General features: G+C 32.9%; 109 protein-coding genes (1 of these 109 running past the window's edge). 67 read left to right on the top strand and 42 right to left on the bottom strand.

Going from position 1 to position 115,343, the window contains the following annotated elements; all coding sequences use genetic code 11:
* The 28 genes from sepF to rimP all read right to left on the bottom strand — a co-directional run.
* On the bottom strand, positions 1-428 hold the 5' portion of the coding sequence (gene sepF, locus Q0V67_RS00545; RefSeq protein ID WP_297596003.1) for a cell division protein SepF. 82 nt of this gene lie to the left of the window's left edge; 428 of the gene's 510 nt are visible here — the first part of the coding sequence; it begins with the start codon at positions 426-428; the stop codon falls past the left edge of the window.
* A gap of 19 nt (positions 429-447) precedes the next feature.
* Positions 448-1,119, bottom strand: coding sequence for a YggS family pyridoxal phosphate-dependent enzyme (locus tag Q0V67_RS00540; RefSeq protein WP_297596001.1), 672 nt, complete (start codon positions 1,117-1,119; stop codon positions 448-450).
* Between the two features lie 17 nt (positions 1,120-1,136).
* Complete coding sequence (hemW, locus tag Q0V67_RS00535) at positions 1,137-2,216, bottom strand: radical SAM family heme chaperone HemW (RefSeq protein WP_297595999.1); 1,080 nt, start codon at positions 2,214-2,216, stop codon at positions 1,137-1,139.
* 15 nt (positions 2,217-2,231) lie between these two features.
* Positions 2,232-3,932 (bottom strand): phospho-sugar mutase, encoded by a 1,701-nt coding sequence (locus Q0V67_RS00530; protein WP_297595997.1) that lies wholly within the window; start codon positions 3,930-3,932, stop codon positions 2,232-2,234.
* Positions 3,933-3,946: 14 nt separating this feature from the next.
* The gene (gene groL / locus Q0V67_RS00525; RefSeq protein ID WP_297595995.1) at positions 3,947-5,560 is read right to left on the bottom strand and encodes a chaperonin GroEL; all 1,614 of its coding nucleotides are present in this window, start codon (positions 5,558-5,560) and stop codon (positions 3,947-3,949) included.
* 15 nt (positions 5,561-5,575) lie between these two features.
* Entirely contained in the window at positions 5,576-6,454 is an 879-nt protein-coding gene (gene galU, locus Q0V67_RS00520) for a UTP--glucose-1-phosphate uridylyltransferase GalU (RefSeq protein ID WP_297595993.1), read from the bottom strand.
* Between the two features lie 18 nt (positions 6,455-6,472).
* Positions 6,473-8,395 carry a methionine--tRNA ligase gene (metG, locus tag Q0V67_RS00515; protein WP_297595991.1) on the bottom strand — a complete coding sequence of 641 codons (1,923 nt, stop codon included), beginning with the start codon at positions 8,393-8,395 and terminating at the stop codon, positions 6,473-6,475.
* Between the two features lie 24 nt (positions 8,396-8,419).
* A complete protein-coding gene (locus Q0V67_RS00510; RefSeq protein ID WP_297595989.1) occupies positions 8,420-9,058 on the bottom strand; it encodes a lysophospholipid acyltransferase family protein in 639 nt (212 codons plus the stop codon).
* A 102-nt stretch (positions 9,059-9,160) separates the two neighbouring features.
* Positions 9,161-9,514 carry a YbaB/EbfC family nucleoid-associated protein gene (locus tag Q0V67_RS00505; protein ID WP_297595988.1) on the bottom strand — a complete coding sequence of 118 codons (354 nt, stop codon included), beginning with the start codon at positions 9,512-9,514 and terminating at the stop codon, positions 9,161-9,163.
* A gap of 75 nt (positions 9,515-9,589) precedes the next feature.
* Positions 9,590-11,305: a signal peptide peptidase SppA gene (gene sppA, locus Q0V67_RS00500; protein ID WP_297595986.1), complete on the bottom strand. Its 1,716-nt coding sequence runs from the start codon at positions 11,303-11,305 to the stop codon at positions 9,590-9,592.
* Positions 11,306-11,308: 3 nt separating this feature from the next.
* On the bottom strand, positions 11,309-13,135 hold the full coding sequence (gene pepF, locus Q0V67_RS00495; protein WP_297596049.1) for an oligoendopeptidase F: 1,827 nt from the start codon (positions 13,133-13,135) through the stop codon (positions 11,309-11,311).
* Positions 13,136-13,354: 219 nt separating this feature from the next.
* Entirely contained in the window at positions 13,355-14,593 is a 1,239-nt protein-coding gene (locus Q0V67_RS00490) for a uracil-xanthine permease family protein (RefSeq protein WP_297595984.1), read from the bottom strand.
* A 60-nt stretch (positions 14,594-14,653) separates the two neighbouring features.
* Positions 14,654-15,283, bottom strand: coding sequence for a thiamine diphosphokinase (locus Q0V67_RS00485; protein ID WP_297595982.1), 630 nt, complete (start codon positions 15,281-15,283; stop codon positions 14,654-14,656).
* On the bottom strand, positions 15,276-16,130 hold the full coding sequence (locus tag Q0V67_RS00480) for an endonuclease/exonuclease/phosphatase family protein (protein ID WP_297595980.1): 855 nt from the start codon (positions 16,128-16,130) through the stop codon (positions 15,276-15,278). The genes Q0V67_RS00485 and Q0V67_RS00480 overlap by 8 nt, the downstream gene beginning before the upstream one ends.
* 39 nt (positions 16,131-16,169) lie before the next feature.
* A complete protein-coding gene (gene gmhA, locus Q0V67_RS00475; protein ID WP_297595978.1) occupies positions 16,170-16,745 on the bottom strand; it encodes a D-sedoheptulose 7-phosphate isomerase in 576 nt (191 codons plus the stop codon).
* A 19-nt stretch (positions 16,746-16,764) separates the two neighbouring features.
* Positions 16,765-17,631: a LysR family transcriptional regulator gene (locus tag Q0V67_RS00470; RefSeq protein ID WP_297595976.1), complete on the bottom strand. Its 867-nt coding sequence runs from the start codon at positions 17,629-17,631 to the stop codon at positions 16,765-16,767.
* A 137-nt stretch (positions 17,632-17,768) separates the two neighbouring features.
* On the bottom strand, positions 17,769-20,429 hold the full coding sequence (locus Q0V67_RS00465) for a valine--tRNA ligase (protein ID WP_297595974.1): 2,661 nt from the start codon (positions 20,427-20,429) through the stop codon (positions 17,769-17,771).
* Between the two features lie 12 nt (positions 20,430-20,441).
* Positions 20,442-21,035 carry a ribosome biogenesis GTP-binding protein YihA/YsxC gene (gene yihA, locus Q0V67_RS00460; RefSeq protein WP_297595972.1) on the bottom strand — a complete coding sequence of 198 codons (594 nt, stop codon included), beginning with the start codon at positions 21,033-21,035 and terminating at the stop codon, positions 20,442-20,444.
* Positions 21,036-21,052: 17 nt separating this feature from the next.
* Positions 21,053-23,356, bottom strand: a complete 2,304-nt coding sequence (gene lon / locus Q0V67_RS00455) for an endopeptidase La (RefSeq protein ID WP_297595970.1) — start codon at positions 23,354-23,356, stop codon at positions 21,053-21,055.
* Positions 23,357-23,369: 13 nt separating this feature from the next.
* Positions 23,370-24,617, bottom strand: a complete 1,248-nt coding sequence (clpX, locus tag Q0V67_RS00450) for an ATP-dependent Clp protease ATP-binding subunit ClpX (RefSeq protein WP_297595968.1) — start codon at positions 24,615-24,617, stop codon at positions 23,370-23,372.
* A 10-nt stretch (positions 24,618-24,627) separates the two neighbouring features.
* Entirely contained in the window at positions 24,628-25,203 is a 576-nt protein-coding gene (gene clpP, locus Q0V67_RS00445) for an ATP-dependent Clp endopeptidase proteolytic subunit ClpP (RefSeq protein ID WP_297595966.1), read from the bottom strand.
* Between the two features lie 120 nt (positions 25,204-25,323).
* Entirely contained in the window at positions 25,324-26,610 is a 1,287-nt protein-coding gene (gene tig / locus Q0V67_RS00440) for a trigger factor (RefSeq protein WP_297595964.1), read from the bottom strand.
* A gap of 37 nt (positions 26,611-26,647) precedes the next feature.
* Positions 26,648-28,345 (bottom strand): single-stranded-DNA-specific exonuclease RecJ, encoded by a 1,698-nt coding sequence (gene recJ / locus Q0V67_RS00435; RefSeq protein ID WP_297595963.1) that lies wholly within the window; start codon positions 28,343-28,345, stop codon positions 26,648-26,650.
* A gap of 3 nt (positions 28,346-28,348) precedes the next feature.
* On the bottom strand, positions 28,349-28,705 hold the full coding sequence (gene rbfA, locus Q0V67_RS00430; protein WP_185875837.1) for a 30S ribosome-binding factor RbfA: 357 nt from the start codon (positions 28,703-28,705) through the stop codon (positions 28,349-28,351).
* A 10-nt stretch (positions 28,706-28,715) separates the two neighbouring features.
* Positions 28,716-30,878, bottom strand: a complete 2,163-nt coding sequence (gene infB / locus Q0V67_RS00425) for a translation initiation factor IF-2 (RefSeq protein WP_297595962.1) — start codon at positions 30,876-30,878, stop codon at positions 28,716-28,718.
* Between the two features lie 23 nt (positions 30,879-30,901).
* Positions 30,902-31,438, bottom strand: coding sequence for a DUF448 domain-containing protein (locus tag Q0V67_RS00420; protein WP_297596047.1), 537 nt, complete (start codon positions 31,436-31,438; stop codon positions 30,902-30,904).
* Positions 31,419-32,519, bottom strand: a complete 1,101-nt coding sequence (gene nusA, locus Q0V67_RS00415; RefSeq protein ID WP_297595960.1) for a transcription termination factor NusA — start codon at positions 32,517-32,519, stop codon at positions 31,419-31,421. Before nusA ends, Q0V67_RS00420 begins: the two co-directional genes overlap by 20 nt.
* 27 nt (positions 32,520-32,546) lie before the next feature.
* Entirely contained in the window at positions 32,547-33,008 is a 462-nt protein-coding gene (gene rimP, locus Q0V67_RS00410) for a ribosome maturation factor RimP (RefSeq protein ID WP_297596045.1), read from the bottom strand.
* A gap of 345 nt (positions 33,009-33,353) precedes the next feature.
* Between rimP and glmS the strand changes: the two genes are divergently transcribed.
* The 12 genes from glmS to hutX all read left to right on the top strand — a co-directional run bounded on the left by glmS (position 33,354) and on the right by hutX (position 45,933).
* Positions 33,354-33,767 carry a methylaspartate mutase subunit S gene (glmS, locus tag Q0V67_RS00405; RefSeq protein ID WP_297595958.1) on the top strand — a complete coding sequence of 138 codons (414 nt, stop codon included), beginning with the start codon at positions 33,354-33,356 and terminating at the stop codon, positions 33,765-33,767.
* 32 nt (positions 33,768-33,799) lie between these two features.
* The gene (gene glmL, locus Q0V67_RS00400; protein ID WP_297595956.1) at positions 33,800-35,206 is read left to right on the top strand and encodes a methylaspartate mutase accessory protein GlmL; all 1,407 of its coding nucleotides are present in this window, start codon (positions 33,800-33,802) and stop codon (positions 35,204-35,206) included.
* A 25-nt stretch (positions 35,207-35,231) separates the two neighbouring features.
* Complete coding sequence (locus Q0V67_RS00395; protein WP_297595953.1) at positions 35,232-36,689, top strand: methylaspartate mutase subunit E; 1,458 nt, start codon at positions 35,232-35,234, stop codon at positions 36,687-36,689.
* 72 nt (positions 36,690-36,761) lie between these two features.
* The gene (locus Q0V67_RS00390) at positions 36,762-38,003 is read left to right on the top strand and encodes a methylaspartate ammonia-lyase (RefSeq protein ID WP_297595952.1); all 1,242 of its coding nucleotides are present in this window, start codon (positions 36,762-36,764) and stop codon (positions 38,001-38,003) included.
* Between the two features lie 80 nt (positions 38,004-38,083).
* Positions 38,084-38,344, top strand: a complete 261-nt coding sequence (gene citD / locus Q0V67_RS00385) for a citrate lyase acyl carrier protein (RefSeq protein WP_297595950.1) — start codon at positions 38,084-38,086, stop codon at positions 38,342-38,344.
* A gap of 27 nt (positions 38,345-38,371) precedes the next feature.
* Positions 38,372-39,244, top strand: coding sequence for an aldolase/citrate lyase family protein (locus Q0V67_RS00380; protein ID WP_297595948.1), 873 nt, complete (start codon positions 38,372-38,374; stop codon positions 39,242-39,244).
* Positions 39,245-39,263: 19 nt separating this feature from the next.
* Positions 39,264-40,802 carry a citrate lyase subunit alpha gene (gene citF / locus Q0V67_RS00375; RefSeq protein WP_297595946.1) on the top strand — a complete coding sequence of 513 codons (1,539 nt, stop codon included), beginning with the start codon at positions 39,264-39,266 and terminating at the stop codon, positions 40,800-40,802.
* A 143-nt stretch (positions 40,803-40,945) separates the two neighbouring features.
* Complete coding sequence (locus tag Q0V67_RS00370) at positions 40,946-41,794, top strand: MurR/RpiR family transcriptional regulator (RefSeq protein WP_297595944.1); 849 nt, start codon at positions 40,946-40,948, stop codon at positions 41,792-41,794.
* A complete protein-coding gene (gene murQ, locus Q0V67_RS00365; protein WP_297595942.1) occupies positions 41,795-42,691 on the top strand; it encodes an N-acetylmuramic acid 6-phosphate etherase in 897 nt (298 codons plus the stop codon).
* A 25-nt stretch (positions 42,692-42,716) separates the two neighbouring features.
* Complete coding sequence (locus Q0V67_RS00360) at positions 42,717-44,111, top strand: PTS transporter subunit EIIC (RefSeq protein ID WP_297595940.1); 1,395 nt, start codon at positions 42,717-42,719, stop codon at positions 44,109-44,111.
* 89 nt (positions 44,112-44,200) lie between these two features.
* Positions 44,201-45,355, top strand: a complete 1,155-nt coding sequence (locus Q0V67_RS00355) for a YihY/virulence factor BrkB family protein (RefSeq protein ID WP_297595938.1) — start codon at positions 44,201-44,203, stop codon at positions 45,353-45,355.
* Between the two features lie 107 nt (positions 45,356-45,462).
* A complete protein-coding gene (hutX, locus tag Q0V67_RS00350; protein ID WP_297595936.1) occupies positions 45,463-45,933 on the top strand; it encodes a heme utilization cystosolic carrier protein HutX in 471 nt (156 codons plus the stop codon).
* A gap of 43 nt (positions 45,934-45,976) precedes the next feature.
* Here hutX and Q0V67_RS00345 read toward each other — a convergent pair whose 3' ends face one another.
* Together Q0V67_RS00345 and Q0V67_RS00340 are read right to left on the bottom strand one after the other, a co-directional pair.
* Positions 45,977-46,471: a flavodoxin family protein gene (locus Q0V67_RS00345; RefSeq protein ID WP_297595934.1), complete on the bottom strand. Its 495-nt coding sequence runs from the start codon at positions 46,469-46,471 to the stop codon at positions 45,977-45,979.
* Positions 46,472-46,487: 16 nt separating this feature from the next.
* Entirely contained in the window at positions 46,488-47,153 is a 666-nt protein-coding gene (locus tag Q0V67_RS00340) for an energy transducer TonB (protein WP_297595932.1), read from the bottom strand.
* A gap of 154 nt (positions 47,154-47,307) precedes the next feature.
* Between Q0V67_RS00340 and Q0V67_RS00335 the strand changes: the two genes are divergently transcribed.
* The 14 genes from Q0V67_RS00335 to rbr all read left to right on the top strand — a co-directional run bounded on the left by Q0V67_RS00335 (position 47,308) and on the right by rbr (position 61,615).
* The gene (locus Q0V67_RS00335; RefSeq protein ID WP_297595930.1) at positions 47,308-47,928 is read left to right on the top strand and encodes a MotA/TolQ/ExbB proton channel family protein; all 621 of its coding nucleotides are present in this window, start codon (positions 47,308-47,310) and stop codon (positions 47,926-47,928) included.
* An 11-nt stretch (positions 47,929-47,939) separates the two neighbouring features.
* Positions 47,940-48,377, top strand: a complete 438-nt coding sequence (locus tag Q0V67_RS00330; protein ID WP_297595927.1) for a biopolymer transporter ExbD — start codon at positions 47,940-47,942, stop codon at positions 48,375-48,377.
* 7 nt (positions 48,378-48,384) lie between these two features.
* Positions 48,385-49,638: a coproporphyrinogen-III oxidase family protein gene (locus Q0V67_RS00325; protein WP_297595925.1), complete on the top strand. Its 1,254-nt coding sequence runs from the start codon at positions 48,385-48,387 to the stop codon at positions 49,636-49,638.
* A gap of 26 nt (positions 49,639-49,664) precedes the next feature.
* Positions 49,665-51,698, top strand: coding sequence for a TonB-dependent receptor (locus Q0V67_RS00320; protein ID WP_297595924.1), 2,034 nt, complete (start codon positions 49,665-49,667; stop codon positions 51,696-51,698).
* 30 nt (positions 51,699-51,728) lie between these two features.
* Positions 51,729-52,697, top strand: a complete 969-nt coding sequence (locus Q0V67_RS00315; RefSeq protein ID WP_297595923.1) for an iron ABC transporter permease — start codon at positions 51,729-51,731, stop codon at positions 52,695-52,697.
* A complete protein-coding gene (locus tag Q0V67_RS00310; RefSeq protein WP_297595922.1) occupies positions 52,698-53,483 on the top strand; it encodes an ABC transporter ATP-binding protein in 786 nt (261 codons plus the stop codon).
* The gene (locus Q0V67_RS00305; protein ID WP_297595921.1) at positions 53,480-54,364 is read left to right on the top strand and encodes an ABC transporter substrate-binding protein; all 885 of its coding nucleotides are present in this window, start codon (positions 53,480-53,482) and stop codon (positions 54,362-54,364) included. The genes Q0V67_RS00310 and Q0V67_RS00305 overlap by 4 nt, the downstream gene beginning before the upstream one ends.
* The gene (locus tag Q0V67_RS00300; protein ID WP_297595920.1) at positions 54,354-56,057 is read left to right on the top strand and encodes an ABC transporter ATP-binding protein; all 1,704 of its coding nucleotides are present in this window, start codon (positions 54,354-54,356) and stop codon (positions 56,055-56,057) included. Before Q0V67_RS00305 ends, Q0V67_RS00300 begins: the two co-directional genes overlap by 11 nt.
* Before the next feature lie 107 nt (positions 56,058-56,164).
* Positions 56,165-57,412, top strand: coding sequence for a TolC family protein (locus tag Q0V67_RS00295; RefSeq protein WP_297595919.1), 1,248 nt, complete (start codon positions 56,165-56,167; stop codon positions 57,410-57,412).
* Positions 57,413-57,414: 2 nt separating this feature from the next.
* Positions 57,415-58,473 carry an efflux RND transporter periplasmic adaptor subunit gene (locus Q0V67_RS00290; RefSeq protein WP_297595918.1) on the top strand — a complete coding sequence of 353 codons (1,059 nt, stop codon included), beginning with the start codon at positions 57,415-57,417 and terminating at the stop codon, positions 58,471-58,473.
* Positions 58,460-59,137 carry an ABC transporter ATP-binding protein gene (locus tag Q0V67_RS00285; protein WP_297595917.1) on the top strand — a complete coding sequence of 226 codons (678 nt, stop codon included), beginning with the start codon at positions 58,460-58,462 and terminating at the stop codon, positions 59,135-59,137. Before Q0V67_RS00290 ends, Q0V67_RS00285 begins: the two co-directional genes overlap by 14 nt.
* Complete coding sequence (locus tag Q0V67_RS00280; RefSeq protein ID WP_297595916.1) at positions 59,134-60,357, top strand: ABC transporter permease; 1,224 nt, start codon at positions 59,134-59,136, stop codon at positions 60,355-60,357. Before Q0V67_RS00285 ends, Q0V67_RS00280 begins: the two co-directional genes overlap by 4 nt.
* A 104-nt stretch (positions 60,358-60,461) precedes the next feature.
* A complete protein-coding gene (locus Q0V67_RS00275) occupies positions 60,462-60,965 on the top strand; it encodes a pyridoxamine 5'-phosphate oxidase family protein (protein WP_297595915.1) in 504 nt (167 codons plus the stop codon).
* A 71-nt stretch (positions 60,966-61,036) separates the two neighbouring features.
* A complete protein-coding gene (gene rbr / locus Q0V67_RS00270; protein WP_297595914.1) occupies positions 61,037-61,615 on the top strand; it encodes a rubrerythrin in 579 nt (192 codons plus the stop codon).
* Positions 61,616-61,633: 18 nt separating this feature from the next.
* Here rbr and Q0V67_RS00265 read toward each other — a convergent pair whose 3' ends face one another.
* Positions 61,634-62,920: a voltage-gated chloride channel family protein gene (locus Q0V67_RS00265; protein WP_297595913.1), complete on the bottom strand. Its 1,287-nt coding sequence runs from the start codon at positions 62,918-62,920 to the stop codon at positions 61,634-61,636.
* Positions 62,921-63,029: 109 nt separating this feature from the next.
* Here Q0V67_RS00265 and Q0V67_RS00260 point away from each other — a divergent pair, with 109 nt between their 5' ends.
* The 3 genes from Q0V67_RS00260 to Q0V67_RS00250 all read left to right on the top strand — a co-directional run bounded on the left by Q0V67_RS00260 (position 63,030) and on the right by Q0V67_RS00250 (position 65,232).
* The gene (locus Q0V67_RS00260) at positions 63,030-63,449 is read left to right on the top strand and encodes a DUF1499 domain-containing protein (protein ID WP_297595912.1); all 420 of its coding nucleotides are present in this window, start codon (positions 63,030-63,032) and stop codon (positions 63,447-63,449) included.
* A gap of 26 nt (positions 63,450-63,475) precedes the next feature.
* Positions 63,476-64,345: a DMT family transporter gene (locus tag Q0V67_RS00255; RefSeq protein WP_297595911.1), complete on the top strand. Its 870-nt coding sequence runs from the start codon at positions 63,476-63,478 to the stop codon at positions 64,343-64,345.
* Positions 64,346-64,449: 104 nt separating this feature from the next.
* On the top strand, positions 64,450-65,232 hold the full coding sequence (locus Q0V67_RS00250) for an MBL fold metallo-hydrolase (RefSeq protein WP_297595910.1): 783 nt from the start codon (positions 64,450-64,452) through the stop codon (positions 65,230-65,232).
* 12 nt (positions 65,233-65,244) lie between these two features.
* On the opposite strand, the gene Q0V67_RS00245 is transcribed toward Q0V67_RS00250, so the two are convergent.
* Positions 65,245-66,054, bottom strand: a complete 810-nt coding sequence (locus tag Q0V67_RS00245; RefSeq protein ID WP_297595908.1) for a MerR family transcriptional regulator — start codon at positions 66,052-66,054, stop codon at positions 65,245-65,247.
* A gap of 110 nt (positions 66,055-66,164) precedes the next feature.
* Here Q0V67_RS00245 and Q0V67_RS00240 point away from each other — a divergent pair, with 110 nt between their 5' ends.
* From Q0V67_RS00240 to Q0V67_RS00225, 4 genes are all read left to right on the top strand, one after another.
* A complete protein-coding gene (locus Q0V67_RS00240) occupies positions 66,165-67,523 on the top strand; it encodes a Sapep family Mn(2+)-dependent dipeptidase (RefSeq protein ID WP_297595906.1) in 1,359 nt (452 codons plus the stop codon).
* Positions 67,524-67,555: 32 nt separating this feature from the next.
* The gene (locus Q0V67_RS00235; protein ID WP_297595904.1) at positions 67,556-69,103 is read left to right on the top strand and encodes a YfcC family protein; all 1,548 of its coding nucleotides are present in this window, start codon (positions 67,556-67,558) and stop codon (positions 69,101-69,103) included.
* Positions 69,104-69,281: 178 nt separating this feature from the next.
* A complete protein-coding gene (gene nox / locus Q0V67_RS00230; protein WP_297595902.1) occupies positions 69,282-70,616 on the top strand; it encodes a H2O-forming NADH oxidase in 1,335 nt (444 codons plus the stop codon).
* Positions 70,617-70,748: 132 nt separating this feature from the next.
* Positions 70,749-71,375 carry an OmpA family protein gene (locus tag Q0V67_RS00225; RefSeq protein WP_297595901.1) on the top strand — a complete coding sequence of 209 codons (627 nt, stop codon included), beginning with the start codon at positions 70,749-70,751 and terminating at the stop codon, positions 71,373-71,375.
* Between the two features lie 22 nt (positions 71,376-71,397).
* On the opposite strand, the gene Q0V67_RS00220 is transcribed toward Q0V67_RS00225, so the two are convergent.
* Positions 71,398-71,862 (bottom strand): hypothetical protein, encoded by a 465-nt coding sequence (locus Q0V67_RS00220; protein WP_297595900.1) that lies wholly within the window; start codon positions 71,860-71,862, stop codon positions 71,398-71,400.
* Between the two features lie 134 nt (positions 71,863-71,996).
* Here Q0V67_RS00220 and Q0V67_RS00215 point away from each other — a divergent pair, with 134 nt between their 5' ends.
* The gene (locus Q0V67_RS00215) at positions 71,997-72,734 is read left to right on the top strand and encodes an EI24 domain-containing protein (RefSeq protein WP_297595899.1); all 738 of its coding nucleotides are present in this window, start codon (positions 71,997-71,999) and stop codon (positions 72,732-72,734) included.
* A 124-nt stretch (positions 72,735-72,858) separates the two neighbouring features.
* Positions 72,859-74,259, top strand: coding sequence for a carbon starvation protein A (locus tag Q0V67_RS00210; RefSeq protein WP_297595897.1), 1,401 nt, complete (start codon positions 72,859-72,861; stop codon positions 74,257-74,259).
* A gap of 35 nt (positions 74,260-74,294) precedes the next feature.
* On the opposite strand, the gene Q0V67_RS00205 is transcribed toward Q0V67_RS00210, so the two are convergent.
* Together Q0V67_RS00205 and Q0V67_RS00200 are read right to left on the bottom strand one after the other, a co-directional pair.
* Positions 74,295-75,029, bottom strand: a complete 735-nt coding sequence (locus Q0V67_RS00205) for a LytTR family DNA-binding domain-containing protein (protein WP_297595895.1) — start codon at positions 75,027-75,029, stop codon at positions 74,295-74,297.
* An 11-nt stretch (positions 75,030-75,040) separates the two neighbouring features.
* Complete coding sequence (locus tag Q0V67_RS00200) at positions 75,041-76,693, bottom strand: sensor histidine kinase (protein WP_297595893.1); 1,653 nt, start codon at positions 76,691-76,693, stop codon at positions 75,041-75,043.
* A gap of 136 nt (positions 76,694-76,829) precedes the next feature.
* On the opposite strand from Q0V67_RS00200, the gene Q0V67_RS00195 reads away from it, so the two are divergent.
* On the top strand, positions 76,830-77,228 hold the full coding sequence (locus tag Q0V67_RS00195; protein ID WP_297595891.1) for a thioesterase family protein: 399 nt from the start codon (positions 76,830-76,832) through the stop codon (positions 77,226-77,228).
* Positions 77,229-77,246: 18 nt separating this feature from the next.
* The gene (locus Q0V67_RS00190; RefSeq protein ID WP_297595889.1) at positions 77,247-78,572 is read left to right on the top strand and encodes a deoxyribodipyrimidine photo-lyase; all 1,326 of its coding nucleotides are present in this window, start codon (positions 77,247-77,249) and stop codon (positions 78,570-78,572) included.
* 4 nt (positions 78,573-78,576) lie between these two features.
* Here the strand turns inward: Q0V67_RS00190 and Q0V67_RS00185 are convergent, their stop codons facing one another.
* Together Q0V67_RS00185 and Q0V67_RS00180 are read right to left on the bottom strand one after the other, a co-directional pair.
* Positions 78,577-79,524, bottom strand: coding sequence for a transketolase family protein (locus tag Q0V67_RS00185; protein ID WP_297595887.1), 948 nt, complete (start codon positions 79,522-79,524; stop codon positions 78,577-78,579).
* A complete protein-coding gene (locus Q0V67_RS00180; protein ID WP_297595885.1) occupies positions 79,521-80,321 on the bottom strand; it encodes a transketolase in 801 nt (266 codons plus the stop codon). Before Q0V67_RS00180 ends, Q0V67_RS00185 begins: the two co-directional genes overlap by 4 nt.
* A gap of 123 nt (positions 80,322-80,444) precedes the next feature.
* Here Q0V67_RS00180 and Q0V67_RS00175 point away from each other — a divergent pair, with 123 nt between their 5' ends.
* Positions 80,445-80,765 carry a hypothetical protein gene (locus Q0V67_RS00175; protein ID WP_297595884.1) on the top strand — a complete coding sequence of 107 codons (321 nt, stop codon included), beginning with the start codon at positions 80,445-80,447 and terminating at the stop codon, positions 80,763-80,765.
* 26 nt (positions 80,766-80,791) lie between these two features.
* Here Q0V67_RS00175 and Q0V67_RS00170 read toward each other — a convergent pair whose 3' ends face one another.
* Positions 80,792-81,160 carry a C-GCAxxG-C-C family (seleno)protein gene (locus tag Q0V67_RS00170; RefSeq protein WP_297595882.1) on the bottom strand — a complete coding sequence of 123 codons (369 nt, stop codon included), beginning with the start codon at positions 81,158-81,160 and terminating at the stop codon, positions 80,792-80,794.
* 143 nt (positions 81,161-81,303) lie between these two features.
* On the opposite strand from Q0V67_RS00170, the gene Q0V67_RS00165 reads away from it, so the two are divergent.
* The 3 genes from Q0V67_RS00165 to hdcA all read left to right on the top strand — a co-directional run bounded on the left by Q0V67_RS00165 (position 81,304) and on the right by hdcA (position 84,034).
* Positions 81,304-81,561, top strand: a complete 258-nt coding sequence (locus Q0V67_RS00165; RefSeq protein ID WP_297595881.1) for a hypothetical protein — start codon at positions 81,304-81,306, stop codon at positions 81,559-81,561.
* A 93-nt stretch (positions 81,562-81,654) separates the two neighbouring features.
* The gene (locus Q0V67_RS00160) at positions 81,655-83,118 is read left to right on the top strand and encodes a basic amino acid/polyamine antiporter (protein WP_297595880.1); all 1,464 of its coding nucleotides are present in this window, start codon (positions 81,655-81,657) and stop codon (positions 83,116-83,118) included.
* Between the two features lie 31 nt (positions 83,119-83,149).
* Positions 83,150-84,034 carry a histidine decarboxylase, pyruvoyl type gene (gene hdcA, locus Q0V67_RS00155; protein WP_297595879.1) on the top strand — a complete coding sequence of 295 codons (885 nt, stop codon included), beginning with the start codon at positions 83,150-83,152 and terminating at the stop codon, positions 84,032-84,034.
* Positions 84,035-84,077: 43 nt separating this feature from the next.
* Here hdcA and Q0V67_RS00150 read toward each other — a convergent pair whose 3' ends face one another.
* Positions 84,078-84,431: a hypothetical protein gene (locus Q0V67_RS00150; protein ID WP_297595878.1), complete on the bottom strand. Its 354-nt coding sequence runs from the start codon at positions 84,429-84,431 to the stop codon at positions 84,078-84,080.
* Positions 84,432-84,588: 157 nt separating this feature from the next.
* On the opposite strand from Q0V67_RS00150, the gene Q0V67_RS00145 reads away from it, so the two are divergent.
* The 6 genes from Q0V67_RS00145 (at position 84,589) to Q0V67_RS00120 (ending at position 89,318) form a co-directional block, all read left to right on the top strand.
* Positions 84,589-85,362, top strand: a complete 774-nt coding sequence (locus Q0V67_RS00145) for an ATP-binding protein (RefSeq protein WP_297596043.1) — start codon at positions 84,589-84,591, stop codon at positions 85,360-85,362.
* A gap of 2 nt (positions 85,363-85,364) precedes the next feature.
* Positions 85,365-86,309, top strand: coding sequence for an ATP-binding protein (locus Q0V67_RS00140; protein WP_297595877.1), 945 nt, complete (start codon positions 85,365-85,367; stop codon positions 86,307-86,309).
* A 98-nt stretch (positions 86,310-86,407) separates the two neighbouring features.
* Complete coding sequence (locus Q0V67_RS00135; RefSeq protein ID WP_297595875.1) at positions 86,408-86,632, top strand: FeoA family protein; 225 nt, start codon at positions 86,408-86,410, stop codon at positions 86,630-86,632.
* 91 nt (positions 86,633-86,723) lie between these two features.
* Complete coding sequence (locus Q0V67_RS00130) at positions 86,724-86,948, top strand: ferrous iron transport protein A (RefSeq protein ID WP_297595873.1); 225 nt, start codon at positions 86,724-86,726, stop codon at positions 86,946-86,948.
* A 10-nt stretch (positions 86,949-86,958) separates the two neighbouring features.
* The gene (feoB, locus tag Q0V67_RS00125; protein WP_297595872.1) at positions 86,959-89,151 is read left to right on the top strand and encodes a ferrous iron transport protein B; all 2,193 of its coding nucleotides are present in this window, start codon (positions 86,959-86,961) and stop codon (positions 89,149-89,151) included.
* A gap of 17 nt (positions 89,152-89,168) precedes the next feature.
* Positions 89,169-89,318, top strand: coding sequence for a FeoB-associated Cys-rich membrane protein (locus Q0V67_RS00120; protein ID WP_297595871.1), 150 nt, complete (start codon positions 89,169-89,171; stop codon positions 89,316-89,318).
* A 48-nt stretch (positions 89,319-89,366) separates the two neighbouring features.
* On the opposite strand, the gene Q0V67_RS00115 is transcribed toward Q0V67_RS00120, so the two are convergent.
* Entirely contained in the window at positions 89,367-89,753 is a 387-nt protein-coding gene (locus tag Q0V67_RS00115; RefSeq protein WP_297595870.1) for a PG0541 family transporter-associated protein, read from the bottom strand.
* A gap of 222 nt (positions 89,754-89,975) precedes the next feature.
* Here Q0V67_RS00115 and Q0V67_RS00110 point away from each other — a divergent pair, with 222 nt between their 5' ends.
* The 7 genes from Q0V67_RS00110 to Q0V67_RS00080 all read left to right on the top strand — a co-directional run bounded on the left by Q0V67_RS00110 (position 89,976) and on the right by Q0V67_RS00080 (position 99,381).
* Entirely contained in the window at positions 89,976-91,562 is a 1,587-nt protein-coding gene (locus Q0V67_RS00110; RefSeq protein ID WP_297595868.1) for a DEAD/DEAH box helicase, read from the top strand.
* Between the two features lie 76 nt (positions 91,563-91,638).
* Positions 91,639-92,592 carry an endolytic transglycosylase MltG gene (mltG, locus tag Q0V67_RS00105; RefSeq protein WP_297595866.1) on the top strand — a complete coding sequence of 318 codons (954 nt, stop codon included), beginning with the start codon at positions 91,639-91,641 and terminating at the stop codon, positions 92,590-92,592.
* 15 nt (positions 92,593-92,607) lie between these two features.
* Positions 92,608-94,287 (top strand): B12-binding domain-containing radical SAM protein, encoded by a 1,680-nt coding sequence (locus Q0V67_RS00100; RefSeq protein ID WP_297595864.1) that lies wholly within the window; start codon positions 92,608-92,610, stop codon positions 94,285-94,287.
* Between the two features lie 72 nt (positions 94,288-94,359).
* Positions 94,360-95,697 carry a tRNA lysidine(34) synthetase TilS gene (gene tilS, locus Q0V67_RS00095; protein WP_297595862.1) on the top strand — a complete coding sequence of 446 codons (1,338 nt, stop codon included), beginning with the start codon at positions 94,360-94,362 and terminating at the stop codon, positions 95,695-95,697.
* Complete coding sequence (gene ftsH, locus Q0V67_RS00090) at positions 95,687-97,840, top strand: ATP-dependent zinc metalloprotease FtsH (RefSeq protein ID WP_297595860.1); 2,154 nt, start codon at positions 95,687-95,689, stop codon at positions 97,838-97,840. The genes tilS and ftsH overlap by 11 nt, the downstream gene beginning before the upstream one ends.
* 112 nt (positions 97,841-97,952) lie before the next feature.
* Positions 97,953-98,213, top strand: a complete 261-nt coding sequence (gene rpsO, locus Q0V67_RS00085) for a 30S ribosomal protein S15 (RefSeq protein WP_297595858.1) — start codon at positions 97,953-97,955, stop codon at positions 98,211-98,213.
* A gap of 67 nt (positions 98,214-98,280) precedes the next feature.
* A complete protein-coding gene (locus Q0V67_RS00080) occupies positions 98,281-99,381 on the top strand; it encodes a YibE/F family protein (RefSeq protein WP_297595856.1) in 1,101 nt (366 codons plus the stop codon).
* Here the strand turns inward: Q0V67_RS00080 and Q0V67_RS00075 are convergent.
* Both Q0V67_RS00075 and rpsT read right to left on the bottom strand, forming a co-directional pair.
* Complete coding sequence (locus Q0V67_RS00075) at positions 99,353-99,859, bottom strand: HAD family hydrolase (protein ID WP_297595855.1); 507 nt, start codon at positions 99,857-99,859, stop codon at positions 99,353-99,355. The two genes, Q0V67_RS00080 and Q0V67_RS00075, sit on opposite strands and share 29 nt — an antisense overlap.
* A gap of 74 nt (positions 99,860-99,933) precedes the next feature.
* On the bottom strand, positions 99,934-100,194 hold the full coding sequence (rpsT, locus tag Q0V67_RS00070; protein ID WP_297595853.1) for a 30S ribosomal protein S20: 261 nt from the start codon (positions 100,192-100,194) through the stop codon (positions 99,934-99,936).
* Positions 100,195-100,465: 271 nt separating this feature from the next.
* On the opposite strand from rpsT, the gene Q0V67_RS00065 reads away from it, so the two are divergent.
* The 13 genes from Q0V67_RS00065 to Q0V67_RS00005 all read left to right on the top strand — a co-directional run bounded on the left by Q0V67_RS00065 (position 100,466) and on the right by Q0V67_RS00005 (position 115,308).
* Positions 100,466-102,928, top strand: coding sequence for a helicase C-terminal domain-containing protein (locus Q0V67_RS00065; RefSeq protein WP_297595851.1), 2,463 nt, complete (start codon positions 100,466-100,468; stop codon positions 102,926-102,928).
* A 14-nt stretch (positions 102,929-102,942) separates the two neighbouring features.
* Positions 102,943-105,012: an HDIG domain-containing metalloprotein gene (locus Q0V67_RS00060; protein WP_297595849.1), complete on the top strand. Its 2,070-nt coding sequence runs from the start codon at positions 102,943-102,945 to the stop codon at positions 105,010-105,012.
* A 25-nt stretch (positions 105,013-105,037) separates the two neighbouring features.
* Entirely contained in the window at positions 105,038-105,502 is a 465-nt protein-coding gene (gene ybeY / locus Q0V67_RS00055) for an rRNA maturation RNase YbeY (protein WP_297595846.1), read from the top strand.
* An 8-nt stretch (positions 105,503-105,510) separates the two neighbouring features.
* The gene (locus Q0V67_RS00050; RefSeq protein ID WP_297595844.1) at positions 105,511-106,224 is read left to right on the top strand and encodes a diacylglycerol kinase; all 714 of its coding nucleotides are present in this window, start codon (positions 105,511-105,513) and stop codon (positions 106,222-106,224) included.
* A gap of 9 nt (positions 106,225-106,233) precedes the next feature.
* Complete coding sequence (locus Q0V67_RS00045) at positions 106,234-107,754, top strand: hypothetical protein (RefSeq protein ID WP_297595842.1); 1,521 nt, start codon at positions 106,234-106,236, stop codon at positions 107,752-107,754.
* A 364-nt stretch (positions 107,755-108,118) separates the two neighbouring features.
* The gene (locus Q0V67_RS00040; RefSeq protein WP_297595840.1) at positions 108,119-108,946 is read left to right on the top strand and encodes a hypothetical protein; all 828 of its coding nucleotides are present in this window, start codon (positions 108,119-108,121) and stop codon (positions 108,944-108,946) included.
* Positions 108,947-108,962: 16 nt separating this feature from the next.
* Entirely contained in the window at positions 108,963-109,280 is a 318-nt protein-coding gene (locus tag Q0V67_RS00035; RefSeq protein WP_297595838.1) for a hypothetical protein, read from the top strand.
* Between the two features lie 127 nt (positions 109,281-109,407).
* The gene (locus tag Q0V67_RS00030) at positions 109,408-110,151 is read left to right on the top strand and encodes a Wzz/FepE/Etk N-terminal domain-containing protein (RefSeq protein WP_297595836.1); all 744 of its coding nucleotides are present in this window, start codon (positions 109,408-109,410) and stop codon (positions 110,149-110,151) included.
* Entirely contained in the window at positions 110,141-110,977 is an 837-nt protein-coding gene (locus Q0V67_RS00025) for a CpsD/CapB family tyrosine-protein kinase (RefSeq protein ID WP_297595834.1), read from the top strand. The genes Q0V67_RS00030 and Q0V67_RS00025 overlap by 11 nt, the downstream gene beginning before the upstream one ends.
* The gene (locus tag Q0V67_RS00020) at positions 110,971-111,756 is read left to right on the top strand and encodes a CpsB/CapC family capsule biosynthesis tyrosine phosphatase (protein WP_297595832.1); all 786 of its coding nucleotides are present in this window, start codon (positions 110,971-110,973) and stop codon (positions 111,754-111,756) included. The genes Q0V67_RS00025 and Q0V67_RS00020 overlap by 7 nt, the downstream gene beginning before the upstream one ends.
* A complete protein-coding gene (locus Q0V67_RS00015; RefSeq protein ID WP_297595831.1) occupies positions 111,668-112,900 on the top strand; it encodes a TolC family protein in 1,233 nt (410 codons plus the stop codon). Before Q0V67_RS00020 ends, Q0V67_RS00015 begins: the two co-directional genes overlap by 89 nt.
* Positions 112,901-112,909: 9 nt before the next feature.
* On the top strand, positions 112,910-114,232 hold the full coding sequence (locus tag Q0V67_RS00010; protein WP_297595829.1) for an HlyD family efflux transporter periplasmic adaptor subunit: 1,323 nt from the start codon (positions 112,910-112,912) through the stop codon (positions 114,230-114,232).
* A gap of 11 nt (positions 114,233-114,243) precedes the next feature.
* A complete protein-coding gene (locus Q0V67_RS00005; protein WP_297595827.1) occupies positions 114,244-115,308 on the top strand; it encodes an FtsX-like permease family protein in 1,065 nt (354 codons plus the stop codon).
* The last annotated feature ends 35 nt before the right edge of the window (positions 115,309-115,343 follow it).

Below are 115,343 nucleotides of genomic sequence, written 5' to 3'. Positions count from 1 at the left end.
GAAGTAAAAACATTTTTACTTATAGGAATCCATTTAGCTTCTTTTATATTGATAGCTCCACTTAGAAAATCTAGGATTCTCTGAGCATCTTTACCATTTACATTTTCTAGATTTAATGTTACCACTTTGTCATTTTTTATATAGTCTGCTATTTTTTTACATTCAGCAAAACTTTTAGGATTTACAAATATAGTTTGGCAATCCTCTTGAGAACCATTAACAACGGTTTTACTCTCAGCTCTTGGAACAGCGTTATTTATAAAAGGGGCGCTAACCTCTTCTTTAGATGTTGTCCTAATACTGGGAACAGGACTAGTTAAACCTTCATCCTCTTGGAACTCTTCATAAGAGTTTTCATCAGGGTCAAAAGTAAGTCCAACACTATCAGTAAAATCTTTAAAAGCATTTTTAAATTTAGTAATTTTCATTGTAACCTCCATTGTTAGTTTATTCGAATATTTTACTACCTACTCTGATCAGAGTTGCACCTTCTTCGAGGGCGATTTTATAGTCATTGCTCATCCCCATAGATAGTTCAGTCAAAGTATCATTGAAATAAAGTTTGTTTAGTTCATCTCTGAGCTCTTTAATTTTTCTAAAGCCAGATCTAATAAAGTCTTCATTATCAGTATATGGAGCCATGGTCATAAGTCCTTTTATATTGATATTTTCAAGATCTAGAAGTGCTGGGATATCATGAAGAAGCTCTAAATAGTTATACCCCTCTTTAGTTTCTTCTTCAAAGAGATTTATCTCTAATAAAATATCAATTTTTTTGCCGTGTTCTAGGGCTCTTTTGTCAATCTCTTGTGCAAGAGATAGTTTATTCACAGAGTGAATCATATCGATAAAAGAAGCTATGTATTTAACTTTATTTTTTTGAAGATTGCCTATAAAATGCCATTTTTTTTCTATTGGAAAATCTAAAAGTTCACAGTTTTTTTTAGTTATAATTTGAACTCTATTTTCTCCTAAATTTTTAGCTCCACCCTTTAAAACGTTTTTAATGGTTTCAGAATCCACATATTTAGTAACAGCAATAAGCTCAACTTTTTCAGGGTGTGGGGAATGAAGTTCAATATCTTTAAAAATTCTATCTATATTTTCTGAAATATTCACAAAATCCTCCTAAAAAATTATATAAATTCACTAAAAACATCGTTGGCCATAAGAATACCCTTTTTAGAAAGAGTGTAGTTATTAGCATTTTTCTTTATAAGAAATCCTTTTTCAACCAATGTTTCGCAAAGAGAGAGAGATTTTCCCTTAGGAAAAATACCATCAGGAATAACTCTTAGACCGAGTATATATTCATAAACTTCTTTTTCATCAGGAGATACAAATTCCTCTTCAAAAATAGGTTTTATACCATTAGATATCTTACCATAATATTCAGGAAAGGTTAAGTCATTTTTATAACGTATGTCATTATAGTATCCGGATGCTCCTAAACCAACACCTAAATATTCCTCATTTTTCCAATATTTTGTGTTATGAAGAGCTCTTTTCCCAGGGAGACAGAAATTTGAAATTTCATACTGTATATAACCTTGTTTTTCTGCCTCTTCAATAATTACTTCATACATGGATGCTTCTAAATCATTATCAGTTTCCTTGTATTCTCCTTTTTCAAGCTTAGTAAAGAATTCAGTCCCCTCTTCCCAAATAAGGGAGTAGATTGAAAAGTGCTCTGGTTTTAAGGAGAAGAGTTTTTTTAAATCAAATTTCAAATTCTCTAAACTTTGATTGGGAAGAGAGAACATTAAATCTAAACTTATATTTTCAAATCCAGCTTTTCTTGCTAAAAAGAAAGCCTCCTCGCCTTCAGCAGAGGAGTGCATTCGTCCCAGTGTTTTTAAATTTTCACTATCAAAGCTTTGGATTCCTATACTGACTCTATTTATACCAGACTTTCTAAAACTTTTAAATTTTTCAAGATTTACAGTTTTAGGATTAACTTCTAAGGTAATTTCTGCATTTTCACTGATATTTAAATTGGATAAAATTCTTGAAACTTGTTCAGGAGTTAGAAGGGACGGAGTCCCTCCACCAAAGTAAACAGTGTTCAAAGAGAATTTAGGATACATATTGATCTCTTCAATAAGAGCGGTTACATATTTTTCTCTCTCTTCAACTGTTGATTTAAAAGATAAAAAATCGCAGTAATTACATTTGTTTAAGCAGAACGGAATATGTATATAAATTCCATTTAACATAAAAATTCCTCCATTTTAACCGATGAAAGTTTCAAAGTCTTTCATAGTTTTAGCTAACTTTTCATTAGCTTTCTCCTCTGTTGAGTCAACAACACAGAAATAATATTTAATTTTAGGTTCCGTTCCAGAAGGTCTAGCAGTTATATATGTATTATCTTCCAAAACAAATTGAATAACATTTGATTTTGGAAGGGGAATGGGCTCAATAATTTCAGATTCAAAGTCTATCTTTTTAATTACTTTTTTATCTAAAAGAGTTTTGAATTCATTTTCTCTCAAATTAGTCATTATTTTAGAGATGGCCTCAACTCCATCTTTACCTTTTTTAGTAACTGCTAGAATACCTTCTCTATAAAAACCAAATTTTTTATAAAGTTTTTCAAGTTCACAAGGAATAGAAGAGTCTAAACTAGCGTAGTATGCTGCCATTTCAGCGATAAGAAGAGTTGACACAACTGCATCCTTATCACGAGCATGGGTCCCTACTAGATATCCATAAGACTCTTCAAACCCCATCAAAAAAGTGGCGTCATAAATTCCTTCTTCGAACTCTCTTATTTTTTCTCCAATAAATTTAAAACCAGTCAATGTTCTAAAAATTTTGATATTTTTTTCCTTGGCAATAATATCAAGCATAGGTGTAGAAACTACAGTGGAGATAACGGCACCATTTTTAGGAATATTTTTCTTATTTTCAAGAATATAATTCATCAATAGAAGTCCGATTTGATTTCCATTAGGATATATCCAGTTATTATTGGAATCTTTAACGGCAACTCCAATTCGATCGGCATCAGGATCATTTGCCATACAAATATCAGCTCCAACTTTATTAGCTAAATCTATACTCAATTTAAAAACAGCAGGATCCTCAGGGTTTGCGTATGAACAAGTGGGAAAATTTCCATCTGGTTGCTCTTGTTCAGGAACAACAAAGACAGAGTTAAAACCAGTTTCAGAAAAAATTCTTTTAACAGGTCTTCCACCAGTTCCATGAAGAGGGGAATAAACAATTTTAAAATCTTTTTTTCCAGGAATATCATTATGAATAATCTGTTGTTTAACTGCTTCTAAAAAATTAGTATCCATGCACTCATCAATATACTCAACAAGTCCTTTTTCAAAAGCTAGATTTTTATCCATAATTTTAATATCATCAAAAGATTTAACATCATTGACCATATTCACAATACCACTAGCTTGAGGCTCGATAATTTGGCATCCATCCTTCCAGTAAACTTTATATCCATTGTATTCCTGTGGATTATGAGAAGCTGTAACAACAACCCCAGCAATGGCTTTTAATTCTCTAACGGCAAAAGATAGTTCTGGAGTTGATCTTAGAGACTTAAAAAGATAAGATTTTATACCATTTCCAGCAAGAACTAATGCGGTATTAAGAGCATACTCTTCTGAACCAATTCTACAATCGTAAGCGATAGCTACTCCCATTTTTTTACCATTTTCATCAGTAGTTTTAAGGATATAGTTAGCTAGACCTTGGGTTGCTTTTCGAATAGTATATTTATTAATTCTGTTTATACCCACTCCTCTAACACCTCTCATACCACCGGTACCAAAACTTAAATTAGTATAAAACCTATCCTCAATTTCCTGCGGATTATTTTCAATAGATTTTAAGTCAATTCTATCTTTTGTATCAATATATTCTGAATTAAGCCATATGTTATAGTTTTCTAAAGTAAATTTATCCATTTTTAATCCTCCCCTTAAATCATATCTCCCATATTTTGATTTGAACCGCTACCGATAGGTTCTTTTTTATTAGCAATAATAACCTCTGTAGTTAAGATAAGAGATGAAATAGAACTAGCATTTTGTAGAGCTGAACGAGTAACTTTCGTAGGATCTAAAATTCCATTCTCAATCATATTTACATATTCTTCAGTAGCAGCGTTAAGTCCAAATCCTTCAGGTAAGTTTTTAACTTTCTCTACAACTACCCCACCATCAAGACCAGCATTTATAGCTATCTGCTTTAAAGGAGAACTTAAAGCTTTTTTTACAATTTCAGCCCCAATTCCTTCTTCTCCCTCTAAGATGAAATCTTCCATAGAGTTGGCAATCTCAGCTAGAGCAACACCTCCGCCAGGAACAACACCTTCTTCTACAGCCGCTCTAGTGGCATTAAGAGCATCCTCAATTCTCAATTTTTTCTCTTTCATCTCTATTTCAGTAGCGGCTCCAACTTTAATAATTGCAACTCCTCCAGAGAGTTTAGCTAGTCTTTCTTGGAGTTTTTCTTTATCGTATTCCGAAACAGTTTCATTTATTTGATTTTTAATCTGCGCAACTCGAGAACTTAGCTCTGAAGTAGCGCTTAAACCATCAATAATAACTGTTGAGTCCTTAGTGATTCTAATTTTTTTAGCTCTTCCTAGATGACTTAACTCGGCATCCTCAATTCTCATTCCTTTATCTTCGGAAATAACTTGTCCACCAGTGAGCACAGCGATATCTTCCAGCATGGCTTTTCTTCTATCTCCAAATGCAGGTGCTTTAACTCCAATCACATTTAAAGTGCCTCTAATTTTGTTTAAAACTAAAGTGGCAAGTGCTTCACCATCTAAATCCTCAGAAATAATAAGAAGAGGTTTAGATGTTTGAACAGTTTTTTCAAGTAAAGGAAGAAGCTCTTTCATAGTAGATATTTTTCTATCTGTAATTAGAATATATGGCATTTCTAAAATAGCTTCCATTCTTTCAGAGTCTGTAACCATATAAGGTGACAGGTACCCTTTTTCAAACTCCATACCTTCAACAACTTCTAAAGTAGTTTCAAGAGAACGAGCTTCCTCAACACTAATAACACCTGTATCTCCAACTTTTTCCATAGCTTCAGCTATTAAAAGTCCAATCTCTTCATCGCTTGCAGAAATTGATGCAACTTGAGCGATTTCACTATTGGATTGGACTTTTTTAGATTTTTCTATAAGAAGTTTAACTGCTTGCTTAGTAGCTTTTTCAATTCCTTTTTTAATAAAAATGGGGTTAGCTCCTGCTGAAACCATTTTAAGCCCCTCTTTAACTATAGCTTGTGCGAGGACAGTTGCGGTAGTAGTACCGTCGCCTGCAACATCATTAGCTTTAGTAGCAACCTCTTTGATAAGTTGTGCTCCCATATTTTCAAAAGGATCATCTAGTTCAATCTCTTTAGCGATAGAGACTCCATCATTTGTTATGAGAGGAGCCCCATAAGCTTTTTCAAGAACAACATTTCTTCCACGAGGGCCAAGAGTTATTTTAACAGCATCTGCTAAAATATTAACACCGTCCTCTAATTTTTTTCTAGCTTCTGAATTAAATTTAATAATCTTAGCCATAAAAATACCCCCCTATTAGAATTTAATCTCCTCTTTTAGATATTTGATCAAATCATTCCTAGTCTCTTCATTTCTAAGGCCGAATTCGATATTGGCTTTAAGAAGACCAATTTTATTTCCTATATCGTATCTTTTTCCTTTAAAATTATAGGCAACAACTTTTTTTTCGTCATGGATCATTTTTAAAATAGCGTCAGTAAGTTGAATCTCCCCACCTTTTCCAGGTTCAGTTTTCTCTAAATAATCAAAGATATCTCCAGAAAGAAGGTATCTTCCTAGACAGGCGAAATTAGAAGGCGCTTCTTCAATACTTGGTTTTTCAATAAAATCAACTATTTCAACAGTATCTTGATCCAATGTGTTAGATGGTTTAACAATTCCATATTTTGACACATCTTTGTTTTCAACCTCTTGAACCCCGATAACACTAGATCCATATTTTTCATAGACATCTATGAGTTGCTTGGCAACAGGAGCTTCGGGATTGTGAACGATATCGTCCCCAAGAGCGATAAGAAAAGGCTCGTTACCAATAAAAGATTTAGCCTTTAAAATAGCATGTCCCAAACCTAAAGGATGGTTTTGTCTCACGTAGTAGATATTGGCCATACTCGAAATATCATCAATTTTTTTTAACAGTTCAAACTTACCATCTTTTTCAAGAGTATTTTCAAGTTCATATGAAAAATCAAAATGATCTTCGATAGAGTTTTTATTTCTACCAGTAACAATTACGATATCTGTAATTCCAGATTGAACTAATTCTTCCACAATGTATTGAAGAGAAGGCTTGTCAACAATGACAAGCATCTCCTTCGGTTGAGCTTTTGTAGCAGGTAAAACCCTTGTTCCTAAACCTGCTGCTGGTATAATAGCTTTAGTAACTTTTTTCATTATATTTCCCCCTAAAATTTATTTTATTTTCGAACCTATTTTTACACTTGAATCAACTTCTACAAGTTTAAGTTTTTTCTTTTCAGTTGAGCTTAAAAGCATCCCCTGAGAAAGAACCCCTCTTAACTTAACCGATGGAAGGTTTAAAATAGCAAGTACTTTTTTACCTATCAATTCTTCTGGTGCTGGGTAATATTTTGCAATTCCTGAAACGATTTGTCTAACTTCATTCGCTGTTTTTACTTTGAATTTAAGAAGTTTATCAGCTCCTTCAATATTTGAAGCTTCTAAAATTTCTACAACTTGAATATCAATTTTATCAAAATCAGCAATTTCAATTGGATTTTCTACTTCTAACTCTTCATTTATAGATAAAGGATCTTTTTTAGCTTCTTTTTTCTCAACCTCTAATCTAGGGAAAATTGGTTCAGGAGTTCCAAGAACATGCCCTTCAGTTAAAAGATCCCATCCTTTGATACTCTCTATCTTTGTATCCATAATATCTTGCTCAAAACCAAGTTGATTCCAAATCTTTTGAGAAGCCGTTGGCATATAAGGAGCAGTTAATACAGCAACTTTGTAAAGCGATTGAACAAGAAAATTCATAACTGTTCCAAGTCTTTCTTTTTTTGCTTCATCTTTTATTAATAACCAAGGTGCAGTCTCATCAACATATTTATTCATTCTAGAGATAAATTTCCAGATAGCTTCTAATGCTTTTGAAAATTCAACCCTGTTCATATGGTAATCAACAAGATTAAGAGTTTCTTCCCACAGTATTTTAACAGATGAGTCGACATCATCTAAAGCATTGGCTTTAACGATGACTCCATTGAAGTATTTTCCATACATACCTAAAGTTCTATTTAAAAGATTTCCCAAATCATTTGCAAGATCGGAATTAATTCTTGTTACGATAGAAGGTGTTGAGTAATCTCCATCATTTCCAAAATTAACCTCTCTCATCAAGCAGTATCTAAAAGCATCGACACCATATTTTTTTACTTCATCTAAGGGAGCAACAACATTCCCTTTAGATTTTGACATTTTTTCTCCTTCAGAAGTCCACCAACCGTGTGCTACAATTTTATTAGGAAGTTTTATTCCAGCTGATAGAAGCATACAAGGCCATATAATAGCGTGGAATCTCAAAATATCTTTTCCTAAAAGATGCACAACTTCAGAGTTATTCCAAAACTTATCGAAGAGCTCGGGATTATTTTCATATCCAACAGCAGTCAGGTAATTTGTTAGGGCATCAAACCAAACGTAAGTTATATGTCCTGGAGCAAACTCAATGGGAATTCCCCATTCAAAAGTATTTCTAGAGATTGAAAGATCTTGTAATCCCTGTTTTATAAATGAAACAACCTCATTTTTTCTAGAGTGAGGAAGAATAAAGTCGGGATGTTTTTCTATATAATCTAACAATATATCTTGATATTTAGACATTTTGAAGAAGTAAGACTCCTCTTTAACTGTTCTTAATTCCTTTCCACAATCAGGACAGTGATTACCATTTACAATTTGATTTTCAGGAACAAAAGTTTCACAAGAAACACAATATTTACCTTCATATTCACCCTTATAAATATCTCCTTTATCATGAACTGTTTTTAAGATTTTTTTAACGGCTTCTTTATGTCTTGGTTCAGTAGTTCTTATAAAATCTGTATAATTTACATCTAAAGCTTTCCACATATCGATGAATCTAGGAGCCATAGAATCAGTCCAAGCTTGAGGTGTAAGACCTCTTGTCTTTGCAGCCTCCTCTACTTTTTGTCCATGCTCGTCAGTTCCTGTTAAAAAGAAAACATCAAATCCCATCGATTTTTTATACTTAGCAATAACATCAGCAGCGATTGTAGTATAGGCACTTCCAACATGTGGATCCCCATTAACATAATATATCGGTGTAGTCACATAAAAATTTTTACTCATTTATAATCTCCTTTCAAATATTTTTTATTTTTTTCCTAATTTCATTTCAGCTTCTTTGTCTAATTCAAGTAGAGTATCTCTGACAATATCTAAATAATGCTCTTTTTCAGCATTTTCAGGGATAAAAATAGGATCTCCAAGAATACAGACCATTTTAGAAAAAGGTTTTGGCATTTGGAATTTATCCCAAGCTTTTTCAAAAGTCCACTTATTACTGAAGGCGACTCCAACCGGAAGAATAGCGTTCCCAGATTTTTGGGCAAGATATATCATTCCAGATTTAACTTGGTAAATAGGACCTTTTGGGCCATCTAACGGAGTCCCAATACTATACCCATCCTTTATAAGTTTTATTAACTTTAAAACTGATTTGATGGAATCTTTTCCAGAAGAGCCTCTAACAACTGTAAAACCCATTTTTTCAAGTGGGATAGAGATCAATTCACCATCTTTAGATGGACTCGCTAAAACAGCTTTATTTTGTGATATATTAATTAGTCCTAAGGATGCACCAACAAGTTTATTGTGCCAAAATCCACAGACATAACCTTCTCCATCTTTAATCAATGAGCTTTTGATAACTTCTACTTTCATAGTTTTTGAAATAATTTTTAATAAGTAGTATAGAACTAAACCATACCTCTTGTATTTTTTATTTTCCATTGAAAAAACCACCCATAAATATAGTATTTTAAGTTAATTATATCATAAATTTGATGTAAAAAAAAGCACCAACACAATAGTATCGGTGCTTTAAAATTCAAACTAGAATAGTCCAGGGATGTTGATTCCACCAGTAACAGCAGACATCTCTTTTTCAGCCAACTCATCAGCTTGTCTCATAGCTTCAGTAACAGCAGAAAGAATTAAGTCCTCTAACATCTCTTTATCTTCAATAGCATCTTTTATAGTTTCTTCAGATATTTTAATAGAAACGATATCTTTTTGTCCGTTAGCTTTAACAATAACAGCTCCACCACCAACAGAAGCTTCAACCTCTTTTCCTTTTAAAGAATCTTGTACAGCAAGCATTTCTTGTTGCATAGCTTGAGCTTGTCTTAATATATCAGCTTGAGAGTTTCCTCCAGTAGCTTTTTGTCCTTTTATTTTTCTAACCAATTTAACCCCTCCTAGAATTTATTATGTAATTGTTATGATTATATCATATAGAAGAAGGAATTTTCAACTACAGATTTAAAAGCTCATGTATAAAATAGGCTTAAATAAAAGTTCATCCTCTTTAATTAAAGTTTTCATTAAATCACTTTTATCTAAAAGTCTAAGATTTAGTAAAGTCTGTATAGGAAAGAAATTTGATTCAAACATAGATTTGAAATCCTCTTCATAAGGAATTTCAGTTACAGAGTAGTTCTCTTGTATATTTAAATCAGAAGCCAAAGTTTCAATTGTCGTATTGATACCACCAATAGAATCAACAAGACCTATATTTATAGCTTCTTCACCCAGCCAAACTTTACCTTGTGCAATTTTTTCGACATCATTTAAAGGAAGATTTCTACCGTAAGCAACTTTATTTAAAAATTCATTGTAAACTTTTAAATTTGAGTTGTATATCTTTTCTTTTCTTTCAGGAGTCATTTCAGCGGTTAAAGAGTATAGATCAGCAAATTTCCCCAAAGATATACCCTCAATATTTACACCCACTTTTTCACTTAATTTTTTGAAATTCGGAATTAAGCTAACTACCCCTATTGAACCAGTAATACTATCTTTATTAGCAAAAATTTTTGTGGCTGCGGTAGATATATAGTAACCACCAGAAGCAGCAACACTTCCAATAGATACATAGACAGGTTTTGTCATTTTTTTAACACTATTATATATGATATCAGATGCAAGGGCTGATCCACCAGGGGAGTTGACTCTCAAGATAACACCTTTAATATTTTTATCTTTTTCAACTTTTTCTAAAATAGGAATTATTTTATCTGGGGTGATTGTATTTGAAGTTGGATTTCTAGAACTAGAATAGTTAATTTCTCCTTCAGCATAAATAATAGCTATTTGATTTTTAGATAGACGTTCTTTAGGAAGACTATAATCTCCAATTTCAGTTAAAGATTCTATCTTTTTTTCTTTTTTAAAGTTTTCCCAATAAGCTAATGAAGTAATCAACTTATTTTTATTTAAAATAGAGGAACTTTCTCCCATTAAATCTCCAGAAAGAGTTAAAGTATTAAATTTCTCTATGTCAAATGATAAATTTTTAGAGATATCTTCGATGAAAAAAGAATAACCTTTATTTAAAATTCTTTTTAAATCCAGTCTATTTTCAGGAGACATCTCACTTCTTGTATAGTTCTCACCATATGTTTTAAAATCACCAACATGTACAACATTGACCTCTATTCCTAATTTTTCTGTGAGATCTTTGTAGTAAGGTAAATCTTTAATATATCCAGTTATATTAACAGCGGTAGATTCTGATGGTGGCATAATAGATTCAGTGGAATAACTGCTTAACAGAAGAGTGTTATTATCCATGTATGCACCATATGAGTATATTGGCTTATTTGTTGCTTTAAACTTTTTCAAGCATTCGCCTAATTCACCAATCTGAGTTCGATTGAGTGTGTTTCCATCAAGAAATAAAATTATTCCCAGAATATTGTCATCATCTTTTGAAGCAGAAACTCTATTTAAAAGTTGATAAAAATTTAGAGAATTAGGGCTAAGACTCAAAGGTGATTGAATAAAAGTATCCTTAAACTCTTTTGAAAGATCAACCTTTAAATATGTCTTTGTTGTAACAGGAGATTTTTTAGTTTTAGAAAAATAATTAAAAGCCAAAATAATTAAAAATATAAAGAAAATAAATTTAATAAGCATGGATGAAATTTCTCTAATAACAAATTTTAAAAAATTATAAATACCTTGTAATAGAATCATAAATTATTCTCCTTTCTCTTTTTTTAACTCCTCTTCTAAAAGGTCTAGAAGTCTATTAAATTCAGTTGCGACAGCTAAAAAAGTGTCTTTTTTACTCAGATCTACTCCAGCTTTTTTTAACTGATTCATAGGATGGTCGTTGCCACCAGATTTTAGCAGTTCAAGATAGGCCGCTTTAGATGCCTCTCTCTCTTCAAGAGTATATTTATCATCAGTTATTCTATTGTATAGATTAGCAGATGATGCAAAGCTTGTAGCGTACTGATATACGTAATATGGTGAGTTATAAAAATGAGGAATTCTAGCCCATATAATTTTTTGTAATTCATCCATCGTCATTTCATCTCCAAAATATTCTAAAAATAAGTTGGACATAATGTTATTTAAAATATCTGGGGTGATAGCTCCGCCATTTTCAACTATTTGATGGGCTTGATATTCATAATCAGCAAATAGAGTTTGAATATAGTAAGTTCCAACAATTCCGCCGATAGCCTGTTCAATTAAAGCTATTCTCTCTTTAGAGTCAGTTGTTTTTTTTAGCATATTATCCAGAAGCAGTCTTTCATTGAATGTTGAAGCGACCTCAGCAACAAATATAGTGTAACTACTGATAGGATAAGGCTGGTTTTTAGTGGAAAGCATAGAGTGCATAGTATGACCAAGTTCATGTGCAAGAGTAAATACAGCATCCATAGTTCCATTATAATTTAAAAGCATATATGGATGTACATCATAGATATTTATAGAGTAAGCTCCACTTCTTTTATTAGGAGTTTCATAGACATCGAGCCACCCTTCACCTAAAGCTGTATTTAAACCATCATAATAACTATCCCCAAGAGGTTTTACAGACTCTAAAACATAATCTTTAGCTTCTTCATATGAGAACTCTTTGTTGTAGTTAACAATATTGATTGAATTGTCATAGTAGTGATAGTCTTTAAGATTTAAAGCTTTTTTTCTAAGAGAGATATATCTTTTTAATGGAGAAGTATTCTCTTTTGTGGATTCGATTAAGGTTTTATAAACTTCAATCGGGATATCTTTAGGATTTAAAGCTTTGTCTAAACTATTAGAATAGTTTCTAGATTGTGCAGATGCAAAATCTCTTTGAAGTATACTTTTATATATGGAAGCATATGTATTTTTATTTACATTAAAAGAGTTATATAGAGCTTCAAAAGCTTTTTTTCTATCCTCTTGATTTCTGTCAGTAGACACAATCTTTGAATAAGCGGCATTTGTAACTGGAAGTTTTGTTCCATCTGCAAGTTCAATCTCATTCCATTTGATGTCAGAGGTTGAAAGTTCACTGTATATGTCGGAAGGAACACCTAAATATTGTCCAAAGTATGATAGAAGTCTTTCTTTATCAGATGATAAAACGTGTTCTTGAAGTCTATATATCTCCATCAAAGGGAATCTATTGGGCTCTAAAATAGGATTAGTATCAATCCAAGCAATCATAGTTTCTTTAGGGATAGTTAAAATTTCAGGTGTAACCCAAGATGATGAAATCGAATAATTAGCATATATACTTTCAATCTCTTGTAGTTTTATAGAAGCTTCTTCATTTGTAGAATCTAAATCTCTTTGAAGATAGGGATAAAGATATATTTTATCCAATAGTCTTGAAGTTTTTTCCTCAAGTTCGATAAATTCAATAAAAACCGTTGGATTTTGAGAGAGTTTGTCCTTGTAAGATGGTATTTTTGCCATCATCTCTTTAAGAACTATCAAATCTTTATTCCAAAGTTCCCAGTTAGGATATATATCATCTAAGTTCCATTTATATTTTGTAGCTATTTCGTTTCTATTGTTTTGCATAGAAAGTTCCTCCTTTTTATTTTCAGTAAATTTTAAATTGGTTATTTCTTTGAATGGATTTTTGTCAGTTTCATAGAAGTAGTGACCCAAAACTCCTATGTTGGCAATTATGATAAGAAGCATAAATTTTTTCATTAAAAATCCCCCTATTCCTTTAATATATTTTATATATTACAACAAAAAATAAAAAATAGGAAGGGGCTCTTCCTATTTTAAAAATTATTTTTCTTCATCCAATCTATCTTTTGGAAGTATTTTATTAAGAATAACTCCAATAAGAGCAGCAATTGCTAGCCCTGATAGAGAAACAGTTTTCCAAATGATAATATTATCAATAGCAATTCCCAATACAAAGATTAAAGATGCAATAAGTAGGTTTCTTGAGTGAGAAAAATCTAACTCCGCATCTACTACAGTTCTAACTCCAACTGATGCTATCATACCAAATAAAATAATAGAGATTCCACCCATAACTGGAGTAGGAATTGTTTGTAAAATAACTCCAAATTTTCCAATAAAGCTAAGAACGATTGCATAGCAAGCAGCAATTCTTAATATAGCTGGATCATAGACTTTAGTTACAGCCAGAACTCCAGTATTTTCACCATATGTAGTGTTAGCTGGACCTCCAATAAGACCGGCAGCAACAGTTGCTACACCATCACCTAGTAAAGTTCTAGCAATTCCAGGATTTTTAAAGAAATCTTTTCCAACAACAGCTCCATTGGTGGTTATATCCCCGATATGCTCAATAAAAACAACAAGAGCGATAGGTGCGATAGCAAGAATAGCTGTGAGAGAAAATTTAGGTAGAGTCAATAAATCTTTTAGAGCTTCAGAAGAAAATCCAATCCAGTTTGCATTAGCAATAGGAGTAAAATCAACCATTCCTAAAAAAATTGAAACGATATATCCAAGAATAACAGAGATTAAGATAGGTACAAGTCTAAAAAATGATTTTTCTAAGATAGATATACTTATCATTGTTATAACTACAATAAGAGCCACAACTAAGCTTTTTAAATCAAAGTGTCCATTTGAATATCCAGCCATAGATAGAGCCACAGGGCTAAGTCTTAAACCGATTACCATAATAATTGGTCCAACTACAACTGGCGGGAAAAATGATTTTATTTTATCTACCCCAAAGACTCTAACCATACAAGACATGAAGATATAGACAAAACCAGCAGAAATTACTCCACCTTTAATCGCACCTATTCCCTCCTCTTTTAAAACAAGAGAAAGAGCTCCAATAAAAGCAAAAGATGATCCTAAAAAAACGGGTACAATTCCTTTCGTGCACAGATGGAAAAGAAGAGTTCCAATACCAGCTGAAAGAAGAGCGATCGAAGGGTTCAACCCAGTTAAAAAAGGAACTAAAACAGTAGCACCAAACATAGCTAAAACATGTTGAATTCCTAGCAATAATTTACTTTTTGTAGATAAATTAGTCATTTTATAATCCTCCATAATTTTTTTTACCATTGAATAGCCTACATTATTTTAAGAAAAATGTCAATCTAAACTTAATGTTCCCAAAAGTTTTCCAGAAGAAAAATTAACGATTGCTTTTTCAGAAGTAATAATGTTGCTGATGCAGATTGAATCTCCTCTTTTTAAATGATGCTTAAACAAAGGGTACTCAAAACCTTCAAGAGTCAGTTCAAAAACTTCATCAGAAAAAGGGATAAAAGATATCGTTTTCCCTTTTAAGAAATTGAAATGTTGATTATTCTTAACAAGAAAAAGTTTTTCAAACTCATTTATAAAAATTAATTTATTATATTTAAAAATTAAATTTATATTTGTGAGGGAGTGATCAATTCGGCCCCCAAGTCCACCAATAATATAGATTTCATCAAAATTTAAAGATGAAACATATTCAATTAGAAGTTCACCATCTGTAAAATTTTTATTTTTATTAAATTTTTTTAATTTGACAAATCTATCTATAAGCCACTGGATATATTTCTCATCTAAAGAATCAAAATCTCCCCAAACTTCTTGAGGTTTAATATTTAATTCAATAGCTTTTTTAGCACCCCCATCGGCGCAAAAAAGAGAGTTTTCAGAAATATTTAAACTGTCGTAAAATGATTTTTTTTTAGGAAATTCACCATTTAAAAAGATAAAAGCTTTAGTCATCATCGTATTCTGTATCTACAATTAAAAAAATAGGTAGATGATCAGAAACCTCCTTTCTAGTTTTTATAAAATCCCCCCTTGTAATATCTAAAGCACCGCTTCTCCCCTTAAATTCCTGTGTGTATTTTTTTGAAAGAAAAATGTTGTCATATGAATTTGCAAAACCTTTAGTTCCGATTGTTGTTTTAATTGATGGGTCTAAAGCGTAAATTATCTCATCCTCATGTGAAAGAAAATTTTTGAAACTAGGATCATTAGCAGATAGATTAAAGTCCCCGCCAATAAGAATATCATTCTCTTTTTCGTCTAAGTTTTGGAAATAAGTATATACATCTATAAGTTGATTGGCTTCAAATTGCCTTTGGCTGATTTTTTTTCCATAGATTGAATGCAATAGAACATATGTAAAATCAAAGTTTTCAATTTTAAAAGTTGCTCCAAAAGGTTCTCTAATAAATTTATCTTCAAAATCGGGATAAAATCCATCACTTCTAATAAATTCCACTCTATTTTTTTTATATATGTAGGCATAATATTCTTTATACTCATCAGTTCCTACAGGATAGGGAGAGATAAAATAGCCCCATTTCTCATCACTTATTTTTTCAATCTCACTCAAAAGTTTGTGTACTCCTTTTTTATTCATAACCTCAACTAACCCAATGATATCAAAAGGCTCAACAGATTTAGCCAGATGGGAGTAGTCTTTAACTCCTTTTCCCAATCTCAGAGTATTAAAAGTTGCAATATAAGCTTGAGATACAGGAGTTTCAGCAGAAAGAAGTAGACAAAATAGATTTAATAGAATAAGAACAAGAAGTAGTCTTCTTTTTAAAAGTTTGCTCATAAAAATACCTCCAAAAAAAATACCCCCTGTGGGGGCATTTTAGTAGTTTTCGGGGAACATTATTTTTTCCACACCTTCAATAATAATATGAAGTATCATCATATGTATCTCTTGGATTCTATCGGAAGTCTCACCTGGGATTATGAATTCATAGTCACACATCCCTTTAAGTTTTCCACCGTCTTTCCCAAGAAGAACGCAGGTTTTAAGTCCCATTTTTTTTGCAGCTTCAACAGCTTTAATAACATTTGCAGAATTTCCACTAGTAGAAATTCCAATAAACATATCTCCGTCTTTACCGTAAGCTTCGACACCTCTGGAAAAAATATAGTCAAAGCCATAGTCATTTCCTACACAAGTTATGTGCGAAGAATCAGAAAGAGATATAGCAGGTAGTGCTCTTCTGTTCTGTCTAAATCTTCCTGTAAACTCTTCAGCAAAGTGAAGAGCGTCACAGTTACTTCCACCATTTCCACAGATCAGTACTTTATTTCCAGATTCAAAAATAGATGCTAAATCTTTAGCAACTTTTTCTGTTTCGTTTTTTTCATTTTCTTCTTTTATAAAATTTTCTAAAAGAGAAAGAGTAATTTTATATGAATCTAATAGCGACATATAAACCTCCTAATTTTAATTAAAGTTTAAAGTTTTTAACAAAGTTTATAAATTTAATAATGTGAGCTAAATTTTTCTTATCCTTAGTTATAACAATTTGATACGAATCTGTAACTTCATCAATTGTTCTGATAACTTTGAATTCTTCACTTTGAATCTCTTTATAAACAGCGTAGTAAGGGAGGATAACATTTCCCATTCCCTCTTTTACCATCCCCTTGATAACACCAAGATTACCAAGAACAGGGATTTTTGTATTGAAACAAATATGATTTTTATCTTCAAGATGGCTGATTGCCTTATCATTATTATAGATATTTTTTCTTGATATCAATGGTTCTTTAGCCACCGCTTCTAATTTTAATGAGTTTTTAATCCCTACAAGTATGTAAGGAACAGAACCAACAGTTATAACCTCGAGGTTAGGATCTGTAATATGTTCTTCATCTATTAAAAGAATATCTAACTCCCCTTCTTTTAATAGTTTTAAAAGCCATTGCTTTGTAGAGATTGTAATATCGTATTCAATTTCATCGTGAATAGATATGAAATCTTTCATTAAAAGTGGTAACAGAGGCTCACCAATAACAGATGTGGCTCCGATTGATATTTTAGCTTTATCCAGATTGATAATTCTTTCCATCTCTTTTTCTGCTCTTTTTACTTTTTCAAAAATCTCTTCAGCCATTTTGAAAAGAGCTTCCCCAGTGTAAGTTAATTTTATTTTCTTAGAACTTCTATCAAAAAGTTTAGAATTTAAAATCTCCTCAAATTTTTTAACTTGTATTGAAACCGCTGATTGATTTATGTATAATTTATTAGCTGCTTTAGTAAAGCTTTTTTCTTTAGCTACTTCATAAAATATTCTTAAATAATGTAAATCCAATTGTATCACTCCCAACTATTATTCATATGTATAGTTACTATTCTATTTTAGCATAATTTTTACACAATGAATACATTTTATTTTAAAAAAGTAGTAGAAAATTAATTTCTACTACTTAAAATTTTAAAATTAATCTATTATTGGAAGGTTTTTAAATTTTCTACCAACTTATCATATTTATCCTGGAATTCTTTTTGAATTCTTCTTTCTCTATCTAAAATATGCTCAGGAGCTTTTGAAGTAAATCTCTCATCAGATAGTTTAGAGTTAACCTTATCTAAATCTTTTTTAACTTTCTCAAGTTGTTCATTTATTTTTTTAACCTCAGATTCAGTATCTAAAAGTCCAGTTAGAATCATGAACACCTCAGAATCACCATTTACTCTAAATCCACTTTGTTCAGGAGTGGGGATATCAGAACCAACAGTTAATTCTTCAATTTTAGTAAGTTTAGTTATAAATAGTTCATTTGCTTTTAAGGTCTCAAGCTCAGTAGAATTAGCTGTTCTGATAACCACTTTAGCTTCCTTAGCAGGAGAGATTCCTCTCTCAGCTCTTATATTTCTTAAAGATGAAATAAGACCTTGAATGTATTCAAAAGATCTTTCTTTCTCATCACTTACTAAAGAGTCATTACAAACTGGGTAATCAGCTAACATAATGGTATCTCCAGATAGTTTTATCTTTTGCCAGATTTCCTCAGTAATGAACGGCATAAATGGATGTAAAAGTTTTAATCCAGATTCTAGCACTGTCCATAAAACATATTGTGCAGTTTGTCTAGATTTTATTCCAGACTCTTCTTTATTGTAAAGTCTAACTTTAGCAAGCTCAACATACCAGTCACAGAAGTCTCCTCTCAGGAATTCGTAAATTGATTTTCCAGCTTCATCAAGTTGGAATTTATCCAATTTATCAGCAACATCTTTAGCTGTTTTATTAAGTCTTGAGAAAATCCACTCATCAACAAGTTCTAATTCAACATTAGATTTATCGAAGGATTTGATATCAAAATCTTCAAGGTTCATTAAAACAAATCTTGAAACATTCCAAATTTTATTGGCAAAGTTTCTACCCATTTCAATTAATTTCTCAGAGAAATGAACATCTTGTCCTTGAGATGTATTGTATAACATAGTAAATCTTATAGCATCCGCACCATACTCTTGAATTAAGTTGATAGGATCAGGAGAATTTCCTAAAGATTTAGACATTTTTCTTCCAGAATCGTCTCTAACAATTCCATGAAGATAAACATTTTCAAAAGGAATATCATCCATAGTATACATACCAAACATTACCATTCTAGCAACCCAGAAGAACAATATATCAGCACCAGTAACTAGAGTTGAAGTAGGATAGAATTTATCCAGTTCAGGAGTTTGCTCAGGCCAACCTAAAGTTGAGAAAGGCCAAAGTGCAGATGAGAACCAAGTGTCAAGAACATCAGTCTCTTGAGTTAATTCAACCTCTTTACCATAGTGAGCATAAGCTTGAGCATAAGCTTCTTCATCAGTTTTAGCAACAAATATATGCATATCAGGACCATACCAAGCAGGAATTCTATGTCCCCACCAGATTTGTCTAGAGATACACCAATCTCTTATATTATCTAACCAGTTATAGTAAACTTTTTCCCATCTTTTAGGCATCAGTTTAACTTTTCCATTTCTAACAACTTCCAATGCTTTTTTAGCAAGTGGTTCCATTTTAACAAACCATTGTTTAGAAACTCTAGGTTCTATGACAGTATTACATCTGTAACATCCACCAACGTTATGAGTATGTGCCTCAACTTTAACAAGGAAGCCTTGAGTATCTAAATCCTCAACCATTTTTTTTCTGGCATCAAATCTATCCATACCAGCATATGCAGGATAGTCATTAGAAATTTTACCGTCTGGAGTCATCATGTTGATTATTGGAAGATTGAACTTTTGTCCTAAAGCAAAGTCATTAGGGTCATGTGCAGGTGTTATTTTTAAAGCTCCTGTACCAAACTCCATATCAACATATTCATCAGCAATAACAGGAATCTCTCTTCCAACTAGAGGAAGAATAACAGATTTTCCAACTAAGTGAGAATATCTCTCGTCGTTAGGATTTACAGCAATAGCAACGTCAGCTAGCATAGTTTCAGGTCTTGTAGTTGCAATAACTAAAAACTCATCAGAATCTTTAACAGGATATCTAAGATTCCATAAAAACCCGGCTTTCTCTTCATGTTCAACTTCGTCATCAGCGAGTGCAGTACCACATCTAGGGCACCAGTTAACCATGTATTCACCTTGGTAAATTAATCCATCATTGAAAAGCTTGATGAAGATATCTTTAACAGATTCAGATAATCCTTCGTCCATAGTAAATCTTTCTCTTTTCCAATCAAGAGAAGCACCAATTTTTCTTAATTGATTAGTGATAGCTCCACCATATTGTTCTTTCCATTCCCAAACTTGCTTGATGAACTCATCTCTGCCAAGATCCTCTTTAGTCAATCCCTCATCAGCTAGTTTTCTTTCAACTTTATTTTGAGTAGCGATACCTGCATGGTCAGTTCCAGGCATCCATAAAGTATTATAACCACTCATTCTTTTATATCTAACAAGAACATCTTGAATACTGTTATTAAGTATATGCCCCATGTGAAGTATTCCAGTTACGTTTGGAGGTGGGATAACAATAGAATAATTTGGTTTATTGTCGTCCATAGTAGCTGCAAAGAACTGTGATTCCTCCCAATGTTTATACCATTTTCCCTCAATTTCACCAGGGGAATATGTAGTAGCTAATTCATTCATTTAAAAATCCTCCTATTCTGTTTCTCCATTTAAATATTGTTCAACAAAGTCTAAGACCTGTTGTTTTCCATTATTATTTAGTGATGAGTGGAAGAAAACATCATCATTATGGAAATCAATTTTTGTTCTGATATCTTTTAGTGCTTTAACTTTATCGTTATTTGACACCTTATCCATTTTAGTGAAAATTATTTTAAAAGGAGTTCCATAGTGATCTAGCCATCTTAACATATCTAGATCTTCTCCACTTGGAACTCTTCTAATATCTAGAAGAACAAAAACTAGTTTTTTTCTAGGACTAGCAAGATATCTTTCCATTGTTTGTCCCCACTCTTTTTTCATCTCTTTGGGAACTTTAGCAAAACCATAACCAGGTAAATCAACAAAGAAGATCTCTTTATTGATTAGGAAATAGTTTATTAATTGTGTTCTACCTGGAGTTTTACTTGTTTTAGCAAGTTTATTTCTTCCAGTAATACTGTTGATCAATGATGATTTTCCAACATTGGATCTACCCACAAAAGCAAACTCAGAATGGTTTAACTCTTCAGGATAATCTCTTTCAAATACAGCTGACTTAATGAAATCTGCTTGTTTTATATTCATTGTTTTACCTCTTTTTATTATTTTTCAAGAGCAAGTTTTTCAACATCCTCATAGTTAGAAGCAAAATATATCGTAATATCTTTTGTTACTTCAGCAGGAATTTCTTCAACATCAACCCTATTTTCATCGGGAAGAATAATGTTTTTTATTCCAGCTCTATGAGCTCCAATAACCTTTTCTTTAATTCCACCAACTGGAAGAACTTCACCTGTTATAGTGATTTCACCAGTCATTGCAAAAGTTTGTTTTACTTTTCTCTCTGTTAAAACAGATAGAATTGTAGTGGTAATAGCTGTTCCTGCCGAAGGACCATCTTTAGGTGTAGCTCCCTCAGGAAAATGTAGATGTATATCCTTTTTTTCTAGGATTGTAGGATCAATTCCATATTTTTCTAAATTGGCTTTTAAATATGTAAATGCAACCATAGCTGATTCTTTCATTACATTTCCAAGCGTTCCAGTTAAAGAAAGATTTCCTTTTCCAGGGATTTTAACACCTTGAACTTCAAGTGTCATTCCACCAACAGAAGTCCAAGCTAAACCATTAACAACTCCAATTTTAGAAGTCATTTTTTTAGCTTTTTCAGGTCTGAATTTAGGATGACCAAGATATGATTCTAGATTTTTAACTGTAACACTGATAGATTTTGTCTCGGAATCCAATACTTTTCTAGCAACTTTTCTGAAAAGTGATGAGATCTCTCTTTTTAGATTTCTAACTCCGGCTTCTCTCGTATATTCATCAATAATTTTTAAAACCGCTTTATCTGTAAATGAAATCTTATAGTTAGAAAGACCATTTTCAGATTGAGCTTGCTTTATAAGATAGTTATTAGCGATATGTAATTTTTCAAACTCAGTGTATGATGAAAGATTTATAATTTCCATTCTGTCTCTAAGAGGTCCAGGAATATTTCTTAAATCGTTTGCTGTTGCAACAAAAAATACTTTAGAGAGATCAAAAGGCATATCTAAATAGTGATCTTCAAAATGTTTGTTTTGTTCAGGATCAAGTACTTCAAGCATAGCAGAACTAGGATCACCTTTAAAATCACTAGACATTTTATCAATCTCATCTAGAAGGATAACAGGGTTAACACTTCCAGCATTTTTAATAGCTTTAATTATTCTTCCAGGCATAGAACCGATATATGTTCTTCTATGTCCTCTAATTTCAGCCTCATCTCTAACCCCACCAAGAGAAACTCTAACAAAGTTCCTTCCTAAAGAGTCAGCAATAGATTTGGCAAGAGATGTTTTTCCAACACCAGGAGGACCAGCTAAACAAAGAATTGTTCCTTTCATATCTGGATTTAATTTCTTTACAGCTAGATAATCTAGAATTCTTTCTTTCACATCTTTAAGTCCGTAGTGGTCTTTCTCAAGAACATTATGAGCTATTTTTAAGTCTAGAGTTTCAGGAGTAAGAACATTCCAAGGAAGCTCTAAAACATTTTCTATATAAGCTCTTGAAACAGTAGCTTCAGCAGAGTAAGGAGCCATTTTAGAAAGTTTTTTCATCTCATTCTCTAATTTTTGCTTAGCTTCTACTGGAAGATCTGTAGCATTGATTTTTTCAGCTAAGTCATCTGTATCCTCATCGCCACCATTTTTTCCAAGTTCTTCTCTAAGAGTATTAATCTTCTCTCTAATAAAGTAACTCTTTTGACTTTCATTAATCTTGTCCTTAACTTTTTGATCCACTTTTTGTTCGATAGTTGCTATTTCAATTTCGTCATTAAGAATTTCCAAAAGTTTATATCCTCTGGCATTGACATCTAGAGTTTCTAAAATCTCACTTTTTAAAGAATCTTCAACTTCTAAAGTGAAGGCAACAGCATCAAAAACTTTACCAGCTTTTCTAAAACCTTTTAATTGAACCATGAATTCAGCATTTATTTGAGTATTTAAAGAAGAATATTCTTCAAACAGACTAATAACTTTTCTTTTTAGAGCTGTAAGTTCAGCTGAAGGTTCTTCAGTAGCAGAAATAACACTATAATCAGCCATAAGAATTCCATTTTCTTCAACAATACTTTCAATAAGAACTCTTTTATCAACTTCAACTAAAATTTTAAGACTTTTATTTGGAAGAGGTATAGATTGTATAATGGTAGCCAATACCCCTATTTTGTGAATGCCTTCATTTAAATCTGGATTTTCATCTAAAGGATCTTTTTGAAGACTCAGAATTACTTTGTTTTTAGTTTTCATAGCAAAAGTCATTGTTAGTAAACTTCTTTCTCTTCCAACATAAAGAGGAGAAGCTGCTCCAGGGAAAAGTACCATCTCCCTAGTAGGTAAAAAAGGTAATCTACTCATAAGTAATCACTCCTTAACGTTCAATTTTAACTTTAGTTGAATCTTGAATAGATTCCTCAGTGATAAGAACTTTTTTAATAGTTTTATCTGATGGAATTTCAAACATCAATTCAGTCATGATATTTTCGATAATAGATCTAAGTCCTCTTGCTCCAATTTTTCTATCTAAAGCAAGTGTTGCAATTTTTTTAAGAGCGGCTTCTTCAAATTCTAGTTCAACATTTTCCATTTCAAAGAATTTTTTATACTGCTTTACAATGGAATTTTTAGGTTCAGAAAGAATTTGTATAAGTGCTTTTTCATCAAGAGGAGATAATGTTGTAATAACTGGGAGTCTTCCAACTAATTCAGGAATAATTCCTTGTTTAACTAAATCTTCAGGAAGAACCTTACCTAAAAGTTCGATCTCTTTTTCTTGAGTTAATGCATTTTGAGAAGCTCCAAATCCTAAAACTTTTTTATTTGTTCTAGATTTAATAATTTTTTCCACACCTTCAAAAGCTCCACCAACAATAAATAAAATATTTGTTGTATCCACTTCGATTAGTTCTTGGTTTGGATGTTTTCTGCCACCTTGTGGCGGAACTTGTGATTTAGTTCCCTCTATAATTTTAAGAAGAGCTTGCTGAACCCCTTCTCCTGAAACATCTCTAGTGATAGAGGTATTTTCAGATTTTCTAGCGATTTTGTCTATTTCATCAATATAAATAATTCCTCTTTCAGCCGCTTCAACATCATAGTCAGCAGCTTGTAAAAGTCTAACTAAAACATTTTCAACGTCATCCCCAACATAACCTGCTTCTGTCAATGTAGTTGCATCAGCAATAGCGAACGGAACATGAAGTGTTCTAGCTAAAGTTTGAGCTAAAAGAGTTTTACCAGAACCAGTAGGTCCTATTAGAAGTACATTTGATTTTTGTAATTCAACATCCTTACTTCCTTGATCTTTATGCATAATTCTTTTATAGTGATTATATACAGAAACAGCTAATACTTTTTTACTGTCTTCCTGTCCAATAACATACTCATCAAGTCTTTGTTTAATCTCTTTTGGTATTGGTAGTTGTATACCTGTTAAAGAGCTAGTTGTAGAAGCATCTGTTGCTTTTTCTCCATAATAGATGTCGTTTTCATAGCCAAGCATATCAAAACAAGTTTCAATACATTCATCACAAATAAATGAACCATCAATTCCAGAGAAAAGTTTAGAAACTTCATCTTGTGTTCTTCCGCAAAAAGAGCACTGTTCTTTTTTATTCATCTTTCCCCTCCTATTTAATGAATACGTGGTCTATAAGACCAAATTCTTTAGCTTCTTCAGCACTCATAAAATTATCTCTTTCAGTTGCAGATATTATCTCTTCAACCGTTTTATTTGTATTTTTACTTAAAATTTTAGATGTCAAATCTTTCATTCTTAAAATTTCTTTTGCTTGAATCTCTATGTCAGTAGCTTGTCCTTTTGCTCCGCCTAAAGGCTGATGGATCATAATTCTAGAATTTTCTAAAGAAAATCTTTTTCCTTTTGCTCCAGCAGAAAGTAGAAGAGCTCCCATACTAGCAGCTTGTCCAATACAAACAGTTTGAACGTCTGGCTTAATATAGTTCATAGTATCATAGATTGCCATACCAGAGGTAATAACTCCTCCAGGACTATTTATATACATAATTATATCTTTATTAGGATCTTCAGCTTCTAAAAATAGGAGTTGAGCAACAATTGCATTAGCTATCTGGTCATCAATTTCACAACCTAAGAAGATAATTCTATCTTTAAGAAGTCTAGAATAGACATCGTAGGCTCTTTCACCTTTTCCGGTATTTTCAATAACTGTTGGACTATACATTTTTATCCCTCCTTTAAAAACTTAAAGTTAAATACTAAAAAGAATTTTGGTATTTAACACTAATTTTTTAAAAAGCAGTATTGAGCAGGGGGATCCCTACTCAATACTGGTTAATATAGATTACTTAGCGTTGTTAACAATAACTTCAACAGCTTTTTGAGCTGTGATTTCATGTTTTAAACTATGTTTGAACTCGTCAAAATTAGAGTTTTTATTTAACTCTGCATCCAATTGCTCAACAGTCATTCCGTACATTTTAGCAATCTCTTCAGTTCTTTTATTTAATTCTTCTTCAGAAACCTCAATGTTTTCAGCTTTAGCAACAGCTTCTAAAACAACATCAACTAAAACTTTGTTGTGAGCCATAGGAGCGATTTGGTTGAAAGCTTGCTCTTTAGTCATACCAGTCATTTTTAGATATTGATCAAGATCCATTCCTTGCATAGCTAATTGTTGGTTCATTTCAGCCATTCTATTTTCTACTTCTTTTACAACCATAGATTTAGGAGCCTCAGCTTTAGATTCAGAAACTAATTTTTGAATTAATTTTCCAACAAAGTTATTTTGAACTCTAGCTTCTTCTCTAGCTATAATCTCAGCAGTTTTTTTAGCTTTTAAATCCTCTACAGATTCAAATCCAGCTTCTTTAGCAAACTCATCATTTAATTCAGGATTAGCTAAAGTTTTGATAGAGTTAATTTTAACTTTGAATGTAGCAGGTTTTCCAGCTAAAGCTTCAGAATGGTATTCAGCAGGGAACATTACGTTAACTTCTCCCTCTTGTCCTACAGTGTATCCAACTAATTGATCCTCAAATGTATCGATGAACATTTTAGAACCTAATTTTAATTGGTGTGAATCAGCTTGTCCACCTTCGAAAGGAACACCATCAACAAATCCTTCAAAAGCAAGATCTACAGTGTTACCCATCTCAGCTTTATGTCCTTCAGTAGCATCTTCTAATTTAGCTTTAGAAGTCATCATATTTTCAATCTCTTTATTTAAAAGGTCGTCAGACATTTCAAAAGTTTCTTTTTCAACTTCTAACCCTTTATATTCTCCTAAAGTAACTTCTGGATAAACATCAACTTTGAAAGTAATTTCAAGAGTTTCTTTCATTTCAGCAACAAGATCATAGATGAAACTTACTGGAGAAATTTTCTCTTCAGCGATAACTTTATCAAAGTTAGCTTTTAATACAGCTTCAACAACCTCTTCTTTTATAGCGTCAACATAAGCAGCTTCAACTTTATTTAAAGGTGCATGTCCTTTTCTAAATCCAGGTACTTCAACTTGAGAAGCAACTTTTTTAAGAACCTCAGCTTTAATTGGTGATAACTCTTCAGCCGTTAAAGTCATTTTTATCTCAACTGCTGAATGTTCAATTTTTTTTAATTCGTGTTTCATTTTTTCCTCCTTAAAGTATATTATGTATTTAAATATCTTAAGCTTTTTGAGCTTTAAGATCTTTTAAACGAAACTGATAGAATTCCTCTCCTCTGGATATGATCTTTTCAGGATAATAGATAATATCATATACAGTATCTTTGCCACTTTTTAAAAGTTTAGAACTTAAATCAAAAGCCACAAGAGGATAGGAATTTCCATTTTTAATTAAAAAACCATTAAAATGTCTATTTTCAATACCAAAAAATTTGGTATCAACAATTTTTACACCCTTATCTAAAAAATATGGGTGTCTATTTTCTAAGCCAAAAGGTGCTAATTTTTTTATATCTTGAATAATATCTTTATCTATTTTATCGATTGGAAATTCTAAATCAATCTCTAAAGATTTTGGTTGCTTGAAAGAGTGTTCGTGGATTTGAATCTCTTTTTCAAAGAAGGATTCAATACATGGTAGCTCTTTTTGATTAGCTATAAAACCAGCAGCTAAATCATGACCTCCAAATCGAATTAATTTATCTTCTACAAGCTTTAAAATATTAAAAATATTAACTCCTGGAATACTCCGACAAGAAGCTTTAGCCACTCCATCTTTTAAAGATATCATAGCGACAGGAAGATCATATTTCACACTTAACCTAGATGCGACAACACCAATGACTCCAGGATGCCACTTTTCAGAAGCCACAAAAATATACTTTAAATTTTCGGTTCCTTTTTTTTGAACCATACTATTCGCTTCATCAAAGATAGCTCTTTCTAGTTCTCTTCTTTGTTTATTTGATTTTTTCATCTCTTCAATAATATTATATATTTCAAAATCATCTGTTTTCATAAAAAAATCTGCACCAAGTTTAGAGTTGCCTAGCCTTCCCAAGGAGTTGATAAGAGGTGATACAAAATAACTAATATCCGTTGTACTAATATCTTTGTTATAAAGCTTTAGATATTTCATAAGATATACTAAACCTTTAATTTTAGTATTCTTAAGAGTTTCTAAACCTTTGCTGATAATAATTCTATTCTCATCAAACATAGGAACAACATCAGCAACAGTTCCTATCATAACAACATCTAAAAATTGATAGAGCTTAGAGAAGTCTTCATTCAAATGAGAATACACAGCTTGAGCAACTTTTAAAGCTACTCCAGCTCCAGCTAGGAATTTGAATTGGTAATGGTCACTGAGCTTAGGATTGATAAAAAGAACATTGTCCTTTTCATCATCCTTTACACTTTTGTGGTGATCAGTGACAATAACATCAATCCCTAAACTTCTAGCATACTCAACATCTTCACGGGAATTAACTCCAGTATCGACAGTGATTATTAATTTCCCCAAATTGTGGTGGATAAAATCGATAGTTTTTTTATCAAGACCATAGCCCTCATCCATCCTATTGGGAATATAGTAATCAATATCAATTCCAATCTCTCTAAACGCTAAGACAAGGAAGATAGCAGCGGTTATTCCATCTACGTCATAATCGCCATAGATAAATAACCTTTCTCCGTTATTTTTAGCTGAAACTATTTTTTCTACTACTTTATCCATCACTTCAAAATCAAAAGGGTTTTTAAGTTTATCGATAGATGGATTAAGAAAATTCTGTACGTCTTCTTTTTCTAAAAAGCCTTTTTTTAAAAGTAAAGTAGTTAAAAATTCAGAAACATCCCACTGACTAGCCTTAGTTTCAATAAGATTTTCAGATACTGTTTTATATTCCCAGTGCATAGATTACCCTTTTAAGTTATCAAGTAACTGAGATATTTTTATTGCGTGTTCTATAGTATCGTCAAGTTTAATTCTCATTTCAGGAGTATATCTTAAGGCTAGTTCTTCGGATACTCTTTTTCTTAGAAAACCTTTGATCTCATTTAATCCTTCTAAAACTTCATTCTTATTCATTTGTTTACCAGCTATTGGCATAATGCTGAAAAATAAATCAGCAAATTTTAAATCCTCAGTAACTCTTACACTAGTAATAGAAACCATAGCTTTTTTTAATTTTGGATTTTTTATATCTTCGAAAAGAGCTTTCGAAACAACTCTACTGATCTCTTTTTCAATTGCAGCTAATCTTTTCTTATTCATAATTTATCACCTACTTTAAAGTTCTTTTAACTTCGATTATATCAAATGCCTCAACGATATCGCTTTCTTTAATATCATTAAAGTTTTCGATTCCCAATCCACATTCTTGACCAGCAACTACTTCTTTAGCGTCATCTTTATATCTTTTTAGAGTATTTAGTTTACCTTCATAAACAATAACTCCATTTCTAAGGATTCTGATGTTAGAGTCTTTTCTAACTTTACCATCCACAACAACACATCCAGCAATGTTTCCAACTTTTGAAACTTTGAATACTTTTTTGATCTCGATTCTTCCAGAGTAGTTCTCTTTGAATTCAGGATCTAGCATACCAGTTAGAGCTTTCTCAATATCTTCAATGATATGATAGATAATGTTAGAAGTTCTGATTTCAACACCGTTAGAATCAGCTTCTTTTAAAGCGTTTGTAGTAGGTCTTACGTTAAATCCGATGATGATAGCGTTTGAAGCTTCAGCAAGTTTAACGTCACTCTCTGTAATAGCACCAGAAGCAGCTTGCATAATATTAACAGCAACTTCACCTGTAGAAAGTTTTAATAGAGAATCTCTTAAAGCTTCAACAGAACCTCTTGAGTCAGCTCTTAAAATTAAGTTAAGTTCTTTTATGTTAGCGCTATCCATTTGTTGAGATAGTGATTCTAGAGATATAGTTTTTCTAGTAACTTCAGAAATTTTTCTCTCTTTTGTCATCTCTTCAACAATTCTTTTAGCGTGTTGCTCATTTTGAATAACATAGAAAGTATCTCCAGCAGAAGGTACCTCATTAAATCCAATAATCTCTATTGGTTGAGAAACAGTTGCAACTTGAACTTTTTGACCTAAGTCATTAACTAAAGCTCTAACTTTACCCATACATTCACCAGCAACGATAACCTCTCCAATTTTTAAAGTTCCTTCTTGGATAAGAACGTCAGCTATAGGTCCAACTTTAGGATCTAGTCTAGATTCTAAAACGATACCTTTAGCTCTTTTTTTAGTGTTGGCTTTAAGCTCTAAAATTTCAGCAGTGATAAGAATTGTATCAAGTAAAGTATCAAGGTTTAATTTAGCCTTGGCAGAAACCTCAACAAATTCAGTCTCTCCTCCCCATTCAACAGAAACTAATCCGTGCTCCATAAGCTCTTGTTTAATTCTCATTGAGTTAGCTTCAGGTTTGTCAATTTTGTTGATAGCAACAATAATTGGCACATGAGCAGCTTTAGCGTGAGATAAAGCTTCTATAGTTTGAGGCATTACACCATCATCAGCAGCAACAACAAGGATAGCAATATCAGTAACCTGTGCTCCTCTAGCTCTCATATCAGTAAACGCCTCATGTCCAGGAGTATCTACGAAAGTGATTTTTCCTGTAGGTTTAGTGATTTGGTAGGCTCCAATCTTTTGAGTGATACCTCCAGCTTCTCCAGAAGCTACAGTAGTTGCTCTGATAGCATCAAGTAAAGATGTTTTACCATGGTCTACGTGTCCCATGATAGTTATAACAGGAGCTCTATCAGTTAAATCTTCAGCTCTATCAGTTATTTCTAAATCAAACTTATCTCCGAAATCTAATTCTACTTCTTCTTCCATTTCAACTAAAGCGTCATACTCCATAGCTAACTCTTCAGCTAACTCAAAAGATATTGGGCTGTTTATAGTAAGCATTTGACCTTTTAAGAAAAGTTTTTTTATTATTTCAGAACTTCCAATACCAAGTCTATCAGCGAATTCACCAAGAGTGATCTCCCCTCTGATCTTGATTATTTTCATTCCATCTTCTTCAATAATCTCAGGTCCTTGTTCAGCTTTCTTAACAACGAAATCTGCTCTTCTTCCCTTTTTCTTTTTCTTAGATTTTGAATCAGTAGTATTGTTATCTGTTTTATTTTTATTGTTGTTCTTTTTTTTCTTTGAAGTTGGTTGATCTTCTACTAAAAAATCATCAGCTTCTTGTAAATCGATATTATTTTTCATTGTTTCCTCCTCGATATAAGCGCTGTTAGAAACAACCTCATTGATGTGGGAAAAATGAGCTGAAATTATCTTCTCCTGCTCATCACTTAACCCTGCAAGATTTGAGTGTACCTCAATTCCAATATTGTTTAAAATATCTAAAAACTCTTTGTTGCCAATACCATACATTTTAGCTAATTCGTGTACTCTTGTTTTCATAAAGCTAGACACCTCCAAATAGCCTAATCTACCAATCCCCTTGCCACTTTTTTATTTTTTATAGCAATAACGTTGACTTCATCTTTGTTGAATATATCACCAAGTTGTGTTTTATTCCCAAAATGAGCATAAGGAATATTTAATTCCTTAGCTTTTGTAATTAGTTTCTTATCATTTTTTTCGCTGATATCCTCTGCGATAATTAAAAAATGAATATGTTCTATCTCATCCATAACCATATTGATTCCGAATGCTAAGTGTTCAGAGTTTTTCATTGCCTTTAAAATATTTAGGTAATCTTTAGATTGCTTTTTAAGAAGGTTTACCATAGAAAGTAAATCTTCTATTCTTAGGCTATATTTTTTATTTTTTGAAATTCTTTTAATACATTCATGTGTTTTGCAAACATAGATTGCTCTTGATTGCATTTTTTGCTTTTCATCAAACGAATAGTTGTTCTCACTTATTTTAGCGATTCTAAATAGATCGCCTTTGTCTTTTTTTTCTCTACAAACCACACAAGTTCTTTCAGGAGTGTGATTATCCATGGTGTTCCTCATCATTTACTACAACGTTCTCCTCAGTACTGAAAGATTCAACAGTTTTGATATCTACTCTCATACCTGTTAACTTAGCAGCAAGTCTTGCATTTTGACCATTTTTACCAATAGCTAAAGATAGCTGAGAGTTTTCAACTAATACTCTAGCAGTAGTTCCTTCTTCAAGAACTTCAACACTGATAACTTTAGCTGGACTTAGAACAGCTGATACGAACTCTTTAATATCCTCTTTCCAAACTACGATATCAATTTTCTCTCCATTCAATTCGTTAACGATGTTTCTAATTCTTAATCCTTTTTGTCCGATACATGCACCTACAGTATCTATATTTTCATCTGATGAATAAACGGCAACTTTAGCTCTAGAACCAGCTTCTCTAGCAACAGATTTGATTTCGATAACCCCTTCTGCGATTTCTGGAATTTCTAATTCAAATAATTTTCTTAGAAGCCCTTCATTTTTTCTAGAGATGATAATTTTAGGAAACTTGTTTGTTTTTTCTACTTCAGATATGTAAACTTTGATTCTTTCCCCAACTCTATAAACATCTGCTGGAGATTGTTCAGCAGTAGCAAGAATAGCCTCGCAACCATCAAACTCAATAAAGATATTTCTTTTCTCATCGATTCTTCTGATGATTCCAGTCATTATGTCATGCTCTTTAACTTTGAATTTATCAAAGATATTTTGTCTTTCTGCTTCTCTAACTTTTTGTATTACGATTTGCTTACCATTTTGGATAGCATTTCTTCTAAATTCTTCACAGTTAACTTCAAGTTTGATTACATCTCCAAGCTTAATTCTTCTGTGACCAGCTTCAGCAGCATCCTCTACAGACACCTCTAAAGCAGCATCGTATAGATCTTCAGCAGTAACAACAGTTTTTATTTCAAAAACTTTTACTTCACCAGTAGATCTGTTGATTTCAACCTCAACGTTCTCCTCTTCACCGTAGTGTTTTTTATATGCAGCAAGCATAGCTTGTTCAACTGCTTCAAGAAGACTTTCTTTATTAATTCCTTTTTCTTTTTCTAGTTGCTCAAGAGCCTCTAAAAAAACTTTTCCGTCTTTACTTCTCATAACTGGTTTTTCCTCCTAACTAAATAATTAAATGTCACTAAAATCAAAGACAATATTTGATTTTTTTACCTCTTTGAAAGGGATTTCTAAAATCTCGCCTTTTATGTTAAGGAATAGTGTTTCCTCTTGAAAATTCTCAAGAGTCCCTTCGAAGTTCTTACTATCATTAAGTTTATGCTTTAAACTCACTTTAATTGTCTCACCTATAAACCTAATAAAATCTTTCTCTTTTTTTAAAGGTCTTTCAACCCCTGGAGAAGAAACCTCTAAGAAAAATTTATGTGGAATAAGTGTATCAATTTTTTCATCGATATCATTACTTAATCCTCCACAGTCTTCAAGAGTTATATCTCCGTTCTCCTTTTCAATGAAAACACGAACATAAAGATAACCACCCTCTTGTATATATTCTAAATCAACAAGGTCAAGCCCTCTTTTTTCAACTGCAGGGAAAACAATTTTTTCTATATTTAAAAGAGTTTGTTCCATCTCCCATTTATCTAATTTTATCATCATATCACCTCTTTCCTGATTAAAACTACAAAGAAAGAGTGGGATTTCCCCACTCTTTTCAGCTCTAGTATAAATTATCTAAGTAGATTATAGCATATAAATTAAAAAAAATCAACGAAATACTGTTATCGATATATTAATGTAGAAAAAGAAAAAAGTAAGTTTGTTAGAAATGAATGTTCACAATATATTTTATAAATAATTCAAAAGCAAACAATATAAATTTATTATTTCTATTGTATTTTTTTAAAACGTAGTGTATAAAATATATTATAAAAGTTTGTTTTTTATAGGAAAAAAAATAGTGAGGTGTTATTTTCAATGAAAAATGGTAAAAAAGTAGTAATTGGTGTAATTGGATCTGACTGTCATGCAGTAGGGAACAAAATAATTCACCATGTATTAGAGACTAATGGATTTGAAGTAGTTAATATTGGAGTACTATCTCCACAAATTGACTTTATAAATGCAGCAGTTGAAACTAAGGCTGATGCAATAATTGTATCTTCTCTATATGGACATGGAGAGTTAGATTGTCAAGGTATGAGAGAGAAGTGTGAAGAAGCTGGCTTAAAAGATATCGTTCTTTATGTTGGTGGAAATATCGTTGTTGGAAAGCAAGATTGGACAGATGTAGAGTCTAGATTTAAGGCTATGGGATTCAATAGAGTTTACAGACCAGGAACTCCAATCGAGATTACAACTGAGCATTTAAAATCTGATTTAGGAATTTAATTAATAAATTACAAAGAAAAGAGATGATTTTCATGAAGTGTTATCTAACTATTGACTTTGGAAGTACATATACTAAGTTAACGGCAATAGATGTAGCAGGGGAAAGAATACTTGCAACTGCTAAAGATATAACAACGGTTGAGGATGATATAATGACAGGTTTTGATAATGCTTACAGAAAACTTGTAGAAAAAATAGAGAGAGAACTTCCTATTTCGAAAGTTGAGTTTGTTGACAAAATCGCATGTTCATCAGCTGCTGGTGGATTGAAAATGGTTGCAATAGGATTAGTCCCAGAGCTGACTGCCGAAGCTGCAAAAAAAGCTGCATTAGGGGCTGGAGCAAGAGTTATAAAAACATATTCTTATGAGTTGAACTCTCATGAGATGCGTGAGATTAAAAACTCCGCGGTAGATATAATTCTTTTAGCAGGTGGAACAGATGGTGGTAATAAAGAGTGCATAATTCACAATGCAAAATTGATAGTTGAACATCATATTGATAAGCCAATAGTGATTGCTGGAAATAAAGCGGCTTCAGATGAGATTGAGAAGATATTCACTGAATCAAATATAGATTATTATTTAGCTGAAAATGTGATGCCAAAGATCAATAAATTAAATGTTGAACCAGCACGTGAAGAGATAAGAAAAGTTTTTATGAATAAAATTGTAGAAGCTAAAGGGATGAAAAAGGCTGAAGATTTCATAAGTGGAATTTTGATGCCAACTCCAGCAGCAGTTTTAAAAGCGGCAGAGGTTCTTTCAGAAGGAACAGATGATGAGGATGGAATAGGAGATTTAATAATAGTTGATATCGGTGGTGCTACTACTGACATACACTCTATTGGAAAGGGAGACCCTTCTCAAGCTGGAGTATTATTAAAAGGACTTGAAGATCCGTTTGCAAAGAGAACTGTGGAGGGTGATTTAGGGATGAGATATTCAGCTATTTCACTTTTAGAAGCGGGAGGAACAAAAAAAATAAGAGCATATTTGAATGATATAGATAAGCAGTGGGATGTAAAAGGGATGTGTAACTATAGACATGATCATATAAAAATGGTTCCTCAAAACAAAGAGGAGATACTGTTTGATGAAGCTATGGCAAAGGTTGCAACAGAACTGTCGATGACAAGACATTGCGGAGTTTTAGAGTGTGTCTATACTCCTATGGGAACAATGTTTAATCAGACAGGAAAAGACCTTTTGAACGCTCCTTACATAATAGGAACAGGGGGAGTTATTGTTCATAGTGAAAATCCTAGAGGGATTTTAGAGGCTGGGAAATTTAATCCAGCAGAACCAATAAATTTGAAGCCTAAGGATCCAAAACTTATGGTAGATAAGACGTATATCCTATCTTCTATGGGATTGTTAGCTCAATCAAACCCCGATTTAGCAGTGAAAATAATGAAAAAATATCTAATTGAAGTATAGTTTTTTTTGAGGAGGAATCTAATCAATGAATTTAGAATTTAGAAGATGGACCGATGAGGAGTTCTTTAAAGTAAGAGAAGAGGTATTAAAGCAGTGGCCAACAGGAGCTGATGTTGATTTAGAAGAGGCAGTAGCTTACCATAAAGCTTTACCAGATCACAAGAACTTTGCTAAAAAGTTAATAGATGCAAAAGCTAAAAATATCACATTGGCACAGCCAAGAGCAGGGGTTGCTTTAGTTGAGCAGCACATAGAGTTATTAAACTTCCTAGATAAAGAGGGTGGAGCAGATTTACTACCTTCAACAATAGATTCTTATACAAGACAAAATAAGTATGAGAACTGTGAAAAAGGAATAGAGGAGTCTAAGAAAGCAGGAAGATCACTACTTAATGGATTCCCAGGTGTAAACCACGGAGTTAAAGGATGTAGAGAGGTTGTTGAAGCTGTAAACTTACCATTACAATTAAGACACGGAACTCCTGATGCTAGACTATTATCTGAGATAATGTTAGCAGCTGGATTCACATCAAACGAGGGTGGAGGAATTTCTTATAACATTCCTTATGCTAAATCAGTAACTCTTGAGCAAACAATCAGAGACTGGCAATATAACGATAGATTAGTTGGATGGTACGAAGAGCAAGGAGTTTCTATCAATAGAGAGCCGTTTGGACCATTAACTGGAACATTAGTTCCTCCATCAGTATCAAACGCTGTTCAAATAATTGAGTGTTTATTAGCTGCTGAGCAAGGAGTTAAAAATATCACTTTAGGATACGGACAATGTGGAAACTTAGTACAAGACGTTGCTGCAGTAAGATCTATGATGGAGCAAGCAGAAGAGTACTGTAATGAGTTCGGATACGAAAATATGCAATTAACTTCTGTATTCCACCAATGGATGGGAGGATTCCCAGAAGATGAAGCTAAGGCGTTTGGAGTTATATCAAACGGAGCATCTGCTGCTGCTTTAGCTGGAGCTACAAAAGTAATCGTAAAAACTCCTCATGAGGCAATTGGAGTACCTACAAAGGAAGCTAACGCTATGGGAATTAGAGCGACAAAAATGGTTCTAAATCTATTAAAAGGGCAAAAATTACCAAATTCAGTAGAAGTTCAGTTTGAAAAAGATATGATAAAAAAAGAAGTTAAGCAAATTATAGATAAAGTACTTGAGTTAGGAAATGGAGATTTAGCAGTAGGAACTGTTAAAGCATTTGAGCAAGGAGTATTAGATATTCCATTTGCACCATCTAAGTACAATGCTGGAAAGATGTTACCAGCTAGAGATAACAACGGAATGATCAGATACCTAAATGCAGGAAATCTTCCTTTATCAGAAGATATTAAAGCTTTCCATACAGCAAAACTAGAGGAAAGAGCAGCTTTTGAAGGAAGAGAGATCAGCTTCCAAATGACAGTAGACGATATATTTGCTGTTGGAAAAGGAAACTTAATCGGAAGACCAGACGCTAAATAATTTTAAAAAAAAGTTTGATTTATAATATAATAGAGGGCCGAGGCCCTCATTAAAAATCAGGAGGATTTAAAAATGAGAATAGTTGATGTAGTGTGTTCAGCAGGAAAAACAGGTTTCTATTTTGATGACCAAAGAGCTATAAAAAGTGGAGCAGGACATGACGGATTTGCTTACGTTGGAGAGCCAGTAACTGAAGGGTTTAACTCTATAAGACAAGCTGGAGAATCTATCTCTGTACAATTAATATTAGAAGATGGACAAGTGGCGTATGGAGATTGTGCTGCGGTTCAATACTCAGGTGCGGGAGGGAGAGATCCATTATTCCTAGCTAAAGATTTCATTCCGGTAATCGAAAAAGAAATCGCTCCAAAATTAATTGGAAGAGAATTAGACAACTTTAAATCATTAGCTGAAGAGTTTGATTCTATGTTAATAGATGGAAAAAGAATGCATACTGCTATAAGATATGGAATAACTCAATCTTTATTAGATGCTGTTGCTAAAACAAGAAAAGTAACTATGGCTGAAGTTATCCAAAAAGACTATAATACAGGTTTAGAGATCACTAAAAGACCTATATTCACTCAATCTGGAGATAACAGATATGAGAATGCTGATAAAATGATAATCAAATCAGCAGATGTATTACCTCATGCACTAATCAACCATGTTGAAACTAAATTAGGAAATAACGGAGAGTTATTACTTGAGTATGTTGGATGGTTAAGAGATAGAATAATCCACTTAAGAGATTCTGAGGATTATGCACCAATCCTTCATATAGATGTATATGGAACAATCGGAGCTGCGTTTGGTTGCGATACTACAAGAATGGCTGATTATTTAGCTACTTTAGTAGAAGCTGCAAAGCCGTTCAAATTAAGAATTGAAGGTCCTATGGACGTTGAGGATAGAGATAAGCAAATTGAATCTTTAGCTGCATTAACTGCTGAAGTGGATGCAAGAAACATGGGAATCGAGTTAGTTGCTGACGAGTGGTGTAACACTTACGATGACATCAAAGCTTTCGCTGATGCAAAAGCAGGTCACGTAGTACAAATAAAAACTCCAGACTTAGGAGGAGTTAATAACATTGCTGATGCAATTCTTTACTGTAACAAAGTAGGAATCGGATCTTACAGTGGAGGAACTTGTAACGAGACTAACAGATCGGCTGAAGTAACTACAAACATTGCTATGGCTTGTGGAGCTCTTCAGGTTCTTGCTAAACCAGGAATGGGTGTTGATGAAGGATTTATGATCGTATTCAACGAAATGAGCAGAGTAGAAGCTTTAGTTAACAGAAGAAAGTAATAGACTTTTAATTCTGGAAAAGGTGGGAAATCTCCTACCTTTTCCTTTAATTTTATAGAATATTCTAAGAGGTGAATAGGATGACAATAAATAAGCCAGTTAAATGTGGGACTCTTGAATCAAATGATATATTCGTTATGCTTGCTCCAAATGAAAATGGAATAGTTATCGAATTAGAAAGTGTTGTTGAAAAGCAATTTGGAGCTCATATAAAAAATGTTATAGAGGAAAAATTAAAAGAGATGGGAATTGTATCTGTTTTAGTAAAGGCTCAAGATAAAGGAGCTTTGGATTATACAATAAGAGCTAGAATTGAAGGAGCTGTTAAAAGAAGTTATTAATTATTCCTTTTAAGGTGAGGTGTTAGAGTGAAATTAAGAAGAACAATGTTATTTATGCCTGGAAATAATCCAGGAATGCTTCAAACAGCAGACACTTTTGGAGCGGATTCAGTTATATTTGATTTGGAAGATGCTGTTGCTTTAACAGAGAAAGATGCAGCCAGAATATTGGTAGCAGAGGCTATGAAAACAATGACATATGGAGAAACAGAAGTGGTTATAAGAATTAATCCGCTATCATCTCCATTTGCAATGATGGATATAGATAAAATGGCAAGATTAAAGCCGGATGCAATACTTTTGCCAAAAGCAACTCCTGAGGATATGGTAATTCTTGAAAAAGAGTTGGAGAGAATTGAAAAAGAGGAAGGGCTTGAGATTGGAACTATTAAAGTTCATGCATTGGTAGAAACAGCATATGGAGTAGAAACAGTTTATGAAACTTTGAAGTTATCTCAAAGAATAGAAGCTGTTTTATTAGGTGGAGAAGATTTAGCAGCGGATTTAGCAGTAAAGAGAACTAAAGATTCAGATGAATTATTCTACGCTAGAACAAAACTTGTAAATGCTTGCAAAGCATTAAAGATAGACGTTATAGATACTCCTTTTACAGACACTAATGACTATGAAGGATTGGAAGCAGATTCTAGAAAAGCAAAAATGTTAGGTTTTTCTGGAAAGTTAGCTATTAACCCAAGACAGATAGATACAATTCATGCAGTTTATTCTCCTACAAAGGCTGAAATAAATCATGCTTTAAGAGTTATGGCAGCTAAAGAAGAGGCTGAAAAAGAGGGACTAGGAGTATTCTCTTTAGATGGAAAAATGGTAGATCTTCCAATTATAAATAGAGCTATTCAAACTTTAGAGATTGCTGAGATGATTGGATTATTAGATTAATTTAAGGTGAGGTGTTCTGATGAAAAATATTTTAGGAAGAGAAATTCCTGAATTTATAGAGGGATATGGAGAGGTAAAACAGTATAGTGGGTACCTTTCAAATACTCAAGGAGTAATAAAAAAAGATTTTAAATTTAAAGCAATAACACCTGAGGATTCTAAGTTAAGCGATAATTTGGAGTCTTTAATGGATAGATTACCACTTAAAAATGGGATGGTAGTATCATTTCATCACCATTTAAGAAATGGTGATTTTGTTTTAAACATGGTTATGGAAGAGATTGCAAAAAGAGGATATAAAGATATTACTGTTGCAGCTAGTTCAATTTTTCCTTGTCATAAAGGACTTGTAAAAATGTTAGAGGATGGAACTGTAACGCAGATATATGCCGCATATATTTCAGGACCAGTAGCTGAAGCAATTTCGAATGGAAAACTTGCTAAACCAGCTGTAATGCATACTCACGGTGGAAGAGCTAGAATATTTGAAAGTGGAGAAAAAACTATTGATATAGCATTCATGGCGGCTCCTACAAGTGACGAGTATGGAAATATCAACGGTGTGGATGGGAAATCAGCTTGTGGAGCATTAGGATACGCTCATACAGACGCTGAGTTAGCAAATATAGTTGTAGCTATAACTGACAACTTAGTGGAGTATCCAAATCCAACAATTGAGATAAATCAAACTCTAGTTGACTATATATTAGTTGTAGATGCTATTGGAGATCCTAAGGGGATCGTATCTGGAACAACTCAGATTACTAAAAATCCTATTGGGCTAAAAGTAGCAGATTTAACATCAAAATTCATTGAGGAATCAGGATATTTAAAAAATGGTATGAGTTTCCAAACTGGTGCTGGAGGAATATCTTTAGCAGTTGCAGCAGAACTAAAAAATATCATGAAAAATAAAAATATTTGTGGAAGTTTTGCATCTGGAGGAATCACTGGATATATAGTAGATATGTATAAAGAGGGGCTATTTAAAGCTTTATTTGATGTGCAATGTTTTGATTTAGATGCGATAAAATCGGCTAAAGAAAATCCTGCACACATAACAATGTCAGCATCTATGTATGCTAATGCAAACAATAAAGGAGCGGTTGTAAACAAGCTAGACGTAGTAATTTTAGGTGCGACTGAGATGGATACAAACTTCAACGTAAACGTAACAACAGGATCTAATGGAGTTATTATGGGTGGTTCAGGTGGACATTCTGATACAGCCGCAGGATCAAAATTATGTATAATAGTTTCTCAACTTGTAAATTCAAGAATATCTGTAGTTAAGGATAAAGTTACAACTGTAACAACTCCTGGAGAAACAGTAGATGTTCTTGTAACAGAGAGAGGAATCGCTATAAATCCTCTAAGAATGGATTTAATTGAGAAGTTTAAAGGATCTAAACTTCCGATAAAAACGATTGAAGAGTTGAGAGAAATAGCTAAAAATATGACTGGTCAAGAGAGTGAAATAGAGTTTGAAGATGAGATAGTAGCTATTGTAGAGTATAGAGATGGAACTGTTGTAGATACTATAAAAAAAGTTAAGTAAAAATTTTGGAGAAGATATTCTCCATTTTTTTTTACTTTTTTTAATTGAGAATAAATTATTCTTAAAATTTTAAATAAAAGAAATAAAAAATTCTTGATTTATTAAAAAAAATGTTGTAATATAGTGTTTGTAAAGGAGGTTTTATGATTGAAAATATTATAAAAAGTATGATTAATTCTTTTTCTTACAGTGAAAGAATGATAGGTATGTATATAGTTGAAAATAAAAATGAGATTGGGGAGATTACATCTACACAATTAGCTAAAAAAATAGGGGTGAGTCAATCCTCAGTAATAAAATTTATAAAAAAAATAGGTTTTTCTGGATATGTAGTTTTTAAATTACAACTAGAAAGAGATTTAGAAAATAAGAAAAAGCTAGATGGAAATAAAATTCATAGTGATATTTGTTTAGAAGATTCTTTGGAAGATGTAACTAAAAAAACTTTAGCCGAGACAATAGAGGCTTTGAAAAATACTTTAGATATAATGGATTATGAAAATTTTGAAGAGGTTATAAGTAAAATAAGAGGGAGTGGCCGAATCTTAATAATTGGAGCAGGAATGTCATCAATAGTAGCTAGAGATTTAGAATTGAAATTAATGAAGATAAAAATGGATACTGTGCATTATGATAGTAAACAGATGCAACTTATGAAACTATCTACAATGAATGAGAAAGATTTGGTGATAGCAATTTCTCATAGAGGTGAAACACAGGAGGTTATAGATGTTATAAAAGCGGCTAGAGATATGGATATATGTGTTGTATCGATAACATCGGTTGGCAAAAATACTGTGTCATCTTTAAGTGATTATAACTTGGGAGTAGTTTCAAAAGAAAGTATATTTAGAAGTTCAGCTATTTCATCGAGAATGGCACAAATGATAATATTAGATAGTATATTTTTAAGGTTAGTTCAAAAGGATTATAAAAAAGTAAAACAATATATAGATAAAAGTAAAAAAATAGTGGGTTGGGTGGAAAAATAAATGGAAAAAATATTAGAGGGAAAAACAACGGAAAAAAGAAATTTAAAAAGTATGAAAATGGATAGTATGAGTATAAGAGAGATTTTAACTCTTATAAATGAAGAGGATAAAAATGTACCCGAAAGTGTTGGAAAGGTTATACCTGAAATTGAAAAAGCTGTAAAATATATTGTTGAAGCTTTCAATAGAGGAGGAAGATTGATCTATATGGGAGCTGGAACAAGCGGAAGATTGGGAGTTTTAGATGCTGTGGAGTGTCCGCCAACTTTTGGTGTTGATAAAACAAAAGTTATGGGTCTTATAGCTGGAGGAGAAAAAGCTTTCATTGAGGCTCAAGAGGGGGCAGAGGATTCAAAAGATTTAGCAATAGAAGAGTTAAAAGGGATAGATTTAAACGAAAAAGATGTAGTTTGTGGTATAGCAGCTTCTGGAAGAACCCCATATGCTATTGGTGGAATCGAATTTGCAAAAGAGCTGGGCTGTAAAACAATAGCTATCGCATGTAATAAAGGGAGTAAAGTTGGAGAGATAGCTGATGTAGCAATAGAAGTTGAAGTTGGTCCAGAAGTTTTAACAGGTTCAACTAGAATGAAGGCTGGAACGGCACAAAAATTAATCCTGAATATGATTAGCACGGCGTCAATGACAGGTATTGGGAAAGTTTATGAAAATTTAATGGTAGATTTAAAAATTACTAATATAAAACTTCAAGAGAGAGCAAAAAATAATGTTATGCAAATAACTGGATGCAGTTATGATGTGGCTCAAGAGGCTCTGAGACAGTCAGAAAATCAAGTTAAATTAGCTATTGTTATGGTATTGCTAGGGTGTAATAAAATAGAGGCTATAGAAAAATTAGAAAAATCAAATGGGTTTATAAGGGAAGCTATAAAATAAAAAATTACTAATGGGGAGATGTGTAATGGATAATCAATCGATTGCAAAAGAGATAATTGAGAAGTTGGGATCAAAAGATAATATTGTAGTGATAAATAATTGTATGACGAGAGTGAGAGTTTCCGTTAAAGATAATGAAAAGGTAGATTTTAAAAATTTGGATGAGGTTCCTGGAATAATTAAAGTGATAAAAGATGACACAATTCAGGTTGTTGTAGGTCCTGGAAAAAGTAAAAAAATAGCAGATGAAATGAAAAGACTGTGTGGGGAGTTAAAAATAACAGATGAGGAATGGAAAAAAACAAAAGAGAGTGTAAAATCAAAACAAACCAAGTTTTCATCAGTTTTAAGAAGGTTAGCAAATATCTTTATTCCGTTGATACCAGCTATAATTGGAGCGGGATTATTAAACGGTATTTCAGGTTATTTTCAAAATTTATATACAGCGGAGGGAATAAAAGAACTTCCTATGTGGATAACATTTTTTCAAACTTTAGGAAGTGGATTGTTTGCTTATTTTGCAATATTTGTAGGAATTAATTCTGCCAATGAGTTTGGAGCTACTCCTGCTTTGGGGGGAGTCATAGGTGCGATTACAATAAGTGGAAATATAAATATTTTTTCAAAGGCTTTAGGACTTTACAATGCAGAAGTACCTTTAAATAGTATATTAATTCCTGGAAAAGGTGGAATAATAGGTGTTATTATAGGTGTTGCAATCCTTGCTTGGGTGGAGAAAAAATTAAGGACCTTTATTCCAGATTTTTTAGACACTATATTGACACCAATGATATCTATTTTAGTTGTGGGAGCTTTAACTATATTTGCAATAATGCCTTTTGCGGGTATTGTTTCAGACGGAATAATAAAAGTGTTCTCTTTTTTCATCATGAGTGAGGGACCTATGGCAATAGTGGGTGGATTTATATTAGCAGCATCTTTTTTACCACTTCTGATGGTTGGTCTACATCATGGGTTGATTCCATTTTACATGGTACAGTTGACACAGTTTGGAAGCATATCGCTTTTCCCAATACTATGTATGGCAGGTGGAGGACAGATAGGTGGAGCAGCAGCAATATATATAAAAGCTAAAAAGAATGAAAAGTTAAGAAATATTATAAGATCAGCTATGCCGGTGGCAATTTTAGGGATAGGCGAACCTATGCTTTATGGTGTGACACTACCTCTTGGAAAACCGTTTATTACTGCTTCAATAGCAGGAGGAATCGGCGGAGCTTTTCTGGCAGCGACAAAAGTACAGACAATAGCTTTTGGACCAGCTGGAGTAACAGCTATTCCACTTGTTATACCGGGTAAAATAATGTATTATGTAATTGGATTAGGAATGTCTTATGTTGCAGGATTTATAATTACATATTTCTTTGGTATACCAAAGGATATAAATGAAGCACTTTAGTGTAAAAATCATCTAAATTATTTTAGATGATTTTTTTTTTTAAAGGAAAATTAAAAAAAGATGATAAAATACAGATAGGAGGGAGATTTATGGATATTAAATTTTTGAAAAAAGTAAAAGGATACTTGGAGGAGTTACAGCTCACACATTTTTATAGTCAGCTGAAAGGAGCTTATGAAAACTATCGAAGATCCAACTCAAATCTTTGGGCGAACACACTTTGCTATTTTACAACACTGTCTTTTATTCCAATTTTAGCAATTGCTTTTAGTATTGGGAGATGGTTTGGAATAGATAAATATTATTTGAAGCAACTTGCAGAGAGCTCACCATTGAATGAAGATACCATAAACATGATACTAGAAACAACCCAGACATTGCTTCAAAATACTCGAAGTGGTCTAATTGCGGGATTTGGATTTATATCACTAGGTTGGGTTGTAATAACTATGTTTTCGGTTATAGAAAAAGCGTTAAATAGTATTTGGAGAGTGAAAAAATCTAGGCCATTTTTTAGAAAATTTGCAGATTATTTCATAACATTTTTGATGTTGCCAGTGAGTATTATAGGAGCAAATATACTTACAAATTTAAAAATAGATATATTTTATACAAATCACTTGATACAAATGGTAGCTCCATATCTTGCGCTTTGGATATTTTTCATAGTATTTTATAAAGTTTTACCAAATACTAGAGTAAATATTGTTCCAGTTATATGGAGTAGTTTTATAGTTTCATTTCTGTTGAACCAAAGTAATATGCTACTTGTAAGATTACAGTTGATAATAGGAACCTACAACAAAATATATGGGAGTTTTTCAGTGCTTTTACTCTCTTTGATATGGCTAAAAGTGGTATGGTTTTTAATTCTTATAGGAGCTCATTTTTCATATATTCTTCAAAATAGAGAGAGTTTAGCAAAACTAGATGGGACAGAAAAATTAAGTTTTAATTCTAAATATATGATAGCAAAAATTATATTGAAAAAATTTGTAGAAAACTATAGTAGCAATGGAAGACCTATGTCCCCGAAAGAGATGTCAAAGGAGTTGAATATTCCCAGCGAGATAGTTATAGATACAATAGAAAGTTTGAAAGGGATTGAGTATATATCAGCTATCGATACAGATTCAAGTGAAGAGAAAAAATATAAACTTACAGTTAATGTGAATGAAATAAGCGATGAAACATTATGTGAAGATTTGAAAAATTTAGGGGAAAGTTATAACTTGACTCAATAGAAAGAATGGAGCTATTAATCCATTCTTTTTTTATATTTTAAATATTTGATTGACAAAATATTTAAAATATAATATATTTGTATAACTTAAACAAATGGAGGGAAGAGATGAAAAAGAGAATACAAAACATTTTAGATATGAATGAGAAGGCTTCACTGTCAAAGATTTCATCGGAGTTAGAAATATCAATGATAGAGGTTTTAAGAAATGCCCCTACGGTGAGAGCCTTTGATGTGGAAAAAATAGACTATCTATTTCAAGTTTTAAGAGGGTGGGAACAGGTATTTTTATTGGTTGTAACACCAAATTTTGTCTTAGAGATTAAAGATAAATTTCCAAAAGGGTTCTATGCTCATGGATTTTTAAATTTTCATGATAAGATGACTTCTATCGGTGGACACCTGAGTGTGGGAGAGATAAGTGAGATATTTTTAGTTAAAGATACTATGTTTGGAAGAGAGAGCTATTCTATAAAGTTTTATGGAAAAGATGAAAAAGAGATATTTGCTATATATGTACCTAGAGATGAGAAAAAAGAACTTATACAGGAATGCCTAAATAGTTTTAACTCGTTATAAAAAAAGTACCTACATTCTTTTTAGTTTGTAGGTACTTTTTTATTTATAGAAGAGATATTGCAAACTCTTTAGCTCTTTCTAAATCTTCTGAATTGGGATGAGATTTAGCATCCTCCCATCTTTGTTTTCTCTCTTCGCTAGGAGACATCTTGTGGTCACTAGGAAGTGTAGATAACCAAGAGATAAGTTTAGGATCAATAGCCCCCTGACAGAAGTATCTACCAGTGATGGTATTTTCATTTTCACCCAATAGAGTATCAATATTTTTAACACAATCTAAAGCATGATCAGAGTTAGGATATGCACCTAGGGTAAAAAAGTATGCGACATTTTTTTTGATAATATTTTTTGAAAAAGCTAAGGTGTTGCTGTCAAAAGTTGCTCTATCAATCCATCCTCCTATAATAATTAGATCATAGTCTAAGTTCTCAACTTCTGAGATTGGAAGAAAATCAGCGCTAGGTATTCCCTCAAAAATAGCTTTTGCGACTTTTTCTGTATTTCTAGTTTTTGATGAATAAGTAATTAAAATTTTCATAGTAAATGCCTCCAATTTATATTTGGTCAAATTTAAATTCTTTATAAAAATATAATTTTATAGGTTTTTTATCAAGTGTTACTTGAGTAAGTTTCCATTCTTTTAAAACTTTTTCCACTTCGGCTTGAAATCCTAAAGAGTCCTTTTCATTATAGAATTTAACCTCTTCAACTCTCCCATCTAAACCAACTAAAAATCTTACTTTTATGGAAATTTTTTTATTATATCCAACTCTTTTAGCAGCAAGAGGATATTCAGGATCAGGTTGAGATATAAATTTATATTCAAGCCCTTTTACACCTTGATTTTTAGCAGCAAAAATTCCTTTAGATAATTCAATAAGACTATTTGAATTGGAATTAGATGGCAAAACTTCAGTGTTAGTTTTATTTGTGCTAGCTTTCTTTATTGCTTTTGATTTAGGTATCTCTCTAGGCTTAGCTTCTACTTTTGGTTTGGGTTTTGCTACCACATCAGGTTCAGCTTTAATTTCAGGTTCAGATTGAACGCTCTCTTCTTGTGTTTTTTCAGGTACTATTTTCTGAGAAAGATTCATTGAGATATTTATAGCATCTATATTGTGACCTGGATTTTGAATTTCAAAACTGTTTTTATTATCAAAAGTAAAAACACTAATAAAAATAATTGTATGTAAAGCTATAGAAAAAATAATAAATTTCATGGGTCCTCCGTTTAATGTTTTTAAGGTATAAATGATTATAACAAATAATATTTTAATAATCAAACTATTTTTGTTACAAAAATTTGTTGACTGAACATAAAAAAATATATATAATAACTTTGAAAATCAAAATATTTTAAAGGTGGAGGTAAAAATGGAGTTTATAAAAGCTGGGGGACCATTGATGATTGTTATTATATTTTTGTCTATAGCTGGTCTCAGTGTAATTTTAGAAAGAGGTTACTATTTTTTTAAAAATGAAAAAGACAATGGGGAGTTACTTATTAGTCATTTGGAGAAATTTATAAAAAATGGGGAAAAAGAAAGGGCGATAAAAACATGCGATTACTTTAAAAATACCTCATCAAAAGTGATGAAAACGATATTGATGGAATATAGTGGAGAGAAGATGAGTTGCTGTACGTATGATTATTTGGAAGAGAAAGCAAGAGAGTGTGCTCTAAGAGAACTCCCAAAATTAGAAAAGAATATGTGGATATTAGCAATAGCTGCAAATGTAACTCCTTTGGCGGGACTTTTAGGAACGGTCACAGGTATGATAGGAGCGTTTACAGCTATGTCTAAACATGGGGCAGGGGATCCGACAGTACTGGCGTTTGGTATATCTCAAGCACTTATAACAACAGCATCGGGGTTGACAGTGGCTATTCCAGCTTTAATTTTTTATAATTTTTATCAAAAGAAAATAGAGAAAGCGATGATTGATATGGAAAAAAATGTTGTGGAATTTATAAATATTTTAAGAAAGATGTAAAGGGGCTGCAGATGTTTAGATCAAAAGGGTTTATGAACTATCAAAAGAAGCAATTAACTCCAGATTTAACACCACTTATTGATGTGGTATTTCTACTTTTAATATTTTTTATGGTAGCTACCACGTTTGATGATATGGGAGGAATGAAAATTGAACTCCCAAAATCAGAGGTATCTGAGCTGACAGAGGTAGTTGATAAAATATCTGTAATTTTAAATCAAGAGAATGAGTTGAAAATTAAGATTACAAAAAAAGATGGAGATATTGTAATAGATGTAAAAAAAGAGGAGTTAATAACAAAACTTCAAGAAAATTTACCAAAAATTGAAAGTAAAAGAGTATCAATCTTGGCAGATAAGGGGATTAGTTATGGTGAGATTGTAGATGTGATGTCGGATATAAAAATATCTGGAGCTAGAGCTATAGATATAGAAACTAAAGGGAAGTGATTGAAATATGAAGTTTGAAACAAGGGCTAAGAGTCATCATAATTCGAGTGGGATATTTAGCAAGTATTATCCACCTGAAAGATTGAGTGAGGAGATTTTACTAAATAAATTGTCGGAAAAACCAAAGGATGTACCAAGAGTCATATATGTACATACCCCTTATTGCGACAAGATATGTTCGTTTTGTAATTTGAATAGAGAGCAGTTGAATGGGAGTTTAGATAGCTATGCAGAATATATAGCAAAGGAGTTTGAAAAATATGGACAGTATAGATATTTTAAGGAAAGACCTGTAGATGTAATATATTTTGGTGGTGGAACTCCAACTGTTTATAAAAATAATCAACTAGAGAAAATTTTAGAATCAATAAAAAAGAATATAAAACTGTCGGAAGATTATGAGTTTACTTTAGAGACGACACTTCACAATTTGAGTGATGAGAAAATAGAAACTCTGAATAGGTATGGAGTAAATAGACTTTCTGTGGGGATACAAAGTTTTACAACAGAAGGAAGAAAGTTTTACAACAGAACATATGCAAAAGATGAGACGATAAGAAGGTTAAAAGATTTAAAGATTAAATTCAATGGAGAAGTTTGTGTAGATATAATATATAACTATCCGGATCAAAAGATAGAGGATGTTAGAAGTGATGCTAGGACAGTTAAAGAGTTAGATTTAGGAAGTGTAAGTTTTTACTCACTTATGGTTCATGAAGGATCGGCACTTTCAAAGGATATAAAAGAGGATAGGATAAAATTAGATGAGAGTTTAAAAAGAGAAAGAGAACTTCATGATGCGTTTGTAGAGGAGTTAACTTCAGATGGAGATTATTATCTTTTAGAACTTACAAAAATAGCTAAAAAAGGAAGAGATAAATATAGATATATAAAAGCTAGAAGCTTTGGTGGAGATACATTCCCGATAGGTGTTGGAGCTGGTGGAAATGTGGATGATATAACAATCTTTAGAATGAAAAAAGAGATGGCTATGTTTGTTGAGAAAAGTGAGCATCAACAAAGACTTGATAGATTGACAGGATTATTTCAATTTCCAGTTATAGAGAAAAAAATAGCTGAAAAATTTTTAATTGATGGTGAGAAAAAAATATTTGAAGAGATAATGACCAAGTTAAAAGATGGGGGATATGTTGTTGAGAATGAAAAAACATATACATTGACAGAGGATGGCGTGTTTTGGGGAAATAACATTTCAAGAGAAGTTTTAGTGAGATTGGTTGAAGGGACGTTAGAAAAATAAAAAGTTAATAGGAGAGGGATTAAATAATGAATAAGAAAATAGCAATTTTAAGTTTATTAGTTTCAGCAATGAGTTATGGAAATGAAGACTTTTTTTTTGAAGAAGCTAATAAAGGGGTTAAATTAAATGAGAGTGTCGTTTCAACAACGGGGTTTGAAACATCTCAAAGAAATATAACAAATACTGTGACAGTTATAACAGCTAAGGACATTGAGGAGAAAAATTATAAGTCTGTAACGGAAGCGTTAAAAGATGTTCCAAGTATAAATGTTATAGGGGATCCTACAAACCCTATTATAGATATGAGAGGACAAGGAAGCAAGGCAACTGCGAATGTACAAATATTAGTAGATGGAGTTGGAGCTAATCTTTTAGATACATCTCACGCAAAGACACCTATAAATACAGTTCCAGTAGAAAATATTGAAAAAATAGAGGTTATTCCTGGAGGAGGAGCGATACTTTATGGTGGAGGAACTAGAGGGGGAATAATCAACATTATTACAAAATCTGGAGCAGGATTTAATGGTGGATCAATATCTTCGGAGATAAACACTTTTGGTGGAAAAAAAGGGGATGTTTCTTATGGTACTAGCATAGGAGATTTAGGTATAAATTTAAACTACTCAAGAGATGACTATAAAGGTTTTAGAGACGGAGATGAAGCGGATTCAAACTATTTTGAAGGAACGTTAAAATATAAAATGACGGAAAGACAAAATATTTCACTAAAGTATTCAAGATTTGATGAGGATGCGACTTCACCAAGAGGGCTTACAAAAGAAAATTTAAATAATCCCACAAGTGATGGATTAGTAAGTAAGTATGATCAGTTAATAGTGAACAATACGACAAAAGATGAGTTCAACTTAAACTATGAGAATAGATTAACTGATGATATAACTTTTAATTTACTAGGATTTTATCAACAAACAGATATTGAGAGTACTAATAACTATGGGAAAATGGGTTATGCTGTTGAAAACTATATGAATTATAAGGATAAAAAAATAGGGTTTAAACCGAAATTGAAATTAAAATACGGTGAGGGAAGTAACTTAATATTTGGATATGATTATATCAATAGTAATCTAACTAGAGATAGTGAGATGAGAATGTTTAGCTCAGAAAAATATAGAAATGACCTGACAAAAGAAACACATAGTGTTTTTGTTTTAAATACGAATCCAGTAGGAAAATTTGAATTTACCCAAGGAATAAGATATGAGTATGCAGACTTCAATACAAAAAGATCATATAAAAAGGGTTCTTTATCTAGCGGAAATATAGCGAGTAGAACATCGATAGAAAAAGATACTACAATGGAGAATATGGCATATGAACTTGTAGGAAACTATCTATACTCAGATACAGGAAATGTATATGTTAAAGCGGAGAAAGGATTTACATCTCCAACACCTTCACAACTTGTAGATAAAATTAATGGGGTGTATATAGACAACGATTTAGAATCAGAAACATATATGACTTATGAAACAGGATTTAAAGACTATTTATTTGGAAGTTTTTTCAGTGGAGCACTATATTTAACAGAAACAAAAGATGAAATAGCATCTGAAAATTTCACTGGGATGAATTTCAAAACTTATAATATAGGGAAAACAAGAAGATACGGAATGGAGTTAAATGCTGAGCAGTATATAGGAAAGCTGACAGTGAGAGAGGGATATGCGTTCGTAAAAACAAAAATACTAAAGGATTTAGATAGTGAAATTGAAGGGAAAGAGATTGCAAACGTTCCAACAAATAGATTTAATATAGCATTAGATTATAGATTTAATACTAAATTAAATGTTATTTTAGATACAGTTTACTCATCTGGATACTATACAAACAATAAAAATACAGGTGGAAAACAAAATGAGAATATAGTTTCAAACATTTCATTAAATTATAAACCAACAGAATCACTGAGAGTTTTTGCTGGAATTAACAATGTATTCAATGAAAAATATTATAATTCAGTGAGCTCAGATGGACAAGAGTTTGATCCTGCGGCAGAAAGAAGTATCTATTCAGGATTTAAGTACAATTTTTAATAATTTAGAAAATAAAATAGGAGAATTAATATGAAAAGATACTTACCAACAATATTAATTCTGGGAATATTATTTTTAGGAATACTTTCTATTGGTTTAGGAAGTGTTCCTATATCATTGAAACAATTACTAACAATGAGTGAAGCCCCAGATTATATAAAAACAATTGTTTACGATATACGTTTACCTAGAATATTAATGGCATTATTGATAGGGATGATGCTCTCATCGAGTGGGGTTGTAGTTCAGGCCGTGTTCCAAAATCCATTAGCTGATCCATATATAATAGGAATAGCAGCAAGTGCAACATTTGGAGCAGTGATAGCCTATGTGTTTCAATTACCAGATATTTTATATGGAGTTTTGGCATTTGTGTCTTGCTTATTGAGTACTTTTATTATTTTTAAACTTTCAAATAGAAAAGGAAAGGTAGATATAACAACACTTTTAATAGTTGGAATAGCGGTTTCTGCATTTATAGGAGCGTTCACTTCATTTGCTATGTACTTGATTGGAGAGGAGTCGTTTAAAATAACGATGTGGTTGATGGGGTATTTAGGAGGAGCAACTTGGAAAAAGGTTGGGATATTGATAGTTCCATTAGTCTTTTCTATGATATTTTTCTTTGTTCAAAGAACTCAGTTAGATGCACTTTTATCAGGGGATGAAGAAGCACATTCGCTAGGAGTAGATGTTCAAGGATTAAAAGTTAAGGTTTTAACTGTATCAGCTCTAGTTGTTGCGTTCTCTGTTGCATTTTCAGGAATGATTGGTTTTGTAGGACTTATAATACCCCATTCAATAAGAATGATTGTGGGGCCATCAAACTCAAAGTTACTTCCTAATGCAGCGTTAGCAGGAGCACTATTTTTACTGATTTGTGACACTGTCGGAAGACTTATACTAGGACCAGTAGAAGTTCCAATTGGTGTTGTAACAGCATTCTTTGGAGCACCATTCTTTTTATATTTAGCATTTAAATCCAAAGGAGCGAGATAGATGGGAGTTGTAGTTAAAAATCTAAAGTTTTCATATGGTGAAAAAGAGATTTTAAAAAATATAAATTTAAATATAAAAAAGGGGAAAATGACAGGTATATTAGGACCTAATGGGTGTGGGAAATCCACTTTTTTAAAAAATGTTTTAGGTTATTTAAAATCTGATTCAGGAGAGGTGATTATAAATAATCAAACCTTTAAAGGTATAGAAAAAAAAGAGTTGGCAAAGATAGTATCTTTAGTTCCACAAAAATCAAACCTTATGACAACATTAAACGTCAGTGATTTTGTTCTTATGGGAAGACTTCCGCATTTGAAATCATCTTGGGACGGGTATTCATATGAGGATATGAAAATAGCAGATGAAAATTTGGATTTTTTAGGACTGTCAAAGTTTAAAGGTAGAGTTGCATTGAGTCTTTCGGGAGGAGAGTTTCAAAGAGTCCTTTTGGCAAGAGCTCTGACTCAAAATCCAAAAGTTCTTCTTTTAGATGAACCTACCTCAGCTTTAGATTTAAATCATGCAGTTGAGCTTTTAAATAGAGTAAGAAATTTGGTTTTAGAAAGAGAGATTACAAGTGTAGCAGTTTTACATGATTTGAACTTAGCGTCTATGTTTTGTGATGAGCTAATAATGATGAAAAATGGAGAGGTTTTATATCAAGGGAAACCAGAGGATATTTTGACAGAGAAGATATTATATGAGGTTTATGATTTAAAAGCTAAAGTTATAAAAGATGAAAAAGGGAAGCCATACATAATTCCCTTAGTGGAGGAGAAAAAATGAAAAAAATAACTTCTTTAATAATGGGAGTATTGATAGCATCGTCAGCTTTTGCTTTAAAGATAGATGGTGATAAGATTGTTGATACAAAGGGAAATAAAATTGAAAATAAAAAATACGATAGAGTTTTAATTCTAGATCCAGCAGTTGTGGAATCTTTTTATTTGATTGGTGGAGAAAAGAGTATTGTCGCTATAGCGGACACTGCTAAAAATCCGATTTGGCCAGTTGAAAAAACAAAAAAATTACCAAAAGCAGGGACTATAATGAAACCTTCGGTAGAACAAGTTTTGATGTTTCAACCAGATTTAGTTATTTTAAATGCAATGTCAGAAGGCTTTGGAGAAACACTTAAGGAAAGAAAAATAAAATTTATAGTGAATGAAACTAAAACCTTTGATGAGATTTTAAATAATTTAGAGGTTTATGGAAAAATATCAGGTGAAGAGTTAGAAGCAAAAGAGGTTTCTAACAGTTACAGATACAAGTTAGAAAATATAAAAAAAGAGATACAGAAAAAACCTTTAAATAAAAAAGGGGCATTTATATTTTCAACATCACCTATGATGGTATTCTCCGAGAGCTCTTTACCAGGAGAGATTTTTAAAACTTTAGGAATTGAAAATATTGCAAATGGGCTTCCAGGAGGAAGGCCAATAGTGTCTTCTGAATATTTAATTACAGAAAATCCAGATATTTTGGTGGGGTCAATGGCAATAAAAAATAAAAATGAGATATTAAACAGTAATCCATTTGTAAAAGAAACTAAGGCAGGTAAAAATGGAGCTATCTTAATTTTAGAGTCGGATAAAATTTTAAGAGGAACTCCAAGAGTTATAGATGCTCTTGAAGATCTACATACGCAGCTGTTAAATGTTAAATAGAATAATATTTTATTATAAAAAAGAAAAAAAACTATTGATATATTTTTTAATCAGTAGTTTTATTGTTACTGCCTTAGATTTATACGGTCCAATTATAGTTCAAGAGTTGATAGATTTAACAATTCCGAGTAAAGATTTGAATAGATTTTTTACATACTCTTTAATACTGTTAGTCATATATATATTTAGATTTGGAATATCTCTATATTCAAGCTCAAGAGGACAACTCATGGGAAATAGAATTAAATTTTTTATGAGAGAGGATCTTTTTCAAAAGATATTAGATCAACCGGATGGATTTTTTAAAGAGAGACAAAGTGGAGATTTAATATCAAGGGTTACAAATGATCTAGATAATGTTTCGTCGTTATTATATAGAGGATTAGAGGATTGTTTGTTTTCAATTCTATCTATAGCGGGAGCGCTAGTTTTAATGTTAAATTTTAATGTTAAATTAACTTTAATAACAATGATTCCACTTCCGTTTGCAATCTGTTTTACAATATATAAAAATAAAAGATTGAAAATAGGGTACACTGATGTCAGAAAGAGTATGTCAAAGTTAACATCTTCTGTTCACGATACTTTAAAAACCATATTTTTTATAAAAGATAATGTTTTAGAAGGGGAGAGAGCCAAGAAATTCACCAGTAATAATGCAAGGCTCCTTGAAGTGGAAAGAAAAAATATATTTAATCTATCTTCTCTTATGTCGGGAATAAACTTTTATAACCAATTAACCCAGCTGATTGTTATATTTTTAGGTGGATTTCTGCATATAAAAGGCGAGATAAGTTTAGGTGTAATTGTAAGTTTTATACTTTTGACAAATAGATTTAGAATATATATACTTAGATTGATAGGACTTGTGGATGTTTTTCAACGAGGAGTGAGTGGAATCCAGAGATTTTCAGAGATAATGGGTATCCCAGATAAAGAGGATGAGGATAAAGCTATTTGTGATGAGATAAAAAGTATAAAAATATCTAATTTAAGCCATTCGTATGGACAAAAGAGTATATTTAAAGATCTTTCTTTAGAGATAAAAAAGGGTGAAAAAATAGCTTTTGTAGGTGAGAGTGGAGTTGGAAAAACAACAATTTTTTCTCTTCTAAAAAGCAGTTTGATAGCTAAGAAGGATACCATTTTTATCAATGGGAGTTGTATTAGAACAATAAAAAGAGAGAGCTTTTTAAAAAAAATTGGAGTGGTTGATCAAAACGAACATCTGATGAATGAAACAATATTGGAAAATTTAAAAATAATAGATAGAGAAGCAAAAACTGAAAAAATAGATGAAGCTATGAAACTTTCATATTTAAAAGATGTTGTGGATGGATTAGAAAATAAAGAAGATACAAAACTTGGAGAGGGTGGAATAAATTTAAGTTCTGGTCAAAAGCAAAGATTAGCTATAGCTAGACTATTTTTGAAATCTCCAGATATTATCTTATTAGACGAGGGTACATCTGCACTAGATAACATACTAGAAAGAAAAATAATGGATAATATAACAAGATGCTTTAAAGATAAAATAATAATATCTATAGCTCATAGATTGAATACTTTAAAAAGTTTTGATAAAATAGTTGTTTTAGGAAAAGAGGGTATTTTGGAAGTTGGAACTTTCAATGAACTTTTAGAAAAAAAGGGATTGTTTTTTAATATGTATTCGCAGAGCGATAAAAGTTAGTAGAGGCATTTAAAATGCCTCTATATTTATTTAAAGGACACGATTAGGACATAAAAATATGTTATTCTAAAGTGAGATGGTAAAATTATAAAAAGTTGGGAGAGATTATGAAAAAAGGGATACTTTTGTTTTGTTTAATTGTTCAGACTGCATTTTCAAAAAGTGTGAGTTTGGATAATTTAATTGATGAGTTAAATAGGACATCTTATGAAAATGAAATCTATAGAGTGAAAGAAAAAAGAGATTTAGAAAGAGGTGAGGTATATAAATTAGATAGTTTAAATGGTGTTAATGTGGAAGTTGAAAATGAATATAGAGATGAAGATGATGTATATAAAACCAAGGGAAGAGTCAAATATGCTGACTTTTATGTGGATGCAGAAAAGTGGAAAGATGATGAGAGTGGTGTAAGTTATGGAGTGGAGAAAAATATTAAAGATTTAATATTTTCAAAAAATGATAGCAACTTAGAAAAATTGAAAATAAGTAAAAAAGTTGAATTGATTGAGTTTGAAAATAATTTACAACTTCAAACGGTAGAGTTGGTAAATTTATATAGAGATTATAAAGAGGTACAGTTAGAAATTAGTATTAGAGAGAACGCTTTAAAAATATTGAGTGGCGAGAAAAATATTTTACAAAAATCTTATGATATGGGAGCAACATCTAAAATAGATTTGGACTCCCTGACATATAGCTATAAGAATATAGAATTGGAGATAGGAAATTTAAAAAAGGAGATTTTAAGTATAAGAAAACAATTTTTTTATTCTTTTAAAATAGATTTAAAAGATAAAAAGTTAGAAAATTTAAATGCTAGTACGTTGAATTTGGATAGATATATAGAGAAGATAGGAGAGAGAGACACAGAGAGGGTAAGATTAGAAAAAGAGGTCATAGAAAAAAATATTAAGTATTTAGATTATAATAATAAGATGCCAGAGTTGTATTTAGGTGTTGAAAGAGATGAGAAAGCAAACGAGAACAGGGTATTTTTTAAAGTGAGTAAAGATATATTTTATAAGGATTTAGAACTTATGGATGAAAAAAGTTCTTTAGCTGAGAAGGAGATTAAGTTATCTCAAAAGACTTTGGATGTAAAAAGTGAAAGGTTAAAATATGAAAGAGAGCTATACTCATTGGTTAAAAATCTAGAAGTTACTTCAAACGATAGGGCTTTAGAGGAGTCAAAATACAATATAAAGAAATTGGAAAATAAACTTGGAAAAATAAGATATCTAGATGTAATGGAATCATTTAATGATTATTTGGAACTGAAAATAAAAGAGGAAAAATCAAGAAATAAATTAAACGCATTTGTTTATGAGCTGAAAATAAGGGGTGAAATAAAATAATAATGAAGAAGAAAGTTATACTTTTATTGGTTTTATTAGGTGTTGTGGGATGTGGGAAAAAGAGTGAACAAAAGCTGGAAGAGGTTGTGTATAGATTTGAAGTTGCTGGGAAGAGCACAGCTTCTGGATATATAAATGTGGAGGGAAGTGTAGAGGCTAATGACACAAAAAAAGTTTTTGTGGATAAAAAATTAAAAGTGAAAGAGGTTTTTGTTCAAGAGGGAGATTACGTAGAAAAAGATCAACTGCTGATAACATTTGATGAAACAGAAAGGAATAACATCAAAAGAAATTTAGAAAAAGAAAATTTATCCCTTTCAAAATTAAAAAGAGATTATGAGGTAGAGAAGGAGTTAAATAAGATAGGTGGAAGCTCAAGTAACTATGTAAAGGATCTATTTGAGCAGATAAAGACAAACGAACTTACAATCGAATCTTTAGAAGAGGATTTAGAAAAAACCGCTGAACAGATTCTAAGTCCAGTGAGTGGGACTATAACAACTTTATTAGCTCAAGAAAACTACTCAGTAAATACAGATGAACCTTTGTTAGAGTTAGCAGATCTATCAGATATGAAAATAATTTTAGAGGTTCCTGAATACGATGTTAAAAATATTAAAGAAAATCAATCTTTAATCATAAAGCCTGAAGTTTTTGAAAAGAAAAAATCATATAGCGGAAAGATTACAAAAATACCTAGAATTTCAAAAGTATCAGAAAAAACTTCGGAAAATGTTTTAGAAGTTGAGGTGAAACCTGAAGAAACAATTCCATATATAGTCCCAGGCTTTAAAGTTTCAGCTACAATATATTTAGAGGGAACACAAAAAGGGGTTATAATCCCAAAAACAGCCCTAATATTTAGAGAGGGTAAGTATATAGTGTTTGTGACAAAAGAAAACAATATTTTAGAGGAGAGGGAAGTTACATACAATGAACTAAAAGGGGATCAGATTGAAATTTTAAAAGGAATAGAGGTAGGAGATGTTTACATAGCAAATCCAACACTAGATTTAAAGTCAAATGATAAGATAAAAGGTGAAAAAAATGATAGAGATTAAAAGTTTAAATAAATACTATAGAAATGGTGACTTAGAGCTTCATGCTTTAAAAAATGTTAATATTAGAATTTTGAAAGGTGAGTTTGTGGCAATCATGGGTAGTAGTGGGAGTGGAAAATCAACATTCATGAATGTTTTGGGATGTTTAGATAAGAATTTTGAGGGAAGTTATATTTTAGATAGCATAAATATAGAAAGAATTATTGAAAAAAAAATATCTAAAATTAGAAACGAAAAGATAGGGTTTGTATTTCAAGCATTTAATCTGCTACCAAGTTTAACAGCGATAGAAAATGTGGAATTACCATTGGTATATTCTGGAATGGAGGTAAAGCAACGAAAGGAAAAAGCAAAGAGGGTTTTAGAAAAAGTTGGATTAGGAGATCGATTAAATCATAAGCCAAATGAGTTATCAGGTGGACAAAAACAAAGAGTAGCTATCGCAAGGGCTCTTGTGAATGACCCGGCAATAATACTTGCTGATGAACCTACAGGAAATTTAGATAGTCACTCGGAAGAGGAGATAATGAAGCTTTTTCTAGATTTAAATAGCTCTGGAACAACAGTTGTAATAGTGAGTCACGAACCGGAAATAGCAAAATATTGTAAAAGGATAATAGTTTTTAAAGATGGTGAAGTGATAAATGATGGGGGTTCAAATTGACGTATTTAGATATATTAAAAGGTGCGGTTAAAAGTTTAAGAGGAAATAAAATTAGGTCTTTTCTAACCATGTTAGGGATAATAATCGGGATTTCATCTGTTATAACGATGTCAGCTATAGGAAGAGGTGGACAAAGGAGTATAACAGGGAATTTAAAAGATGGTGGATATGGGAAGTTTACTGTTTCTGTAGATAAATCAGACATCAATTTTAGGTGGAAGAATACCATAGATAAATCTTTAATTGAAATGCTAGAAAAGAAAAATGAATTTAAAGAGATAAGTCCAGAGATTACTTCAAGAATGACAATGAAAATTTCTAACAGAAGAGAGTTTGTGACTTTAGAGATAACAAATCCATCGTTTGAAAGAATTCAGCCAATAAAAATTATTGCTGGAAGAGGCTTTGTTCCATTTGATTATGAATCTGGAGAAAAAAATATAGTTATTGATAACATAACAGCTAAACAGATTTTTAAAACTCCTGAGAGGGCAATAGGAGGAAAGATTGATCTGATAGAGGGATGGAAAGGTAAAAGTGAAGTATATACAGTAGTAGGAGTTATGAAAAACCCAATAGAGGATTTAGCAAAACTTATGGGAAATAAAAGAATACCGAGATATATGAGAATACCTCTTTCAACTTATGAAAAAATATATGATGCAAAAGGGATAGGATATACAAAGTTAATTGTAGAATCTAAAGATCCAAATAAATTAGGTAATGATATGCAGAAGATGAAGATATACTTAGATGAAATAACTGGCACAACAGAGCTATATGAAGTAAATATAAAAAATACAGGTGCAGATTCTTTTGATAAGATATTGACGACTCTTAATATTTTTGTGACTTTTGTAGCTGGAATATCACTGTTTGTTGGTGGTATTGGTGTTATGAACATAATGCTTGTAAGTGTTATTGAAAGGACAAAAGAGATTGGAATAAGAAAAGCTATCGGAGCAACCAATAGAGAAATTTTATTACAATTTTTAATGGAATCAATAATATTGACAGGGATTGGAGGAGTTATAGGAGTGATATTAGGGGTTATTCTTGGCTATGTGGTGGGTTATTTTGTGAACATAGTCCCAGTTTTTTCATTTTTATCTATAGTTTTAGCTTTGGGAGTATCTTCGGTGATTGGAGTTGTGTTTGGAGTTACACCGGCAAAAAAAGCGGCAGAACTAAATCCTATTGAGGCCTTACGTGCAGAATAATCTACACAAAACAAGTGTAATTAACTTGACAAAATCACAGTGATAATATATTATTATATATATACTATTTGATAATCAAAATAAAATGCAACTGGGAGAATGTTATGATGAAAAACAGAAGAAATTTCAATCCTGAGGATATAAAACTAGAGATTGAAGAGTTTAAAAATAAAAATAAAAATATAATATTGGGGACTATTTCAAAAGATAATGAAATCAATGTAACCAATGCCATATATTTAAATTGTGATGGGCAAGACTATATGTTCATAAGTGAAATTGGAGATCATTATCAAAATTTAAAAAATAGAAATCAAGATTTTGAAGTGATGTTTATTCAAGATGAAAATGAAGCTACAAATCCATTGGCAAGAAAAAGACTCAGATATAAAACCGATGCTGAGTTTTTGGCGAGAGATGAAACTTTTAATCTTGTTTTAGATAGATTTGAGGAAAAACTTGGAGATGTTATTAAAGTTGTTCGTAAAATGGAGGATTTCCATCTTGTTAAATTAAATTTTAAAGATGGCAGGTTCGTTAAAGGTTTTGGACAAGCTTATATACTTAAGGGGATAGACATTTTTCAAATGACAGGGGATAAAAAATAATAGATATAAAAAAGGAAAAGTTCAAAAAATATAGAAGAAACTCCTAGAGAAATTTTGAAGGAGGATTACCAATGGTTAAATCTATCAAAGGAACTAGAACTGAGCAAAACTTACTAAAAGCTTTTGCAGGAGAGTCACAAGCAAGACAAAGATATACACTGTTTGCCGAAAAAGCAAAATCTGAAGGATTTGAACAAATAGCAGCACTGTTTGCTGAAACAGCTTTAAATGAACAGTATCACGCTAGAAGATTCTTTTCATATTTAGAGGGTGGGCCAGTAGAGATAACAGCGACATATCCAGCAGGAATTGTTGGAACTACAATAGAAAACCTAAAAGAGGCTGCTGAAGGTGAATATGAAGAGTGGGCAGAGCTTTACCCAGGATTTGCTGAAGTTGCAATGGAAGAGGGATTTCCACAGGTTGCAGCGGCGTTTAAAGTTATAACTGAGGTTGAAAAACACCATGAAAAAAGATATAGAAGTTTAATAGAGAATGTTGCATCAAATCATGTATTTAAAAAGGATGAATCAGTAAAATGGAAATGTAGAGTTTGTGGATATATTCATGAGGGAGAGGAAGCACCTAAAGTTTGTCCTTCTTGCTTAGAGAAACAAAAAGAATTTGAATTATATTGTAAAAACTATTAAGAAAAAATAGAGAGGAAGTTATTCCTCTCTATTTTTATCAATTTGTAAGGATTCTTCAACAGTTTTTCCCTCTGTAGATTTGAAGTCAGAGTGTTTGCTTATACCGATGATTTGAGCTGAGTAAATACTTGCATGGCCAGAAAAAAGATAGGCTGTAATACAGGTAATAGCAGCATAGAGCTGTATATCTAGTCCGAAAATTTCAATAGCCATAACGATACAGGCGATAGGGGTATTAGAGGCTGCCGCAAATATAGCAACAAATCCCATAGCAGCCATGAGTCCCATAGGAAGTGGGATAAAATTGGAAAGAAAATTTCCAAGAGTGGCTCCTATAAAAAATAGACATGTGACTTCTCCACCTTTGAATCCAGCCCCTAAAGTTATAGAGGTGAAAACGATTTTTAAAATAAAGACATACCACTCCATAGGAGTATGAAAAGCCTCTTCAATAGTTGATAGTCCTAGACCGTTATATCTGAAAGTTCCAAGTGAAAATGTCAGTAGAACAACTGCTAGTCCACCGAAAAACGAATACATAGGTGGGAAAGATATTCTTTTAGATAAAAAACATTTAACCTTTTCTACAGAAAAAGAAAATAGATGTCCAGCTAATCCAAAAACTATTCCAGCTATACTGGCAAAAAAAATATTTGTGATTGTAGCTGTAGGAATTGAAGAGATTGTATAGGTTGAGTGATGAATTCCCCACCAATTTTTAGTGACTTCATTTGCAATGATAGATGCAAGAAAAGCTGGAAAGATTGATTCATATGTCATCTTTCCAATTACAAAAACTTCTAGTCCAAAGAGAGCTCCGGCAAGAGGAGTGCCAAAAACTGAACCAAAACCTGCTGCCATTCCAGAGATCAGAAGAATTTTTCTGTCAGCTTTATTTAAAAAGAAGATGTTTGTCAGTTGGTCAGCTAATGAAGCCGCCATCTGAATAGCACTCCCCTCTCTTCCGGCCGATCCGCCAAACAGATGGGTTGTCACTGTTCCAAGAAGTACAAGAGGAGCCATTCTAAATTTAATAATATTTTTAGGCTGGTGTATCTCTGTCAGAATAAGATTGTTTCCGCCGGCTACATCTTTTCCGAAGTAGTGATACAATAGACTGATAATAAGACCACCCAGTGGTAAGAAAAAAATAAGAGTGGGATTGGCTTGTCTTGTAAATGTAGCCCATTCTAAAAGATTTAAAAAAACTGCCGACGCAGTTCCGGATAGTATCCCGATAATAGTTGTTAAAAAAAGCCATTTAATAATATATGGAATCAAAATTAAGGGCATGTTTTTTTTCATATGTTATTCACCTCATCGAAAAGTATACAAAATTAATATTACCTTTCTTTTTAATATATTTTTAAATTTTGTAAAAATGGAGTATACTCTAGGAAAAAGGAGAGTTAAAATGAAAAAAATATTTTTATTTACAATATGTTTTATTATATTTTCATGTACATCAGCAAATACTATAAAGGAGGAAAATATGAATTTTAGTTCTTGCCCAAATACACCAAACTGTGTTATTTCAAATATAGAGGATAAAGATCATTATATAGAAGCACTATCATTTAAAGAGGAGAACTTGGAAGCTATAAATAAAAAGTTGGTAGGAGTTATTAAAAGTCTGGGCGGAGATGTTGTAGAGAATACTGGAGACTATATAAAAGCAAATTTTTATAGCAAATTTTTTAAATTTGAAGATATAGCTCAATTTAGGATAGATATGAAAGAGGGAAAAATATATGTCAAATCTGCAGCTCAAACAGGATGGTATGATTTTGGAGTGAACAGAAAAAGAATAGAACAGATCAGAAAAGAGTTATAAAAATATATTTAGAAGGAGTGGGGGAAATGTTGGGAGAGGGATTGGCATTGACGGCTGCGTTTGGGTGGGTAGGAAGTTCAATTTTTTTAGAAAAAGCCAGCAAAGAGGTGGGAACAGTTGTTGTGAATCTGATAAGACTGATTTTAGCGATGGTTTTTTTAGGTGGAATAACCTGGATGAATAGAGGGATGGTACTCCCATTGGATGTATCTAGAGAAGCTCTAGGATTTTTGAGTATATCAGGATTATTTGGTCTTTTCATTGGGGATTTTTTTCTATATAAAGCATATGTGAGCGTAGGTCCTAGGGTAACACTGTTGGTGATGACTTTTAGCCCTATAACAGTTTCAATTTTAAGTTTTTTTATTTTAGGTGAAAGTTTAGGTAGTTTACAAATTTTAGGTATGCTGTTGACACTGTTTGGTATAATGATAGTAGTTTTAAAAAAGAAAAATGAAGGATCATTTTCTAGAATGGGTTTTTTGTATGCAACTATTGCTATGTTAGGAGAGAGTTGTGGGATTGTATTCACTAAGATGGGGTCTTTAAACTATGATTCGTTTGCCACTATCCAGGTAAGAACTATTCCAGCTATAATGGCATTTATTATATATATAACTTTGAAAAAAAATTGGAAAGATGTATCTGTTGGGCTAAAAAATAAAAAAGGGATGTATTATATTCTGATTGGAACAATAGTTACAACTCTAGGAGTGACATCTTTAGTGGAGGCTATGAAACATTCGAGTGTGGGAGTGGTCAGTACACTAGCAGCGACAAGCCCAATACTTATAATACCTATATCGATGCTATTTTTTAAAGAGAAAATCTCTTTGAAGGAGAGTTTAGGAGCGGTGGTGTCTTTTTTAGGTGTATCTCTATTTTTTATAATATAAAACTTGATTTTTCTTTGCAAAAACAATATAATTTTTAGAACGAAAATTTAAAAAAAAGGAAGGGATTTAAGATAGAAATACAGGTCTTGGTAGAAAATAAAACGTTGAGTAAAGAGTTAGCAAAGGAGCATGGCCTCTCGTTATATATAGAAACAAATGGAAAAAAAATTCTATTTGATGTAGGAGAGAGTGATAAATTTTGGAAAAATGCTAAAAAGTTGGGAGTTAACTTAGAAGAGATTGATTATTTAATCCTCTCTCATGGGCATAAAGATCATGGAGGAGGACTACCGTATTTTTTAAATGAAAATAGTAGTGCACGTATTTTTTGCAGCGAACATTATTTCGATAAACACTATAAAAAAATTTTAGGAGCACATATAGATATTGGAATACCGTATGAGTATTTAGATGTTGAACGATTTAATTTTGTTGATGGAGCATTGGAACTTGAAAACTTTGTGCTTTTTCATTGTGAAACAAAAGAAAATAGAAATATATTTAACGAATCTTTGTATATGAAAGATAGTTTTGGTGAGTGTGTGAAGGACAGTTTTAATCATGAACTAAACTTGATTATAAAAGAGGAGTCAAAACATACTTTGGTGACAGCTTGTGCTCATAAAGGGTTGGATAATATACTGAAAAAAGCCAAAGAGTTTTCGAAGAGTGTCGAGTGTGTTGTGGGAGGATTACATCTTTCTAGTAGAACGAGCCTAAATAAAAATGAAGAATATATAGATAAAATTATAGATGAAAGTAATCGTTTAGGAGTGAAGCAGATATTTTCTTGTCACTGTACAGGGGAGTATGGTATAAAAAAAATGCAAGATAATGGAAAATTTAAAACTGTTGAAATACAGACAGGAAGTAAAATAAAAGTGTAAAGAAAAAGATCTCTAAAGGGGATCTTTTTTCTTTACAGGGATACAAATTTTAATAGTTCTACCACGACAATTTCCAGCATTGACCATAATGTCATTAAAGATCTCAATGGAATCTGCAATGATATTGTAGTTGTTTACATGGATAAAAAGTTTAAGTTTGTCGTAACTCTCACCTATTTTATTGGTGGAATCTTTGTGGTAGATAGATGCCACAAATACGCTGTCTGTACTAAAATTTTGAAAGTCATCACTAACTATTCCTATTTTGTCGATTCTAAAATAGTTTTCTTGAAAGATATCCTCCACTTTTAATATTGTGATACGCTTTACCTTATCAAGTCCTTGAAATTTTCTGATATCATTCAATTTTTGGATACCTTCAAACAACTCTTTTTCACTTTTGGGTTCTTCTATATGAAGCAAAAGGGTGGGAGTTACTCTTATGGATTCAAAAAATGGGATACACCCTTCCGCATCTGAAATTTTTTCAATTTCGTTTATTTTTTCAGATATTACAGTTTCAGAGTGTTGAAGAAGTTCGATATTTTTTTTGATCTGCTTCAGTTTATTATTTAAAAGTTGAATACTATCTTGAGTATTTGTGCAGTTTATATACTCCTTTATCTCTTTTAAAGAGAAATTAGTTTTTTTAAGCATGGTAATAAAATAAAGGTCAGAAATACTTTCATCAGAATAGTATCGATATCCAGTTTCTTTGTCTATACTGTGTGGTTTAAAAAGGTCGATAGAGTCGTAATATATGAGTGTCTCTCTAGTAATTCCAAAAGTTTTGGCAATTTCACTAATTTTATAAAGTTTCATTATTAATTTCTCCTTGACTGTAAAGTATACTACATAGTATATAATTGTATCAAATACGACTTAAAATTTCAATTTAAAACATTAAAAAGTAAAAAAAAACAGGAGGAAAAATGAAAGAACAAGAAAAATTTCAAAAAAAATGTCAAGAACGTATGGAAAGTAATTTTTCAAATTTTTTAGAAGATTTGAATAAGATGATTTCTATTCCAAGTTATTTTCAAGAGGATAAAAGTGGATACCCTTTTGGTAAAGAGATTCAAAATGTATTAGAAAAAACTTTAGAGATTTGTGGAAATTTAGGATTTAAAACTTTTATAGACCCTGAAGGATATTATGGATATGCAGAGATTGGAAGTGGAGAAAAGTTAGTGGGTGTGTTGGGGCATTTGGATGTAGTTCCACCAGGAGATTTAGGGAAATGGGAGAATCCACCATTTGAACCAGTTATAAAAGACGGGAAATATTATGGAAGAGGGTCTCAAGATGATAAGGGTCCAACTTTAGCAGCTATATATGCGTTAAAAACTCTTTTAGAATGTGGGTTTGAATTAAATTATAGAGTGAGATTTATATTTGGAACAGATGAAGAAAATTTATGGAGAGACATGCCTAAATATGTGGCAAAAGAGGAGATGCCAACAATAGGATTTACTCCAGATTCTAAATTTCCTTTAATATATGCAGAAAAAGGTTTGTTACAATGCAAGTTGACTGCTAAAAATATAAGTGGGATGGTATTTGCAGGAGGAGATGCTTTTAACTCAGTTCCTTCGAGTATACTTGTAGAAAAAACAGATGGTTTAGTTGAGGCTTTAAATAAATTGAAGTATGAATATACTGAGAAAGATGGAAAAATTGAAATTGTTGGAAAGAGTGTTCATGCTCAGGTAGCAGAAACAGGAATAAATGCGATAAATAGGTATTTACACGCTTTGAAACTAAGTGGAATAGAGACAAAATCAGGAGAATTTGTTGTGGAGAATTTGATTGGATATGATTTTGCAGAGCCAATTTTTGGTGAAGTAAGGGATGAACATTCAGGAGAGTTAAAATTTAATGTTGGTAAAATTGAGTTTACACCTGAAAATGAAATTTTATGTATAGATATGAGAATACCAGTAACTTATGATAAAGATCTGATTGTAGAAAAAATAACAGAAAAAGCGAAAGAGTACGGATTTGAATATAAAGAACACGATTATCTAAGATCAATCTATACGCCACTAGATTCAGAGTTGATAAAAATTTTGATGGGAGCATATCAAGAGGTGACAGGTGATTTGAAATCTCAACCAATAGCTGGAGGAGGAGCAACTTATGCAAGAGCAATAAACAATTGTGTGGCTTTTGGATATGTTTTACCAGGAAGTCCAAAGACAGAGCACCAGCCAAATGAATATATAATATTGGATGATATGAAAATGGCTATGAAAATTTACATGAGAGCTTTTGAAAAGTTTAAAGATTAAAAAATAAATAGTAAAAGGGAAGAGTGAGAAGTTTGAAAAAAGCAAAAAAAATGTTTAGTGCATACACAATAGTATTTATATTTTTAATAATAACAGCGGCGCTGACTTGGATTGTTCCTCAATCTGTAGTTGTGAGTAGCGATGGAATAAAAGAGGTTATATATAATGCAGTCTTCAATGATGCAGGAGAGGTTGTAAGAGGAGCAGGACGGCAACCGGTAGGACTTTGGGATGTGTTCATGGCACCTATATTAGGATTTGAAAAATCGAGTGCTGTAAGTATTGCAATTTTAATGGCAGGAGCATTTTTGGGGTTAATAAACTCTGTAGGAGCAATGGACGCAGGGATTGGAGCTCTTTTGAAAAAATATACTGGAACAACATTGATTGCAATTTTGATGTTTGCTTTTGCTATATTTGGAAGTGTGTTTGGGTTTTGGGAAGAGATCCCAGCGTTTTCAATAGTGATAGTTCCACTATTTGTGTTGGCGGGGTATGACGTTATGACTGGATTAGCAGTTTTAACAGTTGGAGCAACCGCTGGAAATATGTCAAGTGTTGTGAATCCGTTTTCAACAGGAGCAGCTATAGGAGCTATAGGAAACCCAGAGTTATCACTTGGAAGTGGTATGGTTCTTAGACTTGTAATGTTTTTTGCCCTTTATTTTGTAGGATTATTCTTCACTGTAAAATATGCCAATGGGGTAAAAAAAGACAAAGAAAAATCAATCGTTGCAGATATAGAAGTAAATACAATGACCGATGAGCAGGCAGAACTGCCAGAATTGACAAAGAGAAGATTTTGGTCAATAGTTGTATTGATGGGAATAATAGTTCTTTTAATTTTAGGTTATATGCCTTGGTATGAACTTAAGTTGCAAGGTGGAAGAACTTTTCAAGATATAATAAATGCGCCGATATATCTTTTGGCAAAAGTTCCAGTTTTAGGGGATCTTTTAGGAGCTAAACATATGACTCCGTTGGGAGATTGGTATTTTGGTGAATTCTCATTTGTTTTCTTCTTAGGATCTATATTGATTGGATTTATCAATAAAATGCCTGAGGATAAATTTGTAAAAGAATTTGCTGGTGGAGCGAAAGACCTTTTAGGTGTAGTTTTAGTTTTATCGATAGCTAATGGAATATCTGTATTGATGGGAGGAAAAACTGTAGGAATGTCAGTTACATTTGTTTACTGGATTCAATCGGCACTACAGGGTATCCCAGCATGGGCATTCTCAGTAGCGACAGTTTTAGCATATGTTGGAATCGGATGTTTCCTACAATCAACAAGTGGGGTTGCAGGAATAACTATGCCTATATTAGGAGCAGTTGCAATGGCACTCTTCCAGAACTCAAATATAGGAGCAGCAGGCGGGCAAATAATGTTGATTTCTGCATTCACTTTGGGAATAAACTTTATGTCTGGAATATATCCTAGTGCTACAACGATGGGAACTTTAGAACTATTCAATGTTCCCTATGATAGATATTTGAAATTTGTGTTGAAAATCTTTATAACGATGCTGGCAACAGGTTGTATATTGATATCGGCTTCACAATATTTAGGTTTGATATAGATTGATTGAAAAGTGTGGAAGAGCGATCTTTCACACTTTTTAATTATTTTTTTAATTCGGTTAGTTTTTAATTTTGTAACGATTACAATTTATTCAAAAATAATATTGACTTTATAATACTGAAAAGGTATACTTTGATTGAATATGATATAAAAAATGTTTTTTCAGGAGGAAAATTATGAGTAAGATAGTAGTAGTGGGAGCAAATCATGCAGGAACAGCAGCAATTAATACAATATTATCAAATTATCCCAAAGAAGAGGTAGTGGTATTTGACAAGAATTCGAATATAAGTTTTTTAGGCTGTGGGATGGCGCTATGGATTGGAAAGCAAATATCTGGACCTGAAGGGTTATTTTATTCATCTAAGGAAAAACTTGAGTGTAATGGTGCTAAAGTACATATGGAAACTGGAGTAAATAAAATTGATTATAAAGAGAAAATAGTATATGGTATCGATAAAAATGGAAATGTTATAGAGGAGAAATATGATAAACTTATATTGTCAACAGGTTCTTTGCCTATAGATCTTCCAATTCCAGGAAAGGAACTTGAAAATGTTCAGTTTGTAAAACTGTATCAAGATGCACAGAGCGTAATAACAAAATTAGAAAATCCTGAATTGAAAAATGTGGTTGTAGTTGGAGCAGGATATATCGGAGTGGAGTTAGCTGAAGCTTTTGAAAGATGTGGAAAACATGTAGAGTTGATAGATTTAAGTGAAACTTGTCTTTCAGGATACTATGATCTTGAGTTTAGAAAAATGATGGAAAAAACTTTAGTTGAGAATGGAATAAATGTAAATTTTGGAGAAAAAGTTTTAGAGATCAAGGGAACAGGGAAGGTAGAAGAGATAATCACTGATAAGAAGAGTTATAAAGCCGATATGGTTATATTAGCTGTAGGGTTTGTACCAAATAATACGCTTGGAAAAGAAAACTTGGAACTATTTAGAAATGGTGCTTATAAAGTTGATTTAACACAAAAGACTAGTTTGGATGATGTCTATGCAATCGGTGATTGTGCAACAATCTATGATAACTCGATAGAGGATACAAACTATATAGCTTTAGCTACAAATGCTGTACGTTCTGGGATTGTAGCAGCTCACAATGTATGTGGAACAAAATTGGAAAGTATTGGAGTTCAAGGCTCAAATGGAATCTCAATATATGGATTGAACATGGTTTCTACAGGTTTGACACTAGAGAAGGCTAAAATGTTGGGATATGACGCTGTGGCTACAGAGTTCACAGATACTCAAAAGCCAGGATTTATAGAGCACGACAATGAAAGCGTAAAATTAAAGATAGTTTACGATCAAAAGACAAGAAGAGTTTTAGGGGCACAGATGGCGTCGAAACAGGATATATCTATGGGGATTCATATGTTCTCTCTAGCAATTCAAGAGAAAGTGACTATTGATAAATTAAAATTACTGGACATATTTTTTCTACCACATTTTAATCAACCATATAATTATATAACTATGGCTGCTTTAGGAGCAAAGTAGATTGTATATATAGGCAACTAAAAGTTTTAAAAACGTAGCGAGGAAATATAAATTGAGGAAAAAAATATAGTTTCTTGACAGGTTGCAATAGATGTAAGATAATATAGACATTATTGTGATAGGAGGAACGAAATGAGAAACAAGAAAACAATAGCAATGTTATTATTGACAACTTCACTTTTAGGGGCTTGTACAGCTGCTGGAAATAAAAAAGTATCAGGAACAGCAGGTGGAGCAGCAGCAGGTGCTTTAATAGGTCAAATAGTTGGAAAAGATACGAAGGGAACTCTTATAGGTGCTGGAATTGGAGCCTTAGCAGGACTAGGATGGGGAGCGTATAAAGATGCTCAGTATAAAGAGTTTTTAAAAGCTTTACAAAGCACAAACATAACAGTTACAAACAATAAAGATAATATAAACTTAAGATTACCAGGGGAGTCATCTTTCAAAAGTGGAAGTGCTGTTCTTAACGGTGGGTTCTATGCACCTTTAAACTCAATAGCTAACATTATGAATAAGTACCCTGAGACAAAAATTCAAGTTTCTGGATATACAGATAATACAGGAAATCCAAATTCTAATTTAAACTTATCTCTACAAAGAGCTCAAAGTGTAGCAAATTACCTATCAGCTCAAGGAGTTTCTCCAAGTAGAATATCAAGTATAGGTTATGGAGATAGAAATCCAGTGGCTTCAAATGCAACATCTGAAGGGAAAGCATTAAATAGAAGAGTAGAAATAAATATATTCCAACAATAAAAAAAAGGCGTTATGCCTTTTTTTATTGTTGTTGTTTTAGTCTTTCAATAAGTTCTAAAATGAATTTTTTACATTGGTCATTTTTTATAGTGAAATAAACTTCGTGAAACTCGGGAGAGTAAAACTCATCGAGTAGGATATTCATAACCATTCTATCTCTGTAGATATCGCTTCTGTTTAAGCTTTTTTCAATAAAGTGAAAACTCTCTTCATCTTCATTCAAAATATTGTCAACCATAGTATTCGCATTTTTAATTAAAATCTCGAGATTCGAGATTCTGTCCCGTCTATTTCTAACTTTGTTTTTCTCATAAAAAGTTTTTCCTTTATTTAGCTCATCTAAAAGAGCAAATAAATTTAAATCCGGCTTATCTTTTAGTACATCTAAAATTTTTCCATAGATAATATTACTTTCCTTATCTTCGGGACTTTGATTTTTTAAAATTTCAATATATTTAGTAGAGATCTCTTTTAATAACTCTTTCATTTTTTCCTCCTAAAATAATTTGCTTAGATTTTTATTATAACATAAAATCTTAAAAAAAAGGAAATAACTTTGAAGAACTTGAATAATATTGTCATATATGATAGAGTGGAAAACAGACTGAAGAAGGAGAGAATATGAAAAGATTAAAACTGGTAATAGATGAGTACTACAAAGCGTCAAAATTAATAAAAGAGATGAAGTTGACATGGGGATATTTTTTAGGTGGAGCTATTGGAGTTATTATTCTGAGTTTTTTTTATTGGATTTCTGGATTTTTTGGAGGATGGATATTCGAAAAATTAAGTGGAATTTTTAAAATACAGGAGCACATCTTTATCATTAGATGGATAATAGTTTTTATAGTCAGAAGTATCATGATTGGGATATACTACTTTTTCTTTAAAGCGATACTTCTTACATTGTTGGCACCATTTTTTAGTTACATTTCAGAAAAAGTGGAGACCGAGTTATACGGGACCAAATATAGCTTCACATTTAAAGAGAACTTAGGATTTGTTTTGAGAGGAATTAAAATAGCGGGGAAATCTTTTTTTAAAGAGATAATAGCAACCGTAGTTGTAATTCTTTTAAGTTTTATTCCAATTGTAAATTTTGTTGTTCCGATTTTGATATTCATAATACAAAGTTATTTTATATCATATAACTTTGTTGACTATACGCTTGAAAGACATAACTACAGTGAGAAAGAGAGCATAGAGTTTATGAAAGAAAACAGATTAGCCTTTACTTTCGGGGGTGGAATTTTTACATTTATATATTTTATACCGTTGGTGGGAATAGTTATAGCACCTCTTTTAGCAATAGTTGCACTAACAAGTTCAACATTGAAAATAATAAAACGAGATTATTAACAGTTTAAGTTTAAAAAAAGGTGTTTTAAGTTAAAAAACAATCGTTTTATTCTAAAAAAGTTATTTTTTCATAGAAAAAATTGTATAATATATTATGAAAAAATAAAAGGTTAGGGAGGGGAAAATGATAAGTTTTATAGGATCTTTAATAGCTTTAGTTTTAGGTTATTTTATCTATGGAAAATATGTTGAGAAAGTTTTTGGAATTAATGAGAAAAGAGAGACACCAGCTGTGAGGTTAGCGGATGGTGTAGACTATGTTGAGTTGGATTGGAAAAAGGCATTTTTAATTCAGTTTTTAAATATTGCTGGATTGGGGCCTATATTTGGAGCTGTAGCTGGGGCTCTTTGGGGACCAGCAGCATTTTTATGGATAGTTTTTGGTTGTATATTTGCGGGAGCAACTCATGATTATCTTTCTGGGATGTTATCGGTTAGACACGATGGAGCTACAATAGCTGAGATAGTAGGGCACTATTTAGGAGATACAGCTAAACAGATTATGAGAGTATTTTCAGTTGTACTTTTAGTTCTTGTAGGAGTTGTATTTGTAAATGGGCCAGCAGGAATTTTAGCTAGTATGACAAATATAAATACATTGATATGGGTTGGAATAATTATAGCATATTATATGTTGGCGACAGTTTTACCTGTAGATAAACTGATTGGAAAAATTTATCCTATATTTGGGGCGTCTTTAATAATAATGGGAATTGGAATAGGTGGAGGGCTGATTATACAAGGTTATGATATCCCGGAGATTTCAATGATAAATCTTCATCCACAAGGGACCTCAATCTATCCATATCTATTTATAACAATAGCCTGTGGAGCTATTTCAGGATTCCATGCAACTCAGTCACCACTGATGGCCAGATGTATGAAAAATGAGAGAGAAGGAAGAAGAATATTTTATGGTTCAATGATTGCAGAAGGAGTTATTGCACTTGTTTGGGCAGCGGCAGCTATGACATTCTTTGGTGGAACAGAGGGATTAATGAATGCTGGACCGGCTGGAGTTGTAGTTAATACAATATCAAATAGTATTCTTGGAAAAGTTGGAGGAGCATTGGCTCTTTTAGGTGTTGTGGCGTGTCCTATAACATCTGGAGATACTGCGTTTAGAAGTGCAAGATTGGCAATAGCTGATGCAATAAGCTACAAACAAGGACCAATAAAAAATAGATTTATAATAGCTCTTCCGTTGTTTGCAGTGGGAGTAGGACTTTGCTTTATAGATTTTGCAATAATCTGGAGATACTTTGCGTGGTCAAATCAAACACTGGCAACAATAGCGTTATGGGCAGGAGCAGTATATTTAGCAAATGAGGGTAAAAATCACTGGATAGCAACAATTCCAGGTGTTTTCATGACTGCTGTAGTGACAACATATATTTTGATAGCACCGGAAGGATTTAGACTTTCAGAAACGATAGGATATGTTGCAGGAATAGTAGCGGCAATTTTGGCTTTAGGATTATTCTTGAAAAAAATAAAAACAGTAAAAGTAAAAGAAACTGTATAAAGACAGAAGAAGCTCCTATGAATTGGGAGCTTCTTCTATTTTATCACCAAAATTTCTTTAAGTTCTTTGACTTTGTTTCTGCTGACAGGAATTTTAAAATCTTTTTTCAGAACTTTTATAATATATGTTCCATTAAACCAGGGTTCAACTTCAACGACTTGATCAATATTGACAATATATGAACGATGACATCTAAAAAAACTATTTTCAATTAAAAGTGTTTCAAATTGAGAAATTTTTAGTTTTGAAGAGTATGTAGATTTTGAAGTGAAAACTCGAGTCTCTTTTTCATCGGCTTCAACATATAAAATATCTGAGATCGATATGACAACCATTTTAGAATCTAGATTGACGGTTATTTTTTTTGTCAAAAGATTATCTTTGATTAAAACTTCAGGAGTAGTTTTAGAAAAATCGGCAACTAAGTTATCCAAAACTTGAATTATTCTATTTTCAGAATAGGGCTTTAAAATATAATCAAAAGCTTTTATTTCAAAGGCATCCGCTGCGAAATCCCTGTATGCAGTTATAAAAACTAACTTGATCTCTTTATCTAATCTGTGAATGATCTTTCCTAAACTCATCCCGTCTAGTTCGGGCATATTGATATCTAAAAATATAACATCAATTTTATGGCTATCGATATATTTTAAAGCGTCGATTGGATTTTCAAACTCTTTTTCAATTTGAAATTTTTTATTGTTATTAATAAAATATTTTAACTCTTCTCTAGCAGGAAATTCATCCTCAACAATTAAACATTTAATCATAAATTCTCCTTTTAAATTGCAAATGAAATGTGTGTTCCTTTTTCTAATCTTTTAATTTCAAGACCTTTACCATACATTAGCTTTAGCCTGTTATGAACATTTTTTAAACCGATATTGTTCTCGATTTTTTTTTCTATATTTTCGATGATATCCAGGTCAATTCCGATTCCATCATCCTCAATAGATACTTTACAACCAGCTTCGATTTTTTCAATAGTTATTTTTACAACACCTGAATCTCGTTGTTTTAAAATACCGTGTTTTATACTGTTTTCCACAAGAGGTTGAATGGTTAAACTGGGTATTGTGATACCAGTTAAATCCTTATCAATACTATAAATAACATCAAACTTGTTATAAAATCTTGCTTTTTCTATATTCACATAAGCTTTAACTTGCTCCAATTCTTTTTCAAGAGGGACAACTTTTGAAGTGTTTTCAAGATTGTATCTCAAATATGTGGAGAGATCGATAATAATCTCTCTAGCTTTTGTGGGATTAAACCTAACAAAAGAAGCGGTGGTATGCAAAGCGTTGAAAAGAAAGTGTGGATTTATCTGGTTTTGTAAAGCTTTTAGTTCAGCATCTCTGGCCATTATTTTTAAGTTTTCAATTTTGCTTATCTCTAGTTGAGTGGATATTAGTTGTGAAAGACCGATGGCCAAGTATTTTTTTCGAGCGGTTATATGTTCTTCGTTGTTGAAGTATATTTTTAAAGTCCCAGAGACATGTTCATCTTGAAAAAGTGGGGCTATAATACATGATTTTATTCCTTTTTGAGTGTAATTAAAATCAGTTTTTTCACTGTCTTTATCTAAAATTAAGACCTCGCCCTGTTTTAAAACTTTTTTAGTTGCCTCACTTTGGATTTTTCCGTGAGATATATCAAACTCTTTTGAAATCGACGCACTGGCAATGAGATTTTCCATATCGGTGATCACAACAACTTGAGCAAGAAGAGCATCTAAAACTATTTTACAAACATCATTTAAAGATTCCCCTTTCCTAAAAAAAGGGAGAGTTTTGTTGGCTATTTCCAGAGCTAACTTAGCTTGATTTCCAGCCTCCTTCTCCTTCTCCTCCAAAATTTCATCGGTTATAATTATGATTACAGCCACTCCCAAACCATTGATAAAAATCATAGGAAGATATAGGTTTTTGACAATATCAACAGCTAAAGCTCGGTCAGTTGCGAGTACTAGAATTAAAAACATACTTAAATTTTCTACTAAAACTCCTCCCATAAAACCCAAAAGTGAGCGGTTGCTTTTGGTAGCTTTTTTAAAAAGTTTGCTGGTTATAACTCCCCCACAAATAGTTGCAATGGCACAAGGGATAGCCGTAAACGCACTGACACTTGTGAATGCAACTCTATGGACACCAGCTATGATTCCGGAAATAATAGCAACTTCTGGTCCGGCTAACATACCGCCAACAACAACACCTATATTTCTGGTATTTGCGATAGCTCCCTTATAGTCAATTCCAATATATGTACCTAAAATAGCCAATCCAGAAAAAAATAGAGATAATAAAAAAATATCTTTTTTTGTTTGTTTTTCTCTACTAAAAATATTTTTAGCACTTTTAAATCGTGTGAAAAAAAATGCTATCGCAATAATATAACCTAAAGTATTGAAAAGCTTACTTGCTAATTCGAACATCTATAACACCTCATAAGAAATAATCTTAATTATAACACGAAAAAAAATAAATTAAACATGGAATGATTATTAATTTTGAAATTATATATCCCATGCTATAATACAGAATATAATGGATATGAGGAGATGATAAAAGATGTATTCTATAGATTATAAGGTGACAGTATCAGATATAAATTATGGTGGACATATGGGGAATGAGAGGGCTCTTTTATTGTTTCAACAGGCTAGAATAGATTTGTTTAAAAGCTTAGATGTTTCGGAGATTGATACAGGAGAGGGTGTTGGAGTTATTCAAACAGATGCCCATGTCTACTATAAAGGGGAAGGTTTCATAGGAGATACTTTAAAAATTAGTATAGTTGATATTGAGATGAAAAAAATAAGTTTAAATTTTAAATATGAAGTTTTGAATCAAAAGGGATTTAAGATTTTAGAGGGGAGTACATTGATACTTGCATACAACTATAATTTAAAAAAAATAGGAAGATTTTCCGAAGTTTTTTTGAATAGATTGAGAGAAACTATAAATTAGAGCGTGGAAGGTGCTTTTATGGAGGAAAGAATTAAAAAAATAAAAAGCAATGAAATAGGAAATGGAAAATATATCTTATATTGGATGCAGGAGTCTCAGCGTACAAGGTATAATTTTGCACTGGAAGAAGCTATTAGAATTTCAAACCAGAAACAGCAACCTCTTTATGTGGTATTTAATCTTATGAGTAACTACCCACAGGCACAGAAGAGGCATTTTGAATTTATGTTACAAGGATTAAAAAATGTAGAGTATAATTTAGAGAGAAAAAAAATAAGATTTATACTACTAGAAGGTAATTTTAAAGAGAATATATTGAAAATATCAAAAGAAGCTTCGGTTGTGGTGTGGGACAAAAGCTATTTGAAGTTTCAAATTGAAAATAAAAAAATAATTTTAAATGAGATAGAGTGCGATGTTTATGAAGTGGAAAGCAATGTTTTGGTTCCGGTTGAAGTGGTTTCAATGAAAGAGGAGTACAGTGCTAAAACTTTTAGAGATAAGTACAATAGGATTAAAGATAAATATATTGTTAGGATAGAGGAGGAAAAATACAGTGTGGAATATCCTTTGAAAGACAAGCTGAATGAAATGAATAGATCGGATAGATATCTGCCTAAAAATTTTGAAGTTTTAGATGGAGGATTTATAGGGGGAGAGGACGAGGCATTGAAAAGACTTGAAAATTTTTTGGAGTTGAAGCTAAAGTTTTATTTAGAAAAAGGACCAGACAATGAAAAATATTCAAAGCTATCTCCATATCTTCATTTTGGAAATATATCTCCACTTCAAATATGTATGAAAGTGATTGAAAGTTCTAAATTTACAGAATGCCAAGAGAGTTTTTTAGAGGAATTACTTATTCGAAGAGAACTAGCTATAAATTTTGTTTATTATAATAAAAATTATGATAAATGGGATGGAATAACATATGGGTGGGCCTATGAAACGTTAAAAAAACATTTGCTAGATAAACGAGATTATATCTATTCTCAAGAAAAACTTGAGGCTTGTGATACACACGATAAATATTGGAATAGTTGCCAGAGTCAGATGGTTGAAACAGGATACATGGATGGCTATATGAGGATGTATTGGTGCAAAAAGATATTGGAGTGGAGTGAAACACCACAAAGGGCATATGAAATAGCGATTGATTTAAACAATAAATATTTTTATGATGGAAGAGATCCAAGTTCTTATACAGGTGTGGCTTGGTGTTTTGGAAAGCATGATAGAGCTTGGAAAGAAAGAGCTATTTTTGGAAAAGTTAGATATATGAACTCAAATGGGCTAGAGAGAAAATTTGAAATGGAAACATATGTAAAAAAATACGGGAGATGAGGGATTATCCCTCGCTCCCGTATTTCACTTTATTTATAAATTTGCGGATTGTATATGTGAGAGAAGATGTATCCAGTCCGTAGTGAGATAGTAGCTCCTCAGCTTTTCCAGATTGTCCAAAAGAGTCATTTACACCGATAACTTTAACAGGGATTGACTCAGAAGATAAAACTTCTAAAACGGCAGAACCCAATCCACCGATAGTTTGATGTTCTTCTATTGTTATAACTCCTTTAGTTTTTTTAGCACATTTGACAATGAGTTCTCTATCGATAGGCTTAATTGAAGACATATTGACTATTTGAAGAGAGAACCCCTCTTTTTTTAAAATCTCTCTGACTTCAAGAGCTTTTGAAACCATAAGTCCAGTTGCTATTATAGCGATATCTTTACCTTCAGCTAGAACGTCTCCTTTTCCGATAGTGAAAGTTTTGTTTTCATCATAAATTATGGGGTAATCAGCACGAGAGAGCCGGATATAACTTGGACCGACATCTTCTATAAGTGTTTCCAAAAGAGCTTTGGTTTCGTTGGCATCGCAGGGTTGAAAAACCTTCATATTGGGAAGAACCATCATGAGCGCTATATCCTCTAAGCACTGTGCAGATCCGCCATCCTCACCTACGGTTAAACCGGAGTGGGTTGCAACAATTTTAACATTTAAATCATTGTAACAGAGAAGCATTCTTATTTGATCATAGGGTCTTGTGGCTATAAAAGATGCAAAAGATGAGGCAAACGGAATAAAACCTTCACTTGAAAGACCAGCGGAAATACCAATTAAATCCTGCTCTGCAATCCCTATATTAAAAAATCTTTCGGGAAACTCTCGTTGAAAATATATAGCTTTGGTTGAATCTTGTAAATCAGCAGAAAGTGCAACAACTTTATCGTTTAATCTGCCTAATTCCAAAAGAGTTTCACCAAAAGCTTCTCGGGTAGACTTTTTCATACTCCCACCTCCAACTCTGCAATTGCCCTATTATATTCCTCTTCATTGGGAGCTTTCCCATGCCAAGAACTATTTAGCTCCATAAAACTGACACCTTTTCCCTTGATAGTGTTTGCTATTATAACGATAGGTTTTTCTTTATTTTTTAAAAAGGTTTGATAAGCTAAGCTTATATCTTTGACATTATGTCCATCAATTTCTAAAACCTTCCAACCGAATGCTTGAAATTTGTCTTTCAAAGGTTCAATATTTTTTATATCTTTGACAAAGCCGTTCTCTTGAACTTTATTAGAGTCTATTATTGCACATAGATTGTGGAGATTTCTATCTCCAGCAGTCATAATAGATTCCCAAACACTCCCCTCTTGAAGCTCTCCATCTCCCATATAACAGAAAACTTTAAAGTCGGATTTTTTTAAAATTCCTCCTATTGCTACCCCACAAGAATAGCTTAAACCTTGTCCGAGAGAGCCAGTAGAAAGTTCCACTCCAGGAACCGATTTAGAAACATGACCTTGAAGAAGAGCTCCAAATTTTCTAAAATTATGTAGCTCTTTTTTAGGAAAAAAATTAAATTCAGATAAAATTGAATAGACTAAAGGTGAGGCATGACCTTTTGAAATAATTACTCGGTCACGGTTTTCAGAGTTTGGATTTTTAGGATCAAATTTGATAAATTTGTCATATAGAGTGTAGAGAAGTTCGACTCCAGAGAGAGAACCGCCAGGATGACCAGATTTAGCATTGTAGATTGTAGTTAAAATCTCTTTTCTTAATTTTATATAGATATTGTCCATAAAAGTACCTCCTTGCAAAAGTAATACAAAAAATGAAAAAAAATCCTTTTAAAATAAAAAAAGGAAAAGATAAATTTTTTTACAACAATATACATATCAATATTTTTTTAAGGAGGAAACACTATGAAGAGAATGAAACTATTATCATTATTAGCATTGAGTGTATTTATCTTAGCTTGTTCAGGACAAAAAGAAGAGGCTAAACCAGTTCCTGAAACACCAGCAGTAGAAGCTCCAGTTCCAGCGGATAAAACTCCGACGGATGCTAAAGCTGAGCAGATGACAGAGAAGCCAGCGACAGAAACACCAGCAAATGAATCGGTAACTCAAACAGTGGATAAAACAACAGATCAAATAGGGGTAGATATAGAAAAGGTTGGCGACAAAGCTAAAGAGAAGATAGATGAAGGTGTGGACGCTCTGAAAGAGAAAATAGCACAATAGATAGAAACAGGGGGGTAGTTTTAAAACTACCCTTTTATATTTAAAATCTCTTCCAATTTAATATAGCTGAACTCGATAATATCATTACAGCTAACACCAGTTTTTTTCAGGTCGATACAAATTTCAGAGCCGTACTCATCTTTGATACTTTTTAAAAGCTTAGAAGTTAATTCTTTAGCTTGGTTTTCATCACTATAACACTCTCTACCTTTTGTGAATCCAATAATCATAACAGCGGCGTTTACAGCTCCACAAACACTTCCAACAGTTAAACCAGTTCCCATTCCACTTCCGATAGCAACTGGAATATGGGCATCATTATTTTTATTGAAAGCATCAATAATTGTTTCAGCACAGTTAAATGTGCCTTTAATATAGTTTGTTTTTTTACTCATTTTTTAACCTCCGTTCGAATATTACTCTAATATATAATATTATTACTTCAAACTATCTTTGTCAATATAAAAAATAAATTTGGAAAATTGTAAATAAAAGGGTACAAATAGATTATATATCTGTCATGAAGGGGGAGTTTGTGATGTTGAAAAAAGTAGGTTATATGATGGTTTTACTGTTGAAAATGGGTTGTGTATTATTTTATGAGGTGTTAATAAAGTTTTCAGTACTATTTTATATTATTTTTATTTTTGGATTGATAGTTACAATAAAAAATAAAAATATCACATCTGAAATTTTGTTTGTTTCGATTTTGTTTTTACTGGGCAGTTGGGGTTATTGCAAGTTATACACAAAAATATTGAAGTGGATTTTAAAGTTGGAAAGTAAATTAATTTAAAATAAATAAAGGAAAAGTGTTTTATTTTTATAACAATGCTATCAGAAGTAGAGCGGAATTTAATAACTCTAAAAAATTAAAGGAGGTTTGAAAATGGCAGACGATAGCAAAAAACTTGGTCTGATAGCTCTGACAGCAGTTGTTATTAGCGCTATGATTGGCGGTGGGGTATTCAATCTTCCACAAAATATGGCTCAATCAGCAGGTCCGGGTGCCATTATAATTGCTTGGGTTGTGACAGGTGTTGGAATGTGGTTTGTAGCAAATACTTTTAGAATTCTTGCCGAAGCGAGGCCAGATGCGACTACAGGAATTTATACCTATGGAGAGTTAGGATTTGGTAAATTTACGGGATTTTTAATGGCTTGGGGATATTGGTTGTCCAACTGTTTTGCTAATATTGGGTATGCAGTACTTCTGATGGATTCTTTAAACTATTTTTTCCCTGGATATTTTACTGGTGGAAATAATTTGAACTCTGTTATTGGAGGATCTATAGTAATTTGGATTATATATTTTATTGTGATGGCTGGAGTTAAAGGAGCGACATCATTAAATACAATCGGAACAATAGGGAAGTTACTTCCAATTGTGATATTTCTTTTAATAATGGCATTTGTTTTTAAGGTATCGGTATTTTTTACAAACTTTTGGGGAACTGAAACGATTGTTTCTTTAGCTGATAAACCTTTAGGAAGTGTTATGTCTCAAGTGAAAGGGACTATGCTTGTAACTCTTTGGGTTTTTATAGGTATAGAGGGTGCGGTTGTTGTTTCAGATAGAGCAAAAGATCAAGCAGAAGTTGGAAAAGCGACCCTTTTAGGATTTTTAGGATGTCTTGTGATGTACATATTCTTATCTCTGTTGCCCCTAGGAACTCTTTCTCAAGGAGATATATCGACAATGGCAGCTCCATCTACAGCAGAAGTATTGGCACATGTTGTTGGAACTTGGGGAGATTGGTTGATGAATATTGGGGTTATTATATCTATTTTAAGTTCTTGGTTAGTTTGGACTATAATGCTTTCAGAGCTTCCTTATGCAGCTGCAAAGGCAGGAACTTTTCCAAAAGCTTTTGCAAAATCAAATAAAAATGACTCACCATCATTTTCATTGTTGGTGTCGAGTCTTTTTATGCAGTTTACCATGATTGTTGTTTATTTTTCTAACAATGCGTGGAATTTGATGTTGAGTATAACAGGGGTTATGGTATTGCCTTGTTATATTGTTTGTACAACTTATCTATGGAAGATAGCTACGAAAAATGATAACTATCCAAACAATATATTTGCAAGCAGAAAAACAGCTAGTTTAACAGGGCTTTTAGGGACTATATATGGATTGTGGCTAGTTTACGCAGCAGGACTTAACTATATGCTTTTAGCGGCTGTTATATATGCTGTTGGAATTCCATTTTTTATGAGAGCAAGAAAAGAATCTGATCCAACAAATGCAGAATTTACAAAGGATGAAAAAATATTTTCGGTAATTCTGTTTATTCTTGGGATTTTAGGATTTATCTATTTGATGATGAACTATAAAACTCTTTTAGGGTAGTTAATAGATTTGATAAACAAGGAGGAAACAAATGAAGATTGACAAAACAGCAATTAGTTTTTATGAGGATTATTGTGATGGATATGGAGCTCCCGGATCAACTGGAAATGGGTATGTTTCTGTATTGAAGGTATCTGTTGGAACGGTACCAAAAACTGATGATATCCTTATAGATGGGATTGTAGCTTATGATAGAGCTGAGGTTAATGACGCTTATGTAGGGCAGATAAATATGCTTACAGCTTCATCTTTTTGTGGACTTGCAGGTCAAGTTTGGGGGTATGATCTAGCAAAGCATGATTCGATAGCTCAAGACATAAATCCCACAGTTTTAGAGGTGCCACAATATGATGGTTCAATGCTAAAAGTTTATGACGCGAAACCTCTTTTAGAAGCTGGAGTAGAGCTGTTTGGTACTGAATCTAAAAGAAGATTTCCGCCACTACCAGGGTCTCATATGATCTGTGCCAATAAAGGTGTTACGGCATTTAGACCAAAAGATGATAAAAAATTTAAAGAGAATGAAGGGTATGGAGTGTGGTGTTTCATAGCTATTTCAATAGCAAAAGATAGAGATAAAAATGCCAGTCTATTCATAGAGGATGCCGGAATTTGGACTAAAAATGATAAACCAGAGGATTTAAAGGCTTTCTTAGAAGACCACAGAAAAGCTATTGTTTGGTCGGTTGTGGAGTGTGGTAAGGATTCTCATATAGCTTACGATAGAACCTATGTTGGATTTGCGTATACAATAATGAAACCGGGTGAGATTGGAACTTCGTTAACTTGTGGGCCATATGTAACTTTAGCAAGAAATGCTGTTCCAGAAGCTGGATTTGGAGAGTTGAATAACGTCACTTTATCGGAGTGGTTAGCTGGGCAAAAGTTAAAACCTATTGTAAAAAAAAGTAAATAAAGAATATAGAAAAGGTTGTGCCAAAATAATGGCACAACCTTTCTTAGTATATAAATGTAAATGCTTTTTCAGTTAAAACTTTAATTTTTGAGTAGTCGATATCATCGTCTTGAGATGAGCATCCACCAGATGAACACCCACCAGACGAGCAGCCTCCACTAGAACACCCACCAGATGAGCAACCACTACCACAAGATTGTTCCTCTTCACCTTTTGCATAGTCAGGATTTTTTTTCAAAAACTCCTCATAAGTTTCAAGGTATCCTTGAGAGGTCAAAGAGGTGTAGATATTTTCTAACTCTTCGGCACTGAGACCAAGGTTTTTCATAATAGCCCCATCACTGTAGACCATTCCACTCATAAGAAATTCTAAAACTTTTGTTTCTATATTATTCATAAAATTATCACCTCGTATAATAAAAATTATCCTAATTCCATTGTATCACAAAAAAAATAATTTGTTAATTTTTTTACAAGCGTGGTATAATTGACGAAAAATATATACTATATTTGGAGGGAATGTGGAAGAGAAAATATTCTTAAATAAGCAAGAAATGGTTGAGTCTTCAATAAGAACAACCTACAGAAAAAAAATATGGTCAAAGTTTACAAAAGCTATAAAAGATTTTGATTTGATAGAGGATGGGGACAAAATAGTGGTTGGAGTCTCAGGTGGAAAAGATAGTCTGCTTTTAGCTAAACTTTTTCAAGAGTTAAAAAAAGATAGAAGTAAAAATTTTGAAGTGGCTTTTATCTCTATGAACCCTGGATTTGGAGCATTGGATTTGGAGCAGTTTAAAAATAATTTAATAGAGTTAGGGATTCCGTGTGAAATTTTTGATGCGAATGTATGGGAGATAGCGTTTGAAGCAGATCCAAATAGCCCGTGTTTTATGTGTGCCAAGATGAGAAGAGGAGTTTTGTATAAAAAAGTAGAGGAACTGGGATACAATAAATTGGCTTTAGGGCACCATTTTGATGATGTGATTGAAACAACACTAATAAATATGTTCTATGCTGGAACGACAAAAACAATGATTCCAAAGGTTGGTTCAACGAGTGGAAAATTAGAGTTGATAAGACCACTAATCTATATAAAAGAGCAGGATATAATAAACTTTACAAAGAAAAATGAGATTTTAGCTATGGCATGTGGATGTCCAATAGAGTCAGGAAAAGTTGATTCGAAACGAAAAGAGATCAAAGAACTTTTAGCGACATTGGAGGCAAAGAACCCACAGATAAAACAGAGTATATTTAATTCAATGAGAAATATAAACCTAGATTATGTCTTAGGATATGTTTCTAGCGACAAAAAAGGAGAGTAAGCTTGTTAAAGATAGATAAAATAATGGATTTAAATGGATATATATTTCAAAACTACAGTTTTGAAGTTTTAGAGGATAAGGTAAAAGTTGTAAATACAAAAGAGGAAATAGTTATTGAGATAAACTATAAATCCCATAAAATAGTTAAACTTTTAGATAAAATATATAAATTGACAGAGTTAAGAGTTACGTTGTCTCAAATAGATGAAAGAGAGATTCTGACGTTTATACAGGATAAAGGGTTTGAAAAGACTCTTTGGAGTCCGATAGGAAAGGCCATGTGTGACTATAAGATGATTGAAGATGGAGACAGAGTGGCTGTTGGAATATCTGGTGGAAAAGATAGCTTGACGGTTTTGAATGCTCTTATAAGAATTAAAAAAATATCTGAGATAGATTTTGAGATATTTCCAATACATATTCACCCTGTAGAGGAGGGTGGTAATTATGGAGAAATAAAAGAATACTGTAAAAAGATGGGCTTAGAGCTTCAAGTTATAGAAACAAGTATAGGTGAGAGCATTTTGACAAACAAGGAGTTGAAAAATCCATGTTTTATGTGCGCTAGAGTGAGAAGAGGGCTTTTGTATAAAGAGATGAAGCTCCAGAACATAAATAAGCTAGTTTTGGGTCATCATAAAGATGATATAGTTGAAACATTTTTGTTGAATGTTTTCTATCAGGGGAATATGGGGGTTATGAAACCGGCATATGACTCTGAAGAGTATGGGTTGAAGGTTATAAGACCGCTGGCTTATGTAGAGGAGAAAGAGATTATAAAATATGCAAAAAAATTAAATCTTCCAATACTTCACAATGATTGTCCATATGAGACAAGTGATAACTCAAAACGTTTAAAAGTGAAAAAGTTGATAGAGGAGCTATCTAAAGATAGTCCAAATATTAGAAGTGTGATGCTTAATAGCATAAAAAATCTATTTGTATAAAAAAAGCTTTAATAATCAAAGTTTTATTCTTGACAAATATTCTTAGATGGATTATAATCCTATTATAAAATAAAAATTATAATGAGGAGGTTTACTTTATGACACCGTTAATTTTTGCAGAGCAGAATAAAGAGTTCATTATAAAAGAGATAAAAGGTAGAGACAAGGATAAAAATAGATTGACTGAAAAAGGGTTTTGTATAGGGAATAAAATATGCTTATTGAGGGATGATCAGAGTAACTATATCGTTAAGATAAATGAAACCAAATATGTTTTAAACTTTGGTTTGGCAAATAAAATAATAATAGATGAAAAAGTATAAATATAAAAATCACAGCTAGTCTGTGATTTGTTTTTAGAACAAAACTTTGATTTACGAAATATATCGTTAACTTAGGAAACGGGAGGACAGGATGAAACTTACAGATTTAAAAAGGGGAGAATCAGCAAGAATTTTAAAGATTGGAAAGATTGGGGAATTAAAAAAAAGACTCGTTGATATGGGAGTTACTGCGGGTGAGACTATAAGGCTTGAAAGGAATGCACCGTTGGGAGATCCACAGGAATTTATAGTTAAATCTACAAATATAGCGATAAGAAAACAGGATGCACAAAATATAGAAGTTGAAAAGGATTAGGAGAGAGACAATGATAAAAATAGCGTTTACAGGAAACCCAAATGTAGGGAAATCAGCACTAATAAATGCCATAGCAGGGTCTAATTTGAAAGTTGGAAACTGGGCAGGAGTAACAGTAGAAAAAAAAGAGGCAGAGTTTGAATATAGAGGTGAAAAAATCCAGTGTATAGATTTGCCGGGAGTTTATAGTTTAAGTCCATATACACTTGAAGAGATGATAACTAGAGATTTTATAATCAACGAAAGACCAGATGTGGTTATAAATATAGTGGATTCTACAAATTTAGAAAGAAATCTATACCTTACTATGCTTTTAAAAGAGCTGGGAAGACCTATGGTCATGGCTCTGAACTTTTTTGATGAATTTGAAAAATTAAACTACAAATTGGATATGAAGGAGTTTAAAGAGTTGGTTGAGATGGATGTTGTTATGACATCTGCCACAAAAAAGACGGGGCTTCAAGAACTTTTAGACAGAGCTATCGAGATTGCCAAAAATAAAAAAAATGAAGTGGAATATACACTTTTATTCGATAAATGTCTTCAGGATGCGATTGAGGTTGTAAAATGCAAAATAAATTGTGATGAGACTCTAACTAAAGCATCTGCAAAGTTCGGAATTAACTTTTTAGCAATAAAACTTATAGAGCAGGATTCACATCTGCTTGAAATTTTAAAAGCAGATTACAACTATTCTTTGGATGAGGAGATTGTAGAACTTGGGAAGCAATTAGAAGAGGATCATGACGAGGATGTTGAAACAATTTTAGCCGAGGGAAGATATGGAACCGTTAAAGGTATTTTAGCTAAGACATTCACAACATCAATCAAATCAAGATTGGATTTTACGGACAAAGTGGATAGAGTTCTCTTGAATAAATATTTAGGGCTACCAATATTTTTTCTTATAATAATTGGATTGATGGGAACTGTATTCAATGGATCGGCTCCACTAATAGATTGGATAGATGGTTTTGTCAACGACTATATAGGAAAATATGTAGGGATGTTAATAGATGAAAATACTCCGAAATGGTTGGCATCACTTGTGATGGATGGAATTTTAGGAGGAGTTGGAGGAGTCGTTGTATTTGTTCCTCTGATGTTGTATCTATATTTCTTCTTAGCTATACTTGAAGAGAGTGGCTATATGTCTAGAGTAGCATTTTTAATGGATAGAATAATGACAAAATTGGGGCTGAACGGGAAAGCTTTTGTTCCGATGGTGTTGGGATTTGGTTGTACTGTACCAGCAATATATGCGACAAGAACTTTAGAGGACGATTCATCTAGAAGACTTACGGCAGCTATGGCACCGTTTATGTCTTGTGGTGCAAGACTTCCAGTTTATGGACTGTTTACAGCTGCATTTTTCGGAGCTAAAGCGGGATTAGTAGTTATGTCACTATATGTTTTAGGAATAGCTGTGGCCATTTTAACTGGATTGATTTTAAAGAATTTTAAAATGTTTAAAGCTGAAGGTAAGGCTCTGCTGATAGAACTTCCACCTTATAGAGTTCCAAGTTTAAGAGTTATTTTAAAGTCGACGCTTTCAAGAACTGGTTCATATTTGAAAAAAGCTACTACTATAATAATGGGAATGCTGATGATTTTATGGGCATTGACATATTTTCCAAATGATGGAGATACATCCAATTCATATATGGCAAAATTTGGAAAAACTTTCCAAGGAGTATTAAAACCGACAGGATTTGCTGACAGATGGGAAACAGTTGCTGCAATACCGCCAAGTTTAGCTGCAAAAGAGATAGTTGTTGGATTTATGGCGCAGGTTTTAGTTGGGGATAACGCAGATGTGGAAGAGGATACAGAGCAAACAACGTTTGTTGAAGATACAAAAGATCAGATTGTGAGTTTAGGAGTGGCTGTTAAAGATTCAGTTCTTGCTGTTGTAAGCCTGGATGTAAAAGGTTTGTTCTCAGTTCCGGAAGCCAGTGAGATAGAGGAAGAGGGAAGTGGAGTTGTGGCAGCAACGAAGATGTTGTGGACAGATGAGCTAGCTCCTTTAAGAGCCTATTCATTTATGGTGTATATCTTGCTAGTAGTGCCGTGTGTGGTGACTCTGGGAGCGATTAAACAGGAATTTGGATATAAATTTACAGGATTTATAGTGACACTACTTTTAGTGGTGCCGTATATAGTTTCTACATTAGTATTCCAAGTGGGTAAACTATTCTTTTAACCCTTAAGGAGGAAAAATTGAAAACAGTTATATTGATAGCAATAGTAGCTATAATAGGAGCAGTTGCACTAAAAAGTCTTTACAAAATGTTGAAAGGTGAAAGTGGTTGCAGTTGTTCAAAAGGAAAAAATGGTTGCAGTTTCAAAGATAAATGCAATAAGAACTAAAAAAAGAGTAGATTTCTACTCTTTTTTCGATTGTATTTCAATTATATGTTACTCATCATCTTTTAGCCAGAAAACTTTTTCTGTAGAGTCGTCAGCTTCGATTTCAACAGTTTGCATATTGTAGATAAAATCATCTAATGGGCAAACAAGGACAGCCATGACAACGTTGTCAGGAAGTTCCATTCTAAAACTTTTTAATTTTTTTAAAAGGAGATCCACTTTATCTCCAGAAACAATAAGGTGGAATACAGCTTCTGAACCTGGCCAAACATGATTGTTTAAATGTCGAATACCGTGCTCCCAGCTACCCTCTAATTTAGATTGGATAGTGTAGTAGTGAAATCCGATCTTATGCAGAAATGTTTGAAGATTATTTTTTTGAGAATCATTTATATAGATTACAACTCTTTTTACATTTTTTCTATTAATCATCATCCGATCGCCTCCTAAAAAAATATTGTTACTACAGTTATTACTACATTTTTTTGGAAAAATCAATAGCTAATTGGGAGGGTTAAAGATATCTACGATTGCAGAATAAGAACATATAGAGAAAAAAATTCAAGAATAGAAATAAAAAATTTAAAAAAAGTACACATTTTTATAAATGTGTGGTATAATCTAATGAATGAATATAAATAGATTAAGGAAGTGAATATGGAAAAAATATTAACGTTTAGAGATTTAGGTTTAACTGAAAAAACTTTAAAACCTCTAGAAAAAAAAGGTTTTGAGCAACCGAGTCCAATACAGGCATTAACTATACCAGCACTATTAACTGGAGATAAGGATATAATAGGTCAAGCACAAACAGGAACAGGTAAAACTGCCGCGTTTTCGTTACCTATATTAGAGAAAATAGAGAGTAGTACAGGAAATGTACAAGCTATAATCCTAGCTCCAACAAGAGAATTAGCTGTTCAAGTAGCAGAGGAAATGAACTCGTTAGCAGCAGGAAGAAGATTGAAGATAATCCCAGTTTATGGAGGACAATCTTTAGAGCAACAAAAGAGACAACTTCAAAGAGGAGTAGACATCGTTGTTGGAACTCCAGGAAGAGTTATCGATTTAATTAACAGAAAAGTTTTAATACTAAATAAGATTGACTACTTTATATTAGACGAAGCTGATGAGATGTTAAACATGGGATTCGTAGAGGATATAGAGCAGATTCTTAAGTCTACAAACCAAGACAAAAGAATGTTATTCTTCTCGGCAACTATGCCAGCTGAAATCTTAAAAATCGCTAGATCACACATGAGAGATCATGAAGTATTAGCAGTTAAAAAGAAAGAGTTAACTACAAACTTAACAGAGCAAATTTACTTTGAAGTAAAAGAGAGAGATAAATTTGAAGCACTTTGTAGAATAATTGATATCGAATTAGATTTCTATGGAATTGTTTTCTGTAGAACTAAAAACGATGTAAACGAATTAGTAGGAAAGTTACAAGATAGAGGATACGATGTTGAAGGATTACACGGAGATATCAGTCAAAATCATAGAGAAGTAACTTTAAAGAGATTTAAGAACAAAAACTTAAATATCTTAATAGCTACAGACGTTGCTGCAAGAGGAATTGACGTTAACGATCTTACTCATGTAATCAACTATGCTATACCTCAGGAAGCTGAGAGCTATGTTCATAGAATCGGAAGAACAGGAAGAGCTGGAAAGCAAGGAACTGCAATAACATTCATAACTCCATCTGAGTACAGAAAACTTCTTCAAATTCAGAAAATAACTAAAACTGAAATCAAGAAAGAGCAAGTTCCAGGAGTTAAAGATGTTATCTTAGCTAAGAAAACTAGACTATTTGATAATGTTAATAACATCATCAGTGGTGGAGATGCTGAAAGTTACCAAGAGATGGCAAAAGAGTTATTAAATCAAGAGGCAACTCCAATTGAAATAATCGCTGCTATCCTTAAAAACTGTTATGATGAAGAGTTAGAAGAGTCTAACTACTCAGATATCGAAAGTGTTTCTTTAGATAAAACAGGAAAAACAAGATTATTTATCGCTTTAGGTAAAAAAGATAAAATGACTCCTAAAAAGATTGTAGATTTAATATCTTCAAAAACAAAGATACATGAGTCAAAATTAAAAGGTGTAGAAGTATATGAGAACTTCTCATTCGTTTCAGTACCATTTGTTGAAGCTGAAACAATAGTGGATATCTTCCAAAAAGATAGAAGAGGAAAGAAACCATTAATAGAAAAAGCAAAGCAATCAAGAAAATAATTAAATAATGATGTTAAAGAGCTGTAACGAGGGAAACCGAAGTACAGCTTTTTTCGGCATATTAGGGAGAGATGGCATGAAGAAAAAAATCATAGTTTTACTTTTTGCAATTGTTATAGGTATTTTAACAATTTTTAAAGTCTATTCGGTGCAAAAAACTGAAAAAAGAGATTATGATGTACGGGTTGATTTGAAGCAAGGAACGAGTTTGAAGAGAGTATTTGAAAAGATAGGAGTAGAAAAATCCATTTTTTTTAAGGTATTTTTAAAATATGAAAAAGATTCTGGAAAAAATATAAAAGCTGGATTTTATGAGTTTAAAGGGCAGTATTCATATGAGGATATTTTAAATATGATGGAGGGTGGAAAAGTGAAGTATAAGATACTGACAATTCCAGAGGGATACTCTATCAAAGAGATAGCGAGAGTTTTGGATGAAAAGGGATATGGTTCAGAAGAAGGATTGAAAAAAGCGTTAGAAAATGTTAAAGATTTTCCATATCCAACTCCAAATGGAAACTTTGAAGGCTACCTTTATCCTGAGACATACTATCTTTCTGTGGATGTAAAAGAGGATGAGATTGTCAAGAAGATGTTGGGAGAGTTTTTGAAAAAATTCCCACCAGAAAAGTATCCGGATAGGAAGAAGTTCTATAAAGATTTGATAATGGCATCTATTATTGAAAGAGAAGCACAACTAAAAGAAGAGAAAGCATTGATGTCTTCAGTATTTTATAACAGATTGAAAAAAGGAATGAAACTGGGATCAGATGCGACTGTAAATTATATATATGACTATCAAAAGAGAAGGATGTACTATAAGGATTTAAAGGTGGACTCACCATACAACACCTATATGTATACAGGATTACCTCCGGCACCAATTGCAAATCCACATACGAGTTCGATGGAAGCTGCAATGAATCCGGCAAGGACAGACTATCTGTTTTTTGTGGTGACAAGCGATGGAAAACACACATTTACAAAAACTTATAGAGAACATCTAGAGGTGCAAAAAAAGAAAAAATAGTTAGGAGTAAATAAATTGGAAAAAAAATCAGAAAAAATAGTTTTGGTTGGAATAAACAGCCAATATATACATACAAATTTAGCAATCAGATACTTGAAAAACTATGTTAAAAAATTCAGTGATATTCAGATAGAGATATATGAGAGCAATATAAATAGTCAGATTCAAACTATAATAACAGATCTGTTCAACACACAGGCTGATCATATAATATTTTCAACATATATTTGGAATAAAGAGTATGTTTTCACACTGGTTAAGGAGTTAAAAAAGATTTTACCGAATGTGAGAATAACTTTAGGTGGTCCTGAGGTGAGCTATAATGCCGAAGAATCACTGAGAGAGAACAGCTGTATAGACTTTGTTTTGGTGGGAGAAGGGGAGAGAGTTCTTTTGAATTTTTTAACAAAATCTGTTGCTGAAGTCAGAGGAGTAGCTTTTTTAGATGGCGGAGAGTTCAGATATTTAGGAGATGAATTTCCAATAGAAAACTTGGATGAGATACCATTTCCATATACTGAAACAGAGTTGAAAGAGAATATAAAAATACTCTACTATGAATCTACAAGAGGATGTCCATTCAGTTGTTCATACTGCTTGTCATCGATAGATAAAGGGGTTAGATACTGGTCATTAGAGAGGGTTAAAAAAGATCTATCCAAATTTATAGACTCTGGAGTGGAGCTTGTGAAGTTTGTGGATAGAACGTTCAATCTAAAAAAAGATAGATATTTAGGTGTGTGGAGTCATCTTTTAGAAAATTATAAAGAGAATATAACGTTTCATTTTGAAATAAATGCAAATATCTTTGACGATGAGGTTATAGAGTTTTTAAAAAAAGTTCCAGAAGGGTATTTCCAATTTGAGATAGGGGTTCAAAGTATCAATAAAGATACTATGAACAGTATAAATAGAAGAAACCTTTTAGAGAGATTGGAAAAAAATATAAAGGCAATATCTAAAAATATCCATCTCCATGTGGATTTGATTGCGGGACTACCTCACGATACATATGAAACTTTTAAGGATTCGTTCAACTATGTGTACGATCTAGATGCTGAGATGATTCAACTCGGATTTTTAAAAATATTAAATGGGACAAAAATATCTAAAGAGATAACTGATTATAATTATAAATATATGGAGTTTCCACCTTATGAGATACTATCTAATAACTTTATCAGCTACGGGGAATTAGTGAAGTTGAAAAATATTGAAAAGATGTTGGATTACTACTATAACTCTGAAAAATTCAGATACTCTGTGGGCTACATTGTGAAGAACAACTACTCATCTCCGTTTGAATTTTTTGAAGAGATAGCTGAGTACTACAGAAAGAACAATCTCTTGACCGTGGGGCATAAAGTTGTAAGTATTTTTAACCACTTGATGGACTTTTATAATAATAAAAATTTTGAAGGAAAAAAGATTTTTGTAGAGTATCTAAAGTTAGACTACTTGATGTTAGGAAAACCTGGAAGCTATCCTCAGTGGTTTATTTCTCAAAAGGATAAGGAGAGATACAACGAGATTATAGTTTCTAAAAATTATTCCTCTTCAAGAGAGGCATATAAAAAAACAGAGTTTGAAAAATTTAACTTCAATGTTTTGAAAGATGAGGTTGGAGAGATTGAGATTCTATTTAACTACATGCCGAAAAATGTTGAGTTAGAAGTGATCTTAGAGAAAAAATAACAGGGAAAAAAAGTTTGAAAAAGGTTCTCTATATGGTATAATTCTATAAAATACTGTTTGAAGGAAAAATTTATGCTAAATAAAATTTTAAAAAAAATAAGAAGCGAACAATTAATAGAACCGGGAGATAAAATTGTAGTGGGGTTTTCTGGTGGTCCAGATTCAGTTTTTTTACTACAAGTTTTAATCCATGCTCAGAAAGAGATAGAGTTTGAAATAGTCTTAGTTCATATCAATCACCTTTTAAGAGATGACAATTCAGAAAAAGATCAGGAGTTTTCTGCCGAAGTGGCAGAGGAGTTAAATCTTCCAATTTTTATTAAGAGAGCTAGTATAGAAAAGATTTCAAAGGACATGGGAGTTGGTTTAGAAGAAGCCGGAAGAAAGATAAGATATGATTTTTTTAACGAAATTTTAAATCAAACTTCAGGAACTAAAATAGCGATTGCCCATAATTTAGATGATCAAATCGAAACTTTTTTATTTAGAATGATAAGAGGCTGCTCTTTGGAAGGGCTAGAAGGCATCAATCACAGAGATAATATCATAAGACCAATAAATGAGGTTTATAAAAAAGATATACTCAACTATTTGGATGCAAATGATATAGGATATAGAGTTGATGAAACTAATTTTGAAAATGAGTTTACAAGAAATAGTATCAGACTGGATTTGATTCCATATGTTGAAAAAAGATACAATGGAAGTTTTAAAGACAAGGTACATAATTTAATAGACGAGATAAGAGAGGTAAATCAAGTTCTGAAGGTGAAACTATCTGACTATAAGGATGAGGTACACGATAAGATAACCTTAAATATCGAACTTATGAGAATTGAACCCCCGTATATTCAGAGGAAAATAATCAATGAATATCTGAAAGAGTTTGGTTTAGAGGCGACTCGGGAAAAGATACTAAATATCATTAAAATACTGAATTCTGGGGGAAGTAAAACCTTGAATTTAGAGAACAACTATATCTTAAAAAAACAATATAGCAATATTTGGATAGAGAAACAAAAACAGAAAGAAAAACAAGAAAAAGAATCGATTAAAATAAAAATACCATTCAAAATTAACTTTAAAGGATACTCGTTAGAGGCTCGAGAAGATGATAAAAGCTCAGGGAAAAATGAGTTTTTAACTGATTTAAAACTAGGGGATGAGATTGAGATTAGAGCTAGAGAGGATGGGGATAGAATGCAACCTCTAGGAATGAGTAGTTATAAAAAATTAAAAGATATTTTTATAAATGAAAAAATAGTTCAAGAGGAGAGGGGAAAGGTGCCAATAATCTTAAAAGAGAAAGAGATTGTTTGGGTGGCTGGAGTAAAAAAAAGTGAAGTATTTAAGGGTGAAAAAAATAAAAAAGGGATTAAGCTAATCATGAGGAGGCAGGATGAAAACTAGAGAAGAAAATAAAGAAATGGCATTGTATAACTTCATTGAAGAAGAGCCGAAAAAAGATGAACAAAAAGATGATAAAGCTAGTGAAGAAACTCAAGATAAGTCTAAAGAGGAACAGGAAAAACAAGAATTAGAAGACAGAAAAAGAAAGATTAAAGAGAAACTAAAAGAGGGGATGGACAACGGGAAAAATGATAAAGATCCTCAAAGAGAACCCGGAGGAAGATTCAATCTGAAAGGTTTTGTGATGTTACTGTTTATAGTGACTATAATTTTATCACTGCCATCAATGTTCTCGAAATCAGATGCAACAAATGTAAAGACTGTTAGCTATACAGACTTCTTAAAAGATGTTACAGATAACAAGTTGGTGAGAGTTGACGAAAAGGAAGGGTATATCTACGGATACACTGCTGAGAAGGATGCAACTGTATTGAAAGCTAGAATGATAACAGATAGACTGGGGAGCGATCCACAACTAGTTAATTTGATAGAGACTAAAAATATTCAAATAGAATCATTACCACCACAGGAACTACCATTCCTATTGAATATGTTGGCATCTTGGTTCCCAATGTTACTGCTGATTGGAGTTTGGATATTCATGCTAAACAAAATGAATAAAGGCGGAGGCGGAGGTCCTCAAGTATTCAATATGGGGAAATCAAAAGCTAAAGAGAATGGAGAAAATATATCTAAAGTGACATTCGCTGATGTTGCTGGAATTGATGAAGCTAAAGTAGAGCTGGAAGAGGTTGTTCAATTTTTGAAGGAGCCAGATAAGTTTAAAACTTTAGGGGCTAAAATACCTAAGGGAGTGCTGCTTTTAGGAGCTCCGGGAACAGGTAAAACGCTTCTTGCAAAAGCTGTAGCAGGAGAAGCAGGAGTGCCATTTTTCAGTATGTCAGGATCAGAGTTTGTGGAGATGTTTGTAGGAGTTGGAGCATCTAGAGTTAGAGATCTATTTACCAAAGCTAGAAAAAATGCACCGTGCATAATATTTATAGATGAGATCGACGCTGTTGGAAGAAAAAGAGGAAGCGGACAAGGCGGAGGAAACGACGAGAGAGAACAAACCCTAAATCAGCTTTTAGTAGAGATGGATGGATTTGGAAGCGACGAGACAATAATAGTTCTAGCTGCTACAAATAGACCCGAGATACTGGATAAAGCCCTTATGAGACCTGGAAGATTTGATAGACAGGTTGTTGTGGATAGACCCGATATTAAAGGTAGAGTAGAGATATTAAAAGTCCATGCAAGAAATAAAAAGTTTGCAGAGGATGTGGATTTTGATGTTATTGCTAGAAAAACTCCTGGATTTGTAGGAGCAGACATAGCTAATATGTTGAATGAAGCGGCTATACTTGCAGCGAGAGCTGGAAGACAAGAGATAGAGATGCAGGATCTGGAAGAGGCTTCAGAGAAAGTGACTATCGGGCCTGAAAGAAAGTCAAGAATGGCAGTTCAAAAGGAAAGAATAATAGTTGCTTACCATGAGGTTGGACATGCGATGACGCAGAGGTTGTCACCTCATACAGAACCGGTTCACAAGGTTACAATCATACCTAGAGGAATGGCGGCACTGGGATACACGATGACGCTTCCAACAGAGGATAGATATCTGAAATCTAAAAATGAGTTTTTATCTGAGCTTGTAACTCTACTTGGAGGAAGAGCATCGGAGGAGGTTGTGTTTGGAGATATCACGACTGGAGCTAGTAATGATATAGAAAGAGCAACAGCTATAGCTCACGCTATGGTAACAAAGTATGGTATGAGTGAGAAGTTTGGTCCAATAATGCTAGATAACACTCGTGAAGGGGATATGTTCCAGCAAAAACTTTATGGAGAGGTTACAGCTAAAGAGATAGATGATGAGATCAGAGGCTTAGTATCAAACGCTTATACAAGAGCTAAAGAGATACTTACAGACAACAGAGAGACTTTAGAAACTATAACGCAGGCTCTTTTAAGACTTGAGACAATAACAGGTGAAGAACTAGATGAGATGCTACAGGGAAAAACTGTTCAGAGAATCGAAGAAGAGGATAGAATCAAAGAAAAACTGGCAGATATAGAAAAAGAAGAGGAAAAGTTAAAAGAGGAGTTAAAAAGCAAGGCTTCTCAGTCTGTTATGGAATAAAAAAACTTTACCAAAATGATAAAACATGCTATAATGAACTTAATCTTTGCTAGGATTTACGAGTAAGCTACGTAAACCTTGGCCCAGATATTAAATATTCAGGAGGAATACAATGGCTATTAACAAACCAGAAATAATAACTGCTTTTGGAAAAGATGCAAAAGATACAGGATCTACAGAGGTTCAAATCGCAATCTTAACAGCACAAATTAACCACTTAACAAACCACTTAAGAACTCACAAGAAAGATTTCCACTCAAGATTAGGATTACTTAAAATGGTTGGAAAAAGAAAGAGACTTTTAAGCTACTTAACTAACAAAGATATCGAAGGATACAGAGCTCTTATAGCTAAGTTAGGAATCAGAAAGTAATAATTGAAACGAGGATTCTTCCTCGTTTTTTTTTACCAAAAATACTGGAAAAACATATGGAGGAGATATGAAAAAAATTACTATTCTACTATTTTTAATCCTGTCTGTTTTAAGTTTTACTGAAGATGAAAGAACTCAAGAGGAGTATATCAAAGGAAAGATTCTCTACCTTGAAAGTGTTATTAAAGACAGAAGTGATCAAGAGGATGGAATAAAAGAGACAAGAGAATACAGTGTTAAGATTTTAGAAGGTGAGGACAGAGGACAAAGTGTGACTGTTCAGTCCCCTATATATGTGGAGGAGGCCTACAACATCTACATTCGAGACAATCAAAATGTAGTGCTTTACAAGGACGCTGTGGAAGGAGAGAAAAATATCTACTACATAGTCGATATAGATAAGAGAAACTCAATTTTGATGATTGTAGCGATTTTTATGGCGTTTACAATACTGGTAGCCAGATTAAAAGGTGTGAAAGCTCTATTGTCACTAGTTATAGTTATAGGAATTATTTACAATATATTTTTACCAGCTATAGCTGTGGGGTATTCTCCGATACTGGTTTCCACTCTCTGTGCTCTGCTGTGTTCAACAATTACAATACTTTTGACAACAGGATTCTCTAAAAAGGGGATGGTAGCTATAATAGGAGCGGTGGCAGGAGTTGTATTTGCGGGTCTTCTTTCGATGTATTTTTCATACAAGATGGCTATGACTGGATTTGTTTCGGTTGAGGCCTTAAACTATTCAAATCTTTTAAAAGGGATAAAAGTCAAAGAGATAATCTCGGCGGGAGTGATACTTGGAAGTATGGGTGCGGTGATGGATGTGTCTATGTCTATCTCATCAGCTTTAACAGAGCTAAAAGAAAGAGATATCACGATAACAAAGCATGAGATGTTTAGTTCGGGAATGAGAATAGGAAGTGATATAATAGGAACGATGGTGAATACACTGATACTGGCATATATAGGAAGTGGGATTCTTTCGACTCTATTTATCTATCTTCAGAAGGAACAATTTCCACTGATAAGAATTTTAAATTTTGAGTCTGTAGCAGCCGATATAGTTCGAGCTTTTGCAGGAAGTATAGGTATTTTGGTCGCTGTTCCAATAACTTCCTATCTATGCAGTATATTTATTGCTCAGTCGGAACAAAATGATTGATAACGTTATCCCATAAGTTTTCTTTTTTTAATATATATTCAATGAACTCTCTGACAGCTCCATCTCCACCATTTTTAGCGGATACGAAGTCCGAGATGTTTAAAATCTCTTCGACAGCATCTTTTGGAGAGCCTGCAAGCTTACATTTTTTCATGACAGCTAAATCTATGAGATCATCTCCCATATAGGCAACATTGGAATAGTCGATATCATATTTTTTTAAAATTGATTCTAAAGTTCCTATTTTATCTTTGATACCTTGATGGATCTCTTTTATACCTAGCTCCGAAGATCTTTTAGTCACGATTTGAGAGGTCTTTCCAGTTATTATGGCGACCTCTTTTCCTAAAGAGATAGCTTGAGTGATACCAAGGCCATCTTTGACATTGAAAGCTTTCATCTCGTCCCCGCTGTTTGAAACATAGAGTTTACCATCTGTGAGAGTTCCGTCAACATCTAAAACAATAAGTTTGATCATTTCATCCTCCTAAAAAAATATACAAAAATAAAATAAAACTGGGGATATCCCCAGTTTTATTTTCATAGCGTTAATTATAAAGCGTTAACTTTTGCAGCTAATCTAGCTTTCTTTCTAGAAACTGTGTTTTTCTTTATGATTCCTTTAGAAACAGCTTTGTCTAACTCTTTGTAAGCGATAGATAAAGCAGCTTTTGCAGCCTCAATCTCTTTAGTCTCAACAGAAACTAAAACCTTTTTAACCATAGTTTTTACTCTAGATTTTACAGCTTGATTTCTCTCTCTATTTCTCTCCGCTACTAATACTCTCTTTTTTGCTGATTTTGAATGTGCCAAATCAAAAACCTCCCTTTAATTTTAAATAAAATTTCATATCATAATAACATAAATAACGACTTATGTCAATATGGATTGCGATACTCAGTGTAAGTATTTCAATTTGACAGGTAAGCATAAAAAGAGACACTACAATATTTACAATGGACCAAGTATATTTTATCATATTTAACATAAAAAAAGAAGAAAAATTAAAAATAATATTTTATATTTTTGCAAAAAAAGAGTATTATGTTAGTGTAGTAAAATTTAAATTTTAGAAAGGGAAAGAATGAATATAGAGGAAAAAATATCTTCGGAAGCAAGGGAAAAGATTCAATTAGAGATAGAAGAAGCCGATGGAAATGAGGTTTTTTTTAGAGGGATTCCCGATGAAAACGGAGTGGTTACGGAGATAGAGGTTTTAGCAAGAGGAAATAGATACTCGGTTCCGGCAATTCTAAGAGCGATGAAGAAAGGGGAAGTTATCATACACAACCATCCTTCTGGGCACCTATATCCTTCGGATCCAGATGTAGAGATAGCAGCACTGTACTCCAACAGACTCGATGGGGCTTCATATATTATAAACAATGATGCCAGCGATATCTATGTGATAGTGGAGTTGAGTTTAAAGAAAAATATTGCGATAGATATAAAACCATATTTTGAAAAAAATGGACTTCTAGCGGGTGTTTTTAAGGAGTTTGAATATAGAAATGAGCAGTTGGAGATGGCACAGATTATAGAGCAGGGGTTAAATACCGAAACTAAAGTTATAGTTGAGGCTGGAACAGGAACTGGTAAAACTCTAGGGTATCTTATTCCTGCCATTGAGTGGAGCATAAAAAATAAGAAAAGAGTTGTTATCACAACAAATACTATAAATTTGCAGGAACAACTTCTAAACAAGGATATTCCAATAGCTAAAAAGGTTATAGAGGGAGATTTTAGCTATATTTTAGTGAAAGGAAGAGGAAACTATCTTTGCAATAGAAAATTGAGCAATGTGGCAACAGGGGATATTGTAGATTTTGAAGAGTTTAGTCAGAGCCAGAAGAGTCAGTTTAAAGAGGTTGTGAGATGGGGAGGTAAAACTGATACAGGAGATAAGGCAGAACTTCCATTTGAGGTAGATTACAGCATCTGGGAGCATTTCCAAAGTGAAGCCGATATGTGTGCAGGAGCTAAATGTTCTTTTAAAGCGGAGTGTTTCTTTTTAAAAGCAAGAGATGAGAAGAAAAAAGCGGATATTTTGATAACAAATCATCATATGTACTTTTCAGATCTGGCTATAAGAAAGGAGATAGGCTTTAACACTGAGTACTCAATCCTTCCAGAATATGAGCTGGTTGTTTTCGATGAGGCTCACAACGTGGAAAAGGTAGCAAGGGACTATTTCTCTTATGAGGTTTCCAAATACGGATTCACAAAGACTATGAATCAAATCTACACTTTAGAAAAATCTAAAAAAAGAGGAACGGGAAGTTTAGATGTATTTATAGGATATTTGAAACATACGGATTTTGATGGAAAAAAAGGAATTGAAAGAGATTTAGAGAACGATATTAAGTTGAGACATAGAAATCTTTTAAGTTCTGGAAGAGCATATTTTAATTTTTTAATAGATGCTTTTTCTAAGGGGCAGATGACAAGTATAACATATAGATTGAAAAAAGGTGAGTTTGAAAGAGCTAAATACTATGCACAGCTGGATAACTTAAAGGATGAGTTCATAGCGGATATCTCCTCATACCTAAAAAAAGTTAAAAGTATTTTAGGGAAGTTAAAAGATTTAGAGGATAAAGAGGGATATATGAGTGATTTCTCAAGATATGTAGACAGGCTTGAAGGTTTTTTTGAAAATCTTAAATTTATAACAAGTTTAGAGGATGAGAAGTTTATATACTGGGTGGAAGTAAACGGAAAAAAAAGTAACTCGAAGCTGGTGGCAACTCCACTAAAAATTGATGGAGAGTTGGATAAAAACCTGTATAGCAATTTGAAGCAGATGGTGTTCACATCGGCAACTATCGCTATAGGAAATGATTTTAACTACTTCAAAGAGAGTATCGGGCTAAAGGAGAAGACTTTGGAAAAAGTGATTCATTCCCCATTTGATTATAACAATCAGATGACGGTATATCTTCCTAAAGATCTATTGAATCCAAGTGATCCTAAATTTATAGATAGCATCAGAGTTTTCTTAAAAGATTTAATCTTGAAAACTTCTGGAAAATGTTTTATACTATTCACTTCCTATTCAACATTAAACTACATCTACTATATGATAAAAGATGAACTGGAAGAAGCTGGATTAAACCTTCTGATTCAAGGGCAAGCTCCGAGATCTCAACTTGTAAACACCTATAAAACAGTAAAAAATCCTGTTTTATTTGGAACCGATTCATTTTGGGAGGGTGTGGATATAAAAGGGGATCAGCTCAGCTCTGTAATAATAGTGAAGCTCCCATTTAAAGTGCCGAGTGACCCTGTAACAGAAGCGATTATAGAGAGTATAACACAGCAAAATAAAAATGCTTTTGTGGAGTATCAGATACCAGAATCTGTGATAAAGTTTAAACAAGGAATCGGAAGATTGATAAGAAGTAAAAGTGATAGAGGCATAGTTACAATATTGGATAATAGAGTGATTACGAAGAGCTATGGAAAATATTTTAAAGAGGCTATCCCTACAAAAAATGTAAAAATTTTGACAAAGGAAGAGGTACTAAAAGATATTTCCAAAACTTAAAAGGAGCAACTAATATGAAAAAAATTGAGCTGTTTGGTCTAAGTTTAACTTTTAAACTGAATAAGAAAAACTCAGACGATGCTGAATTATACACTAAAGATCATCATCTGAGAGAGAAGATATTCTATCTGATTTTGATGATAATGGCTATAGTTATTAGTTCAAAGGGCGGATATATAATCAATGAACAGAAGTATGATATCGGGGATGTGGCAATCAACGATATATATGCACCGAAGAGTGTACTTTTTAATGATAAGGATAAAAAGCAGGATATTATAAAAAATCTGATGGAGGGCTCTAAAAAGGAGTATATATATGTTCCGCAAGCTGGAACTGTATATATCTCAGCGGCTGAATACCTGTTTGATGAGGTGTTGAAGAAAAACTTTAAGAAAAACAAACTCTATCTGGATAGAATAGAGGATGTTATAGGAAAACCTCTGCCTCCTAAACTGATAGGGGGACTGACACAGCTAAATAAAAAGGAGCTACTTGAGACCAAAGAGAGAGTTATTGGATTTTTAACGAAAGCTTACGCCACAGGAATAATTAGGGAGAAGGGAATTTTGACTATTTCACCTCCGAATGATGAAGCTTTTGCAGAGTTAACAGATTTTGATAAGAGGATTGTAGAAAACTTCTTAACAGCTAACTATATCTACGATGAGACAAAGACTAAAAACTCGATAGCTGAAAAGATATCTCAAATTGACGATCAAATTTTAGATATTAAAGCTGGGACACTTTTGGTGAAAAAAGGGGATATAATAACCGATAGCAAGTCAAAACTGCTGGAAGCAGCGGGGATATATACGTATAAGAAAAGTTTAGGGTTTTCAGTCTCAAATCTTTTATACACAATAATCCTAACTGTTATTTTCTATCCACTTTTGGTGACGAAATTTAAAAGAAATATATTGAATAAAAATCTGTATAGAAGTTTATTTTTAATCTATACAATTGGGTTTTTAACATTTAGATTCACAAAATTGGATCACATATACTTTGTTCCATTTGAGACAATGTATTTTTTAATGTGTATACTGTTTGCCAAGGATTTTGCAATTCTTACAACGGCGATGGCTATCTCATATCTATTTCCAATTGTGGGGTATGATCCAGTATTTGTGATTGTGACATCCCTTGTATGTATAATGGGGACATACCTTATAGAAAAGGTGACAACAAGACAAGAACTTATAGCTCTAGGGATGAAACTTGCGGTTACAAAGTTTTTCTTGTACTTACTTTTGACATACTTTATAGGAAGAGAGCAAAGCTTAGTTGTTCTTCAAAGTGGAGAGATTGTGGTTTCTGGTCTTCTATCAGGAATGCTAGCAATAGCTGTGCTTCCATATTTTGAAAAAACATTTAATATTTTGACAACGTTTAGACTTCTAGAGTTAGGGGACCTATCACATCCATTGCTAAAACTTCTGTCTATGAAAGCTCCGGGAACGTTCCATCACTCTATGATGGTGGCGACTCTATCGGAGGCGGCAGCTGAGGCGATTGGAGCAAACGCAATATTTGCAAGGGTAGCATCTTACTATCACGATATAGGAAAGATGAAAAGACCTAAATTCTATGTGGAAAATCAGGAGGGGGGAGAAAACCCTCACAGCAAGATATCACCATTTTTGAGCAACTTGATTATAACGTCTCATACAAAGGATGGAAATGAGCTTGGAAGAGAGTATAAAATTCCTAGAGAGATAAGAGATGTCATGTTTGAGCATCAGGGAACAACTATGCTGGCATATTTTTACAACAAAGCTAAACAGCTGGATCCAACAGTTATTGAAGATGATTTTAGATACAGCGGTCCCACACCCAGAAGTAAGGAGTCTGCAATTATAATGCTAGCAGATTCTGTGGAAGCGGCGGTGAGATCGATAGATGAGAAAACTCCAATCACGATAGAGAATATGCTACGTAAAATAATAAACTCAAAGATAGAGGAGAATCAACTGTCAGAAGCAGCACTTACATTTAAAGAGATAGAGATAATAGTAAAGACATTTACGAAGGTACTTATGAGCATACACCATGTGAGAATTAAGTATCCAGGGCAAAAATAATATATGAAGTGAGGAGTAAATAGATATGGAAGTAGTATTGGATTTTTCAGTGGAGATTGAAGGATACGGTGAATTTTTAAAAGAGGATGAGGTACAGGAGTATATATGTGAGGTTTTAAATGATGAGTTTGAATCTGAAAAACCTGTATATATGTCGGTAGCTTTGGTAGGAAATGAGGATATTCAAAGAATAAATAGAGATTTTAGAGATAAAGATCAGCCAACAGATGTGATTTCGTTTGCATACCATGAAACAGAGGACTATATGATAGGACCATACGACACTTTAGGGGATATAATAATCTCTTTAGAAAGGGTGGAGGAACAGTGTAAAGAGTATAACCACTCTTTTAGAAGAGAGTTTTTCTATGTTCTAACTCACGGGATGCTACATCTATTAGGTTATGACCACATAGATGAAGAGGATAAAAAAGAGATGAGAGCCAGAGAGGAAGAGATTCTAGCAAAATTTGGACACACAAGAGACTAGGAGGGGCTATGGAGGAAAAAAAGGGGAAACAGGATATAACTCAAAGTTTTAATGTAGCGATAGAGGGAATTATTGAAACGATAAGAACGGAAAGAAATATGAAGTTTCACGCTTTTTCAACGATACTTGTTCTGATGATTGCAATATTTTTAGGTGTCAGCAGAATGGAGCTGATTGCACTTTCGATAAGTATGTCGTTTGTACTGGTTGCGGAGCTCCTGAATACAGCTATAGAGAGTTGTGTGGACTTGATGTCTCCGGGATATAATATCTTGGCAAAAAGGGCAAAAGATGTGGGAGCTGGAGCAGTTTTTATAGCTGCCACAAATGCACTGATTGTGGGATATCTTGTTTTTCATAAAAGGGTTGCAGGTGAGTTTGATAAGTTTTTTGAACTTTTAAAGGGTTCATATGCAAATGTGATAGTGTTTATACTTATATTTTTAGTGGTTTTAGTTATAGGAATAAAGAGTTTTTTTAGAAAGGGAACACCTCTAAGAGGCGGGATACCAAGTGGGCATAGTGCACTTGGAGGAGCTCTTTTTACCGGGATATTTTTTTTGACAGATGATGTGAGAATCTTTTATCTCTCGCTTTTTCTGCTGATTTTAGTTTTACAATCGAGGGTTGAAGGAAAAATACATACAGTTTTAGAAACGATAATAGGAGCGGTGCTAGGAATGGGAATAACCTATCTCTTCTTGTCGTTACTGGAAATATAGGAGGAGAAAATGCAAAGAGCAAAGGACTATTTACTCCTGAGTGTACTTTCTTACTGTAATTTTACAGAGGATGATTATGGGAAAAGTTTAAGCCAAGTGTATGAAGAGAACGATCACTCAAAATTGGATACAGATGGATTTTATTTTTGTACTTTTAAAACAAGGTTTCTGTTCTGTCAATTTTTTGAAGATATTTTAGATAAATGGGAGATCTTTTATATACATAACAAAAGAGCTTCCTATGGAGATAAGGACTCGACTGGGTTTTATAGCGTTGTTTTTAAAAATGTTTTAGAGGACAAATATGTGATCTCCTATCGTGGGAGTGAGAAGTATCCCATAGAGGATGCGTATAAGGATTTTATAGAGAATGATCTAAAGATTGGACTGGGAGTAAAACCCATTCAGTTCTATGACGGACTGGAAGTGTTCAATAAAATTTATGATGAATTCAAGATTCCAAAGGACAAAATTTCAATCACGGGACACTCATTGGGTGGTGGAATAGCTCAATTTGTGAGTATAATGGTTGACAAAGAGAGAGGATTTATCCCCTATACATGCACATGGAATGCTGTTGGAATAAATAGAGATGGAATCATAAATCTTTTGGACTTTTTCAACTATGACAAGATTCTGGATAAAATTAGATTAAATGATATTGAAAAACAGTATTTCTTGGAGTTTAAAAATGAGTATCTCTCATTTTTTTTAAAGGAGTTAAAAAAAGGAAAGATAATAAAGGATAACAACACGTTGTTGATATCTCCAGATGTACAGATATCTCCAGATATAGATGAGGGATTTATTAAGAACTTCATGAAAAATACAAAGTTTGATAATATTTTAGCAAAACTTTCAAACGATACAAAAAATGAGATGTTGGATGAAAATAGGGTATTCAGTGCTCTGTTTAAGGTGGATAATTTGACTGAGGAGCTCTTTGAAGCCGATTATTTTATAAGAAGAATCAAAGAGAATAGGGTCTATGATGAAAACATTGTTAACTTTTGTCACTCGGAAGACCTGACGGTCTCACTATTTGCTCATATAGGGGCTGTATATCAAGTGGATAAAGGTTTTTTGAAAAAAGAAGTAAGTAAAAAAACAATATTTTCAAGCTTGAGATTTTTTACAAAATCAGTTCAAGAGTATCACTATCAGGATGTGTTTTTACCCTTTATAGAGGTGGATGGAGAGAGAAAAGGGATGTTTAGTAAAAACCTTTCTGTTCAATATCTAGGAACATTTCTTAGAAAGATATTTTCTTTGGAGTACTGTGTGGAGAAAGAACTTTTAGCGGAGTATTACAGTTTAGTTCCAATCACAAATCAAAATTATAGGAAAATAAAATTACATGTCTTGACCGCAATAAAAAAATGTGGGGACGATATCTTGTACAAACAACAAGCTTACAATCAACTCAAAGAGATGGATGAGATGACGTTTAGTAGAGTTTGGGAAAATTTAAAATTTAAGCTTCCGAGTCCATATAGGACACAGGATATATACGATCTCATACTGTTTTAAAAAAACATGTGAAAAATAAAAGGAGTCACTTTCATAAAAAAGTGACTCCTTTTTTCGTGAAAAAACAACGGTCAAAAATAGTTCATCAAGATATTGTTTTCACAATGAAATGTAATTTGAGAAGCTTTTAAGTCAGTGAATTTTTTAAAAAAATAACCTAAAAAAGTTTAAAAACTGTATACAAAAACCTAAAAAAGTTCATAAATATTATAAAAAATTCAAAAAAAAGAAAAAAATAAAAGAAAAAACTTTGATTTTAAGTCAAATTATGTTAATATAAAAAAGTGATAATGAAATGAAAAAACGATCTTAAAATAACCATTTACAAAATGAATGGTAACTATATTTAGGGAGGGGAAAACCTATGATAAAGAAGGTTTTATTAGGAACGATGGCACTTAGTTCTTTGGGATTTGCAGCAGATCTATCTACAGTGAGTGGAGAAACCACAGCAGTTTTTGCTAAAAAAGAGGTGAGCAATGGAAAACCATTGATATACTTATCAGAAAACTTTCATGAGATGGCAACAGTGCCAGGTTTTTCTATGGGGGCACCATCAGGTTTAGTTTCATCATATGGAGTTGCCTTTGCAGGACTGTCTGGAAAGACAAACAGCGATGATACGGATGGAGCACTAGCTCTAGGAATGGGATTTGGAGATGCTGAAACTATAGGTGGAGCGATATCTCTAGGAGTTGGAAGTGTAGATCCAAGAGATGGAGGAGCTTTCAACAGAGGGAATTTGAATATAAGTTTTGGACGTCATTTCAAAGATTATGGATTTGGTTGGTCAGTTGGAATGAATGGAGTAAACCTATGGCATGATAATGGAACTGATGGAGATAATGAAAATCCAAGTTTTTATACGGCGGTGACGAAGTTATGGTCAAATGATATTGCACCAATAGCGATAACAGCAGGACTTGGAAATAACTCTTTTGCAGATGTAAATATTGAAAATAGAGATAGAAAAGAAGAGGTTGGAGGATTTGGTTCGATAGCTGTATATATTTTACCGCAGATGAGTTTGATTTTAGATTATACTTCAAATGTGGTGACATTGGGAACAAGTATTGTACCTTTCCCAGATTACCCAGTATCTGTTAACCTAGGAGCAACTAATCTAACTAAACAGGGACCAGAGGATAAGGTATCTGCAATTGGATCAATAGCAGCAGCATATGTATTTTAAATAGGGGGGGATTGATATGAAAAAAATTATATTGGTGATGATATCACTACTTTTTATAAATGCAGTAGTTCTATGTGCTGAAGAGGAAACAGCTACTCAGGAGGAGACAACAATATCAGCAACTGAGGCAAGCCCAGCAGCGATGACAAAAGGCGAATCATTTATGGCAGCCTTTGGTATGGGAGACTCTGGTGTTATAGATGGAGGAGAATCTGGAGGTTCAACAGGAGGAGCAGCATCTTCAGTTGGAGCGGTAGCAGCAGCGCATGCAACAGCACATGTGGGATCGACGGCACTGACAAGCCCACAAAATACACCGTACACATACAAATAAGAAGAGATTTATAAAATACCAATAAAATAGAAACTGAAAGCAACACATTAATAATGATAGAGTAATGAAAGCGATCGGGAGTTGGTCGCTTTTTTTATCCAAAAATTAAGATTTGATGGGGAGAACAATGAGGAAAAAAGAGGATTTTTATGAGGATGACTTCTACGAGGATGAGGAGGAACTAGATCTTATGGATCTTGTTTTTACACTTCTGAGAAGATGGAAATTGATTATGCTTGTGGCGATACCTATATTTGCACTGGGAGTATTCTTTGCAGCTACAAGACCAACAGTCTATAAAGGGGAGCTAACACTTATGGTTTCTAGCGGAAGAAACTATTCGGCCAACTCTTTGGACGGTGGGGAGCTTTCGATGAATCAGAAATTGGCAACAACATATGCTGAGATAGCCAAAAGTCGAGCTATTTTAAATAATGTTATAAAAAAATATGATTTGGATGAGAGTCTAAAAGAGTTACAAGAAAAGGTGACAATAGAACCTGTTGAAGATACTGAACTTCTACAACTGACATATAAAAATGGAGATCCACTTATGGCAGCTGCGGTTGTAAATGAGATTGGAAACGAGTTTATGTTAAAGGTTCGAGAGGTTATGAACTTTCAAAATATAAAGATAGTTGAACCAGCAGAGGTACCAAAAGAACCTTTACCTAAAAAAAGAGCTCTTATCCTTGCAATATCATTTGTACTATCTGGGATGATTGGATGTATGGTAGCTTTTATAGTTGAATTTTTCTTCTGTAAACTGAGAAAACCTAAGGATATAGAGAAGATACTTGGAACAACGATGCTTGGAATGGTTCCGGACTTCAACCTTTCATTGGTAGAGGAGGGGAAAAATGGAAAATAAACATTCTAGTAAGAGACAACTGTTTTTTAAGGATGCCAACAATCACGAAATGAATGAGGCTTTAAGAGTTATTAGAACAAACCTTCACTTTCTAAATGAAAAGGATGAGGATAGAACTGTTTTGATAACGAGTACAACTCCCAAGGAAGGAAAGAGTACAATAGCTTCAAACTACGCTATGAGTATAGCTATTACAGGGAAAAAAGTTCTGCTTATAGATTGTGATATAAGAAGACCAAGGGCTCATGAAAGTTTTGGGGTTGATTTTAAAAAGGGATTGGAATCAGTTTTAACTGATGAATCTCTTGTGGATGAAGTTTTACTAAAAAATGTTGAGAAAAATCTGGATATTTTACCGACAAGAAATATGGCTCACAATGTGACGGAACTATTTCTAGGGGATAGAATGAAAACTCTTTTAAAGGAGTTAAAAGGGAGATATAACACTATAGTTTTAGATACACCACCACTTATAGTGGCGAGTGACGCAGCTATTTTATCTAAATATTGTGACGGAGTTGTATATGTTGTAGCCTATGATCAGGTTGCTAAAAGAGAACTTGAATTTGGAAAAACTATGTTAGAGAACGCTAAAGCGAATATCTACGGATTTATAGTGAATAGAGTGGATAAAAATGGACTTTCATATGGAAACTATGGCTACTACAACAACAACTACTCATACTATAAGGATTATTATACGGAGGAGGGGGAAAACCTCTCAAGAGAATATATACCTAAAAAAGGTATAAAAGGATTTGTAGAAAAGCTAAAAAGAGACTATAGAAGACAACTGAGTGGAGACCAAAAGGGGAAAAAATGGTAGATGTCCACACGCATCTGCTCTTTGGAGTGGATGATGGACCTGAAACATTAGGGGAGTCTATAGAGCTTGTAAAGCTGGGGAAAAAGTTGGGATATAAAGAGTTTATACTCACATCACACTTTGCTAAAGGAAGATTTAAAAATCAAAACTATGATAAAAATTTTGAAATTTTAAATGAGGCTTGTAAAAAATTGAATCTAGACGTTGTTTTTCATAGGGGGAATGAGGTGTATCTGGATGAGAACTTGGATGTGGTATTGAAAGAGAAAACGTTTAACACGGTAGGTGGAAGATATCTTTTGGTAGAGTTCTCACCTCTGACTCCTGTGAAAGTAGGAGAGGGGATGCTGGCAAGAGTTATGAGACATGGGTATATCCCAATACTGGCTCATGTGGAAAGATATAGAAATTTTACTGGAAGCGATATAGTGAGAATTAAAAAAATGGGTGTAAAAGTTCAAGTAAACATATCTGGAGCGTGTTCTAGCAAAAGAGTGGAAAGACTTTTAAAAGAGGGGTATATAGATTTTTTAGGAAGTGATGCACACAAGATGGGGAAAAGGGATTATAATCTTGAGAGCGAACTTTTATATATAAAGAGTATAGTTGAGAAGAGAGTGTTTAGAAAGATACTTTTGACAAATGGAAGGGATATTTTAAAAGGAAAAGAGATCAAGGAGGATTTTGGGGATGAGGAAAAAGTTTCTAACTGGAGCTTTTTTAGCACTATCTTTGGGGGCATATTCAAAGGGAATTGGGCTAGAGGAGATTCTAAATAGGGTTGAAGTGGCAAACCCTGAAGTCAAGATACAAGAGTTGGATGTGAGAGTTAAAGAGAAGGGTAAAAACAAAGCTTTAAAAAATCTGATTCTACCACCTGTCAATCTTTCTACAGAGGAGGATTGGGAGATTGTAAAGGATGAAGGAATAGGATTTAAAGAGATTGAAGCATATATCCCAATATTTCAAGGTGGAAGAATGATGTATGGGTATAAAAAGGCTTCGAAAGAGTTGGATATTGCTAAAGAGAGCCAGAAGTTAACACTTTATAGATGGCAAGAGGAGAGTGTATCTGAGTATTTCTCAGCTCTAAACTATCGAAAGCAAAAGGAGATTACAGATAAAACAATTGAGGCTTTGACAAAACAGAGGTCAAGACTGGATGGATTGTACAGAGAGAACAAACTTATTCCAAAGTCAGAGGTTTTAAAAGTGGATGCGGATATCGAAAATAATGTGGCCTTAAATCTTAGAAATAACCAGAGGGAGAGAGCGGCAAAAGAGACTCTTATGCAACTTTTGGGATATGATCTAGACAAAAAAGTGGAACTGGATGAGTTCAGTGCCATAAATTACTTAGAAAACATAGGGGTAATAAAAAAAGTTGACGCTCCAGAGAGCACAACTTTAGGAAAAAGAGAGAGTCTTCTTGTGGATGTCGCTGAATATGATGTGAAGATAGCAAAAGCTAATCTCTATCCATCATTTTATGTGAAGCCTTCCCATAAATTTAAAGAAAAAGTTGGAGATAGACTTGAGACAAGAAATGAAGGAATGGTTGAGGTAGGATTTAGATATGTCTTTGAATGGGGTGGAACAATTGATTCCATAAATCAAAGTCAATACAAATTGGATCAAGCTAAAATTAGGTATGAAAACAATATCAAAGGGATAGACCTAGATATGAGAAATAAACTTGGTGAGATAGAATCTCTTGCAGGGCAGAGTCAGGCTCAAAGGAAAAGGGTGGAACTGTTACAGGAAAACTTAGGGATAGATAATTTAAGATACGACAATGAACTGGTGACAACATTTGATTATTTGAACTCGGTAAATCAGTTGAGAACAGCTCAAGAGGATTATTATAAACTTCAAAGAGAGTTAGTACTAGCAGTTATTGAGTATGAAAATCTGTATAGATAGGAGAAAGAGATGAATAAAAAGATAGTTATAGGGATTTTATCTCTTCTACTTGTGGCTGGAGTAGCTTATAAAGGGAATAAGTTTTCGAGAGGGAAAGAGGTAAAAATTTCAAAAATTGAGATGGGGACGCTTTCCAGTTCAATTTTATATGCTGGGGTTGTGGCTCCGGGAGATGTTGTACCTGTGTATGTGGAGGCACCAGCACTTGTTGAGAGTATAACTGCGCGTGTGGGACAAGAGGTTGAACCTGGGGATAAACTGATGGTTTTTAGTTCTAAGAGTATAATTGAAAACGATAAGGAGCTGCGTATAAACCAACTCGATATCAAAGATATAAAATTGAGAGTTGCTGACCTTGAGGGTGGATCACTCAAGCTTGAACTGGATAACAGAAAGTTAGAGATGAGAAACTTAGAGGAAAGAGTTAACGGAGATATAAGAAGGCTTCCAGTTATAATGGCGGAGACTAAAAGTTTAAGGGATAAAGCTGAAGCTTATAAAAAGCTTTTGGCTCAAGATGGAGTTTCAAGTACAGAGGCCAGTCGTGCTATGACAGAGGCAGATAAGAAAGCTGTAGAGCTAGAGGATTTGAAAATGGCACTGGATTTAAATAGACAAAAGTTTGAATTGATGGCTGTAAGTTTTGAAAGCTTGACAAGAGAGCTTCAGATTGAAGAGGCCAAGTTAAAATCACAACTAGAGAAGTTAGAATTAAACAACGAGATTTTAGCAAGACGTGCCGAGCAGTTAAAAAAACCGCTAGTTGCACCGATATCAGGAGTTATAACAGCAATAGATGTTGTTGAGGGAAGTAATGCTCACAGCGGTGAAAGGCTTCTAGCTATCTCACCAAGAGGGGAGAGCATTATAAAAGTTGAGGTACCAATGTATCAGGCCGCAAGTGTTTCAAAAGATCAAAAGGCAACTATAAGGACAAGTTCATCTGAGGGAGAGCTAGTGTATGAAGGGATTGTCTCAAGAGTTTCAAGTGTTGCTAGAGAGAGTCTTTTAGGAAGTAAAAGGGATAAGGTCATAGAGGTTGAGGTAAAAGTGGCTGAACAGAACAGTTTAAAGCCAGGATTTATAACCGACGTGGAGATAAGCAGTGAATCTTTAAGAGATGTTGCAAGAGTGAACTCTTTTTCAGTTTTGGAAGAGGGGGATAAAAGTTATGTGTTCACAGTTGAGGATGGAAGAGTTAGAAAGACCGAGGTCAAGTTAGGGGCTAAGACAAACACTGAGTATGAGATACTGAATCTACCTGTGGGGACCGAAGTTGTGATAAATCCATTCAAAGTAAACAGTGGAGAGAGAGTAAGGGCTGTGATTTGATGAGATTTTGGATGGCATATAGATTTCTTTTGGGAAATAGAGGAAGGGCTTTGTTTCCACTAGCTGGTGTTATTGTTGGGGCTATGGCACTTGTGATGACTCTTTCGCTAGGAGAGGGAGCTAAAAAGATGATAGCAAATGATCTCTCAGCCATTGGAAAAAACAGAATACTTGTGGGCGGTGAAAATCTAGGAAGTAGGGACCTAGAGATTGTTGAACGATTACCATTTGTGGAGTATGGGGTACTTCCAGAAAAAAAGGTGAGTGTTGGAAATATACTGTATAAAAGCTATTCAAAAAAAGCACTCAAAGCTATGGGACTTGGAGAACTTTCAGAAAATGAGGTAATTTTAGATAAAACACAGTTTCCAGAGGCTAGAGTAGGGGAAAATATTGAGCTTGAAACTGGAAACGGGAAAAAAAAATTTAGGGTTCGGGATTTGTATCAGGAGTTAAGTCCGTTTGAGACTATGAAGATAGGGGATAGAGTTATAGTTGGGGATTTAACATTTGAGAAAATCTTTGGAAGGAGAGACTATGGAAGTTTGGTCGTATCCTTTCCACAAGATGAAGACGGGGTGGAATATATACCAGTAATACTTAGGGAGCTGAATAGGTCCCGATTAAGTTACAGGCAGATTCGGTTATTAGAAACACCAGACGTCTATAGAAAAGTGGAGAGGATAAAAACTTTTGTGAGCAAAAGTTTATTTATCCTCTCTTTTATTTCTTTAGTTGTCGGTGGAGTTGGGGTTTTAAATCTGATTGGAAGTTCAGTTAGAGAAAGAGGAGCATACATTGGGATACTGAGAACTGTGGGTATGCAGAAAAAGCAACTCATGGAGATATTTCTTTTGGAAGGGGCGATAGTAGTGGGTATTGGAACATCTATTGGATCACTTCTAGGGGTTGTGATGTCATATGTAGCAGGGGTTATCCTAAGGATACCACCAAGTTTTAGTCTTGGGGGGATATTTATGACAGCGCTTGTCACTATGGGAGTAGGACTGGTATTTGGTGTGTTCCCAGCTAAAAAAGCTGGAGAGCTGGAAATAGTTGAAGCACTAAAAGTATAGGGGAAGTTAAAGGGGATGGGGAGATGAAACACAAT

The sequence above is a fragment of the uncultured Cetobacterium sp. genome (genome assembly GCF_947072685.1).
In the GTDB taxonomy this organism is placed as follows: Bacteria; Fusobacteriota; Fusobacteriia; order Fusobacteriales; family Fusobacteriaceae; genus Cetobacterium_A.
Note: the sequence above shows the minus strand (reverse complement) of the source record. Positions and strands in the feature narration are given on the sequence as shown.

Excerpts from the sequence above, each read along its gene's own strand:
- ybeY (WP_297595846.1), top strand. The coding sequence starts at position 105,038 with ATGGAAGTAGTATTGGATTTTTCAGTGGAGATTGAAGGATACGGTGAA.
- Q0V67_RS00480 (WP_297595980.1), bottom strand. The coding sequence starts at position 16,130 with ATGAGCAAACTTTTAAAAAGAAGACTACTTCTTGTTCTTATTCTATTA.
- nusA (WP_297595960.1), bottom strand. The coding sequence starts at position 32,519 with ATGAGAAGTAAAGACGGAAAAGTTTTTTTAGAGGCTCTTGAGCAACTA.
- Q0V67_RS00050 (WP_297595844.1), top strand. The coding sequence starts at position 105,511 with ATGGAGGAAAAAAAGGGGAAACAGGATATAACTCAAAGTTTTAATGTA.
- Q0V67_RS00510 (WP_297595989.1), bottom strand. The coding sequence starts at position 9,058 with ATGGAAAATAAAAAATACAAGAGGTATGGTTTAGTTCTATACTACTTA.
- lon (WP_297595970.1), bottom strand. The coding sequence starts at position 23,356 with ATGAGTAGATTACCTTTTTTACCTACTAGGGAGATGGTACTTTTCCCT.
- hdcA (WP_297595879.1), top strand. The coding sequence starts at position 83,150 with ATGAAGATTGACAAAACAGCAATTAGTTTTTATGAGGATTATTGTGAT.
- Q0V67_RS00240 (WP_297595906.1), top strand. The coding sequence starts at position 66,165 with ATGAAAGAACAAGAAAAATTTCAAAAAAAATGTCAAGAACGTATGGAA.
- Q0V67_RS00370 (WP_297595944.1), top strand. The coding sequence starts at position 40,946 with ATGATTGAAAATATTATAAAAAGTATGATTAATTCTTTTTCTTACAGT.
- Q0V67_RS00130 (WP_297595873.1), top strand. The coding sequence starts at position 86,724 with ATGAAACTTACAGATTTAAAAAGGGGAGAATCAGCAAGAATTTTAAAG.
- glmS (WP_297595958.1), top strand. The coding sequence starts at position 33,354 with ATGAAAAATGGTAAAAAAGTAGTAATTGGTGTAATTGGATCTGACTGT.
- Q0V67_RS00315 (WP_297595923.1), top strand. The coding sequence starts at position 51,729 with ATGAAAAGATACTTACCAACAATATTAATTCTGGGAATATTATTTTTA.
- pepF (WP_297596049.1), bottom strand. The coding sequence starts at position 13,135 with ATGCAAAACAATAGAAACGAAATAGCTACAAAATATAAATGGAACTTA.
- Q0V67_RS00065 (WP_297595851.1), top strand. The coding sequence starts at position 100,466 with ATGAATATAGAGGAAAAAATATCTTCGGAAGCAAGGGAAAAGATTCAA.
- tilS (WP_297595862.1), top strand. The coding sequence starts at position 94,360 with ATGCTAAATAAAATTTTAAAAAAAATAAGAAGCGAACAATTAATAGAA.
- Q0V67_RS00160 (WP_297595880.1), top strand. The coding sequence starts at position 81,655 with ATGGCAGACGATAGCAAAAAACTTGGTCTGATAGCTCTGACAGCAGTT.
- rbr (WP_297595914.1), top strand. The coding sequence starts at position 61,037 with ATGGTTAAATCTATCAAAGGAACTAGAACTGAGCAAAACTTACTAAAA.
- Q0V67_RS00060 (WP_297595849.1), top strand. The coding sequence starts at position 102,943 with ATGAAAAAAATTGAGCTGTTTGGTCTAAGTTTAACTTTTAAACTGAAT.
- Q0V67_RS00330 (WP_297595927.1), top strand. The coding sequence starts at position 47,940 with ATGTTTAGATCAAAAGGGTTTATGAACTATCAAAAGAAGCAATTAACT.
- citD (WP_297595950.1), top strand. The coding sequence starts at position 38,084 with ATGACAATAAATAAGCCAGTTAAATGTGGGACTCTTGAATCAAATGAT.
- infB (WP_297595962.1), bottom strand. The coding sequence starts at position 30,878 with ATGAAAACAAGAGTACACGAATTAGCTAAAATGTATGGTATTGGCAAC.
- Q0V67_RS00220 (WP_297595900.1), bottom strand. The coding sequence starts at position 71,862 with ATGAAAGAGTTATTAAAAGAGATCTCTACTAAATATATTGAAATTTTA.
- Q0V67_RS00080 (WP_297595856.1), top strand. The coding sequence starts at position 98,281 with ATGAAAAAAATTACTATTCTACTATTTTTAATCCTGTCTGTTTTAAGT.
- Q0V67_RS00195 (WP_297595891.1), top strand. The coding sequence starts at position 76,830 with ATGTATTCTATAGATTATAAGGTGACAGTATCAGATATAAATTATGGT.
- Q0V67_RS00020 (WP_297595832.1), top strand. The coding sequence starts at position 110,971 with ATGGTAGATGTCCACACGCATCTGCTCTTTGGAGTGGATGATGGACCT.
- Q0V67_RS00210 (WP_297595897.1), top strand. The coding sequence starts at position 72,859 with ATGATAAGTTTTATAGGATCTTTAATAGCTTTAGTTTTAGGTTATTTT.
- Q0V67_RS00030 (WP_297595836.1), top strand. The coding sequence starts at position 109,408 with ATGAGGAAAAAAGAGGATTTTTATGAGGATGACTTCTACGAGGATGAG.
- rimP (WP_297596045.1), bottom strand. The coding sequence starts at position 33,008 with ATGGAACAAACTCTTTTAAATATAGAAAAAATTGTTTTCCCTGCAGTT.
- Q0V67_RS00395 (WP_297595953.1), top strand. The coding sequence starts at position 35,232 with ATGAATTTAGAATTTAGAAGATGGACCGATGAGGAGTTCTTTAAAGTA.
- sppA (WP_297595986.1), bottom strand. The coding sequence starts at position 11,305 with ATGATTCTATTACAAGGTATTTATAATTTTTTAAAATTTGTTATTAGA.
- Q0V67_RS00010 (WP_297595829.1), top strand. The coding sequence starts at position 112,910 with ATGAATAAAAAGATAGTTATAGGGATTTTATCTCTTCTACTTGTGGCT.
- Q0V67_RS00390 (WP_297595952.1), top strand. The coding sequence starts at position 36,762 with ATGAGAATAGTTGATGTAGTGTGTTCAGCAGGAAAAACAGGTTTCTAT.
- Q0V67_RS00305 (WP_297595921.1), top strand. The coding sequence starts at position 53,480 with ATGAAAAAAATAACTTCTTTAATAATGGGAGTATTGATAGCATCGTCA.
- yihA (WP_297595972.1), bottom strand. The coding sequence starts at position 21,035 with ATGAATATAAAACAAGCAGATTTCATTAAGTCAGCTGTATTTGAAAGA.
- Q0V67_RS00190 (WP_297595889.1), top strand. The coding sequence starts at position 77,247 with ATGGAGGAAAGAATTAAAAAAATAAAAAGCAATGAAATAGGAAATGGA.
- Q0V67_RS00075 (WP_297595855.1), bottom strand. The coding sequence starts at position 99,859 with ATGATCAAACTTATTGTTTTAGATGTTGACGGAACTCTCACAGATGGT.
- hemW (WP_297595999.1), bottom strand. The coding sequence starts at position 2,216 with ATGTTAAATGGAATTTATATACATATTCCGTTCTGCTTAAACAAATGT.
- Q0V67_RS00300 (WP_297595920.1), top strand. The coding sequence starts at position 54,354 with ATGTTAAATAGAATAATATTTTATTATAAAAAAGAAAAAAAACTATTG.
- Q0V67_RS00185 (WP_297595887.1), bottom strand. The coding sequence starts at position 79,524 with ATGAAAAAGTCTACCCGAGAAGCTTTTGGTGAAACTCTTTTGGAATTA.
- Q0V67_RS00170 (WP_297595882.1), bottom strand. The coding sequence starts at position 81,160 with ATGAGTAAAAAAACAAACTATATTAAAGGCACATTTAACTGTGCTGAA.
- Q0V67_RS00225 (WP_297595901.1), top strand. The coding sequence starts at position 70,749 with ATGAGAAACAAGAAAACAATAGCAATGTTATTATTGACAACTTCACTT.
- Q0V67_RS00025 (WP_297595834.1), top strand. The coding sequence starts at position 110,141 with ATGGAAAATAAACATTCTAGTAAGAGACAACTGTTTTTTAAGGATGCC.
- Q0V67_RS00255 (WP_297595911.1), top strand. The coding sequence starts at position 63,476 with ATGTTGGGAGAGGGATTGGCATTGACGGCTGCGTTTGGGTGGGTAGGA.
- Q0V67_RS00285 (WP_297595917.1), top strand. The coding sequence starts at position 58,460 with ATGATAGAGATTAAAAGTTTAAATAAATACTATAGAAATGGTGACTTA.
- Q0V67_RS00325 (WP_297595925.1), top strand. The coding sequence starts at position 48,385 with ATGAAGTTTGAAACAAGGGCTAAGAGTCATCATAATTCGAGTGGGATA.
- Q0V67_RS00165 (WP_297595881.1), top strand. The coding sequence starts at position 81,304 with ATGTTGAAAAAAGTAGGTTATATGATGGTTTTACTGTTGAAAATGGGT.
- tig (WP_297595964.1), bottom strand. The coding sequence starts at position 26,610 with ATGAAACACGAATTAAAAAAAATTGAACATTCAGCAGTTGAGATAAAA.
- Q0V67_RS00530 (WP_297595997.1), bottom strand. The coding sequence starts at position 3,932 with ATGGATAAATTTACTTTAGAAAACTATAACATATGGCTTAATTCAGAA.
- Q0V67_RS00345 (WP_297595934.1), bottom strand. The coding sequence starts at position 46,471 with ATGAAAATTTTAATTACTTATTCATCAAAAACTAGAAATACAGAAAAA.
- galU (WP_297595993.1), bottom strand. The coding sequence starts at position 6,454 with ATGAAAAAAGTTACTAAAGCTATTATACCAGCAGCAGGTTTAGGAACA.
- Q0V67_RS00275 (WP_297595915.1), top strand. The coding sequence starts at position 60,462 with ATGATGAAAAACAGAAGAAATTTCAATCCTGAGGATATAAAACTAGAG.
- Q0V67_RS00115 (WP_297595870.1), bottom strand. The coding sequence starts at position 89,753 with ATGATGATTAATAGAAAAAATGTAAAAAGAGTTGTAATCTATATAAAT.
- groL (WP_297595995.1), bottom strand. The coding sequence starts at position 5,560 with ATGGCTAAGATTATTAAATTTAATTCAGAAGCTAGAAAAAAATTAGAG.
- Q0V67_RS00260 (WP_297595912.1), top strand. The coding sequence starts at position 63,030 with ATGAAAAAAATATTTTTATTTACAATATGTTTTATTATATTTTCATGT.
- Q0V67_RS00335 (WP_297595930.1), top strand. The coding sequence starts at position 47,308 with ATGGAGTTTATAAAAGCTGGGGGACCATTGATGATTGTTATTATATTT.
- Q0V67_RS00245 (WP_297595908.1), bottom strand. The coding sequence starts at position 66,054 with ATGAAACTTTATAAAATTAGTGAAATTGCCAAAACTTTTGGAATTACT.
- Q0V67_RS00490 (WP_297595984.1), bottom strand. The coding sequence starts at position 14,593 with ATGACTAATTTATCTACAAAAAGTAAATTATTGCTAGGAATTCAACAT.
- Q0V67_RS00420 (WP_297596047.1), bottom strand. The coding sequence starts at position 31,438 with ATGAGGAACACCATGGATAATCACACTCCTGAAAGAACTTGTGTGGTT.
- Q0V67_RS00045 (WP_297595842.1), top strand. The coding sequence starts at position 106,234 with ATGCAAAGAGCAAAGGACTATTTACTCCTGAGTGTACTTTCTTACTGT.
- Q0V67_RS00005 (WP_297595827.1), top strand. The coding sequence starts at position 114,244 with ATGGCATATAGATTTCTTTTGGGAAATAGAGGAAGGGCTTTGTTTCCA.
- Q0V67_RS00340 (WP_297595932.1), bottom strand. The coding sequence starts at position 47,153 with ATGAAATTTATTATTTTTTCTATAGCTTTACATACAATTATTTTTATT.
- rbfA (WP_185875837.1), bottom strand. The coding sequence starts at position 28,705 with ATGAATAAGAAAAGATTAGCTGCAATTGAAAAAGAGATCAGTAGAGTT.
- Q0V67_RS00145 (WP_297596043.1), top strand. The coding sequence starts at position 84,589 with ATGGTTGAGTCTTCAATAAGAACAACCTACAGAAAAAAAATATGGTCA.
- mltG (WP_297595866.1), top strand. The coding sequence starts at position 91,639 with ATGAAGAAAAAAATCATAGTTTTACTTTTTGCAATTGTTATAGGTATT.
- murQ (WP_297595942.1), top strand. The coding sequence starts at position 41,795 with ATGGAAAAAATATTAGAGGGAAAAACAACGGAAAAAAGAAATTTAAAA.
- Q0V67_RS00485 (WP_297595982.1), bottom strand. The coding sequence starts at position 15,283 with ATGACTAAAGCTTTTATCTTTTTAAATGGTGAATTTCCTAAAAAAAAA.
- Q0V67_RS00110 (WP_297595868.1), top strand. The coding sequence starts at position 89,976 with ATGGAAAAAATATTAACGTTTAGAGATTTAGGTTTAACTGAAAAAACT.
- clpX (WP_297595968.1), bottom strand. The coding sequence starts at position 24,617 with ATGAATAAAAAAGAACAGTGCTCTTTTTGCGGAAGAACACAAGATGAA.
- gmhA (WP_297595978.1), bottom strand. The coding sequence starts at position 16,745 with ATGTCGCTATTAGATTCATATAAAATTACTCTTTCTCTTTTAGAAAAT.
- Q0V67_RS00135 (WP_297595875.1), top strand. The coding sequence starts at position 86,408 with ATGACACCGTTAATTTTTGCAGAGCAGAATAAAGAGTTCATTATAAAA.
- Q0V67_RS00355 (WP_297595938.1), top strand. The coding sequence starts at position 44,201 with ATGGATATTAAATTTTTGAAAAAAGTAAAAGGATACTTGGAGGAGTTA.
- rpsO (WP_297595858.1), top strand. The coding sequence starts at position 97,953 with ATGGCTATTAACAAACCAGAAATAATAACTGCTTTTGGAAAAGATGCA.
- Q0V67_RS00265 (WP_297595913.1), bottom strand. The coding sequence starts at position 62,920 with ATGAAAAAAAACATGCCCTTAATTTTGATTCCATATATTATTAAATGG.
- Q0V67_RS00040 (WP_297595840.1), top strand. The coding sequence starts at position 108,119 with ATGATAAAGAAGGTTTTATTAGGAACGATGGCACTTAGTTCTTTGGGA.
- Q0V67_RS00465 (WP_297595974.1), bottom strand. The coding sequence starts at position 20,429 with ATGAATGAATTAGCTACTACATATTCCCCTGGTGAAATTGAGGGAAAA.
- recJ (WP_297595963.1), bottom strand. The coding sequence starts at position 28,345 with ATGCACTGGGAATATAAAACAGTATCTGAAAATCTTATTGAAACTAAG.
- Q0V67_RS00200 (WP_297595893.1), bottom strand. The coding sequence starts at position 76,693 with ATGTTCGAATTAGCAAGTAAGCTTTTCAATACTTTAGGTTATATTATT.
- metG (WP_297595991.1), bottom strand. The coding sequence starts at position 8,395 with ATGAGTAAAAATTTTTATGTGACTACACCGATATATTATGTTAATGGG.
- Q0V67_RS00360 (WP_297595940.1), top strand. The coding sequence starts at position 42,717 with ATGGATAATCAATCGATTGCAAAAGAGATAATTGAGAAGTTGGGATCA.
- hutX (WP_297595936.1), top strand. The coding sequence starts at position 45,463 with ATGAAAAAGAGAATACAAAACATTTTAGATATGAATGAGAAGGCTTCA.
- ftsH (WP_297595860.1), top strand. The coding sequence starts at position 95,687 with ATGAAAACTAGAGAAGAAAATAAAGAAATGGCATTGTATAACTTCATT.
- Q0V67_RS00215 (WP_297595899.1), top strand. The coding sequence starts at position 71,997 with ATGAAAAGATTAAAACTGGTAATAGATGAGTACTACAAAGCGTCAAAA.
- Q0V67_RS00035 (WP_297595838.1), top strand. The coding sequence starts at position 108,963 with ATGAAAAAAATTATATTGGTGATGATATCACTACTTTTTATAAATGCA.
- Q0V67_RS00180 (WP_297595885.1), bottom strand. The coding sequence starts at position 80,321 with ATGGACAATATCTATATAAAATTAAGAAAAGAGATTTTAACTACAATC.
- Q0V67_RS00150 (WP_297595878.1), bottom strand. The coding sequence starts at position 84,431 with ATGAATAATATAGAAACAAAAGTTTTAGAATTTCTTATGAGTGGAATG.
- clpP (WP_297595966.1), bottom strand. The coding sequence starts at position 25,203 with ATGTATAGTCCAACAGTTATTGAAAATACCGGAAAAGGTGAAAGAGCC.
- citF (WP_297595946.1), top strand. The coding sequence starts at position 39,264 with ATGAAAAATATTTTAGGAAGAGAAATTCCTGAATTTATAGAGGGATAT.
- Q0V67_RS00320 (WP_297595924.1), top strand. The coding sequence starts at position 49,665 with ATGAATAAGAAAATAGCAATTTTAAGTTTATTAGTTTCAGCAATGAGT.
- feoB (WP_297595872.1), top strand. The coding sequence starts at position 86,959 with ATGATAAAAATAGCGTTTACAGGAAACCCAAATGTAGGGAAATCAGCA.
- Q0V67_RS00015 (WP_297595831.1), top strand. The coding sequence starts at position 111,668 with ATGAGGAAAAAGTTTCTAACTGGAGCTTTTTTAGCACTATCTTTGGGG.
- Q0V67_RS00290 (WP_297595918.1), top strand. The coding sequence starts at position 57,415 with ATGAAGAAGAAAGTTATACTTTTATTGGTTTTATTAGGTGTTGTGGGA.
- glmL (WP_297595956.1), top strand. The coding sequence starts at position 33,800 with ATGAAGTGTTATCTAACTATTGACTTTGGAAGTACATATACTAAGTTA.
- Q0V67_RS00205 (WP_297595895.1), bottom strand. The coding sequence starts at position 75,029 with ATGATTAAATGTTTAATTGTTGAGGATGAATTTCCTGCTAGAGAAGAG.
- Q0V67_RS00310 (WP_297595922.1), top strand. The coding sequence starts at position 52,698 with ATGGGAGTTGTAGTTAAAAATCTAAAGTTTTCATATGGTGAAAAAGAG.
- Q0V67_RS00175 (WP_297595884.1), top strand. The coding sequence starts at position 80,445 with ATGAAGAGAATGAAACTATTATCATTATTAGCATTGAGTGTATTTATC.
- Q0V67_RS00295 (WP_297595919.1), top strand. The coding sequence starts at position 56,165 with ATGAAAAAAGGGATACTTTTGTTTTGTTTAATTGTTCAGACTGCATTT.
- nox (WP_297595902.1), top strand. The coding sequence starts at position 69,282 with ATGAGTAAGATAGTAGTAGTGGGAGCAAATCATGCAGGAACAGCAGCA.